General features: G+C 34.5%; 94 protein-coding genes (1 of these 94 running past the window's edge). 58 read left to right on the plus strand and 36 right to left on the minus strand.

Going from position 1 to position 90,955, the window contains the following annotated elements:
* The 5 genes from J8M14_RS18425 to hemA form a co-directional block, all read right to left on the minus strand.
* Positions 1-13: the beginning of a hypothetical protein gene (locus J8M14_RS18425; protein ID WP_211076299.1), read on the minus strand. The gene continues 476 nt to the left of window position 1, outside the view; 13 of the gene's 489 nt are visible here — the first part of the coding sequence; it begins with the start codon at positions 11-13; its stop codon lies beyond the left edge, outside the window.
* Between the two features lie 2 nt (positions 14-15).
* Entirely contained in the window at positions 16-1,041 is a 1,026-nt protein-coding gene (gene hemE, locus J8M14_RS18430) for a uroporphyrinogen decarboxylase (protein WP_211076300.1), read from the minus strand.
* Between the two features lie 64 nt (positions 1,042-1,105).
* Positions 1,106-1,777: a uroporphyrinogen-III synthase gene (locus tag J8M14_RS18435; protein WP_211076301.1), complete on the minus strand. Its 672-nt coding sequence runs from the start codon at positions 1,775-1,777 to the stop codon at positions 1,106-1,108.
* 1 nt (position 1,778) lies between these two features.
* Entirely contained in the window at positions 1,779-2,690 is a 912-nt protein-coding gene (hemC, locus tag J8M14_RS18440) for a hydroxymethylbilane synthase (protein ID WP_211076302.1), read from the minus strand.
* Between the two features lie 2 nt (positions 2,691-2,692).
* Positions 2,693-3,943, minus strand: a complete 1,251-nt coding sequence (gene hemA, locus J8M14_RS18445) for a glutamyl-tRNA reductase (protein WP_211076303.1) — start codon at positions 3,941-3,943, stop codon at positions 2,693-2,695.
* Between the two features lie 201 nt (positions 3,944-4,144).
* Here hemA and J8M14_RS18450 point away from each other — a divergent pair, with 201 nt between their 5' ends.
* A complete protein-coding gene (locus J8M14_RS18450) occupies positions 4,145-5,035 on the plus strand; it encodes a helix-turn-helix transcriptional regulator (protein WP_211076304.1) in 891 nt (296 codons plus the stop codon).
* A gap of 9 nt (positions 5,036-5,044) precedes the next feature.
* Here J8M14_RS18450 and J8M14_RS18455 read toward each other — a convergent pair whose 3' ends face one another.
* Complete coding sequence (locus J8M14_RS18455) at positions 5,045-5,224, minus strand: hypothetical protein (protein WP_211076305.1); 180 nt, start codon at positions 5,222-5,224, stop codon at positions 5,045-5,047.
* A gap of 207 nt (positions 5,225-5,431) precedes the next feature.
* Between J8M14_RS18455 and hemH the strand changes: the two genes are divergently transcribed.
* Both hemH and J8M14_RS18465 read left to right on the plus strand, forming a co-directional pair.
* The gene (hemH, locus tag J8M14_RS18460; protein ID WP_211076306.1) at positions 5,432-6,469 is read left to right on the plus strand and encodes a ferrochelatase; all 1,038 of its coding nucleotides are present in this window, start codon (positions 5,432-5,434) and stop codon (positions 6,467-6,469) included.
* The gene (locus J8M14_RS18465; protein WP_211076307.1) at positions 6,469-7,863 is read left to right on the plus strand and encodes an MATE family efflux transporter; all 1,395 of its coding nucleotides are present in this window, start codon (positions 6,469-6,471) and stop codon (positions 7,861-7,863) included. Before hemH ends, J8M14_RS18465 begins: the two co-directional genes overlap by 1 nt.
* 19 nt (positions 7,864-7,882) lie before the next feature.
* Here the strand turns inward: J8M14_RS18465 and J8M14_RS18470 are convergent, their stop codons facing one another.
* The 3 genes from J8M14_RS18470 to J8M14_RS18480 all read right to left on the minus strand — a co-directional run bounded on the left by J8M14_RS18470 (position 7,883) and on the right by J8M14_RS18480 (position 10,503).
* Positions 7,883-8,305 (minus strand): nuclear transport factor 2 family protein, encoded by a 423-nt coding sequence (locus J8M14_RS18470; RefSeq protein ID WP_211076308.1) that lies wholly within the window; start codon positions 8,303-8,305, stop codon positions 7,883-7,885.
* Positions 8,306-8,312: 7 nt separating this feature from the next.
* Positions 8,313-9,488, minus strand: a complete 1,176-nt coding sequence (locus J8M14_RS18475) for a PQQ-dependent sugar dehydrogenase (RefSeq protein WP_211076309.1) — start codon at positions 9,486-9,488, stop codon at positions 8,313-8,315.
* Between the two features lie 82 nt (positions 9,489-9,570).
* Positions 9,571-10,503 carry a helix-turn-helix domain-containing protein gene (locus tag J8M14_RS18480; RefSeq protein ID WP_211076310.1) on the minus strand — a complete coding sequence of 311 codons (933 nt, stop codon included), beginning with the start codon at positions 10,501-10,503 and terminating at the stop codon, positions 9,571-9,573.
* A gap of 240 nt (positions 10,504-10,743) precedes the next feature.
* Between J8M14_RS18480 and J8M14_RS18485 the strand changes: the two genes are divergently transcribed.
* The 7 genes from J8M14_RS18485 (at position 10,744) to nadD (ending at position 17,236) form a co-directional block, all read left to right on the plus strand.
* Complete coding sequence (locus J8M14_RS18485; protein WP_211076311.1) at positions 10,744-13,857, plus strand: glycosyl hydrolase; 3,114 nt, start codon at positions 10,744-10,746, stop codon at positions 13,855-13,857.
* Between the two features lie 44 nt (positions 13,858-13,901).
* Positions 13,902-14,177, plus strand: coding sequence for a hypothetical protein (locus J8M14_RS18490; protein WP_211076312.1), 276 nt, complete (start codon positions 13,902-13,904; stop codon positions 14,175-14,177).
* Positions 14,167-14,457 carry a type II toxin-antitoxin system RelE/ParE family toxin gene (locus tag J8M14_RS18495; protein ID WP_211076313.1) on the plus strand — a complete coding sequence of 97 codons (291 nt, stop codon included), beginning with the start codon at positions 14,167-14,169 and terminating at the stop codon, positions 14,455-14,457. The genes J8M14_RS18490 and J8M14_RS18495 overlap by 11 nt, the downstream gene beginning before the upstream one ends.
* The gene (locus J8M14_RS18500) at positions 14,458-15,009 is read left to right on the plus strand and encodes a CopD family protein (RefSeq protein ID WP_211076314.1); all 552 of its coding nucleotides are present in this window, start codon (positions 14,458-14,460) and stop codon (positions 15,007-15,009) included.
* 153 nt (positions 15,010-15,162) lie between these two features.
* On the plus strand, positions 15,163-16,023 hold the full coding sequence (locus tag J8M14_RS18505; RefSeq protein WP_211076315.1) for a YicC/YloC family endoribonuclease: 861 nt from the start codon (positions 15,163-15,165) through the stop codon (positions 16,021-16,023).
* Positions 16,024-16,596 carry a guanylate kinase gene (gene gmk / locus J8M14_RS18510; protein ID WP_211076387.1) on the plus strand — a complete coding sequence of 191 codons (573 nt, stop codon included), beginning with the start codon at positions 16,024-16,026 and terminating at the stop codon, positions 16,594-16,596.
* A gap of 58 nt (positions 16,597-16,654) precedes the next feature.
* Positions 16,655-17,236, plus strand: a complete 582-nt coding sequence (nadD, locus tag J8M14_RS18515; protein WP_211076316.1) for a nicotinate (nicotinamide) nucleotide adenylyltransferase — start codon at positions 16,655-16,657, stop codon at positions 17,234-17,236.
* Here the strand turns inward: nadD and J8M14_RS18520 are convergent.
* The 5 genes from J8M14_RS18520 to J8M14_RS18540 form a co-directional block, all read right to left on the minus strand.
* A complete protein-coding gene (locus J8M14_RS18520) occupies positions 17,233-18,819 on the minus strand; it encodes a hypothetical protein (RefSeq protein ID WP_211076317.1) in 1,587 nt (528 codons plus the stop codon). The genes nadD and J8M14_RS18520 overlap by 4 nt on opposite strands.
* 94 nt (positions 18,820-18,913) lie before the next feature.
* Entirely contained in the window at positions 18,914-19,498 is a 585-nt protein-coding gene (locus J8M14_RS18525) for a hypothetical protein (RefSeq protein WP_211076318.1), read from the minus strand.
* An 85-nt stretch (positions 19,499-19,583) separates the two neighbouring features.
* Positions 19,584-20,363: an enoyl-CoA hydratase-related protein gene (locus J8M14_RS18530; protein WP_211076319.1), complete on the minus strand. Its 780-nt coding sequence runs from the start codon at positions 20,361-20,363 to the stop codon at positions 19,584-19,586.
* A gap of 30 nt (positions 20,364-20,393) precedes the next feature.
* Entirely contained in the window at positions 20,394-21,083 is a 690-nt protein-coding gene (locus J8M14_RS18535; protein WP_211076320.1) for a hypothetical protein, read from the minus strand.
* A gap of 39 nt (positions 21,084-21,122) precedes the next feature.
* Positions 21,123-22,577: a HAMP domain-containing sensor histidine kinase gene (locus J8M14_RS18540; protein ID WP_211076321.1), complete on the minus strand. Its 1,455-nt coding sequence runs from the start codon at positions 22,575-22,577 to the stop codon at positions 21,123-21,125.
* Positions 22,578-22,680: 103 nt separating this feature from the next.
* Between J8M14_RS18540 and J8M14_RS18545 the strand changes: the two genes are divergently transcribed.
* Positions 22,681-24,372, plus strand: coding sequence for an ABC transporter ATP-binding protein (locus J8M14_RS18545; RefSeq protein WP_211076322.1), 1,692 nt, complete (start codon positions 22,681-22,683; stop codon positions 24,370-24,372).
* A gap of 565 nt (positions 24,373-24,937) precedes the next feature.
* Here the strand turns inward: J8M14_RS18545 and J8M14_RS18550 are convergent.
* The 7 genes from J8M14_RS18550 to J8M14_RS18580 form a co-directional block, all read right to left on the minus strand.
* Entirely contained in the window at positions 24,938-25,594 is a 657-nt protein-coding gene (locus J8M14_RS18550; protein WP_211076323.1) for a CoA transferase subunit B, read from the minus strand.
* Positions 25,595-25,621: 27 nt separating this feature from the next.
* Positions 25,622-26,263, minus strand: coding sequence for a peroxiredoxin (locus J8M14_RS18555; RefSeq protein WP_211076324.1), 642 nt, complete (start codon positions 26,261-26,263; stop codon positions 25,622-25,624).
* Positions 26,264-26,302: 39 nt separating this feature from the next.
* On the minus strand, positions 26,303-27,004 hold the full coding sequence (locus J8M14_RS18560; protein WP_211076325.1) for a CoA transferase subunit A: 702 nt from the start codon (positions 27,002-27,004) through the stop codon (positions 26,303-26,305).
* Between the two features lie 98 nt (positions 27,005-27,102).
* Entirely contained in the window at positions 27,103-29,439 is a 2,337-nt protein-coding gene (locus J8M14_RS18565; RefSeq protein ID WP_211076326.1) for a transglycosylase domain-containing protein, read from the minus strand.
* A gap of 5 nt (positions 29,440-29,444) precedes the next feature.
* Positions 29,445-29,936, minus strand: a complete 492-nt coding sequence (locus J8M14_RS18570; RefSeq protein WP_211076327.1) for a gliding motility lipoprotein GldH — start codon at positions 29,934-29,936, stop codon at positions 29,445-29,447.
* A complete protein-coding gene (gene ricT, locus J8M14_RS18575; protein ID WP_211076328.1) occupies positions 29,923-31,218 on the minus strand; it encodes a regulatory iron-sulfur-containing complex subunit RicT in 1,296 nt (431 codons plus the stop codon). Before ricT ends, J8M14_RS18570 begins: the two co-directional genes overlap by 14 nt.
* Before the next feature lie 149 nt (positions 31,219-31,367).
* On the minus strand, positions 31,368-32,399 hold the full coding sequence (locus J8M14_RS18580) for a rhodanese-related sulfurtransferase (protein ID WP_211076329.1): 1,032 nt from the start codon (positions 32,397-32,399) through the stop codon (positions 31,368-31,370).
* A 590-nt stretch (positions 32,400-32,989) separates the two neighbouring features.
* Between J8M14_RS18580 and recA the strand changes: the two genes are divergently transcribed.
* The 4 genes from recA to J8M14_RS18600 all read left to right on the plus strand — a co-directional run bounded on the left by recA (position 32,990) and on the right by J8M14_RS18600 (position 36,764).
* On the plus strand, positions 32,990-33,997 hold the full coding sequence (gene recA, locus J8M14_RS18585) for a recombinase RecA (protein ID WP_211076330.1): 1,008 nt from the start codon (positions 32,990-32,992) through the stop codon (positions 33,995-33,997).
* Positions 33,998-34,163: 166 nt separating this feature from the next.
* On the plus strand, positions 34,164-34,586 hold the full coding sequence (locus J8M14_RS18590) for a hypothetical protein (protein ID WP_247672698.1): 423 nt from the start codon (positions 34,164-34,166) through the stop codon (positions 34,584-34,586).
* 34 nt (positions 34,587-34,620) lie between these two features.
* A complete protein-coding gene (locus J8M14_RS18595) occupies positions 34,621-35,166 on the plus strand; it encodes an RNA polymerase sigma factor (protein ID WP_211076331.1) in 546 nt (181 codons plus the stop codon).
* 2 nt (positions 35,167-35,168) lie between these two features.
* The gene (locus J8M14_RS18600; protein ID WP_211076332.1) at positions 35,169-36,764 is read left to right on the plus strand and encodes a hypothetical protein; all 1,596 of its coding nucleotides are present in this window, start codon (positions 35,169-35,171) and stop codon (positions 36,762-36,764) included.
* Positions 36,765-36,875: 111 nt separating this feature from the next.
* Here J8M14_RS18600 and J8M14_RS18605 read toward each other — a convergent pair whose 3' ends face one another.
* Complete coding sequence (locus J8M14_RS18605; protein ID WP_211076333.1) at positions 36,876-37,619, minus strand: lysophospholipid acyltransferase family protein; 744 nt, start codon at positions 37,617-37,619, stop codon at positions 36,876-36,878.
* Between the two features lie 73 nt (positions 37,620-37,692).
* Between J8M14_RS18605 and trpS the strand changes: the two genes are divergently transcribed.
* The gene (trpS, locus tag J8M14_RS18610) at positions 37,693-38,661 is read left to right on the plus strand and encodes a tryptophan--tRNA ligase (protein WP_211076334.1); all 969 of its coding nucleotides are present in this window, start codon (positions 37,693-37,695) and stop codon (positions 38,659-38,661) included.
* A 105-nt stretch (positions 38,662-38,766) separates the two neighbouring features.
* Here the strand turns inward: trpS and J8M14_RS18615 are convergent, their stop codons facing one another.
* Together J8M14_RS18615 and J8M14_RS18620 are read right to left on the minus strand one after the other, a co-directional pair.
* Positions 38,767-39,393 (minus strand): hypothetical protein, encoded by a 627-nt coding sequence (locus tag J8M14_RS18615; RefSeq protein ID WP_211076335.1) that lies wholly within the window; start codon positions 39,391-39,393, stop codon positions 38,767-38,769.
* A gap of 203 nt (positions 39,394-39,596) precedes the next feature.
* A complete protein-coding gene (locus tag J8M14_RS18620; protein WP_211076336.1) occupies positions 39,597-40,322 on the minus strand; it encodes a hypothetical protein in 726 nt (241 codons plus the stop codon).
* A 184-nt stretch (positions 40,323-40,506) separates the two neighbouring features.
* On the opposite strand from J8M14_RS18620, the gene J8M14_RS18625 reads away from it, so the two are divergent.
* Positions 40,507-40,893 carry a DUF4328 domain-containing protein gene (locus J8M14_RS18625; RefSeq protein WP_348772859.1) on the plus strand — a complete coding sequence of 129 codons (387 nt, stop codon included), beginning with the start codon at positions 40,507-40,509 and terminating at the stop codon, positions 40,891-40,893.
* A 337-nt stretch (positions 40,894-41,230) separates the two neighbouring features.
* On the opposite strand, the gene J8M14_RS18630 is transcribed toward J8M14_RS18625, so the two are convergent.
* From J8M14_RS18630 to J8M14_RS18645, 4 genes are all read right to left on the minus strand, one after another.
* Positions 41,231-42,679, minus strand: coding sequence for an HEXXH motif-containing putative peptide modification protein (locus J8M14_RS18630; protein ID WP_211076337.1), 1,449 nt, complete (start codon positions 42,677-42,679; stop codon positions 41,231-41,233).
* Positions 42,669-43,505 (minus strand): hypothetical protein, encoded by an 837-nt coding sequence (locus tag J8M14_RS18635; RefSeq protein WP_211076338.1) that lies wholly within the window; start codon positions 43,503-43,505, stop codon positions 42,669-42,671. The genes J8M14_RS18630 and J8M14_RS18635 overlap by 11 nt, the downstream gene beginning before the upstream one ends.
* Positions 43,505-44,680 carry a radical SAM protein gene (locus tag J8M14_RS18640; protein WP_211076339.1) on the minus strand — a complete coding sequence of 392 codons (1,176 nt, stop codon included), beginning with the start codon at positions 44,678-44,680 and terminating at the stop codon, positions 43,505-43,507. Before J8M14_RS18640 ends, J8M14_RS18635 begins: the two co-directional genes overlap by 1 nt.
* A gap of 131 nt (positions 44,681-44,811) precedes the next feature.
* Positions 44,812-47,493 (minus strand): hypothetical protein, encoded by a 2,682-nt coding sequence (locus tag J8M14_RS18645; RefSeq protein WP_211076340.1) that lies wholly within the window; start codon positions 47,491-47,493, stop codon positions 44,812-44,814.
* Between the two features lie 450 nt (positions 47,494-47,943).
* Here J8M14_RS18645 and J8M14_RS18650 point away from each other — a divergent pair, with 450 nt between their 5' ends.
* The 30 genes from J8M14_RS18650 to J8M14_RS18795 all read left to right on the plus strand — a co-directional run bounded on the left by J8M14_RS18650 (position 47,944) and on the right by J8M14_RS18795 (position 70,260).
* A complete protein-coding gene (locus tag J8M14_RS18650; RefSeq protein ID WP_211076341.1) occupies positions 47,944-48,393 on the plus strand; it encodes a thioredoxin family protein in 450 nt (149 codons plus the stop codon).
* Positions 48,362-48,865 (plus strand): hypothetical protein, encoded by a 504-nt coding sequence (locus J8M14_RS18655; protein ID WP_211076342.1) that lies wholly within the window; start codon positions 48,362-48,364, stop codon positions 48,863-48,865. Before J8M14_RS18650 ends, J8M14_RS18655 begins: the two co-directional genes overlap by 32 nt.
* Positions 48,866-49,046: 181 nt before the next feature.
* Entirely contained in the window at positions 49,047-49,493 is a 447-nt protein-coding gene (locus J8M14_RS18660; protein ID WP_211076343.1) for a GNAT family N-acetyltransferase, read from the plus strand.
* A gap of 99 nt (positions 49,494-49,592) precedes the next feature.
* Positions 49,593-50,093, plus strand: coding sequence for a DinB family protein (locus J8M14_RS18665; RefSeq protein ID WP_211076344.1), 501 nt, complete (start codon positions 49,593-49,595; stop codon positions 50,091-50,093).
* 167 nt (positions 50,094-50,260) lie between these two features.
* A complete protein-coding gene (locus J8M14_RS18670) occupies positions 50,261-50,842 on the plus strand; it encodes a hypothetical protein (protein WP_247672699.1) in 582 nt (193 codons plus the stop codon).
* A 96-nt stretch (positions 50,843-50,938) separates the two neighbouring features.
* Positions 50,939-51,718 carry a hypothetical protein gene (locus J8M14_RS18675; protein ID WP_211076345.1) on the plus strand — a complete coding sequence of 260 codons (780 nt, stop codon included), beginning with the start codon at positions 50,939-50,941 and terminating at the stop codon, positions 51,716-51,718.
* A gap of 325 nt (positions 51,719-52,043) precedes the next feature.
* A complete protein-coding gene (locus J8M14_RS18680) occupies positions 52,044-53,120 on the plus strand; it encodes a helix-turn-helix domain-containing protein (RefSeq protein WP_211076346.1) in 1,077 nt (358 codons plus the stop codon).
* A gap of 94 nt (positions 53,121-53,214) precedes the next feature.
* Positions 53,215-53,655, plus strand: a complete 441-nt coding sequence (locus tag J8M14_RS18685; protein ID WP_211076347.1) for an SRPBCC family protein — start codon at positions 53,215-53,217, stop codon at positions 53,653-53,655.
* 146 nt (positions 53,656-53,801) lie between these two features.
* Positions 53,802-54,023 carry a hypothetical protein gene (locus J8M14_RS18690; RefSeq protein ID WP_211076348.1) on the plus strand — a complete coding sequence of 74 codons (222 nt, stop codon included), beginning with the start codon at positions 53,802-53,804 and terminating at the stop codon, positions 54,021-54,023.
* Positions 54,024-54,055: 32 nt separating this feature from the next.
* Positions 54,056-54,748, plus strand: coding sequence for a hypothetical protein (locus tag J8M14_RS18695; protein WP_211076349.1), 693 nt, complete (start codon positions 54,056-54,058; stop codon positions 54,746-54,748).
* Between the two features lie 434 nt (positions 54,749-55,182).
* Entirely contained in the window at positions 55,183-55,746 is a 564-nt protein-coding gene (locus J8M14_RS18700) for a Crp/Fnr family transcriptional regulator (protein ID WP_211076350.1), read from the plus strand.
* Between the two features lie 93 nt (positions 55,747-55,839).
* Entirely contained in the window at positions 55,840-56,493 is a 654-nt protein-coding gene (locus J8M14_RS18705) for a hypothetical protein (protein WP_211076351.1), read from the plus strand.
* Between the two features lie 102 nt (positions 56,494-56,595).
* The gene (locus J8M14_RS18710; protein ID WP_211076352.1) at positions 56,596-57,435 is read left to right on the plus strand and encodes an alpha/beta hydrolase; all 840 of its coding nucleotides are present in this window, start codon (positions 56,596-56,598) and stop codon (positions 57,433-57,435) included.
* Positions 57,428-57,919 carry an RNA polymerase sigma factor gene (locus J8M14_RS18715; RefSeq protein WP_211076353.1) on the plus strand — a complete coding sequence of 164 codons (492 nt, stop codon included), beginning with the start codon at positions 57,428-57,430 and terminating at the stop codon, positions 57,917-57,919. The genes J8M14_RS18710 and J8M14_RS18715 overlap by 8 nt, the downstream gene beginning before the upstream one ends.
* Positions 57,912-58,514 carry a hypothetical protein gene (locus J8M14_RS18720; protein WP_211076354.1) on the plus strand — a complete coding sequence of 201 codons (603 nt, stop codon included), beginning with the start codon at positions 57,912-57,914 and terminating at the stop codon, positions 58,512-58,514. Before J8M14_RS18715 ends, J8M14_RS18720 begins: the two co-directional genes overlap by 8 nt.
* Before the next feature lie 162 nt (positions 58,515-58,676).
* Entirely contained in the window at positions 58,677-59,006 is a 330-nt protein-coding gene (locus J8M14_RS18725; RefSeq protein WP_211076355.1) for a hypothetical protein, read from the plus strand.
* Between the two features lie 110 nt (positions 59,007-59,116).
* The gene (locus J8M14_RS18730) at positions 59,117-59,284 is read left to right on the plus strand and encodes a hypothetical protein (RefSeq protein WP_211076356.1); all 168 of its coding nucleotides are present in this window, start codon (positions 59,117-59,119) and stop codon (positions 59,282-59,284) included.
* A gap of 235 nt (positions 59,285-59,519) precedes the next feature.
* Entirely contained in the window at positions 59,520-60,773 is a 1,254-nt protein-coding gene (locus J8M14_RS18735) for a carboxypeptidase-like regulatory domain-containing protein (RefSeq protein ID WP_211076357.1), read from the plus strand.
* 109 nt (positions 60,774-60,882) lie between these two features.
* The gene (locus J8M14_RS18740) at positions 60,883-61,776 is read left to right on the plus strand and encodes a hypothetical protein (protein ID WP_211076358.1); all 894 of its coding nucleotides are present in this window, start codon (positions 60,883-60,885) and stop codon (positions 61,774-61,776) included.
* Positions 61,777-61,877: 101 nt separating this feature from the next.
* Positions 61,878-62,324: a GNAT family N-acetyltransferase gene (locus J8M14_RS18745; protein ID WP_247672700.1), complete on the plus strand. Its 447-nt coding sequence runs from the start codon at positions 61,878-61,880 to the stop codon at positions 62,322-62,324.
* A gap of 379 nt (positions 62,325-62,703) precedes the next feature.
* Positions 62,704-63,387 carry an FMN-binding protein gene (locus tag J8M14_RS18750; protein WP_211076359.1) on the plus strand — a complete coding sequence of 228 codons (684 nt, stop codon included), beginning with the start codon at positions 62,704-62,706 and terminating at the stop codon, positions 63,385-63,387.
* Positions 63,388-63,525: 138 nt separating this feature from the next.
* Positions 63,526-64,290, plus strand: coding sequence for a molybdate ABC transporter substrate-binding protein (gene modA / locus J8M14_RS18755; protein ID WP_211076360.1), 765 nt, complete (start codon positions 63,526-63,528; stop codon positions 64,288-64,290).
* Positions 64,291-64,301: 11 nt separating this feature from the next.
* Positions 64,302-64,973, plus strand: a complete 672-nt coding sequence (gene modB / locus J8M14_RS18760) for a molybdate ABC transporter permease subunit (RefSeq protein WP_211076392.1) — start codon at positions 64,302-64,304, stop codon at positions 64,971-64,973.
* Positions 64,970-65,848 (plus strand): ATP-binding cassette domain-containing protein, encoded by an 879-nt coding sequence (locus J8M14_RS18765; protein ID WP_211076361.1) that lies wholly within the window; start codon positions 64,970-64,972, stop codon positions 65,846-65,848. The genes modB and J8M14_RS18765 overlap by 4 nt, the downstream gene beginning before the upstream one ends.
* Before the next feature lie 12 nt (positions 65,849-65,860).
* Positions 65,861-66,691 carry a helix-turn-helix domain-containing protein gene (locus J8M14_RS18770; protein ID WP_247672702.1) on the plus strand — a complete coding sequence of 277 codons (831 nt, stop codon included), beginning with the start codon at positions 65,861-65,863 and terminating at the stop codon, positions 66,689-66,691.
* Between the two features lie 60 nt (positions 66,692-66,751).
* Positions 66,752-67,162 (plus strand): DUF1761 domain-containing protein, encoded by a 411-nt coding sequence (locus tag J8M14_RS18775; protein WP_211076362.1) that lies wholly within the window; start codon positions 66,752-66,754, stop codon positions 67,160-67,162.
* A gap of 10 nt (positions 67,163-67,172) precedes the next feature.
* Positions 67,173-67,715 carry a DUF4287 domain-containing protein gene (locus J8M14_RS18780; protein WP_211076363.1) on the plus strand — a complete coding sequence of 181 codons (543 nt, stop codon included), beginning with the start codon at positions 67,173-67,175 and terminating at the stop codon, positions 67,713-67,715.
* A 175-nt stretch (positions 67,716-67,890) separates the two neighbouring features.
* On the plus strand, positions 67,891-68,256 hold the full coding sequence (locus J8M14_RS18785) for a BlaI/MecI/CopY family transcriptional regulator (protein WP_211076364.1): 366 nt from the start codon (positions 67,891-67,893) through the stop codon (positions 68,254-68,256).
* Complete coding sequence (locus tag J8M14_RS18790) at positions 68,253-69,680, plus strand: M56 family metallopeptidase (RefSeq protein ID WP_211076365.1); 1,428 nt, start codon at positions 68,253-68,255, stop codon at positions 69,678-69,680. The genes J8M14_RS18785 and J8M14_RS18790 overlap by 4 nt, the downstream gene beginning before the upstream one ends.
* Positions 69,681-69,837: 157 nt before the next feature.
* Positions 69,838-70,260 carry a hypothetical protein gene (locus J8M14_RS18795; RefSeq protein ID WP_211076366.1) on the plus strand — a complete coding sequence of 141 codons (423 nt, stop codon included), beginning with the start codon at positions 69,838-69,840 and terminating at the stop codon, positions 70,258-70,260.
* Positions 70,261-70,275: 15 nt separating this feature from the next.
* On the opposite strand, the gene J8M14_RS18800 is transcribed toward J8M14_RS18795, so the two are convergent.
* The 8 genes from J8M14_RS18800 to J8M14_RS18835 form a co-directional block, all read right to left on the minus strand.
* Complete coding sequence (locus J8M14_RS18800) at positions 70,276-70,671, minus strand: hypothetical protein (protein ID WP_211076367.1); 396 nt, start codon at positions 70,669-70,671, stop codon at positions 70,276-70,278.
* Between the two features lie 7 nt (positions 70,672-70,678).
* Entirely contained in the window at positions 70,679-71,698 is a 1,020-nt protein-coding gene (gene pheS / locus J8M14_RS18805) for a phenylalanine--tRNA ligase subunit alpha (protein ID WP_211076368.1), read from the minus strand.
* 96 nt (positions 71,699-71,794) lie between these two features.
* On the minus strand, positions 71,795-73,234 hold the full coding sequence (locus J8M14_RS18810) for a kelch repeat-containing protein (RefSeq protein WP_211076369.1): 1,440 nt from the start codon (positions 73,232-73,234) through the stop codon (positions 71,795-71,797).
* A 107-nt stretch (positions 73,235-73,341) separates the two neighbouring features.
* Positions 73,342-74,034 carry a ceramidase domain-containing protein gene (locus J8M14_RS18815; protein WP_211076370.1) on the minus strand — a complete coding sequence of 231 codons (693 nt, stop codon included), beginning with the start codon at positions 74,032-74,034 and terminating at the stop codon, positions 73,342-73,344.
* Between the two features lie 527 nt (positions 74,035-74,561).
* Complete coding sequence (locus tag J8M14_RS18820) at positions 74,562-74,918, minus strand: hypothetical protein (protein ID WP_211076371.1); 357 nt, start codon at positions 74,916-74,918, stop codon at positions 74,562-74,564.
* Positions 74,919-75,101: 183 nt separating this feature from the next.
* Positions 75,102-76,241 carry a hypothetical protein gene (locus J8M14_RS18825; protein ID WP_211076372.1) on the minus strand — a complete coding sequence of 380 codons (1,140 nt, stop codon included), beginning with the start codon at positions 76,239-76,241 and terminating at the stop codon, positions 75,102-75,104.
* 19 nt (positions 76,242-76,260) lie between these two features.
* Complete coding sequence (locus tag J8M14_RS18830; RefSeq protein WP_211076373.1) at positions 76,261-77,124, minus strand: sugar-transfer associated ATP-grasp domain-containing protein; 864 nt, start codon at positions 77,122-77,124, stop codon at positions 76,261-76,263.
* A gap of 59 nt (positions 77,125-77,183) precedes the next feature.
* Positions 77,184-78,755: a 7TM domain-containing protein gene (locus J8M14_RS18835; protein WP_211076374.1), complete on the minus strand. Its 1,572-nt coding sequence runs from the start codon at positions 78,753-78,755 to the stop codon at positions 77,184-77,186.
* Between the two features lie 74 nt (positions 78,756-78,829).
* Here J8M14_RS18835 and J8M14_RS18840 point away from each other — a divergent pair, with 74 nt between their 5' ends.
* The 11 genes from J8M14_RS18840 (at position 78,830) to J8M14_RS18895 (ending at position 90,782) form a co-directional block, all read left to right on the plus strand.
* Positions 78,830-79,342, plus strand: coding sequence for an RNA polymerase sigma factor (locus J8M14_RS18840; RefSeq protein ID WP_211076375.1), 513 nt, complete (start codon positions 78,830-78,832; stop codon positions 79,340-79,342).
* A 79-nt stretch (positions 79,343-79,421) separates the two neighbouring features.
* Entirely contained in the window at positions 79,422-80,324 is a 903-nt protein-coding gene (locus J8M14_RS18845; RefSeq protein ID WP_211076376.1) for a FecR family protein, read from the plus strand.
* A gap of 2 nt (positions 80,325-80,326) precedes the next feature.
* Positions 80,327-82,894 carry a carboxypeptidase-like regulatory domain-containing protein gene (locus J8M14_RS18850; RefSeq protein ID WP_211076377.1) on the plus strand — a complete coding sequence of 856 codons (2,568 nt, stop codon included), beginning with the start codon at positions 80,327-80,329 and terminating at the stop codon, positions 82,892-82,894.
* Between the two features lie 63 nt (positions 82,895-82,957).
* Positions 82,958-83,515: an RNA polymerase sigma-70 factor gene (locus J8M14_RS18855; protein WP_211076378.1), complete on the plus strand. Its 558-nt coding sequence runs from the start codon at positions 82,958-82,960 to the stop codon at positions 83,513-83,515.
* A gap of 145 nt (positions 83,516-83,660) precedes the next feature.
* A complete protein-coding gene (locus tag J8M14_RS18860; protein ID WP_211076379.1) occupies positions 83,661-84,599 on the plus strand; it encodes an alpha/beta hydrolase in 939 nt (312 codons plus the stop codon).
* A 61-nt stretch (positions 84,600-84,660) separates the two neighbouring features.
* Complete coding sequence (locus tag J8M14_RS18865; RefSeq protein WP_211076380.1) at positions 84,661-85,617, plus strand: FecR domain-containing protein; 957 nt, start codon at positions 84,661-84,663, stop codon at positions 85,615-85,617.
* The gene (locus tag J8M14_RS18870) at positions 85,608-88,247 is read left to right on the plus strand and encodes a TonB-dependent receptor (RefSeq protein WP_211076381.1); all 2,640 of its coding nucleotides are present in this window, start codon (positions 85,608-85,610) and stop codon (positions 88,245-88,247) included. The genes J8M14_RS18865 and J8M14_RS18870 overlap by 10 nt, the downstream gene beginning before the upstream one ends.
* A gap of 21 nt (positions 88,248-88,268) precedes the next feature.
* Positions 88,269-89,045, plus strand: coding sequence for a GDSL-type esterase/lipase family protein (locus tag J8M14_RS18875; protein WP_211076382.1), 777 nt, complete (start codon positions 88,269-88,271; stop codon positions 89,043-89,045).
* A gap of 240 nt (positions 89,046-89,285) precedes the next feature.
* On the plus strand, positions 89,286-89,471 hold the full coding sequence (locus J8M14_RS18880; protein WP_211076383.1) for a hypothetical protein: 186 nt from the start codon (positions 89,286-89,288) through the stop codon (positions 89,469-89,471).
* A gap of 7 nt (positions 89,472-89,478) precedes the next feature.
* Positions 89,479-89,859, plus strand: a complete 381-nt coding sequence (locus J8M14_RS18885; RefSeq protein WP_211076384.1) for an SLATT domain-containing protein — start codon at positions 89,479-89,481, stop codon at positions 89,857-89,859.
* A 401-nt stretch (positions 89,860-90,260) separates the two neighbouring features.
* Positions 90,261-90,782: a hypothetical protein gene (locus tag J8M14_RS18895; protein WP_211076385.1), complete on the plus strand. Its 522-nt coding sequence runs from the start codon at positions 90,261-90,263 to the stop codon at positions 90,780-90,782.
* Positions 90,783-90,955: the final 173 nt, after the last annotated feature.

A 90,955-nucleotide genomic window follows, 5' to 3' on the forward strand; every position in this document is an offset into this window, starting at 1 on the left:
TCCAAATCCTCATTATTATGCCTGATACTCTTTAACTGCATCCACAAATGCTCTAGCGTTCTCTACAGGGATATTTGGTAAGATCCCATGACCTAAATTGGCTATATATCTATCTTTGCCAAATTCATCGATCATCTGTTTTACCATCTTCTTGATCTCAGCTGGTGGTGATAATAATCTCGATGGATCAAAATTACCCTGTAAAGTGATATCTCCACCCGTTAGATAACGGGCATTTCTTGCAGAACACGTCCAATCTACTCCTAATGCAGAAGCCCCAGATTTTGACATTTCTTGTAGAGCAAACCAACATCCTTTTCCAAAAACGATTACTTCGGTTTCATCTTTTAACGCATCAACAATCTGCTGAATATATTTCCAGGAGAATTCCTGATAATCTACAGGCGACAACATTCCTCCCCAACTATCAAACACTTGTACTGCATTTACTCCTGTAGCAACCTTTGCCTTAAGATAAGCAATAGTTGTATCTGTGATTTTTTGTAATAATTGATGAGCTGCTTCTGGATGTGCAAAACATAATTCTTTGGCCTTGTCAAAATTCTTGGAGCCTTGCCCTTGTACTGCATAACACAAGATGGTCCAAGGAGAACCAGCAAAACCGATTAGAGGAACACGATTATCTAGCTTTTCTTTAGTCAGTTTGATGGCATCCATAACATACCCAAGTTCTTCATAAACATCTGGAACAACAACTTGTTCCACATCTTTTAAGGATCGAATTGGATTTGGCAACCAAGGTCCAATCCCATCTTTCATCTCTACTTCGATATTCATAGCCTGCGGAATCACCAAAATATCACTGAACAGAATTGCAGCATCTGGTCCAATAATATCAATAGGCTGTACTGTGATTTCTGATGCCAATTCAGGAGTTCTGCAACGGGTAAAGAAATCATACTTTTTCTTTAGCGCCATAAATTCAGGTAAATATCTACCTGCCTGACGCATCATCCAAACCGGTGGACGCTCTACGGTTTCTCCTTTTAAAGCTTTAAGAAATAGGTCGTTTTTTATCATATCTTAATGTTTTCCTGAACTTATTTTAGGGCTTTTTGGTTTACTATTGTTTTAAAACACTCCTCTAACCCCTTTCAAGAGGGTAACCAAGTGTTTTCACTACTTGAACAATTACGTTTTCTACAGTAGGTTTGTTTGCTATTACTATATTTCTAGTATATTTTTTTACTTCAGAAGCTGTTGTGTTTCCGATACAAAAAGCAATACTATCTCCAATCTGATTTTCTTCAACATAACTCTGAACTTCTGAAGGGCTAAAAAACAAAATACCATCAAAAACTCGATCAAATTTCTTGGAACTTAAATATGTGTTATACACAATTTGTTCTTTTAGCTGAACATTATTTAGCTTCAAAAGACCAGGTAATTCATCTCTTCTTAAATTTCCACAGAAAAACAGAAAAGACTCATTTTTATAATTTTCCACTATAATTTCAGCTAAATCTGAAGCATTTTGAGCAGTTTCTAAGACTTTTTGACCATTTTCTTCTAAAAAATTTTTGGTGTTAGCACCAACACAAAAGCAATTTGAAATGTTCATTCCAGAATTTTTAATAGCTTTTACTGCATTCTTACTTGTGAAAATTGCATTCTCAACTTCCTTTTCATTTGTTACCTCTAAAAATTCAATCTGAATGGCATCAAACTCTACAAATCCGATCCCTGAATTGAGTAATAACTCTTTTTGAGCTACTGTGAGTTTTTTTGTGGATAATATGGTTGATCCAGAACTCAATTTATTTCAGACTAGCCTTTATCTCCTCCATCAATTCCTTACCCCCATTATCTAACACTTCCTGAGCATATTGCCTACCAAAACCTATGCTATCCTTTACTTTTATCTTTTTATGAACCTCAACTTTATGTTTTCCGTCAAGGCTAAATAATGCTCCCGTGAAATGTATAGTATCTTCTTCTATCTTAGCCAAAGCTCCAATTGGTGCAGTGCAACCTCCTTCGAGCTCTCTTAGAAATTCTCTTTCGATATGTACGCATATCTCAGATTTTTCATTGTTTAACTTTGCTAATGCTTCTATACAATACTTATCTTCTTCCATCGCAACTACTAACATTGCTCCTTGCGCTGGAGCAGGAATCATCCAATCCAGATTTATAAAGTTTTCTGGTTTTAGATTAATTCGTTCTAGACCAGCAGCAGCAAAAATAGCTCCGTTCCAATCACTATCAGTAAGTTTTTGCATTCGGGTATTTACATTTCCGCGTAAATCTACCACCTTATGATTTGGGTATTTATGTAACCACTGTGCCTTTCGACGTAAGCTTCCGGTAGCAATAGTCCCTTCAGTCTTTAAAAAATCTAATCCTTTATGAACCAGAATATCCTGTACATCTGCTCTCTCTAAAACGGCTGCTTCTACAATTCCTTTTGGTAATGCAGTGGGAACATCTTTCATAGAATGCACAGCAATATCGACATCTCCATTTAACATGGCAATATCCAAAGTCTTAGTAAAAATTCCGGTGATTCCTAACTCATATAAAGGTTTATCCAAAACTAAATCTCCAGTAGATTTTACTGGAACTAATTCAGTTTTGTATCCAAGGTCTTCGAGCTGTTTTTTTACTGTATTAGCTTGCCAAAGTGCTAACTCACTATCTCTTGTGCCTATGCGAATTGTTTTAGCCAAGACTATTTGTTTTGTAATTGAAAGACTTTTTGAATCAATTCTATGCTTTCATCTGCAGAAGTTTCTTCATCTTTAAGATGGTTGGCAAAATGATTGGTGATTTTCTGAATGATTCGACTACTAATTATATCTGCTTGCTCCTCATCAAAATCAGTATATTTTTTGCGTTGCAAATTAATCTCAGCTTCTTTTAACGTAGTTAATTTTTTCTTTAGTGCCTTTATGGTTGGAGCAAACTTTCGAGTTTCTAACCAACTATCAAACTCCAACTTCACTTCTTCTATAATGCCTTCAGCCTGAGGAATATATTGCTTTCTTCGTTCTAAAGTATCATCGGTCATTTTAGACAAATGATCAAGGTGTATTAAAGTTACATTTGACAATTCAGTAACATCATCAGATACATTTTTTGGTATCGAAAGATCCAAAATCAACAATGGTTTCTCAGAATGAATCAATTGTTTAGAAATAGTAGGGTTTTGAGCTCCTGTAGCAACAATAAGGATATCGGATTCTTTGATCTCTGATTGAATATTAGCATAGTCCTTTACAACTAAATTGAATTTACCAGCTATTCTTTCTGCTTTATCTTTGGTACGATTAATTAAAACAATATGATCATTCTTTGTATGCTTTACTAAGTTTTCACAAGTATTCCGCCCAATTTTTCCAGTTCCAAAAAGTAGAATATTCTTATCAGAAATGTTTTTCACATTTCTGAGGATATATTGAACTGAAGCGAATGAAACTGAGGTAGCTCCAGAAGAAATTTCTGTTTCGTTTTTAATTCGTTTACTTGCCTGAATCACTGCATTTACCAATCTTTCTAAGAAAGGATTAGTAATTTCTATTTTTTTTGAGGCTTTAAAACTGGTTTTTAACTGGCTAATGATTTCAAAATCTCCCAGGATTTGACTATCCAAACCAGTTCCAACTCTAAATAAATGTGCTACTGCTTTACTATTTTTGTGTACATAAGCTACTTTCTCGAACTCTTCTACAGTTCCGTGGGTATGTTCACAAAGTAGTTTGATTAACTGAAATGGGTGTTGCGCAAAACCATGAAGTTCAGTTCTATTACAAGTAGATGTAACTAACAATGCTTCAACACCATCTTCCTTAGCTTCTTTTAGTATTGCCTCTCTAGCTTCATCACTGACACTAAAATGTCCTCTGATCGCTGCATCAGCTTTTTTATAGCTAAGTCCAATAGTGTAAAAATTTGTTCCTTTTGCTCGTAGGTGAGGCTCCATTCAATCAATTCTATATTTTTCCGTCACAAAAATATTCTTCCTAAGGGTTAAAAAATAACGCCAGAAGAATTTTAAATATCGAAAACCGTTGTTTAAGACATTATTTACACTAAAATAATTGAAAAGCCCTATTTTTGTAACCATATGAAAGGTTCTTTTAGCGATAGTTTAGATTAATTCTAAATAAATAATTTACAACCTATGGAAATTGAATTAAAAAATAACGCTCCAGGGATTTTAGAAGAAACCCAAATTGAAGATGGTTTTTTTATCCTAAAATTTCAAAACGAAACCAATGATAATCAACGAGTTGTCAGAGAAATAAACAGTAGCTACATTCAGTTTCATTACTGCATCAAAGGTGCTGTAAAGTTTAATTTCAACAATGGAAGTTACGCGCTAAATCTTTCTGAAGAAAATTCACTACTCCTGTACAATCCTCAGCGCGATCTGCCTATGAATCTGGAGATGGAAAGAGATTCCTGGTTGATTACTATTCTAATTTCTATAAAAAAATTTCATTCACTTTTTTCTAAAGAAGCAGATTACATTCCTTTCTTAGGCGAAGGCAATCGTGATAAAAAATATTATACAGATGGAAGCATTTCTCCATCAATGGCAGTAGTGCTAAATCAAATTATGAATTATAGTCTTCATCCATCTATTAAGTTATTATATTTTAAGGGCAAAGCCTATGAGCTCTTGAGTCTTTATTTTAACAGACCCGAAGACGCTGATATTGAACAATGTCCATTTTTAGTAGATGAAGAGAACGTACTAAAAATTAAAAAGGCAAAAGAGATCATTATTAATAGAATGGCCGAACCTCCCACTCTGCAAGAATTATCAGGAGAAATAGGTTTGCCGCTCAAAAAGCTTAAGGATGGTTTTAAGCAAATTTATGGAGAACCGGTATATGCCTTCTTGTTCGATTACAAAATGGAAGTCGCCCGACAGTTGCTAGCTTCAGGAACTCATAATGTAAATGAAGTAGGTTTAAAAGTAGGCTACAGTACGGCAAGTCATTTCATAGCCGCATTTAAAAAGAAATATGGCACTACTCCAAAAAAATATGTGATGAGCCTAAATTAAAAGGTCTTTTTAGTCTAAGGATTCCACTCTGGGAATTCCAACTCCCTTCTGCAAAGAAACAATAGAGTCATACATACCACGGTTTTCTTCATCAGCATCTGATAACACAGACACAAAATCGAATTGCTCTAATAGTTCCAGGACAAAAGGTAGCTTGTCTTTTTCGACATCTACAATAATACGTTTCATTCCAATGCTTTTTTGATACCTATAAAAATACTAAAATAAAATTACTCAACTTTCGGTTTATCAGAATTTAACGTATATCTAAACACTGTTTAATTAAAGAATTTATTTTGGTTAAACTCTGATAGTGGTATCAAAAACTCTTATCATTTTTTTAGTATTCTAGACGGCAATAGTTTGTATTTTTGTTGAACTTGAAAAAGAAAAGTTATGAGTAAAGGCGTACTCCTTGTTAATCTTGGATCTCCAGATAGTACAGATCCAAAAGATGTAAAAAAATATCTAGGTGAGTTTTTAATGGATCCCAGAGTTATTGATGTTCCGCTTTGGGCGAGAACATTATTAGTTAAAGGAATCATTCTAAATACACGTCCTAAAAAATCCGCTGCAGCCTACAAAAAAATATGGTGGGATGAAGGTTCTCCTCTTATTGTTTTGTCTGAAAGATTACAGAAAAAAGTAGCTGATCGCACGGCAATTCCTGTGGGTTTAGCAATGCGATACGGATCAATGAGCATTAAAAAAGGATTACAAGAACTACATGACAAGGGAGTGGATGAAGTAATGATAATTCCGTTATACCCTCAGTTTGCAATGGCAACAACCGAAACTATTTTGGTGCTAGCCGAAGAGTTAAGAAAGGAACACTTTCCAAATATGAAAATTACCGATGTTCCTGCTTTTTATAACAAGGCCGAATATATAGAAGTCCTTTCTAAAAGCATCCAGGAGAAAATAGAAAACCTAGATTATGAACATTTACTTTTTTCATATCACGGCGTTCCTGAAAGACATATCAGAAAAAGTGACATTACTAACGGAAACTGTAAGATGGATGGTAAATGTTGTTTTAAAAAAGGATCAAAGCAACATGAGTTCTGCTACCGCCATCAATGTGAAATGACAACAATACAAGTAGCTAAAAAATTAGATCTTAAAAACGGAACTTACTCTACCTCATTTCAATCTCGATTAGGTTTTGATCCGTGGTTACAGCCATATACTGATCGAACTATTGAAAGAATGGGGAAGGAAGGGACTAAAAAAATGGCCATTGTTACTCCGGCTTTTGTTTCTGATTGCTTAGAAACCTTAGAAGAAATTGCTATGGAAGGTGAAGAAATTTTTCACGAAGTAGGTGGAAAAGAATTCACTACCATTCCTTGCCTTAACGACCGAGATGATTGGGCTGACGTATTATCTAATTGGGTAAATGCATGGAGTGAAGCTAAAACTCCTGTCATATAATGGCTAAAGTCACCTCTGAAGCACTTGGGGTAGAGCCCATTGGTAAATTATTGATCAAGCAAGCTGTTCCTGCTTCAATTGGGATATTAGTGATGTCTCTTAACATCCTTATTGATTCAATTTTTGTAGGAAACTGGATTGGATCTATTGCATTTGCTTCAATCAATGTAGTGCTTCCAGTATCTTTTTTTATTGGAGCTTTAGGAATGTCTATTGGCGTAGGAGGCTCTAGTATTATTTCGCGTGCTTTAGGTGCAGAAAACAAGCAAAAGGCATTAAAAACCTTTGGTAATCAAATTTCTCTTGGGTTTCTGGTTATGGTTCCTCTAGTAATTCTTGGATTACTATTTGTGGACGATATTATACCAGGTTTTGGAGGAAAAGGCGACATTTTTGAACCTGCCAAAATCTACTACACCATTATTTTATACGGAGTTCCTATTCTTGGTTTTGCCATGATGGGAAACACCGTGATACGTGCTGAAGGCAAACCAAAATTTGCAATGATTGCAATGATCATCCCCACCATTAGTAACTTATTGTTGGATTATGTATTAATCTACCTGTTGGATATGGGAATGCATGGAGCAGCATGGGCAACTACTGGTTCATATTTGGCTTGTTTTCTATACATTTTCTGGTTCTTTTCTTCAAAAAATTCTGAATTGAAGATCGGATTTCGTCATTTAGGATTACAAAAAGACATTGTTTCTGAAATTGCTTCTCTTGGAGGGGTAACAATGGCCAGGCAAGCCGTGGTAAGTATCACCTATTTATTGATGAATAACATCTTATTCAATTTAGGTCAAGAAGGTTTGGTAGCTGTTTATGCCATTATTGGTAGAATGTTGATGTTTGCCTTGTTTCCTGTTTTTGGGGTTACCCAGGGATTTCTTCCTATTGCAGGATATAATTATGGTGCGAAACAGTATCCTCGTGTTCGTGAAACCATTAATACGGCTATAAAATATGCTGCTATCCTGGCGACATTAGTCTTTATAGGTTTAATGATTTTTCCTACCGAAATTACAGCACTTTTTATAAGTAATGATCCAAATATTTCTGCAAAAGAATTAGCATTAAATCAGTTTGTACTTTCTCATACTGCAGAACCCATGCGCTGGGTGTTTGCAGCAACACCTATTATTGCGTTGCAACTAATTGGAGCTGCCTATTTTCAAGCAGTGGGTAAAGCTATTCCGGCTTTATTACTTACACTCTCCAGGCAAGGTTTCTTTTTTATTCCGCTTGTTTTAATTTTGCCAAAATTCTATGGTGAGTTAGGTGTTTGGATCTCATTCCCTATCTCAGATGTTTTGGCAACAATTGTTACAGGATATTTTTTGAATCGAGAGGTTCGAAAAGAACTTATTCCTCCAAAACCAGTACACTAATTTATGTTGATAGTTATCCCTAATTAGTTCTAGTCGCAGCCTTACTAATGATCTTCCACTTTCCTTCAATTTTCTTTAGTAGGAATATATCAATAAATCGCAATTCTCCTTTTGGAATTAAAATTTCCGCTTTCGCTGTAGCGATATCATTCTCTATATCAACAGATAGTATGCTTCCTGTTCTTCCATTAAATTTTCCTTTTTCTCTACTTTTAAGCCCAGCAGCATATTCCTTAATTGGCATAATCCATAGTTTTTTCTCTTTATGACTTAAAAACAAGTTAGCTTTCTCATAAAATGCTTCCATTACCATTTCGGGATTATTATAAGAAGTTCCCTCAATATATTTATTAAGTGTAATTTTAATCTGATCTTCTTCTAATTGAGCACTAAGTACATTATACATTGCTAAAAATAGTAGTATCAAAAAATTCGTTTTCATAAGTTTTTTATTGTTTTATAGCTGGTGAAACATTCTTTATTCTCAAGATCTTACCATTATCTTCATCAGTAAGCATATATAATTTTCCTTCAGGACTCTGAGCTACTTTTCTAGATCGAATTCTATCATCGATAAATAATTCTTCAGCACTTTTTACAGTATTATTTTCTATTCGAAATCGCCAGAGGCTTCCCCTACTCAATCCCGGAACTAATAAATCATTTTTCCATTCCGGAAACTCATCTCCCGTATAAAATATAAGTCCTGTTGGTGCTACTGTATGTTGCCAATACCAAACAGGATCTGAATACACTGCTCTTTTTATAGTGGGTGGTACATAATCTTTACTTCGATAACCACCTGTGGTTATAATCGGCCAACCGTAATTGGCTCGAGCTTTTAGTAAATTCACTTCATCTCCTTGTCGAGTACCATGTTCACTAAACCAAAGCTTTCCTGTTTCTGGTTGTACAGCAATTCCTTGTGCAGCTCGAATTCCAATAGCATAAATTCCAGGAACTGCTGTTTCTCCATAATCTGGATTATTATCAGGAATACTTCCATCAGGATTTATACGATAGATTTTTCCACGTTTATCCGTCAGGTCTTGTGCAATTGGTATTGGAGGTTCATCAATTTCTTTAAATAATCGCTCTCCGATGGTTACATATAATTTGCCATCTACACCAAAGGTCATCCCCCCTCCATAGTGATAATATTCTCGAGTAAAAGGGCCCGCTTCCAGTAAAGTTTTGATATCGGTTAAAACATCATTTTTTAAGGTAGCACGCACTACTTTGGTTGCACTTCCTTTTCCTTGCCGTTTTGCTGCATAGGAAAGATAAATGTGATTGTTTTCTTTAAATTCAGGATCTAGCAATACTTCAAAAATTCCCGAATTATCTCCTCGCCAAACCACCCGAATACTATCGGTAAGATCACGGGGGAATCCATTTATGACCTTTTTTTCTTTAGAAACCAGATTCACTTTAACCAAATTCCCGTCTTTTTCGGACACCAAAGCTTCTTCTTCTGATAAAAAAGCAATACTCCAGGGATTATTAAGACTATCAATTACAGTTTCTTTAACTGGTTTTGTTTTAAAAGAAGTTATGGTTATAGGTTCTTGTGTCTTTCCACAACTTATAATAATCAATAGCAATAAAAAGAATAACTTATACATTGTTAGGTTTTGAATTATGAAATGCAAAATCAAAAAGATTTCATCAAAACCCTTTAAAAAACATGATCTTTAAAACGAAAAACTAGGCAATCTTGAATTGATTCCTGTATTGTGAGGGTGTAAGTCGAGTTTCGGCTTTAAAAGCCAGATTAAAAGAAGTCACATTGCCAAAACCACAATCATATGCTATCGTAGCAATCTTTTCTGAAACGTACTCTGGCGAAACAAGTAATTCTTTAGCTTTTTGAATCCGGTAATAATTTACAAATTCTGAAAAATTCTTTTGCTCATTCTCATTAACCACTTGAGATAATTCTCGAGACGTAATCGACAGTTTTTCTGCCACACTTTGTAAAGAAACATTAGCATCAAGATATATTTCTTCTTGCTTTAGGAGGGTTTTTACCTCTTGCAATAATTTTTTAGAAGTACCTCTGTCTATATCCGAATTGCCATACTTTTCTAAGGCAAAAATATGTCGTTTTAAAAGTAAGTAGGAGAATAAATACATTAAAAAAGAAAAGGAAATTGCACCAAGTATGTAAAAAGGGATAAGTCTTATCAAAATACCTACATAAAGCATCCAAATCACACTAACCCCAATCACTATATTTTGGTACCATCGCAAAAGTTGCAAACTTTTATCATTTCTGATTTTAAAAATGAAGCTCCAACAAATTACCAGATATACTGCCAGGTGGACAAAAACTAACCCATATGCAAGATATGAAGCAAAATCTCCTCTATTAGGAATAACGGGACTACATAAAACAAATAGTCCAAAAGGTAGGAGGTGAAAATAGTTTCTATGTGAGAAAGTGTTTTGTTTTTCGAATAATGCTTTACCATAAAACCAAAGAAAAGGACCAACCGCCAATATACTTGAAATGGCAAGATTGCGAAGCCTTGGATCTACTTCAATATAATTATGAAAAACAGATTTTCCGATTCGTATAGTTAACCCTACTAAAACAAAAGCTAAAAATTGATTAGCCCTTTTATTTCCCTTTTTCAAGGTAAAAAGATAAAAACAAAGAAAAAGTGCCTGGATTACACCCAAACAACTCAATACTAATATGAAACCTTGCTGAAGCATTCGTCAAAAATAATAATGATGGCGCATACACCAAGGTTAAAATTACGTGAAAATCTTTCGGGATAATTTTTAATTCCTGATTTTAGTGCGCCATCAAATCTATTTCTTTGAATTTTTCTCAAAAATGTTAGGGTTTTTCAAACTAAAACTCAACATAACATGCATTTTCAATTCTCCAAAATCATACTTCTGATCTTTTTAGTTTTCGGAAGTATTTTTAGCATTAATTCGCAAACCTATAACTCAGCATTATACGACGCTCTGGAGTATCGATTAATTGGTCCATTCAGAGGTGGTCGAAGCGCTGCAGTGACCGGTGTTCCAGGAAAACCAAATCTATTCTATTTTGGAGCAACAGGTGGCGGAGTATGGAAAACAACAGATGGAGGACGCACCTGGGAAAATATCTCTGATGGGTTCTTTGGAGGTTCTATAGGCTCCATTTCTGTATCCAAAAGTGACCCTAATGTGATTTATGTTGGTGGTGGTGAGAAAACCCTTCGTGGTAATGTATCTTCGGGTTATGGAGTTTGGAAAAGTGTCGACGCAGGAAAAACTTGGGTTCAATCCGGATTGCCAAAAAGTAGACATATCCCTCGAATTGCTATTCATCCAACAAATCCTGATATTGTATATGCTGGAGTTTTAGGAAACATCTATAAACCAACTACAGATAGAGGTGTTTACAAAAGTATTGATGGTGGTAAAACCTGGAACAAAGTATTATTTGCTAATCAAGATGCTGGTGCTGTAGATTTAACTTTAGATCCTAATAACCCCAGAATATTATATGCTTCTACCTGGAATGCCAGAAGAACTCCTTATAGTTTAAGTTCTGGTGGAGATGGATCGGCTTTATGGAAAAGTACTGATAGTGGTAATACCTGGAAAGAAATCTCCAAAAACAAAGGTTTTGCCAAAGATACTCTCGGGATTATGGGCGTAACTGTTTCTCCTGTTGATAGTGAGCGAGTATGGGCAATTGTAGAAAATAAAGAAAAAGGTGGTGTGTATCGTAGTGATGATGGTGGTGACACCTGGAAACAATTGAATAGTGACCGAAGCTTACGTCAGCGTGCCTGGTATTATAGTCGAATTTATGCAGATCCAAAGGATAAAGATGTGGTTTACGTAGTAAATGTATCTTATCATAAGAGTAAAGATGGTGGGAAAAACTTTAGCGGTTTCAGAGCTCCTCATGGCGATCATCATGATCTATGGATCGCTCCTGAGAATCCAAAACGCATGATTATGGGTGATGATGGTGGTGCGCAAGTGACCTATGATGGTGGAGAAACCTGGAGCACGTATCACAATCAACCGACTTCTCAATTTTATCGTGTAACTACTGATAATAGTTTTCCGTATCGGATTTATGCAGCTCAGCAAGACAATTCTACAATACGAATTAATCATAGAAGTACCGGATTTTCTATATCAGAAGATGACTGGGAACGAACTGCCGGAGGAGAATCAGCTCACATCGCTATCGATCCAAAAGATAATGATATTGTTTATGGAGGAAGCTACGATGGATTCTTAACCAGAGTAAACCATAAAACTGAAACAGTTCGATCCATTAGTGTATGGCCTGACAACCCTATGGGACATGGGGCGGAAGATATGAAATATCGTTTTCAATGGAATTTCCCAATTATGTTCTCTAAACATAACCCCAATCGATTATATACATTCTCTAACCGAGTTCATGTTACCGAAAATGAAGGTCAGAGTTGGGATGTGATTAGTCCGGACTTAACTAGAAATGACCCCGAAAAACTAAAATCTTCAGGGGGACCAATTACTCAGGATAATACCTCGGTAGAATATTATTGTACGATTTTCGCTGCTACAGAAAGCCCTCTTAAAGAGGGGTTGTTATGGGTTGGTAGTGACGATGGACTAATTCATATCAGTCAGGATGGTGGGAAAACATGGAATAATGTTACACCTAAAGGAATGCCGGAGTGGATGATGATCAACAGTATAGAACCTAGCGCTTTTGATGAAGGCACTTGCTATATCGCTGGAACTAAATATAAATCAGGAGATTTTGCTCCTTATTTATACAAAACTATCGATTACGGGAAATCGTGGACAAAAATTACTAATGGAATCCAAACTGAACATTTTACACGTGTGCTTCGTGAAGACCCAAAACGAAAAGGGTTATTATACGCTGGAACAGAAACAGAAATGTACATTTCATTTAATAATGGTACTAACTGGCAATCTTTTCAGTTAAATCTTCCTATAGTACCAATTACGGATTTAACCATCAAAGACAATAATTTAATTGTGGCTACACAAGGAAGAAGTCTATGGATTATAGATGATTTAACTTTGATACACCAGCTAAATAATTCATTACAAAATAAGGACTATGTCCTTTTTAAACCGAAGTCAACCTATCGCATGCGCGGAGGAAGTGTCAAAGATTCAAAAACCGAAGGGACCAATCATCCAGCTGGAGTAATGACTTATTTCTATTTAAAGAATTTTGATAAAGAAAAAGATACGGTGTCCTTAACTTATTTTAATGCTAAAAATGATACTATCAAATCCTTTAGTACCCAAGCCGAAGAAGAAAAAGATAAGTTAAAAGATCTTGAGAAAGGTGCCAATCAATTCAATTGGAATATGAGAGGTGATGGTGCTGAAAAACTAAAAGGAATGATTCTTTGGTGGGCAAATCTTGATGGGCCAAAAGCCGTTCCAGGAAATTACAAGGTGAGTTTAGGCATTAACGGAAAAGAAGTTGCCAGACAATCTTTTACCATAGTAGCTGATCCTAGAGCAGAGGCTACTCCACAAGCTATGCAATCCCAGTATGATTTTATTACTAGTGTAAATAAAACCGTAGATCGCGCTCACAAATCGATTAAAAAAATTCGAAAAATCAATGAGCAGCTCAAATCATTTTCTACTCAATATAAGGACGATGAGAAAACAAAAGATCTAGTAAAAAAGGCTGAGGATCTCCAGAAACAATTTAGCGAAATCGAAAAAGCTTTATATCAGACCAAAAACCGTAGTAATCAAGATCCATTGAATTTCCCAATCAAATTGACCAATAAGCTTGGGCACCTTAACTCCTTGGTAGGTATGGGAGATTTTGGGCCAACTGCTCAAGACATTGAGGTCAAAAACGAATTAACTAAACAGATCGAGAAGCAATTACAGAGTTTTGACAAGCTAATTTCAGAAGAAATTAAAAACTTTAATACAGAATTCAATACTCTGCAGCTTAATTATCTTTTTGTCGAGGAGTAATTATAGAACTCTTCTGTATTTTTATTATTCACTATATTTGATATATGGATATTCATCAAATAAAACTAGAATTGATTAAGCGCATTTTGGATTGTACTGATATCAATATCCTAAACCAAATTGAAAACATCTTAGAAAATCATAATAGTGATTTGGTAATGGAACCTGAAGAAGCTTATAAAATGAAATCTATTGACTTAATTCCCGAATCTCACTACCTGCTTTTAGAGGAAGACCGTAAAAGACATCTTAATGGCGAGACAAAAGGCTCTTCCTGGGATGAAGTAGAAAAGCGCCTTAGGGAAAAATATGATTTATAAACTTATTCTAAAGCGCAGAGCTGAGATAGAATTGGAAGATGCGATCGAATGGTATAATTCTTTATCTAAAGGATTAGGTTTTCGATTTTTAAATAGCGTAAGATCTGAAATTAATTACATTCAAAAATTTCCAAAACATTTTCAAATTTCAAAAAATACTTTCCGCCAAGCTCCAATTCAAAGATTTCCTTTTATAATAGTATATGAGATTGAAAATAACACAATCATTGTTTATTCAATCTTTAATACAAATCAAAACCCAATTAAAAAACCAGGATAGATGCTCGAATACTATAACTACATAAAATCCCTACACTTGATCTTTGTGATTACCTGGTTTGCAGGGCTTTTTTATATCCCCAGATTATTTATTTATCATATTGAAGCAGCACAGAAACCTTCACCAGATAGAGAAATACTTGAAAAACAGTTTAAATTAATGACCAAGCGTCTTTGGTTCATCATCACCTGGCCTTCGGCGATATTAGCTACGTTATTCGCTATCTGGTTACTAATTTTAATGCCAGCCTGGTTACAACAACCTTGGATGCATGTAAAATTGGGGTTTATAGTATTACTTTTCGCCTACCATCTAAAATGCCATCATATCTATAAGCAGCTCCAAAATGATATCATCAGATGGTCTTCCAACCAAATGAGAATGTGGAATGAAGGCTCAACAATTATTCTTTTTGCAGTAATTTTTCTTGTTGTCGTGCGAGATGCGGTAAACTGGATTTACGGGGTAATAGGTATTATATCTCTGGCAGTTTTACTAATGATGGGGATCAAACTGTATAAAAGAATCCGGAATAAAAATCCCGAAGCTTAACCCTCCTCTATCTACCTCAGGCGGACATCTCCCTATTAAAGGGGTGAGAAGGTTATAATTCTCTTCTATGATCAGAAATAGTAACAGACTCTTGATTCTACATTCTGCATTCGTAATTAGTTTGTATCTTCGTGCAACTTTTAGCATAATTCTATGATCAAATCTATGACCGGTTTTGGGAAGTCTATTCTTCAACTTCCTACCAAAAAAATCACTATTGAAGTTAAATCTCTTAATAGCAAGAACCTAGATCTCAACGCCCGTATTCCTTCACAATACCGTGAAAAAGAACTAAAAATGAGAAACACTATTGCCAAAACTTTAGAAAGAGGGAAAGTAGATTTTGGATTGTTCGTGGAAATTACTGCAGAGGAAACTTCAACAAAAATTAATGAGGCAGTTGTTAAGGATTATATCAAACAACTAGAATCCATTCACAATTCAGGAGAAACCACTGAATTTATGAAGATGGCAGTTCGCATGCCTGATGCTTTAAAAACTGTTAGAGAGGAAATTGACGAAGAAGAGTTTAAAGCGATCGAAAAATCACTTAAAGAAGCGCTTGATGCCATAGAAGATTACAGAGTTGACGAAGGTAAAGCCTTGGAAAAAGATTTCACCCTTCGCATTAAAAATATTGGAGAATTATTAGAGAAAGTAATACAGATGGATCCGGAACGCATGGAGGTCGTTAGAGAACGATTACATAAGGCAGTTTCTGATTTAAAAGAAGAAGTGGATCAAAATCGTTTTGAGCAGGAATTGGTGTATTATTTAGAGAAATTTGATATTACCGAGGAAAAAGTCAGACTGGCTAATCACCTGGAATATTTTACTACAACCCTAAATTCTCCAGATTCCAATGGTAAAAAACTAGGATTTATCACTCAGGAGATCGGTCGAGAAATCAATACCATTGGGAGTAAATCTAATTACGCTCCGATGCAACAACTGGTGGTGCAAATGAAGGATGAGCTCGAAAAAATTAAGGAACAACTACTAAACGTATTGTAAATCATGGAAGGTAAGCTTATTGTACTTTCGGCACCGTCCGGAAGTGGAAAAACTACTTTAGTCAGGGATCTACTCAACAAAGAAGAATTAAATCTAGGATTTTCTATTTCTGCAGCCTCCCGAGAGCCTCGAGGTGCAGAAGTTCACGGAAAAGATTATTACTTTTTATCTCTAAGAGAGTTTAAAGACAAAATAAAAGCTGATGAATTTCTGGAGTGGGAAGAAGTATATCGAGATAACTTCTATGGGACTTTAAAAACCGAAGTACAACGTCTTTGGGATCATGGTAAACATGTGATTTTTGATATTGATGTAGTGGGTGGTTTGGATATCAAAAGGATTTATCCTAATCGTACACTAGCTATTTTTATAAAACCTCCAAGTATTGAAGAGCTGAAAATTCGTCTCAAAAAACGCAAAACTGAATCCGAGGATAAAATCAATATGCGTGTTGCTAAAGCATCCACAGAAATGGCTACTGCACCCCAATTTGATGCCATCATAACTAACGATGATCTCGAAAAAGCAAAAGCAGAAGTGTATCAGTTGGTGAAGAAGTTTTTATTGAACTAGGGTGTAATTGTAATAAAAAGATTCCCGTCTACACGGGAATGAAAAAGAATTCTTTTTCATGAAAAAAATCGGATTATATTTTGGAACTTTTAATCCAATACATATTGGTCATTTAGCCATTGCTAATCAAATGGCGGAATATTCTGATCTTGATGAAATATGGATGGTAGTAACACCCCATAATCCTTTTAAAAAGAAAAGCTCATTACTTGATAATCATCATCGATATGAGATGGTGTATCGCGCTACCGATTCATACGCTAAACTTAAACCAAGTGATATAGAATTTAAGCTACCGCAACCTAATTATACAGTAAATACTTTAGCTCACCTTCAGGAGAAGTATCCTAATGATCAATTTAACCTGATCATGGGAGAAGATAACTTGAAAAGCTTCCATAAATGGAAAAACTATGAAGTAATTTTAGAGAATCATCATATCTACGTATATCCACGTATCTCAGAAGGAAAAACTGAAGCTCAATTCAAAGATCATCCAAAAATTCATCGGGTTGATGCGCCAATCATGGAAATCTCCTCAACTTTTATCCGTAAAGCTATCGCAGAAGAGAAAAATATTCGCCCTTTATTACCTAAAGAAGTATGGGAGTATATTGATGAAATGAATTTTTATAACTAATCGAAGCTTAACTTCATTAGTTGTTTTTTCTTTTCTTTAGGGTTATTCCCAAATAATAACAATTCCTTCAATTCCTTATCATGATAACCACTTCTCACCATAAAACTATTCGCTCCGTCTTTGTATGGTTTTATGTTGTTTTCTATCACATTGCCTTGTGAATCTACAGTTATTAAAACAAGGTTAAGTTTTCTTTTTCCAGAACTTTTAAATTTTACTTTGTCGCCTTTTTTTCCTTCTTTCTTCTTTTTATAATTAAATAAATAATGGATTTTACTATCATTATAAATATTTAGTACAGAATTATAATTAGATGATTGTGGTGCGTCAAATTGATTCTTATCTATTAACGTACAGGCTTTTACTTTGCCTTCATCAGTAAACCTTAGTGTTAATATTCCTCCATGATAATCCATTGGCACACTATTTTGTCCATTGGATTGCTGATATCTATAATACTCTTCTGCAACTAATAAAAAATCATTTTCTTCTGTTTTATAAAGATTCTTTAATCGAAAATTAAACAAATACTTATTATTAAAACTATTCGAAAACATTCCGTTAAAAAGTCCCTTTCCAGGTAAATTATCATTTAGCAAACCTTGCTTTACAGGGATCAAAAATTTATTTGACACTTCAAAATTCTCATGATCTACTTCAAAAAAAGCCAAGCCTCTTTGAAATTTTTGTTCCATGTTTTGATAGCAAGTTATGAGATATATCTTATCACCTATTAACTTAGGATATAAACTGCCAACATAACCTCCTCCTATTTTCAGATTCAGTGATTTTTTATTAGAATTATTTAGTTTATAAACCTCAAAATTCAATTCCTGTCCTTTAGATTTTTTAAATCCAAGATTTGGATAATATCTCCCAACTAAATAAACAGATTGATCTTGTTCATTAATCGACATATTATCATACGCAAAGCTTTTATCTTTTGTTTTTAAAGCTATCTCGTTATGATGTATTTGATTAAATTTATTGTCAAACAAAAAGGTATTATGATACTCTGACTCTTTTGCCTTAATACTGAAATTCAATCCAATAATTTTTTTGTTTTCCGAAACAATGAATTTGACAAAGTTATTTTCCAAATCTTCTCGATCCCGATCAAAAAAGTCAAGAATTTCTCCATATTTTTCATTTAGATTAAACGAAAAAAATTCATTTTCAGTAAAACTAAAATTATCTAGTTCAGCAGTCTTGGCGATTAGTTTTACAGTTCTATTTCTCAACCTGGCAAGGTTTGTCTTGCCTTCTATAATGTGCAACTTGTTTTCGAGTATAAAGGCATATAAGATTTTGGTTTTTTTATCACCATACTTAGAAAGTTTAAGCATATTCAGATTTTTGTCATAATGTTCAATGAAAAAACCTTTTGGTTTAAACCCTCCTATTGTAGATGAATAGTCAGGCCTTATCAATACATACCCTCCCTGATTGTCTTTTATTGTGAAATCAAGATATGTGTGTTTCTTTTCTTCAAAAAACATTTTGCCTTCATTAACAGTAAATTGTTCCTGAGAAAGTAATGTGGTTGTAATTAGACAGAAAAGTAAAAAGCTTAAGTATTTCATTGCGATTCGAATATTTCAATCGCTAAAATAATTAAAGTGATATTATATTACCCTATCCTTTCTGGGTAGTATCTTAGATATATACTTTAAATTGTTATTCATCTTCTTCAAAATTAGCTTTTATCCTTTTGATCAATCGATGTACACGATCGCTCCCACCAGCAATAATACCAGCGGTAAGAATGATATCAATAGACTGAACCAATGTCAGCTGTGTCTCTGATGCCCCTGAATTTAAGGAAGTTTCGAATAAAAAACCTGACAATATTCTGAACCCGGAAAACGCCAGCAATAATCCTATTCCGAAGTTAATAATCAGTATTCTCTGTTTTCTTTTTAAGCCTCTGGTAATATTTTGCCCTTCTAGTTCAATTTTTTCACTTAGCAGTTTGTCTTTAGTTGCTTGTTCCAGAGTTTCGTTTTCTACCTCCTTACAAATATCAGCGATACGTTGTTTGCGTTGCATTTTATTTTTTTCATCAGGATCATTGACAAAAATCTCTATAAATTGCTCCACAATTAACATCACCACGGTTATATAACCCAGCACTGCTATAATATTGGTAGGGGTTAACTGAGATAAATCTAATGCAGGCAATTGATCTTTTAGAAAAATAAATGCTCCAACGGTAACTGCTATTAAAATAAGTGCTATAGGGTTTTTATAAAGCGCTTTCATCGGTATAGGTGGTTTAAGAGTATATGTATAAAGATAAAAAAATCAACTACACAAAATACAGGTAAACAACTGAATCTATACCAGCCTATTTCCCCGGAAAATCCGCTTTTCGTTTTTCTAAAAACGCGGTAGTACCTTCTTTAAAATCTTCTGTACCAAAACAGTTTCCGAATTGTTCAATTTCAACATTAAAACCATTTACACCATCTTCATAAGCAGCATTTACTGATTTAATTGCGGCTCCAATGGCAACAGAAGAATTTCTCATGATTTTACCAGCTAGTTTTTCTGCTAACGGCACTAATTCTTCTAATGAAGTTACATGGTTAACCAAACCGTATTGTAATGCTTGATTAGCATCTATCATTCCTGCAGTCATAATCATTTCCATAGCTCTACCCTTGCCTACTAATTGTGGTAACCGTTGTGTTCCACCATACCCCGGAATTACACCTAAAGAAACTTCTGGTAGTCCCATTTTTGCATTATCACTGGCGATCCTGAAATGTGCAGCCATGGCCAGTTCTAGCCCTCCACCAAGTGCAAAACCATTAACTGCCGCGATCACAGGAGTAGAAAGGTTCGCTACGTAGTCAAATAACAGCTCTTGCCCTTTTGCAGCCAGTTTTCCACCTTCTGATACAGAAAAATCAGCAAATTCACTTATATCTGCGCCCGCAACGAATGCTTTTTCTCCGTTTCCGGTAATGATAATCACTTTAGTATCAGCATCCACATCCGCCACTCTAAAGGCTGCGTGTAGTTCTTGAATCGTTTCTTTATTTAATGCATTTAATTTAGACGGACGATTAATGGTAATAGTAGTAATTCCGTCGTTTTGTGAGGTGATAATATTTGTATACATGGTTTTAAATATTGTTTTTATAATTTTCTTCTAATCTAATTCTTCTTCTATATGCTGTTTCAAGAGCTTCATCTTTTCCTCAACCAATTCATATTTCCTTAATTTGTAATTTCTATTGGTTTCTAACCGCCATAAATAACTGAAAATTTCATTTTTTTGACTAGGAGATATTTCGATTGGCTGTCTAATTTCAACCAATTGGCCTTTTTCGTCAAAAACCATATAATCTTTAAGAATATCATTCATAAGGATAAAATAATTAGAAAAAGACTTCATTTCATCAACATCATCTTCAATTATAGTAATAATCTTATAATAAAAATCATATAGTGTTATAATCTCGAACCTCAATGAATCTTTCTTTACAGTTTTAAGACCGCTTGCCTTTAATGATTCATATCCAGATTGATTTACAATAGGCGCATAATCCCTAAACAGAAGTACATATGCTAATGCTATAGAATCCTGATTAACCTTTTTATTTTGAAGCAAATCCCTAAACATTTGGGTAACTTTAAGGCTGGTAGTATGACCATATTTATTTCCACTAAAATCTTTTAAGTCTAATTCAATACCATTTCTTATTTCTTTAAGGATTTTTTCTTCAGAAAAGTTTTCTGCTCTATTATCATTACATTTATTAAGGGTAAATGCCGATAGCACTGCAATAAATATAGATAGAAACTCAAAAACGTATTTTTTCCACTCTATTTTTTTCACAAATACAAAGAATATTTTAAAGAATTATTGAAAAACGAGTTATTGTTCTCTAGGGAACTTAACTTTAAAGACAGTTCCTTTATCTTGCTGAGAAGTAAAGGTAATACTTCCGTTGTAGGTTTCCACAATATTTTTTACCATTCCTAACCCAAGTCCCATTCCACTGGATTTTGTAGTAAATTTTGGTTCAAAAATCTTCTTCTTATTTTCTTCTGTGATTCCTACTCCATTATCAGCTACAGTAATGACAACTTCGCCATTTTCAGAAAATACATCTACGATAATTTTTGGTGTTCGATCTTCCGGAATTGCTTGTATAGCATTTTTAACCAAATTAGTAACCACCCGTATTAGCTGAGTTCTGTCGAATTTGGCAATAATTTCTTCTTTTTCTGAAGGGAAAATAATATAATCTTCATTGAAGATATCTAATGCAAGCCCCACAATTTTAATTACATCTAAAGTTTCGCTTTTTTGCGCAGGCATTTGTGCAAAATTCGAAAATGCTGAAGCGATAGAACTCATAGTATCAATCTGTTGAATCAAGGTGTCACTATATTCCTTAATCTTTTGTTCAATGCCAGGGTCCTGAGGGTCGAATTTTCGTTGAAAACTCTGAACTGTTAGACGCATCGGGGTAAGTGGGTTTTTTATTTCGTGAGCAACTTGCTTTGCCATTTCTCTCCATGCAGCTTCTCGTTCACTTTTGGCCAACATTGCCGCGCTCTGTTCCAACTCGTCAATCATACTATTATAAGCGCTGACCAAAGAATGAATTTCATCACTGGCATCACCAATTTCAATTCTTTTGTTTCTTTTATCTAATCGAGTTTGGTCCAAAGTATCAGAAATTGTTTTCAGCGATCTAGTGATGTATTTAGATAAAAAATATGCTAAAAAAATCGCAATGACCAACATTATTAAATATACCTGCCCTACACGTTGTAAAAATTCTAAAAGTTCTCTTGTGATCAAATCATTATCTTCAAAATATGGAAGATTTAGTATCGCAAGTGGTTTTGAAGTTTTGTCTGTGATATAGGTATAGGAAGATATTACTTTGGTATCACCTCTCTGGGATTCGACAAGATATCGTTTATCATATTGATTAGAAAGGCTATCGATAATTACAGCGCTTAGTCGTACCGTATCTTTCACAAAAGTGGTTTCGGACTTGAGCATCAACTTCCCTGAAAGGTCATAAATATTAATAGGTAATGAGTGTTCTTCAGAAATTTGATATATCCTTCCTTTATATCTAAAGATTTTTGCAATGTTTTCTTCGGTAACCGGATATGTAGTACTTTTTAGAACATTATCAATAGAAACCGCGATCTGTTGTTCTTTCCGTTCCAGTCGATCTTGATGATATTCTTCTGCCTCTTCCTTATATTGATACACAGATACAACTGCTATTAATACAGAAGCTAACAATACCAATGCAGTCATCGAGATAAAAATCCGGGTTCGTAAGGAGAGTTTGAGTAGCTTCATATTAAATATCGTTTGTAAATATAACAAATATCACACCAAAATAGTTTTAAAAAGAAATCTTCAAAACCTATAGAATTTCCTAACTTTACCAGACGTATATACTATGGATAATTCAGTTTTACTTTCTGTTAAAAATTTAAACCTTGCTTTTTCTTCTGAAGGAAATACAAACCAAGTTTTATATGATGTTTCTTTTGACATCCACACTAACGAAATACTCGGGGTAGTTGGAGAATCCGGGAGTGGTAAATCTGTAACTTCACTGGCCATTTTAGGATTATTACCTAAAAAAACAGCCACTATTCCTGAAGGAAATGTGATTTATGATGGTAAATCATTACTTAACCTGGAAGAAAAGGAATTTAGAACTATTCGAGGCAATGAAATTGCAATGATATTTCAGGAACCCATGAGTTCTCTAAACCCTTCTATGAAATGTGGAAAACAAGTTACTGAAATTTTGCTTCAGCATACTAAATTGTCTAAAGCTGAAGCCAAAACTGAAGCACTTCTTTTATTTGAAAAAGTAAGGCTTCCGGATCCAACAAGAGCTTTTGATTCTTATCCACATCAATTAAGTGGAGGTCAGAAGCAGCGTATTGTAATTGCCATGGCTATTGCTTGTAAACCAAAATTACTTATTGCGGATGAACCTACAACAGCTCTGGATGTAACTGTTCAGAAAGAGATCATAAAATTATTAAAAGAGTTACAACTAGAATACAAAATGAGTATTCTCTTTATCTCTCATGACCTTTCTTTAGTTTCTGAGATCGCAGATCATGTCTTAGTGATGTATCAAGGTAAAATGGTCGAATATGGTAATACAGATCAAATATTCCATGACCCACAAGAAGAGTATACTAAGGCGTTAATTAACGCAAGACCTTCATTGGACAAGCGATTAAAGAAATTGCCGACGATTGCTGATTTTCTTAAAGAAGAAAAAACAATTCAAGAAGTAATTACTAAAACTCAACGTGAAGAATATCATAAAGAACTCTACAAAAATCCACCACTGTTAGAAGTGATTAATGTAAAAAAAATATATTTTTCTAAAGTTGGATTATTCCGTAAAAAGGAATTTAAAGCAGTTGATCAAGTAAGCTTTAAACTATATGAAGGCGAAACCCTTGGTTTGGTTGGTGAATCGGGTTGTGGTAAATCTACTTTGGGTAATACTATACTCCAACTGGATAAAGCTAATAGCGGAAAAGTAATATACAAGGGGCAAGATATTACCCAGCTAAAATCATCTCAGATTAGAACTTTGCGTAAAGAGATTCAACTAATTTTTCAGGATCCTTTTGCCTCTCTTAATCCCAGATTACCTGTCGGGAAAGCTATCATGGAACCTATGAAAGCGCATAAGTTATATGCTAACGATGCTGAAAGAAAAGAAAAAGTGATTGAACTACTAAAACGTGTAGGTTTGGATGCAGTTCATTTTAATCGATACCCACACGAATTTAGTGGTGGCCAACGCCAGCGTATTGGTATTGCCAGAACTATTGCTTTGCAACCTAAATTAATAATCTGTGATGAATCTGTTAGTGCTCTGGATATATCGGTTCAGGCACAAGTTCTGAATTTACTTAATGAATTAAAAGATAACTTTGGTTTTACCTATATTTTTATTTCTCACGATTTGGCTGTTGTAAAATATATGTCTGATCAATTATTGGTCATGAATAAAGGTAAAATCGAAGAGCGTGGAGATGCGGATGATATCTACAAAAATCCTAAAAAAGCATATACCCAAAAATTAATTAATGCTATTCCTAAAGGCATGTAACATTTTTCTGAAGCTGGTTTAATTTTTGGCATTAAAAAAACCTGTTAAGCTTATAAGTCTAACAGGTTTCATTCATCGCGACTTGGGGGAAGTGCGATTAATTAACAACAAAAAATCACATCAACAAAAATACTTTCTTAGCTAGGTACATACAATTAGAAATCAATTCTAAAGTTGGTTTAACTGTTTTCTGTAGACGATTCATACGTTTTTTCATAATAGGGCAAATATGTGTGGTTAAAAACTCAATTTATTTTAAAACAATACCTCAATAATAAGTATCATTTTTTAGGGAGCACTAATATGCAAATTATTTTCTTTAATCACGTTTAAGTACACATTAAATCGACAAAAAACACAAAATTTTAACGTTTGTTAACATTATTGATGATTTTACAGCTTAAAGTAAAGGTTTAGGTGTATAGAAGAATTGTTGAAAGTGTAGTATTTTTCTTTCAAAATAAGGTATTCTAAGTCTGTTAACATAAAACGTAAACTTTTCTAATTTATTATTCGTAGTTAGATTAAAAGTAAACGTTGATCTGTAAAAAGAATTTGATTATTATCAGTCCAGCATCATTTCAGGAATATCTCCATCAATAACTAGATTCCCTTCAGTAGCATTCTGAATTTCTTCAACACTAACTCCAGGTGCTCTTTCGAGAAGTTTAAATCCTTTTTCAGTAATTTCCATTACTGCCATATTAGATACTACCTTCTTAACACAATTTACACCAGTTAAGGGTAGTGAACATTCTTTAAGTAATTTAGATTGCCCTGCCCTATTGGTATGCATCATGGCCACAATAATATTTTCTGCACTAGCTACCAGATCCATAGCTCCACCCATTCCTTTTACCATTTTACCCGGAATCTTCCAGTTAGCGATATCACCGTTTTCTGCGACTTCCATTGCACCAAGAATAGTCAAATCTACATGTTGCCCCCTAATCATACTAAAACTCATCGCAGAATCAAAAAAAGATGCTCCAGGCATTGTGGTGATAGTTTGTTTACCTGCATTTATGATATCTGCATCCTCTTCTCCTTCAAAAGGAAAAGGCCCCATACCCAAAACACCATTCTCACTCTGAAATTCCACCTCAATCCCTTCAGGAATATAATTGGCGACCAATGTGGGTATACCGATCCCTAGATTTACGAAGTAACCGTCTTTTAATTCTTTTGCGATTCGTTTTGCAATTCCCTTTTTATCTAGCATGCTTAATTCTATATTTTAGAATAAATATTAATTCAAATTAGGTTGTGGTGTCATTCTTAGATAAGGTTTGATCTCTTTATGCCCCTTAGGAAATAGTTCTGCTATTTCATCATTAGTAACTGAAGGAACAATGACACAATCCTCTCCTTGATTCCAATTTGCCGGCGTTGCTACTTTATGATAAGCAGTTAACTGCAGTGAGTCAATTACCCGTAATAATTCGTCGAAATTTCTACCTGTAGAGGCAGGATATATAATCGTTAGTTTGATTGTTTTATCCGGCGCAATTATAAACACTGAACGTACAGTTAACTGACTATCAGCATTAGGGTGAATCATATCATATAATTCTGATACTTTTCTATCTTCATCTGCAATGATTGGAAAATTCACAGTAGTTTTTTGCGTTTCATTTATGTCTTTGATCCAACCGTGATGAGAATCCAATCCATCTACACTCAATGCAGCTACTTTTACATTGCGTTTATTAAATTCTTCAGTGTACTTAGCTACTGTACCTAATTCTGTGGTACAAACCGGAGTATAATCTGCGGGATGTGAAAACAACACTCCCCAGCTATCTCCTAGCCAATTATGAAAATTAATTTCTCCTTCTGTAGTTTGTGTAGTGAAGTTTGGTGCTTCATCTCCTAGTCTTAATGCCGCCATGATTTATGTTTTTAGATTTTAAAAGTAATTTTTAAGATATTATGACCTTTTTCTAACAGTACGCTGTTCAATCCTTTTTTCATATCTTTCCCCCTGAAAAATACGTTGTACAAAAATTCCGGGGATATGTACATGATCAGGATCCAAAGTACCGGCTGGAACTAATTCTTCTACCTCAGCAACCGTAATTTTTGCTGCTCCAGCCATGCAAGGATTAAAGTTTCTTGCTGTTCCCTTAAAAATTAGATTACCTGCTTCATCACCCTTCCAGGCTTTTACGAATGCAAAATCAGCTTTAAAAGCTTGTTCCAGAATATACATTTTACCATTAAACTCTCTGGTTTCTTTACCTTCTGCAACTTCGGTTCCATACCCAGCTGGTGTATAAAAAGCTGGAAATCCACCCTGAGCAGCACGACAGCGTTCAGCAAGGGTTCCTTGCGGGATTAACTCCACATCAAGTTCACCGCTAAGCATCTGTCGTTCAAACTCATCATTTTCTCCCACATAAGAAGAAACCATTTTTTTGATTTGTTTTTTCTGAAGTAAAAGCCCTAAACCAAAATCGTCTACTCCGGCATTGTTAGAAATGCAGGTAAGCCCGTTGACATTAAGTTTAGCTAATTCTGAGATAGCATTTTCCGGAATACCACAAAGCCCAAAACCTCCAAGCATTAACGTCATGTTGTCTTTTACGCCTGATAAAGCTTCGGTCACTCCGCTAACCGTTTTACGAATCATAGTGTTCTAATTTTAGCAGCTTAAAAGTACTAAAAAAACGCAACTATATCGTTTGAAATTTGGGAAGTTTTACAAATATTTAAGGAATAGATTTCTGACTAAAAACTAAAATCCTCTTCCGGATTATCATCGTCTTTAATTGTCTTTTTGAAATTATCACAATCGACTTCGATAGTTAGTTTTTCAGGTTTTACAAAATCCTCTTTGGACACCTTTAACGTTTTATCCGCATAACACTTTTGCATATATAATGCCCAAATTGGTAATGCCATGGTAGCACCCTGACCAAATTCTGTATTTTTAAAGTGAGTTGCACGATCATCTGCTCCTACCCAAACACCTGTACACAAGTTTGGAACAATCCCCATAAACCAACCATCACTTTGATTCTGAGTAGTACCAGTTTTACCGGCAATCGGATTATCAAATCCATATGGATGGCCAGTTACTACATTTTTAATAGAATATCGATTAGATGGCCCTGTTCTCAGCCTAGTACCCGATCCTGATCTTGTTACCCCTTCCATAAGATTAATGGTAACATAAGCTGCTTCTTTACTAATTACATCACGAGTCTCCGGAACAAATTGATACAACAACGCACCGTTTTTATCTTCGATACTAGTAATCATTACAGGCTTATTGTATATCCCTTGATTCGCAAAAGTACTATACGCACCTACCATTTCTGATAATTTTAAATCTACTGATCCTAAAGCTATGGATGCTACTGCTAAAATATCGGATCCTACACCCGCTTTCTTTGCCAACCTTACTATTGGATCCGGACCAATTCGATCCATTAATCGAGCAGAAGTAGTATTAACAGACTGCGCCAACGCATCTTTAAGACTTATATATCCTGTATAATCCGCATCACTATTTTTTGGAGTCCAATCTTCATCAACTACCCCATGAGTTCCTATGGGAATTGTAATCTGTGATTTTGGTAATGTATCGCAAGGTGATAATTTTAACTGATCAATAGCTGTTGCATATACAAATGGTTTAAAGGTAGATCCAACTTGACGAGCCCCTTGATATACATGGTCATATTGAAAATGTTTATAATTTACACCTCCAACCCACGCTTTTACATGTCCAGTTTGAGGTTCCATAGACATTAACCCTGATCTTAGATATTTTTTATAATATAAAATAGAGTCCCTAGGTGTCATTATCGTATCAATCTCACCTTTCCAAGAAAATACTTTCATTTCGGTTTTCTGATCAAAAGAAGCTACAATCTCCTCTTCACTTTTGCCTTGCTCTAACATTTTAGCTCTACGAGCAGAACTTCTGATAGCCCTTCTCATAATTCCCTCAACTTCAGGCTTAGTAAGACTTCTGAAAGGTGATGTTTTATTATTTTTTTCTTGTAAATCAAATTCCTTCTGAAGATTTGCCATATGCTCTTTTGTAGCCTCTTCAGCATATTTCTGCATTCTGGAATCTATGGTAACATTAATACGTAGACCATCGCTATAAATATTATAATAATCTGTTTCTCCATCTTCGTTTACACCTTTTGGATTATTCTTTACCCATTTACCCATCCAACTCCTTACAAATTCTCTGAAATATGTTGCTGTACCATCAGAATGTCCTTCTGGAGCATAATCCAGTTTTAAAGGTATTTGTTGCAAACTATCTTTTGCTTGATCGGTAATATATCCATACTTAGCCATTTGACTTAAGACAGTGTTCCTTCTGTTTTGAACTCTTTCTGGTCTACGAATTGGATTAAAAAGAGATGAGTTCTTTAACATTCCCACTAACGTTGCTGCTTCTTCAATTTTCAGATCCTTTGGAGTATCTCTATTGAAGTAAATTCTCGAAGCTGAACTTATACCAATAGCCTGATTCAAGAAATCATATTTATTGAGATACATCGTCATGATCTCATCCTTAGTATATTGTCTTTCTAAGCGTGTTGCTATGACCCATTCTTTTATTTTCTGAGTATATCTACGCCAGCTTTTCGATCTTTTCTTAGTAAAAAGCAATTTTGCCAGCTGTTGTGTAATAGTACTAGCTCCTCCTTTAGTTCCTAAGAAAGCAAATGCTCTAACGGTTCCTCTGGCATCAATCCCGGAGTGGTCGTAATAACGCGCATCTTCTGTAGCCACTAAGGCTTCAACCAGATGTTTTGAAAGATCTTCGTAATTTACAGGAGTTCTATTTTCTTTAAAAAAAGTACCTATTTGTTTCCCATCTGAAGAAATAATCTGTGTAGCCAAGTCATTCTGAGGATTTTCTAACTCCTCGAATGTGGGCATCTCTCCAAAAAATCCCCAGCTAGCAAATAAAAATAATAGGACAACTAATAATATACCACTACCGAAAAGGATCCAAAACCCTTTAATGTATTTAAGGATATTTATTTCAGGTAACTTTGATGTTTTTTTCTTTGATTTGGGTGTTGCTTTTGCCATTTTTTTTAAGGTTTTTGGGCAGATTCTATTCTAAAACCAACGTCTGTAATTCCTTCTAATGAATTTATTCCTAAAATTTCGCCATTTTTACGCATAGCATGCTGCAAAGTAATAATATATTCTCCATCTTCGGTAAAACTAACATTTTCTTTATACCATAACTTGTTTTCTTTAAGATCAGTAAATCCAGTTCCAAGCCAACTCCCATTGGGAGCAGCCATTTGATATTCTAGCGTATCTGTAACTACTTTTCCATTTGGAAATTTCATTTTACTAATCAAGAATAAGTTGCTGTATTTATAGGAGTTATCATTACGTACGTTAATGAATAAATTATATGTTTTACTCGTGTCTAATTCAGGTAATGCAAAACTGATTTCTTCATCCTTTTCCCAAGATTCGGAAACTGTTTGATATTCATCAAAAACCCGATTATCATCACAAGAAACAAGACCTAAGAAAGCAATTATAATAATAACCAGCTTAAGATTTGTCATTATTGTTTCTCCGTTGTTGTGGTTTGCGCCTTTTATTTCGTTGATTTTTTGATTTATTTGAGTTCTTGTTTTCAGTGTTTCCACCTTTTGATTTATTTGCTGTAGCAGTAACCTTTTGTTTTTGAGGAGCAGGTTTACCCGTGGTATTCTTTTTCTTATTACGGTTTCTTCTTCTCTTGTTACTACGTTTCGGTTTATCAAATCTAGTTAAACTATCTTGTCCTACAACGTTCTCAAAATTGGTTTTAGTATCCTCGATAAGGTCAGAAGCATACTCCTCTAGACTTGCTACCTTTTCATTATTATTGTTTGCTACAATGATCTCATTAGCATCTTCTGTAGAAATTTTATGCCAATGCATCCACTCCCCTTCATATGCATACCATAAGAATCCCTTAAAAATATCAATCTTTTGACATACTGCTGTACCTTTTTCGGTTTGAAGTTTGGTTTCCGTTTTCGGAAAATCCTTCAATGCATCAATATAAGCGTCCAATTCATAATTTAAACAGCACTTTAACTTACCACACTGACCAGCAAGTTTTTGAGGATTCAATGACAATTGTTGATACCTTGCGGCACTTGTATTTACGGATCTAAAATCTGTTAACCAAGTAGAACAACACAACTCACGCCCACAAGACCCTATACCTCCCAGCCTTGCAGCTTCCTGGCGGAAACCTACCTGGCGCATCTCTATTCTTGTACTGAATTCATGAGCAAATTCTTTAATCAATTGCCTAAAATCCACCCGCTCTTCGGCAGTATAATAGAAAGTGCATTTAGATCCATCTCCCTGAAACTCAATATCAGAGATTTTCATCTGTAATTGCAATCTAATTGCAATTTCTCTGGAGCGAACTTTTATAGTTTCTTCACGATCTCGGGCTTTCTGCCAGATATCGATATCTTTTTGAGAAGCTTTTCTGTATATCTTTTTAACATCCTCGCCATCAACCTCTACTTTTTTCTTCTTCATCTGGATTCTCACCAACTCACCGGTTAGCGTAACGATACCTACATCATGACCCGGAGAAGCCTCTGTAGCAACAATGTCTCCGATACTTAAAGATAGATTTTCTGTATTCTTGAAGAAAGCTTTTCGGCCGTTTTTGAATCTTACCTCGACACAATGAAATGGAGCCACACCACTAGGAAGTGACATATTTGACAACCAATCAAAAACTGTTAATTTATTACAACCATCGGTACCACATGTACCATTATTCTTACATCCTTTAGGTTGTCCGTCTTTACCGGAAGAACAACTACTGCACCCCATATGTCCTTATATATTGAAATTTGCCTGTAATAAAAATCACAGCAAATATGGTTCTTACTCAAGTCAGAAATCTATTATGTTTCTAACATCTTAATTGCTAAAGATACTATGAAAAAACGTATTTGCCATAGCATCTAAAATATTTTATATTAGTTCTTGTATTTCAAGGCTTCAGAGCGGCCTTTTTTGAATATTTTATTACTATTTCCTTTTCCTCTTCGCAAAGCCTTTTGTTCTTCAAATGGTAGTCTGTTAATTTCCATACATGCTGTAGAACAACAATTCTCCATTTGAGCAGCACACTCCTCGCACTGAATAAATAAAAGATGACAAGCTTCATTCTCACAATTTACGTGGGTATCGCAGGGTTTTCCACATTGATGACAGTTCGCAATTACATCATCACTAATTCGTTCTGATCTTCTATGATCAAAGACAAAGTTTTTACCCAGAAATTTGTTATCCAACCCTTGTGCTTCTACTTGTCTTGCGTATTCTATAATACCTCCCTCGAGTTGAAATACATTTTTAAACCCTTTATGCTTATAATACGCACTTGCTTTTTCACAACGAATTCCTCCTGTGCAATACATCACAAGTTTCTTATCTTCCTTATGATCTTTCAGATCTTCTTCTATGATATCCAAGGAGTCTCTAAACGTGTCTACATCAGGTGTTACAGCATTTTTAAAATGACCTATCTCACTTTCATAGTGATTACGCATATCCACCAAAACTGTATCCGGATCTTCTATCAACTCATTAAACTTAGAAGCATCTACATGCACCCCTTTATTTGTAACATCAAAGGTGTTATCATCTAATCCATCAGCCACAATTTTGTGGCGAACCTTTACTTTTAGTTTTAGAAAAGATTTTGTGTCTTGTTCTCTAGCGATATTCAGACGTACATTTTCCAGAAATGAAATACTATCCAAATGTTTTTTGAAAGCCATGAAATTAGGCGCTGGAACAGATAATTGACCATTAATTCCTTCTTTAGCTACATAAATACGACCAAGAACATCAAGTTCGTTCCAATGAATAAAAAGGTGGTTTCTAAAAAGTTCAGGATTACCGATATGTGCATATTGATAGAAAGATAGCGTGAGCCTTTCGGTACCGGCCTCGTCAATAAGAGCCGCTCTTTCCTTTGCACTTAATTTATTGTACAGTTGCATGCTATACTAATTTTTTAAGTTAAAAAGAATTCAATTTTTTTGCAAAAATACAAATCGTCGTTTGATATGCAAGAATAAGCAGTGTTTTTGAGGTTTCCTACCAATAAAAAATGCCTTGAAACCACTTCAAGGCATTTTTTGGACTAATTCGTTATTTATTAATTTATCTAAAAAATATAAATAACGAAGCTAGCCACCCTCGACAATACAATTACTAATTGTAACTGTACAACCATTTAGGTTATTTCTTATCACTCTTTTAAGAAATTTCATCGTACATCTTCCTCTACATTAGTTCATGTTTGCTTTTAATGGTTAGATGCAAGACTTTAAATAAGGTTGCGTCACAGCAACAAAATTTTTAATCTTAACAAAACTAACCCTTATTAAATTGTTCTAAACACCTAGTATATATAGCTAAGATCAAACTCTGAATTGTGAAATCACTTTGATTTATTAATCTAAATTCTAGGCCAATTATATAAGTTTTTTTGTTGATAACCATTTTAAAATCCAAATGGTAACTACAAAAAGAAATAGTATTTTAGCAGACATTTACATAATAATTTCAATCAGATATTTGAGCAAAAATGGGTACGGAAAAAGATGCAAAGCTAAAAGCGTTAAAACTAACTTTAGATAAACTAGATAAAGCATACGGTAAAGGAACTGTAATGAAAATGGGCGATAGCGCCGTTCAGGAAGTTGATGTGATTCCTACCGGTTCTTTAGGTCTGGATTTGGCACTTGGTGTTGGAGGATATCCCAGAGGTCGAGTTGTGGAAATATATGGGCCAGAATCTTCTGGTAAAACTACTTTAACACTTCACGCTATTGCCGAAGCTCAAAAAGCTGGAGGTATTGCAGCTTTTATTGATGCAGAACACGCTTTTGATCGTTTTTATGCAGAAAAATTAGGAGTTGATATTGACAATCTAATCATTTCTCAACCTGATCATGGAGAACAGGCTTTAGAAATTGCAGATAACTTAATTCGTTCAGGGGCTATTGATATTATTGTAATAGATTCTGTAGCTGCCTTGACTCCAAAAAGTGAGATCGAAGGTGAGATGGGAGATTCTAAAATGGGGCTTCACGCAAGGTTGATGTCTCAGGCACTACGAAAACTAACAAGCTCTATCAGCAAAACTAATTGTACAGTAATCTTTATCAACCAGCTTCGTGAAAAAATAGGCGTTATGTTTGGTAATCCAGAAACTACGACCGGTGGTAATGCTTTAAAATTTTATGCTTCCGTACGTTTAGATATTCGTCGTTCTGCACAAATTAAAGATAGTAATAGTGAAGTAATGGGTAATAAAACCCGGGTAAAGGTTGTGAAAAACAAAGTAGCTCCTCCTTTCAGAATGGCAGAATTCGATATTATGTATGGAGAAGGAGTATCAAAAACCGGAGAGATTATTGACGTAGGTGTAAATTATGAAATCGTCAAAAAGAGTGGATCTTGGTTTAGCTATCAGGATACTAAACTTGGTCAGGGACGTGATGCAGTAAAATCTTTACTTAATGACAATCCGGAACTAATGGAAGAACTGGAAGAAAAAATCAAAGAAGCTATAAAAATTATAAAAGAATAAGCTTATTCTGATATAAAAACTAAAAATCCCGATGCTATCAAGTATCGGGATTTTTTATACCTTTTACCTGGATAATATAAATTTAAGACCCATGATACGCAACCATATTTTGATATGGTCATCTATTCTATAGTATTAGGCATATAATACCCTAAAGTTATATCTAATGAATAAAATCAAAATAATATTAGCCCTATTGATAACAATTTGTTTTTCAGGGTGTTCTCTCGATGATGATAGTGATATCAACTTCACTTATCAATTAGTTCCCGTAGAATCTGTGGATATTCCGGATCAATTTACCAGAGGAGAAACTGTAAAAATTACTACTTCTTATTTCAGACCTTCAACTTGTCATTCCTTTTCAGGATATGAATATGACAGACTAGGTAACGAACGTACTGTAGCCGTAGTCAATGTAGTTGTGGAGACTGGTTCTTGTGAAGACCTTGGGCAAACAGAACTTGTAGAAGCATCACTTAACTTTTTTGTAGGATCAGAAGATTCTTATGTTTTTAGGTTTTGGCAAGGAAGAAATGATCAGGGAGAAAATCAATTTTTAACCATTGAAGTTCCTGTAGTACAGTAGTTATTAATCACACGAATCAAAATAAAAGCTATAGGTGAGTTTAGACCAACTCATAAAAAAATGTAAACGCCAAGATCCTAAGGCGCAAGAACAGTTGTATAGATTATTTAGTAGTAAATTGTTCTCAATTTGCCTGAAATATTCTAATGACTACTCTAGTGCAGAAGATACATTGCAAGATGCTTTTATAACGATTTTTGACAAAGTTGAACAATTCAAGAGTCAGGGATCTTTTGAGGGTTGGATGAAACGTATTACCATAAATACAGCGCTTCAGAAATATCGCAAACAAAAAGTTTTTGAGATTATTAATGAAGAACAAATTGAAGAAGTAGATGTAGAAATTGATGAAGACGATATTTCATTAGATTATCTATTGAAAATCATTCAACAATTACCGGATCGATATCGATTAGTGTTTAATTTATATGTGTTAGATGGCTACTCGCATAAAGAAATAGCAGAAATGTTAGATATTTCTATTGGGACCTCTAAATCTAACCTGGCCCGGGCTCGAAATATCTTAAAAGAAAAAATTGAAAGTAATCGCGAACCATGTGTTCAATCAATTAAAGGATGAAGATGAGCGATAAAAAAAACATAGACAGACTTTTTCAGGAGAAGTTCAAGGATTTTGAAGTGACTCCCGATGATGCTGTATGGAAAAAAATCAAAGCCCGTCAGAATAAAAAACGTAAACGGGTTCTTGTCATACCATTTTGGTACAGAATAGCCGGAGTTGCGGCTTTGGTGGCCATTATTCTTACTATTGGTTATAGATCTTTTGGCGAAGACCCCATACAAGAAACAATTGTGGAGAGCACAGAAGAACCTAAAGAGATTCAAGAAGATATCACTCCTGATAAAGAAATCAACACTTCGGATACTACTGAAAAAGAAGCTATAGTTTCCTCAGAAGAAGATCCTTCAGGAAATGCTAATGGCAATACCAATATGGATACTAACCAAGGTACACGTCTAGTTAATTCTATGGAACAAAAAGATAGAAAGAAAAATGCAGTAGCCACATCTGCCAATGATAAGATTAAAGCTTTCAAAGGCAAAGAACAAATTCCAAATACCACCAACACTAAAGACCGAATCGCAAATAATAACTTAAGAACTAATGATGCATTAGATAAAAAAGCTAATAAAAACCCTGCTTTTGTTCATCCAGACAATAGTACAGAAAAAGATAAACCAGAAAAAACTACTATTGTCGATCATCAAAACAGTACCCATAAAACTGATAGTGAACAAACAACTTTCATTGATGCTCATCAAAACAATGACGAAAAGAACACCAATAGTAAAATAGCTGAAAATAATACTAATGCTGAAGTACAAGAAGAAACCGAAGAAGAGGAATTAAATGATGGAAAGAAATCCATTTTTGATGTCATTAATAATAAAGAGGAAGAGGTTGTCGCAGAAAAAACAAAAGATCGAAAAAAATGGGTTGTAGCTCCTAATGTTGCTCCAATATATTATGATTCTTTTGGTGGTGGATCCTCAGTACGATCAGAATTCTCTGATAATTCTAAGACCGGACAAATAAATTTAAGTTATGGTGTACAAGTCGCCTATAATGTAAGTGATAAAATAAGTGTGCGTTCAGGATTGCATAAACTGGATGTTGGCTATAACACCAGAGATGTTGGCTTTGAGGCTACCGCCTCCCAAAAAAATCCTGAGGGCATTAATTATTACCAAAGTGCTCGGGATATTGCTATATCTGATATAGCTACTGCAGATGCTAATTTCTCGCAATCTCCTTCATTTGATGTTAATGAAGCTGCTTTGTCTAAAGGTCAAAATCCAGGGTTATTAAATCATAGTATTAGTTATTATGAAGTCCCACTGGAAATAAAATATAATCTGGTTGACAATACAATAGGGGTGCATATGATTGGTGGAGTTAGCACTCTGTTTCTTAATGATAATGAACTGTCAATTGACGCTGGTAATTTTACTACCACTCTGGGAGAAGGATCTAATCTAAATGATATAAGTTTTACTGGTAATATTGGCTTGGGTGTTAATTATAATCTTACGAAACAGTTTCAGATTAATCTGGAGCCAATTTTTAAATATCAATTTAATGGATTTAAAAACGAATCAGAAAATTTTAGACCTTATTCCATTGGGATATATACCGGGTTGAGTTTTAGATTTTGATGAACAATATAAAGAAAAGTGTTTAGGTTAATTTAGTTGATTAGAACCATTGTTTCATCAGGAAGCGATGATGAACAGAAAGCCATTCCTGACTAGGAATGGCTTTCTTTTTTAATTTTTATGATCAGCTTCCAGTGTTTTCAGAATAATCTCATGGGTTTTCTCTTTTAGTTCTTTTTTGTTTTCCTGTGTTAATCCTTCGGTAGAAATTTCACGATGAATATGTGCTCTCATCCTTCCCGGACTTCCACTAAAAAAAGTATACGAAAATCGTTTTTTATTATCAAAAAAAGTTAAAGGTAGAATTGGAATCTGGTGATCTATTGCCAATCTGAACGCTCCATCTTTAAACTCATCCAAAAGCAAGCTTTCATCATCAGGCACCCCTCCTTCTGGAAAAATACAAATACTGGTACCATCATGTAATCTCGCATGTGCCTGATCAAACACTTCTTTTCGGCTTCGCTGGCTATTGCGATCTACCAATATACAAGTACGTTTGTAGAAAAATCCAAAAATCGGGATTTTGGTCAATTCCTTCTTCCCTACAAAAACAAACGGATTCTTTACACAATACAGCATCAGCATAATATCCGTCATAGAGGTGTGATTAGCCACAAACATATAACTCTGTTTGCGATCAACCTTGATGTCATACGTTACCTTAGGTAAGAATCCAGAACCATACAAAACAATCTTTGCCCAAAATCTGGCAAATATAAAAAACTGAGGATACCATTGTTCTCTTGATGTTAGCACTAACAACACAGGAAACAGAATAATGATAGGAATACCCATCACCACATAAAACCATATCCTCCAGAAAAGGATTAATATTTTTTTCAAAATTGACATTGCCCAAAAATAAACAATTTTGATTTGCCCTATCTCAACAAAAATTTACCTTTGCGGGAAACAGAAAATTACTATGTCCAGAATTCTAACAGGCGTACAGAGTACAGGAACGCCACATCTAGGCAATTTGCTAGGAGCAATCATTCCGGCAATCAATATGGCCAATCAACCTGAAAACGAATCATTTCTCTTTATTGCAGACATGCATTCACTTACTCAGATCAAAGATGCCAAAACGTTACGTGAGAACACCTACTCTACCGCTGCTACCTGGTTAGCTTTTGGGCTTGATATAGAAAAAACCGTTTTTTATCGTCAAAGTGATATCCCGCAAGTAACAGAACTGTCGTGGTACTTGACCTGTTTCTTTCCATATCAGCGATTAACACTAGCACATTCTTTTAAGGATAAAGCTGATCGTCTTGAAGATGTAAATGGCGGAATATTTACCTATCCTATGCTTATGGCAGCGGATATATTATTGTATGATGCAGAGATTGTTCCTGTTGGAAAAGATCAATTGCAGCATCTGGAAATGACAAGAGATGTTGCTTCCAGAATGCATTCGCAACTTGGAGAGATGTTTGTGTTGCCAGAAGCGCAGGTACAAAAAGATACGATGTATGTTCCGGGAACCGATGGTTCTAAGATGAGTAAATCTAAAGGTAATATCATCAACCTGTTTTTACCGGATAAAAAACTTCATAAGCAAATCATGTCAATAGAAACAGACAGTACTCCACTAGAGGACCCAAAGGATCCGGATACTTGTAATGTGTTTGCATTGTATAAATTAATCGCATCTGCAGAACAATTAGAAGAGATGCGTAATAATTATCTCGGTGGTAATTACGGATATGGCCATGCAAAGCAAGCTTTATTCGAGTTATTAATAGAAAAATTCTCTAAAGAGCGTGAACGTTATAATTATTATATGGAGAACCTTAATGAAGTAGATGAAGCTTTGGCCGTTGGAGCCAAAAAAGCTACTAAAGTTGCTAACGAAGTATTAGCTAGAGTAAGAGAGAAAGTCGGGTATTAAGCTAAAACAAGAAACATAGTTTTGAGAAAGACATATTTTAAAATCCCTTCAGAAAGTTCTGAAGGGATTTTTGTACCAACAAATAGAGTTATTTACCCTATAAATTTATTGACGAAAATCTTTTTCGACTCCTAAGAGGGCATTAAAAGTTTTGTTTTCTCTATTAAAGACCACAGGATATTCTCCGGCCTTAACGACATTGCCCCTCAAGCCTAATTGCTCTACAGACTCTTTGTCTAACACCAAGTCTTGCTTAAGAGTATAAATATAATCCTTGCCATTAGACGATAATAAGCGATTTTCTTCATAGAACTGTAGTCCGAGAACCGCTTCATTCATAGCAAAAGGTATTGCTCCTTGTCTAACATCAATATCCAATTCTAACTTATCGCGAATTGATAAAAACTCTCTTGGATCAATTTTTTCATAAATAATCCATGGATCCAATATTTCAGGCCAGCAAGGTATCAGCTGACAAGGTTTATAGATTATTTTCGGGATGCAAATACGTCTATACTCGCATATCCCAGGAATATGCGAATAACAATTACCTGCCCATTTAAATCCGTATTCTATATAATAAAAGCAAAAGCCTCCATAATATTTATCATCTACGGTTTCGAGATTACTTTCATCTACTATTGTGGATTGGTTTTCCTGGATGGTTTCTCTCTCACACGCCCAAAACGAAACGAGCATTACTACTGCAATTACAAAAAATAACTTCTTCATAATAAAAAGGTTTTAAGATTAGTATACATATAAAAAGCTCCCCAATGATCAGCTGTTGGTTTACTGATCATAACGGGGAGAGCTTTAATGCTTAGTGTGATAGATGATAAAAAGGTCAACATAAAAAATAAAAAATCGTCAATTCTATTTTTATTGTAATGATTAGAATTGACGATTTTCTTCCTTACTTCCCTTGTTAAATATTATTCATAGAACCCTCTGTTTACAGAAAGAACTACATTATATGTGTTATTTTCTCTATTAAAAATCACTGGGTACTTCCCTGCTTTAATCGCATTCCCATGTAGGCCTAAATTTTTAGTTACCTCAGCATCCAGAATAAGCTTACGATCCAAATAAAAGATACTGGGTTGTGGTTGTGGTTGGGTAAAGGCTTCATAATGTGCAATATCATTACTAGACGATTGGTTAATGAGAGATAACATATTAGTTTCTTTATACAGTTGCATGACCAAAATAGATTTATTCAATGCAATGGGTACACCCTGAGACCTCGGGTCAATATCTAATTGCAATTTATCTTTTAAGGAAACCAAAGCTGCCGGATCCAAAACTTCAGGAATAATCCAAGGATCCTGGATATCCCATCCACAAGGTATAATTGCACAAGGGTCAAAAATGATTAATGGTGGTTCGAACTCAACAAAAGGATTAGGAAGACAATCCACTATAGCACATATCTCAAAAGGATTATATACACATTCTCTTTTTCCTGTAGCAGGGTTGATTTCTGATCTAGCGTTAAACTGCAGTGTAAATTTGCAAAACCGCCCTGATGGGCCTTTCGTTTGTATGTCGATATCAGAAGATTCACTTATAGTGGTTTGCTCTTCAAAAATGTTTTCTTCCTGACACGAGTATAGCAGGATTAGTACTCCTACAATAATGACTAATGATAGTTTTTTCATGACTATTCCGGTTTTAAGTTAACAATACCAAAAGACCCTGAGATTATAATTGATACCAACAACTATACTCTTAGAGGTTCTTTATGAATTAGTGTATGAATTGATGAAGAGGTAAACTTATGAGTTGGATAAAAATTAATCCCAGATCCTAAAAAATTGTCAACAAAGTTCATACTATATCCCAATTATCTCCCTATTCAGACCTTACAGTCTTGCAAGAGAGATTACTACCGAAACCAAAAACAGAGTTTCGCAATTAAACCCTGAGCATAAATCAAATATCAATTTCTCTATCATTGGTTTTTGGTGGGCATTGTTTATCATTACTAATTATATTGGATCATTTGCTTTTAAAACCCTTTTTAAGGATGATACCATAGATCAATTCATTACATCAACCCAGGCTTACATGTTTTCTGACTTTATGGACATTCCTGCTGCTATTCTAACACTTGTTATGATCCAACAAATTTCTAAAGAAGAAAAATTACTGTTTGATAGTACTCAACACCAAAATACTGACGATAATATAAAAACCAGCTTTATAGAATCTCCTGAACCATTATCATAGCACATTGGGAATTATTTTCTTAAAAAAATGTTAAGTAAAAACATTATTTATTCAAATAAATTTTTATCTTCGCAGTCGAAAAATACTTCACACCCAAATCATATTTTCATCTTTTTTTAGTGCTTTATTAAAGTTAAGCTACTCCTTATAGTGTAAGATATTAAGCGGTTGGATTATATCTAACCAATTCTTGTAATTATAGCTATGTGGGTTATGGCTTGATCGTAATTGTTGGGGGAACAAGATTAGCCTGTTGGGAAAGCACAAATAGTATAATTACATCATTCCCTCTCCTAACTAAGAGAGGGAATTTTTATTTAAATAACAACCGTTATGACTAAGATATCTTTAACAACTCCAACAAATCCTCTATAGTTTCTTTATCTGATGTATTTGTATCAAAAACATATGCAGAAAGCGTTCGGTTTGCCGGCCCAAATAGCAGTTTTTGCAATTTCTTTTTTCGCTCCTCAGCATTAAAAACATCCAATTTTTCTATAGTGTCATCTATTCGTAAAACCGGACAAGCATATATCACTTTGGTATGTAGTTCATTAAACAACCGCTGTAATCGTTTTATAAAATCTGGACGCTCTATTAATGTATGATCTTCACCCAAACAGATTACTGCATTGGGATAATTGGTAAGCAGGTAGTGCGATAACTGCAACTGCATAAACTCTACTTCTTCTGGATATAATACTCCAGAACGCATCCAATTATGAAGAAATTCTTTATTAGAAAACTTTTGACTTTTCTTAAAGATATTCATCACTTCACTAGAACCATATAGCTCTTGCTTTCTGCGAGTAACAACTGCAGATTCCGCCCAAATATCCCAACATATATCTGAGGCATGAATTACCTCTCTGTCAAATTTTTGACTCAATTGCTCTGCAACATTAAATTTCTCTTCACTATCCGGGCCTATAAGCACTATTGCACCTTCTTTATCCTTAATATTTGCTTTGCAAATCTCCAAGGCTTTTGTGACCTCATCTTCTGCCCACTGCAGAAATCGATCTACAAAAGCTTCTCCATTATCTGTCAACTTTGCACATTTCCGGATTAGGGCTGCCCCTTTCTTTACCCTAAGTGCATTAAAATGTAGTAAGCCTAAAATTTGCTTTTTATCTTCTAATTCAGATTTTTCAAAGAGTATCCTATCTAATGCAAGTACATGCGTAAACGCATACACTCCATGAAATACTGCTGAAATCGGCCTTGGGATATCCAATCGCACCGGACTATCAAATACTTCTTCTTCTCCATTAGTAAATAAAGGTGCTGTGGATTCAAAATGTTGCCCTAGTGAGAATAGCTTATTATGCGCCATCTCATGAACCAGTGCTTGTGCTAATAACACCGGGTTATGCACAGTAGCCCAAACTGCTCCCAATGTATTTTCAGGTTGATGACTGTTAGAACCACCATAATTTTTATCATCTGCAATGCCTTTGATCAGCATAGGATTGACAGTTTTTAGAATCTTACTACATTGATCATACACCTCCGGCCAAAGGGCTATTAGCGCTTCTGCCTCTTGTATACTGGGATGTGTAAAAGGTGCATGCTCAAATTTCTCCAGAAATGCTTCATCCCAATCCAGGTGGCGTAGTGCTACTTTGTTATTAAATATTCTAGGTTCTCCCGATTGAGCATCTTCGGTTACCTGGAGATTAGTATTTTTTGCATATTCCAGAAACAGTTTGGTATCACTACCATCGGATTGTGGTACCGCCATATGTTCCCATGCTTTTAACTGATATCTTTCTTTAACTTCCATGTTGTAAACCTGCTTTAAATGATTTGGAATCTGTAATTCTTAAGAATTTCCTTTTACGATACGGAAATCGTTTTCCGGGTGCTCCTTCTGTTGGATAGTTATCCCCTTCTACCCTGATGGTATGCGGGATTGCTGTGGGATCCGTATCATATGCCAATTTTATGATGGGTGTCCTCAATTCACAAATCCCGTGACTGGCACACCATTCTACCGGCCAGGAATACATTTCTGACAACCACAAAGCTTCTTGTTCATACCCAAAAACCTGAAGTTTATCAAAAAGGGCTTCTTGTAGCGATGCATATCTTTTGCATTGCAAACTACAGCGATGTTGTGTTCCTATGGTCACCAATAATCGTTGCCAAAAAACACTGGTATCTGACCCAGATGATAAACTAAGTATCTGCCCTTCCTGCTGATAGGCCTTTGTATTCAGTACAGCTTGCCAAACATGTTCCTTCCTATTCTTTTCTCTAATGGCTGTAGTACATGCTATACAGCAACTGGATTTTAAGGTGTCAGGATCAGTATGTTTATTGGTTAATAGCACTTCATAATACACCGGACCTTTTACATTTTCGTTCCCTAAAAAAGTTGCCTTCACCGTGATTTCCATCGGTGCTGCCAATTCCAGAATTTTAAAATAACTCCAACCCTCTACGATCAGGTATTGCGAATCCCAATCTCCCTTGACTAATGCTTTTAGCGTTGTAAATATGATCGCTCCGTTGATTTTTTCGAAACGGTTATTCCAGGTTTCTTTGGCTTTATCACTCACCCATCCCATCGTCTTAAAGGGCGGGATATTATAGTCTAATACTTCCATTATGATACTTTTTGTTGTTGTGCCGCCTGGGCAATCAGCGATTGTATAGAAGGGTTGATCCCTTGGCTCCATCCTTCGATCAGTTTTTGTTCTACAAATGGTAATATCCCATGAGTGGATAGCGGTACTTCGCCTTCGGCAATCATTCGTTCTTCTGTAAGTTCGAAAAGCGTTTTCCACACATTACAATGCTCGGTTCTATTTCTCCAATCTCCTTCTAATGAAGTACCCGGGCAATGCCCTTTGCACATCGCAAAAAATCGACATCCATTGCATCCCCCATGTTCCTGTGGAGTATGGTATAATGAAATATATCGTGCATAAGATGGCAGTCCTGATTTTACAAAATCAATCCCTTCCTTATTCGTTCTTCCGCAATTGCTGCGCTGACCATTACCTTCTACTCCACGTACCGCTGAGGTGGTATAAGGATCACAAGCTTTCCATACACAGCTTAATCCGTGGTCATCTGCTTTTAGTAAGCTTTCGATCTCTGAGAAAATATCAAATCGCAGCTGCTTTAGCTCACTTTCCAGCTGATGGAAATACAAGAGGGTTTCTGTATTTTCTTTTTCCGTAAGGTGGTATATCGCACGGATACTTTCGCTCTCTACTTCCATCAAGTGCAATCGTGCTGCACGCACTCCAATCTGATCAAGTTCTTTGATCCAGGCACCCATACGTTTCCGTTTCTCTGCAGTACCCACATTACCTCTGTGTAGGGTAATGATAATTGAAGGTTTTAGCCCTTCTTTAGCCAATTGAGCAATAGCATCTTCTGATTGTTGGGTTAATTTTCGGGTACGTTCCAGGTTTCCTGCCCATCGCACATCGTTCAGGTCACCAGGACCATCTATTGACAACCCTACATTAACCTTATATTTTTTAAACATTGCGATATGCGCATCCGTGATCAGAGAACCATTAGTTTGTACAGAATTGCTTCCAAATTGCTCTAACCCCCACGACCATAATTCCTCCAGATCTTCTATTGGTACCAATAACGCTTCTCCACCAAACAAAGTAAAATCTCCTCCCTCTTGCAGGATTGCTTCTTTCATCTTATCCATATCATATGGCTTGGTGCTTTCTTCCACATCGCGTTGCGGATGCTGGTAACAATACTGACAAGCAATATTGCACTTAACCCCCAGCGGTCTTAATTCTACTCCCATAGTTATATTTTTAGTTAATCAAACCCTCAATGAGGGAATTAACAACCTCGGAGCAAGCTCACGAGGTATGTTTCTGAACATAGTTTTTGTTCTCGAGGCGAGCCTCGGTAAATTAAATCCTCCATGAGGGATTAAAATCCTTCATCAATATGTGCGCTCTTATCGCCATGCACTCCTTTTCCTAAGATATCGGCATGTACTCCCGCATGTGCTTTGATACTCATATGTGCATGTAAACTGATATCATCGCTCAGGGCGATTTTACTATTCACTCCCGTTTTACCGCTAACACCCAGACTACCGCCTATAAAAGAAGCATCTATATGTGGGCTGGCATCTACATGTGGCGAATTAGCATCAGCATGTACCGTAGGAGGCATCGTCATATCAAAATGCTGACTCGGATCAATATCCACCAGTTTTACTTTAAATCCAGGAGTCGAGAAAGATTCACTGGCATTAATATCTGCATGCTTATTAATCCCCGGAATATCCCAATGGATCCATTTATGGGTATCCCCATGAGTATCTACATGAAAGTCTACCAGATGCCCCAAGTCGGCATGAAATTTATGAGACGGAATTCCCGGTTCAATTTTTATCGGAAAATCCACAGTTCCATTGACATGGTAACCAGTCGGTAATTTGGCTAATTCCTTGAATAAATCTACCACCGGCAGTTTATATACATGGTATAATACACTAACTACAAAATCTCCTCCGGTCAGCAATCCTTTTCCTAAAACCTCGATATAATTGGCTACTTTAGAGAAATAAGAGGAGAAGATAGATGTAGCTTCGCTTAGTATTTTTTGTTCGATAATGCTAGCCAGATTCTTTAGATCTTTTAGGTCTGCACCAATATCGTATTTGAACCCAAATTTTGTTCCGTTAAAGTCGAATTTTGCATTTACTGCAGCACTTAGTGCTCCATTTTTAAAAGAGAAATCGATCGAGCCATTCATACTATCATTAATATGAATCGTACCCAGGGTCATCCCTCCTATTTTGATTGTTGGTTTACAATCAATACCAATTGCCAGGCTGGTATCAAAAGCCATAGTGGTTCCTCCGTTCTTAAACTCTACATCTACCGTATCCTGTAAAAATTTAAGATCTGTTTTCATACTGATATCCAATGCCGTAGGCGATACCGAAGCATTAACCACTTCTTTGATTCCTAAAACATTGGCATTGACACTAACATCAAAAGCCTCTTTGGTAGTATCAAAGTCAAAATATGCACCCCCGGCTGTAACGCCATATCCCGCTTGGCCTTTCCCCGTAAGGGAGATATTATTATCTAACAAATGAATAGGATCAATACTCGCTTGTCCACTAATTCCTGTACCCTGATTAATCATCAATGCAGAATAGGTATGGAATCCCCAGAAATCAATTGCCGCATTATATCCAATCCCTACCTGGCACTGTGTGCCATCCGGTAGTTGCTGTGCCTTATCACACCAGTAGAACATCAACTCGTCAAAACTAAAGTCACTCAATACTTTTGGCAATGTGATCCCGCTATCAATCACCGAATCAAAGATCACCGGTAGGCTCAGGTTTTTGGTAGCCACATATAATAAGGATGGGTTAGGCAGATCGTCTGTAAACTCCATGGTGATGGCAAATTTCTCATCCAGTTTTGTCTTTTTCTGCCCCAATAAAAAAGCACCTTCTAGCGTTACACCGGCTCCGGTCTCTACTCCAAAAGAAACATCAAGTCCTACCCCTACATCCTCTAGCGTTACACCATAGAAATCAAACGGATATATGATCTCGGTATCGCTATTAAGCGCAGCCTGTATGGTTCCTGTACCATCAGAGAAGGTAAAGGAGATCGCTCCGGTTACTTCTACCTCATTAACATTAGGATTCGCCGGAATCTTGATTGGTAGCTCCAGCGTACCCTCCAGACTTACCGATGGTGTGGAGGTAACGGTCATTGCTATCCCAGATAGTACAACCTTGCTAAATCCGGGTAGTGGAAAACTTTTCTCGATCGCCGCTTTGACCTCAAAACTCGTTTTAGTCAGATCAATACTCACCTGCACCGGAATATTACTCAGGCTCTTGGCCAGTTCATTCATAATAATAGGCAAAGCAGATGTACCTGCATTAGATTGTACGGATAAAGTAGAGGCAAACTCCGCTCCATCTACCACACCGGTTATCCCTGCAATCTTAAGACTATCGTCATCAAAATCAGAAATCACCACCGCAGAATCCGAGAATTCCAGTTCATTAAATACCGCTAGTTCTTTATCGATATTAGATAGGTTAAACCCTGTGGATACTCCGATACCCAATGCGGCACCCCAAGTACCTGATACATTACGTACATAGAGTTCTACTTCTCCCCAACTCGTAGTGGCCTCCAGATCGAGGCTATAGTTTTTATCTGTGGTATTGATCGCTGCCTGAAAGGAGATCCCTTTGACCGGCAGCCCCGAAAGGTTAGATGGCAAACTAAACTGTTTGGACAAAAAGTGTGTTGCCAGGCGATTGATCGTCGACACATCTTTGGTTCCCGCTCCAAAGGTCCAGGTGATAGATCCGTCTTTTTCTTCTGTAAATCCCCAATTAACGGTAAGATGCACCCCAAACAGGATAAAATCTCCGGTCAGTGTTACCGATGACCCTTTGCAATCCACCATAGCACCAGTAAAGGTAAGGTCATCCGTTTTAAGTACATTTTTTAAAAAATCATCCACATTGACAGCCGTAACTGCCTTGTTAGGAAAGGTAATCGTGCCACTCCCTGTGGCTTGCTGTAGCTCTTTGCACAGCATAGAAATGTTGTTACTCATGAGTTATATATTTTGTATGAATATTAAGGGGGTAAGTATATCCGAAAGATATAAGACATCTACCGATATGTTTAATGCTCCACTAATTTCGGGGATTATGTAATCTTAAAATAGCGTATTTATACGTGTTTTTGTTAGTGGTGAGTTTGGGAGTGGATTAGTATTTGAGAAGTTGGTAATTTTGAGAAGGCGATTTGCAGTTTGTTGTCTAAGACATAATTAAAATTGGTGTACTGTCCACTAAAAACTTAAAATAGGGAATTTTCCTTTTTTATATAGTTTTTTACATAATTATTTATTGAAAAAATATCTGATTTTTTAATAAATAATTCATTTTTATTACGAAATAATCAATAAAAAATTCATTTTCTTGCATTATTCATTAATTTTTTTTATTTTATTAAAAATGAAATTCATCTATTTTAATGCTAATTTTTAAAATTCGAGACAATGAAAAGCATATTTATACTAAAAATAATACTATTCCTTTGTTGGGGTAGTAATTCATATAAAGACAAACCTATTTGGCATAATAATATTGATGATGCGATACTAAAAAGCAAAATGAGTAATAAAAAAGTATTCATCTATTTTACTTATTCAAAATGTGGACCTTGTCAAAAATTCGAAAAACACGTCTGTGCAGACCAAGAATTTATTAAGCTAATGTCATCACAATATGAATTAGTAAAGGTACAACTACAAGGAGGAGCTAATCATAAAAATAATGATGCCTATTATTATGAAATGAAAAATAAATATGATGTTCCTACACTCCCTTATTTTATTGTGTTGGATAAAGGAAAACAAATAAGAATCGATAAACCGGAGTACAACTCCAAAAAATTTATGCAAAAACTGAGCTCTAATGGGAAAGCAAGAAGAAATAGAGGAAAATAATGTAGCTCTAGCCCTTAAGGAATATAGACTGAAAAAAATTGATATAATTATTAAATATGTGATAGTAATAATTTCAATAATTACTTTAGGGATTAGTATTTATAAATATAATAAATCAAAAGAAGATCAATTTGTAAACTTTATGTCTATAGAACGATATACAGTGTATAAAAAACTATGTAATACTCTCTCTTCTATAGCATATAACAATGATTCTATTTCTATTGATAATACTAAGAAAGAACTATGGAAAATATATCATGGAGAAGTGTTACTTGTCTCCGATGATGATATATATCAAAAGTTAATGGAGTTTACACAAGAACTTGACAAAAAAGAACAAAACCTTGTTAATAAGGACACATTTGAGGCAAACTTAACAAGGATTACTTATGATATGGTATTACTATGCAAGAATTCTATTGCGGAATCTCATAAATTATCTTTTGAAAAATTCAAACCCGGTTACTAGATCAAACCGGATCTACCTATACCCAAAAAAAACCCTAGACTGGCTCGAATATCTCTTTCGCGACAATTCCCACTAGTTCATAGTGCAGCTACCACAAATTTTGCAACCCATAGCCAGCAGGTACAAAAGATAAATAATTACCTTTGGTTACAACATACTTATATCTCCAATAATGTAGAAAATGGAAATAGGATTCAAGCCATATATGATTGAAGATAAAATTGATCTTTTAGAAATGATGACCTCATTTAATGACATTGAGGGATATCCTTTTGATCCGAGAATTGGGGAGGAAAACCTATTGCAATTTACATCGAATGAATCATTGGGGAGACTTTATCTAATCCAACAAAAACATCAAAATATCGGATATGTGGTATTGACATTTGGATTTAGTTTTGAATATAACGGTAGGGATGCATTTATTGATGAATTCTATATAAAAGAAAAATATAGAAATCTGGGAATCGGAAAAATGACCATTGATTTTATAGCATCTGAATCAAAGAAGCTTAATATAAAAGCCATACACCTAGAAGTGGAACCTCATAATGAGAACGCATACCAACTGTATTCAAAAAAAGGATTTAAACCCAATGGTAGAACACTGTTGACCAAAACAATATAATATACTAACTACTATTGGTGTTGATAATGAGCAAACCATACATCAGCGCATGGCAACAACAGAAAGAGGAATACAATTAAAAATCAGTTTAGTATACCTATGAAATATACACCAAAAGATGGTTTTCCTTATTATTTTGATTTGGTAAAACATTCCGCATGTAAATCCCTCTTTTCTTCATTAACAACTATCACGTTTCTAAAATCAATAGAAGAGAAAAAAGCAGCATTTAGATACGCCTCCGGAAAATGGAATATTAAACAAATTGTTGGTCACATCACAGATCACGAAAGAATTAAAATATTCCGCGCATTTTTGATGAGTAGAAAAGAAACAGTTGAACTGTGGGGTTATGACCAAGTTTCTTTAATAGAAAATAGCCGTTTTAATAAATTAACATTTGAACAAATAATCATAGATTTTGTAAATGTTAGGCATGCTTCTGTTAGCTTTATTGATAGTTTATCCGAAGAACAATTAAAGTTAAAAGGAAAAGCAGGGCCATATGAAGTTACCCTTGAAAATTTTCTTAAATCCATTATTGGTCACGAAATACATCATATAAGCATTATTAGAGAAAGATATCTTGGGCAGAATTAGAGCTGATACATATTTTCTCCACGTGTTGGATAGCATATTACCACCATTATGCCGAGACCTAGTATCAGTGAAGAAGAAAATTATCAATATTAGGGGTAACATTTTGCTTTCTAATGACACATACTTATAACATTACAACCTTTTACAAAAAATACTCTTAACCAAAAATGACAAATACATCTACTGCTTTTCGTATTATTTTTACTACTATTTTTTTCACTTTTTTTATTTCTAACTTGACAAAAGCTCAACCCAGAACCGGTGAGTTTATTGATGCTTCTATAGGGTTTGGATACAGTTTTCCTTTTGACGATATAGATATCTCCGGTTCCGGTTTTTATCTACAAGGAGAATATGTATATGCTTTAACCAAATGGTTTGGTGTACGACCCTATGCAGGACTGGTTTTAACCTCAGCTGATGATGACCAAAATCTACCCAATCAACCTGAATATAAAGTAACAGCCAATGCTTTTCTATTGGGTGGGAAAATTCGTCTGGTAGCCCCTATTCCCTGGTTTGCTCCTTATACCGAAGTTGGTATCGGTGCCTCTATTGGTTCTTTTGAAACCTTCACCCCTTTTACCAATATAAAAGAAAATGGATTACAGTGGCATATACCTTTTACTCTTGGAGTAGCCCTTGGTCCCAGACATAATTTTGACTTTGCGGTAAGCTATTATTTTCATCCATCTATAGAGCAATTCGCAGGAGGAGTAGGTTTAGGGTTATCTTTTCCGTTAAATTAAGAACCCAATATAAACAATCCATAAGATACTACAGAAAGATTCTCTGGCAGCAGACGGAACGGAACAATATTTGATAAAAGTTATAAAACTAACATTATGAAAAAAATATTCTTTCTTTTACTATTAACAATAGGAATCAAATCTGCTTATGCGGACTGCTCAGCAAGTGGAATGGTGTTTTTTCCTGAACAAAAAGAAATAAGTCTTAGTGCTATGTTTATTATTCAGGGTTATTCTTTTAGTGAAAAGACAATTAATAGTTTCAAAAATCGAGCAGTATACCTGGAGAGTGAGAATAAAGAATTAATCCAACTAAATCTTCTGGAAATCCTAAAAGGTCAGATGTATCTTACTCAAGCAATATTCAAGCCTTCACAACTACTAAAACCCAACACCATTTATTTCCTGAAATATGATGAGCAAACCAAAAATGAAACCAGAGAAATGATGCGATGGAATACTGAGAAAAAAGAAAGAGAAAGAGTTTTTTGGAAAACATCAAATAAAAAAACAACTGAATTATTAAATGCCAATCTAGAAGTCAAATATCAAACTACAGAGGTAGTTCATTATGGTTGTGGTCCTTCTGCAAATGCAATTTTTGATATAAACAATAATACCACATCAGAAGTTTGGTATAAAACAGAAGTCTTAGATCTTTCTACCAATAAAAAGACAGTTTTTTATATCAAAGAATGGAATGAAAAACTCAATGTAGGACACGGTATGTGCGCCGGAGCATTTACCTTCAACAGAAAAGGAAAGTATAAGGTTAGGTTTACACCCATGAACACTGACGGAAAATCCTTAAAAACCACAGGTTGGAAAACTTTTGATAGCCCATTTATGAATGATAAAAGTCCTTATGGATTTTAGATAATTAAAAAACGCCTCCCCAATAACACAGAAGGCGTTACTAATTATATATAACAGGGGTTACTGATCAGACTCATCATCTTTGCCATTAGCAATACGGGTATTGATAATCTGCTGGTATCTTTTGGTCAATGTACTATAAGACATAATACCGATAAATGAATAGGTCATAAAACAATCCGTAAAGGAGATACCAGACTTTAGGATACCTTTTGTACATAAAAGCTTTAGTGGTAATTAGATCCCACTGGAATTCGCAACTAAAAATCAAACTAATTATCTTTGAAAAAACACTTAGTTAGAACAAATAATGACTACAACTTCATTGATAATTAATATTTTAATCACCTTTGGAACTTGTCAAGCATTTTTCATCGCCTATATCTTATTAAAGTCAGAAAGAACATTATTCAAGAAACTGTTTGCCACTCTTTTAATTATTGAGGGAATAACTCTTTTTGAACGCCTATTAGTAGAGACAGAATTAATTAATTCTATCCCTCATATATTAGGAATAAGCCATCCTATCAGTTTTTTAAAACCTCCATTAATGCTATTTATGGCATTAGCCATAACTATTCAGCATTATAGATTATCAAAAAAAAGCTACTTACATTTTATCGTATTTATTTTAATGCTGTTTTTAAACCTTCCTTTTTATTTCTTGAGCGGAGCGGAAAAATTAGAAACAGTAGCGGGTTTTATGTCAAAAATTCCCTCTTATCAAAGTTTTGAGTTTTATTTCATCCTCAGTTTTTTTGCTTACATCGGTGTTTACATCTTTTTTAGTATCAAAAAATTACAGCAGTTTAAAAATCAAGTGACCAATAATGTTTTGGTAAATTGGTATTACACCGTACTGATGGGTTATTCTGCATTTTTGGTTTTGCATCTTATATATTTTACCATTCAACCCATAGGGCAATACAATTTTGCCTTGGTTAATCAAATTAGTATGCTGATAATGACTTTTATTATTCAGTCTGTGGCATATAAACTAATTGATAAATCAGTCATCTTTAATAGTAAACCTCCAAATTTGGATGATTTGGAAAAAAGAAGAAAGGATGAAAAATTGATTATTAACAAATTCGAGACTGACAAAATTTATTTAGACGATAATCTTAGCCTTAAAACATTTTCTAAATCAGTTTTGCTTCCTCCGGCTTACGTATCTGAAATTATCAATCAAAAATTTAATTGTTCTTTTAAGAAGTTGGTCAATCAATATAGATTAAATGAAGCAAAAAAAATCGTACAAAAAAATAAGGATAGTAAACTAAAGCTCATTGATATTGCTTTTGAATCCGGCTTTAATAACAAGGTTTCATTTTACAGAGCGTTTAAAGAATTTGAGGGGATTTCTCCTTCAGAATATCTCGAAAAGATAAGGAACAGCTAAATCCTGAAAAAAAAAGTGGTTACAAAACGGTTTTGTAACCGCAATGAAAATTTATCTTTTTAACTATGCCTTAATAAATTAAACACATAGCATTATGAAGTACCAGGGCTCAGTCATTATTGATAGATCAAGAGAGATTGTAACAGCTTTATTTATGAACTCGGATTACAACAAAGAATATCAGGATGGATTTATAAAAAAAGAGCTGATTAGTGGTGTTGCAGGTCAAAACGGAGCAAAATCCAAAATGTATTACAAGTATGGGAAACGTGATATGATCTTAACCGAGATAATTACCAAAAATAACCTTCCAGATTCATTTGAAGCCAGTTATTATCATAAGCATATGGACAACACTATGAAATGCACGTTTATCCAAATTAGTGAAAACCAAACCCGATATGAATACGAATATGAATACATCAGAATGAATTGGGTTTTGCCGAAACTAATGGCTATCCTATTCCCAAGTATTTATCGAAAGCAAGGAGAAAAATGGATGCAACAGTTTAAAACATTTGTCGAAAAACAGTAGGTTTCTCCTGGGTAAGCTATAGGAATATGTTTTCAAACTTTAAACATTTATTGGCGAGGCTTACCTCAAGGTATTTACCATTTAGAAAATAAAGTGTAAATTACCCCGTTTTACAAATATAAAACAAAGGGGAAATATCACACATCATGACTATAGAAGAAGACGAGCGCTACTATAGCTACATTATAGCTGTTCTAAAAACACTACACATCCAGAGCGACAGGTTTTTTGCATCCGTTGCTCGCAGAGAACCTTATGAAAGTACAATCTATCAATGGATTACTCGACTATATCATAAAGGAAAATCTAACGAAGAAACCATACAACACCTCTATCGGATGGGACGACAACTAATGATCAAAAGGTAATAATATACACAGTAGTAGTAATATGAAAAAGAATGATTGAACTTAACTTTAAAAAAGGAGAAGAGTGGTATCTAGAAGAACGGTTTGAAAAAATCAAAGAATTTAGAGAAACTGGTACTTATTCAATGGCTAAAACTGTAGACTCTGATGGAATTATAGGAATTCATATTGAAGAATATGATTTTGAAAAACCGCAAGAGTTTCAAAAAAAAGCTTTAGAATATTTCAATAACAATCAGACCGATGTATTAAATGCTCTTTGTCTAGGTATAATCGAATATTATCCAAAACTGATGAAAGTTTATGATATAACTGAATTTGATGAAGAGTTTGGGTTTCCCAAAATTCAAAATATTGATGATGTCAAAAAAGTAATTGGAATAGGTAATATTCACATCTTAGATGATAAAAAAGATGAATTAAGCTATGTTGGATTTGAATGCGGTTGTCCATGGGATGAAGAACATGGTTTAGGAATAATAATGCATAAAGAAAGAGTTATTGATGTTGGTGCTGCCGATATAGCTTTTTCTGGTTCTAAAGAATTAAGAAAAGACAATGGAACTTATACTGAAGAAGAGCGACTTGAAGATGAAAAGTGGGAGAAACAGATTGCTGAGAATATTGCTAAATACAAAAAAGAGCAAGAAGAAACAAAATTAAGAGAAGTTGAGAACAAAAAGAGAAAATTAAATAAAAAATGGTGGCAATTTTGGACAAAATAAAGTCCCGTTCCCTGATTTCAATGGTAAAACCCGATTCCTCGGATATGATAGCGCGGAAATGTTTTCCGTGCCACGAATAAGTGTGTTGTACCTTAAAAACAGTATAGTTAAATAATGTAAAGAGATTGTTACTAAAATGACAGCCACCGCTCTCCGAAGAGTGATGCTCTGCGAATGTCTGTGACTTCGTAGCGGTATGAGTAAAAAATAAATACTAAGAACCAGTTACATTGATTTGTAGCTGGTTTTTCAAATTTTCTACGGAAAATTTGAAAAAAATATTAGATATTTAAGATATAGAACACAATCGTCGGCTATCGAGAATATCTCGCTCGTTACAATACAAATATCTCGTCCTAAAAAAGTTTACTCCAGAATTTTAAAAACATTTTCTACCTTACTTACTTTATCAATAATATAGCGTACTACACCCTATGGAATTATCAGAATTTATACTAAACAATGTGCCGTTAGAAAAACAGGATGCTATAGCAATCAACAATGCTTTTCACCCTGTAACACTAAAAAAGGGAGAATTTCTATTGCAGCCCAAAGAAATAAGTGATGATTACCTGTACTTGCAAAAAGGGTTGATGCGTACCTTTTTGTATGATTTGAATGGAGATGAAGTCACTATAGATTTTTTTGTGGAAAACACAATTGTCTTTGAAGTTACGTCTTTCTTTAACCGTGTACCGGCTGAAGCTTATATACAAGCTGTGACCGATTGCGAAGGGCTCAGGATTTCTTATCAGGAGTTAAACCGGCTGTTTCACGGCAAGCCGGCATTTAGAGATTTTGGAAGAGCTATGCTGGTTAAAAAATTTATTGCCTCCCAAAAGCGAAATTATGCTATGATCAACCAAACGGCAGAAAAACGATATCAAAATTTAATACAGACCAAACCCCAGATCATACAATATGCTCCCTTAAAAAATATAGCTTCTTATTTAGGTATTACCGATAGTACCTTAAGCAGACTACGAAGAAAAAGATGATGGAATACCATTTATCCTTTGATTTCTTGCCATTTGTCAAGTTGGTTTCGGCTATAGATTCCGAATTTTGTAATAGCTATAACATAATTTGACATGGAAATACAGATCAACGTTGCGTATATAACCATCTTATTAACAACGCTACTCACCGTATGGTTTTTCTACAAAGCCACAAAAAACAAAAAAATAAGTATCGGGATTCTAATATGGATGGTGATTACCGGAGTATTAGCTTTTATAGGATTTTATCAAAATACAGATGCAAGTCCTCCCAGGTTTATTTTTCTATTGGGCCCGGGATTACTTTTGGTGCTGGTGGTTACTTTAGTAAAAAAGTACAATACATTTATAAATGATTTGGATCTTAAATGGCTAACTGTATTACATATTGTTAGAATTCCTGTCGAAATTGTACTTTACCTGGTTTTTTTGGATGGCTTGGTTCCTGTATTGATGACCTTCGAAGGATGGAATCTGGATATTATCTCTGGTATTACTGCTCCGATTGCTTATTTCTTCATTAAGAACAAACGCAGAACATGGTTACTAATATGGAATTTTCTTTGTTTGGGACTTCTAATCAATATACTAACCATAGCAGTACTAAGTGCGCAAACACCATTTCAGCAATTAGCATTTGATCAGCCTAATATTGGGGTTGCTTATTTTCCGTTCGTTTGGTTACCGGCCGTTATCGTTCCGATAGTACTATTCTCTCATATAACGAGTATCAAAAAATTACTGTGATAGTTTTTTAGGAATCTCTATTCATTTCAAAAAAAAATTCACCGTGGTGTAACAATTTTTGATCTTTTGCATCAAAGGGTAAAATCAAAAACATAAAACATCATGAAAAATTTAAAAATCACCTTCGTTTTATTATTAATGGTAAGTTTCTGTTTTGCGCAGTCTTCGGCAATTAAAGTAGAAGTTTCGGGAGCAGGAAATCCAATACTATTCTTACCCGGTTTTACGAATCCCGGATCTATCTGGAATGAAACTATAGAGAATTTAGAGCAAAAAGGAGAACATCACTTGGTATCTTATGCTGGATTCAATGGCAATACTCCAATTGCGATGCCCTGGTATGATACTATTAAAAAAGAATTGATCGCTTATATAAAAGATAAAAAACTTAATAATGTAAACATCATTAGCCATAGCATGGGTGGTAACCTGGCGGTAGATATTGCTGCTGCTCTACCGGATACTATAACCGCTATGATACTGGTGGATTCTATACCTTGTATGAGAGCACTCATGATGCCGGGAGTACCTGTAAGTCAGATACAATACGACAGCCCGTATAATCAACAAATGCTGGATATGAGTGAAGAACAATTTAAACAAAGTGTTTCTTTTATGGCTCAGAATATGACCAATGATAAAGATAAGGTAGCAATACTGCTAAACTGGATGCTGGAAGCTGATCGCAAAACGTATGTGTATGGATATACAGACTTATTAAAACTGGATCTTAGAAATGTATTAGACAAGGTAAAAGCAAAAACATTGATTCTAGGGGCATCATTTCCTACGTTAGAAATGGCCAAAGGTAATTTTGAAAAGCAATATGCTTCGTTATCTCAAAAAACCATCGAAATGGTACCGGATAGCAAACACTTTATTATGTTTGATCAACCAGAACTATTTTATCAAAAAGTAAATACTTTTTTAGCCAATGACTAAGAAGAACCAACAACAATTCGAGCAGCTATATCAACAATGCTTCGCGATGGTTTTGCAGATGTGCTTAGGATATGTAAAAGGAGATCATGATCAGGCAAATGATCTTTCGCAAGAAGTTTTTATAAATATCTGGAACGCTCTGGAAAAGTTTAGAGGAGACTCTGCGCATAAAACCTGGGTCTATAGAATAACAGTAAATACTTGTTTACAATATCTGCGAAAAGAGAAGAAAAAAAATAAACTGGGAATTGATCAGGTGGTGAATACATTAACTATGGAGGAGACTGGTGTCAATGATCAAAATAATGCATTATATGGTGCCATAGGACAACTGGCAGAATTAGATAGGTTGATTATAATGATGGTATTGGATGGACAAGAATATGATGATATCGCTGAAGTAATGGGTATCCAACCTACCAACCTGAGAGTTAAGATACACAGAATCAAAAAACGATTAAAAAAAATATTAGAAAATGAATAATGAATTCGAAAAGTTGCAAGGGTTATGGCAACAAAATAGAAAGGATATCGAGAACAGTCCTCTCGATCTTGATAAAGCGATAGCTGATATCAATACAAAAAAGAGGTTCAGTACTAAGTTTCATTATGGAAACATCATCGTATTATCACTATTAGTAGTCATGCTAATTGCATTTTTCTATTTCTTAGCTCCTGTACAAGAAATTTTAAGTAGAATTGGTGTAGGGCTGATGATCGGCGGAATAGTAGTGCGAATACTCATAGAAGCTATTAGTGTTTCCAAAGCTAAAAAGATTGATATGGTCGACAATGCCATAAAAAATACAGAGGATACTATTGCTTTTCACGACTATAGGAAAAGGATTCATGGGCCTGTTACAATTGTTATCATTATACTGTATAGCATAGGGTTTTATATGATCTCTCCGGAGTTTAGTAAGTATTTTGATACTTGGCAAATGATTCTAATGGATGTTTCGTATATTTTTATAGCGATTATCTTGATTTTCTTTATAAGAAAAAGCGTCATAAAAGAGATGAAGACCCTTTCAGAAATTATTGAACTCAAAAAAGAAATGATAAAGGAAGAAGTCTAATATATTAATCTGCTATCCATGTGATCAATCACTTTACCATAACTAATAATTGAAACCCACTCGATAATGGTATATTGCAACCGCTACCTTAATGGAATGTGATGGTGAGAAGATTTTGCAGTACAACGCAGCTTAGACAAAACCCAGAGATAACAAATAACAATGAATAAAGAACTTAAAGAGCAACTACTGTTATTTTATCAAAAATGTGATTCATTTAAAGGGAAGACAGTCTATATAAAAGAGTATATCTCAACACATAAAGATAATTTTGATAGACATTTCACAACCTTTTCTGAATTAAAGTTTAAGCTTAATAATTTTGGAGTGCGATTGAGCGGAGGAAGAGTCTTTTTTATGGCAGATGAACAAATGTATGAGATCGGTGGAGATATAATTATAGCAATAAAAAGTAAAGAAAATAATGAGTTTGAATTAATGGAGAAATATAGTGAAACAGTGTATAGAAAATCAATCCTAAAATTTGAATAAATCAATCCACCAAAACCAAAAAACATCTACCGATTCTACGAAACAAGGTAACATTTCATACTCCTCTAACATAAACCTAAAAGGGCTATTTTTTATTAAAACCAATTATTATGAAATCTATTTTAGACATTAAAGGGGTTACAACATTATCCAAAAACTCACAACTGGAACTACGCGGTGGTGGTCCGGATTATTGCTATGAAATCTTTAGAAACTTAAGAGAAGTATACTGTTGTGGTACCGTATGCTCTGACTACCGTAGTGGTCAATGGGTATAACATGAAGTAATCAAATACGTATTAGTTTACTTCTGCTTTCACTACTAGTGTGAGCATCCCACCAGTGAAAACATGAAGTGGAGATCATAAAATAAAAAAGCTATGATATTGTTATGATAGCTTTTTTTATTTTGGTGCTATGAGTAAAAAATAAATCTCACAATACACTTTATAACCCTTACCATGGTATTAAAGTCTAATTCTTAACTTGTGCAGACCATATATCTTACCGAATATGGTAAGAACAGTAACAAAACCACATTTGATTCGTCTGCATACTATGAATAAGACCATCATTTCTTTTGCTATTATCGCCTTTTTTTCAATTGCAATTGTTGCGCAAAACAATCAGAAAACTATCACAGGAAGAGTTCTGGATAAAGAGAATAATAAAGCTATTTCGCTAGCATCGATATACCTAAAAGGACAAGCCATAGGTACCGTTTCCAACGAAGACGGTGAATTTATTTTTCATGTTTCTGATGTTGACCAATCAAATATTGTAGTAATATCTTGTTTGGGATACCAATCTATAGAGAGAAAAATTGATGATTTTGTAACGCATCAAAATATAGTATTAAGTGCAGAAATTAGTAATCTTAATGAAGTCGTGATCACAGCAACTAAGAAGAAACAATTAACGGCTAAAGAAATTGTAAAAAAAGCATATAAACAAATCCCTAACAACTATCCCAACACACCTTATATCTTAGAAGGATACATAAGAGATCTACAAAAAGAAGATGATAACTATGTAGAATACCTGGAATGTGCAGCCAAATTTTTATACCAAGGCTATAAAACCCAAAGAGAACCTCAGGTAGAACTATTAGAGGTAAAAACAAATTATTTGGCCGAAAAACATCCCTGGAATGCACAATGGGAAAGAAAAAACTCAATTATGGATCTAATCGAAGATGATTTCATCAGATTTGATTACGGTCCTATAAAAGGAAAAAACGGATGGAAATATGATCTCGAAAGTATTGTACCCTATAGCAATGGCCTAGTTTATAAAATAACAGGTGTCGATAAGCCTTTTCAAAACGCCGTATTGTTTATAGATACTGAAACCTTTGCCTTTGTAAAAATTGAATTAACAAGAAAAGCAAAAAATAAAAAGTCCTGGAGAAGACGATTTACAAATGGAGCACATCAAATGTTCTATAATTTGGTGCTGGAATACCAAGAGTATAATGGAAAAATGTTTTTAAAATATCAGAAAGAAGAAGATACCTGGAAAATTTTTAAAGGCCTGGAATCAAACAAATTACTTTTTACCCAGTATCCTAAAAAAGAGCTTTTTATAAATAATATAATCGTTGATGAGGTAAAAAACCATCCGTTTACAAGAAACATGGATATTGGTTCTAGTATTGAAAATCAAGCTAAAGACTATAATGCAGCTTTTTGGAGCTCATATAATATTCCGAAGCAGACAGAAAAAGAAAGTAAAATTATTTTGGAGCTGAAAAACAGGATTAAGTAGTTCTAAACCGATTACACCGGTTTAAGGAATCAATACTAACAATTCGTATATTGCATATGGTTCCTTTACAAAGCAAACCCACCCTGCAAGAAACCTTTAAATAATAAATATGAAAAACAGATTCCTTTTTACTTTTCTTTTTATAGGTTCTTGGTGTTTTGCTCAGTTCGATACTATTGCTATAGATCACCTAAGAGGCATAAGCAATAGCGGAACCACTTTTTATAATGTAAATGGGGTTGATTTTACAAGTCAGATTTTTAATTACGATTTTACTGAAAAAAACCTAAAAAAAGTACTGAGAAAATATAAGTTAAAAAACGCAACAACTTCTGTTGATGATAAAATTGATTTCAAAAATATAACCACAGCTAGCATAGATAAAATTTCTGACAGCTTATCACAGTATAGCACATATTATTTCATCGAAAATCCAAAAGGTAGAATTCAGGTGTTTTGGTTTGGATTTTACGAAAAAGTACCAAAATCATTTATTAAACAAACTATTGGCTGGGTAGCGAATAATAGTATCCCATCAGAAAACTATGATAAAGTATCGGCAAGTTCTATAAATTTTGCAGGTAGAACTATACAACTAGATAGTAGTTGTGGCTGGATCAATATAAATAATGTACAATGTCCTTATTTCGGACAAATGAATTGGTCATTGCATAGCAGTTTAGAAAGTGCCAAAAAGGCGAACCACTATCAACTTCTTGGAACAAAAACAAAACAAGGTGGAAAAGTGATTTCTGAAGAGACTGTTGCTATTGAATTTGAAGGAGTGCCTACAACAGCAAAAAAAGTAATCTATGATTTTACGGGTGTAAAATCTTTATTGGCAGGAATGTCGGGAGGAAAAACATTAACCATTTATTATGTTTCAGAAAAAATACGAGAGCATTATGTAAGTTGTGTTATGAGTTTCTGGAACAATGATAATATTAACTCGAGTGGTTTACCTGGACTATTAGAGCAAGTAATGAAATTGAAAACAGAGTAATACAAATTATGGTTTAAAATCGACAAAGGCCAATAAACAAAATCAATTATCAATACTCTGTAATGATATCAGAACGATTAGTACTAAATTAAATCACCATTTTGAAAATAAGGCCTTACACACCCAATGACAAAGATTCAGTTCTTAAACTGTTAGATCTAAATACGCCTAAATTTTTTGATAAAACTGAAAAAGAGAGCTTAAAGAAATATCTCGATAATGAAGTGGAAGATTATTTTGTTGTGGAAGAAAATAATGAAATTATTGGGGCGGGCGGAATTAACTACTTTCCAACAGAAAGAATTGCTCGAATTTCTTGGGATTTTATTAAACCTAATATGCAAGGTAAAGGCATCGGAAGAAAATTGACTGAATACAGAATTAATAAATTGAATAACAATAATGAAATTGATTTGATTATTGTCAGGACATCCCAAATCGCTTATAAGTTTTATGAAAAAATGGGATTCAAACTAGTGAAAGTTGAAAAAGATTTCTGGGCAAAGAATTTTGATTTGTATCAAATGGAACTAAAAATAAAATTGTAAGATCTGACAAAGTCTTAACCTTTTTAACTCCAGGTATAGAAGGTAATTTTCCAGTAAGATTTAGATTTGTGATTCAAGTAAAACATCATTCGCAAGAAACTCTCACAATATATTCTAATGAATTCGATGGGTGGATAGATGAACAGTTAATAGAATAGATAAATAATTACCTTATTGATTATATAAATATGTTTGGGACAAGCAGAAAACATAGAGGAAATATGTGAGAATGTAGAAAGAATTGGTTGTGCTTTGTAAGAATAATTGACTAAAAATACTTATGATAGTAAAAGAAGATGCAATCAACTGACAAAAATCATTGATATCCTAATCTGCGTTAACGACTTTTGTCCTATAAGGTAAACACAAATCTAGGCTCATGAGAACGATAGTATTATGCATCATATTTTGTACACTAATTTTTAGTTGCAAACCACAATCTGAAAGCAACACACAGGATGTTTCTAAGTCGCAGGCAGAGCCTCAAAAAGAAGTCCAAATATCACCGATTTTAAAAGATATCTTGGAATTTGCCGAAATCAACACTAAACAAAATGTAGATATCAACAATCTATTGATAACCAAAGCTGTCGATTCCTCAGGAAATACAACACCAATCCATATCGAAGAAGCGGTACAGCTATACAAGGATATTACCAAATCTAAACAAGTCGATAGGCTACCTGTTTTTGAAATACTGAACACTGATAAAGCAATACTTATAGTAACTGGCAAAGGATATATGGATGTTATCTGGGCTAAAATTATGGTGGATCGCCTAAAAAAGAAAATTCTTAAGGTAGCATTTGACCATAAAGGAGAATCTGAAGGGTATGGTGCAAGTATAACGCTAGGCTCCTTCGAAAACCAGTTCCAGGATACTGATATATCTTTTATAAATCCCACTTTCGGATTACTGCAAGGAGGTAAAAACATTTCTAAAGGAAATCAACAAATCGATGGAATTTCAGGGGCTACAATCACCAGTCTAGCAACTATAGAGATGATGAATACAGGGTTACAACAATATGCAGGATATTTTCGAAAAACCTCTAACAGGTAATTTACTATTCTACTACTCTACCATTAATCTGTTTGCAACCAAAGAAAACAATGAGGAACTTTATAAAATAAACCAAACAATTATCTAGAGTATCACAGCTTTTTGTATTTTTCGGCTATAGGTTTCTTATAGTGTATTATGATAAAATTCCATTTGGTCATCATTATCCTAGTCGCTGCACTTTTTAGTGCTTGTCAGCAAGAATCATCTGATCATATTACTATTGCGACAGCCGCCAATATGCAATTTGCAATAAAAGAGTTAACTAAAACTTTTGCAACTCAAACAGGGATTGACTGTGATTTGGTAATCAGCTCCTCTGGTAAACTTACTGCACAGATTAAAGAAGGAGCTCCTTATGATATTTTTATCTCTGCGGATATGAGATATCCCAAAAAAGTCTATGATAGTGGGTTTTCTATGAATCCTCCAAAAATATATGCCTACGGAAGGTTGGTATTGTGGACCGCACAGGATACAATTCAACTTTCTATGAACACTTTAAGAGACCCTAATATTAATCATATCGCCATAGCCAATCCTAAAACTGCTCCTTATGGGAAAGCAGCAATAGAGGTCTTACAACAATGGAATATTTATGATACCATCAAAGATAAGCTGGTATATGGTGAAAGCATTGCACAAGTGAATCAATTTGTTATGTCAAAATCTGCTGAAGTCGGTTTTACAGCCGAATCCGTAATCTTAGCTCCTGAAATAAAAGAAAAAGGACATTGGATGAAGGTTGGAGAGGCAGGACATCAACCCATAATTCAAGGTGTGGTTTTAATTGATCATGAAGACGCACATCCGGAGGCTATCAAGTTCTACGAGTTTCTTTTTTCGGCTAAAGCCAAAGAAATACTGGAAGATTTCGGATATTTAGTTCCTGAACACAACTAGAATATCTAATGATCGACTGGGATCCGCTTATTCTTACTTTTAAACTCGCATTGGTGACTACCATTATTTTGTTGGTCATTTCTGTGCCATTGGCATATTGGTTGGCATATTCAAAATCACGAATCAAACCCGTTATCGAAACCTTAGTGAGCATGCCTCTGGTATTACCTCCCACGGTATTAGGGTTTTATTTATTGATGGCATTCAGTCCCGGAAATGCTTTCGGTAGTTGGCTTAATGAGTGGTTGGGCATACGTTTGATCTTTTCGTTTTCTGGTTTAGTACTCGGGTCTATATTATATAGTTTACCTTTTATGGTACACCCTATTCAATCGGGATTATCGAGTTTGTCACCTTCTCTACTAGAAGCCTCCTATGTTTTAGGGAAGTCTAAACGCACTACTCTATTCAAAATATTGTTACCTAATATCAAACCATCTCTCTTAACAGGAATTGTATTAGCTTTTGCACATACCATAGGAGAATTCGGTGTTGTATTGATGATTGGAGGTAATATTCCGGAGAAAACTAAAGTGGCGTCAATTGCCATATACGATGAGGTGGAGGCCTTGAATTATGGTGCTGCCAATACCTATTCTTTGATTTTGTTTGCCATTACTTTTATCATTTTACTCGCTGTATATCTTACCAATGGGGGATATCTAAAACGTTTCTGGAAATGATCGAGCTCAATATCCATAAAACCCTGAATGCGACACAAGGAAAAATGGTACTTGATGTAAAATTACATATCCAAAAAGGACAATTAGTTACTTTATATGGCTCATCAGGTGCCGGAAAAACATCAATCCTTAGAATGCTATCAGGCCTACTACAACCAGACAAAGGAAAAATTGAGGTAAAAGAAGAACCCTGGCTGGATACCACAAAAAAGATTAATCTTTCACCTCAACAGCGCAATATCGGTTTTGTATTTCAGGAATATACCTTGTTCCCGAATATGACCGTACGCCAGAATCTGGAATTTGCTTTATCCAAAACTCAGGATAAAAGCATTGTTGAGGAATTAATTTTGATCACAGAATTAAAAGAATTACAACATAGAAAACCCGAAACCCTATCTGGTGGACAAAAACAACGTGTCGCCCTAGCTCGTGCAATGGTGCAACAACCAGAAATTTTGTTACTTGACGAACCACTTTCGGCATTAGATCTTGCTATGAGGATCAAATTGCAAGATTATATTCTCAAAGTGCATCAAAAATACCAGCTCACCACCATTCTGGTAAGTCATAATATTTCGGAAATTATCAAAATGTCAGACCAGGTCTATTGTATAGATCAAGGTAAAATAGAACGACACGGTACTCCTCTGGAAATTTTCACAAATAATAAAGTAGATAGCGAGCTGAAACTTTTTGGAGAGGTAATAGACATACAAAAAGAAAAGGATACTCATAAAGTCAGTGTATTAATAGGAACAAACCTGGTTCATATAACCGCACAGGAATCTGAAGTCAAGACACTCCAACAAGGAGATACGGTGATCATTACTTCTTCTGCCTTTAAACCGGTTATCCAAAAAGTGCAACCATAAAATCTCAAAACTATGCTATTCGAAACACATAATATAGTTTCTCCGATAAATCAATATATCGAATCTGTTTTTCACTTCAAAGATTTTATTCCGGATCATTCTATCGAGAGAGTTGTGCCCACGGGACATATTTTCATCATCTTCGAGCTGGATGATATACCCAGGAATACTTTTGATAACGAAACACTAAAACCCAATAACACCTTTACCAAAGTATGGATTTCCGGAATGCATAAAAACTACATTTCGATCTCAGCACACCAGAAATCAGAAATGTTTGTGATTCAGTTTAAACCCTTCGGTGCTTATCCTTTCTTTCATTTTCCTATTCAGGAATTGAATGAAAGAATTCTACCAGCCGAAGATATATTAGGAGAAGAAATCATACAACTTAGGGAAGAAATTTATACTCAAAATGATTCTAAAGATAAATTCGTTGCTGCTGAAAAGTGGCTAACGCATCGGTTTGACACTAATAAAACTCCGCCAAACGCATTACTTACCGTTCTAGAAGAATTACAAAAAACCTCTGCTACTAATTACGCTGAGGTGATCGAAAAATATCCCAATACGCAGAAACACCTCATTAATCAGTGTAAGAAGTATATTGGCATAACACCAAAGTATTTTCAACGCATTTTGCGTTTCAACGAAATTTTACATCAGATACACCAAAAAGAAAAAATATCCTGGTCTCAGGTCGCTTATCAATGTGGATATGCGGATCAATCTCATTTTATTAAAGAGTTTAAACACTTTTCAGGCTTTAATCCTGAAGAATTTATATATAGAGATTTTAACGATGATGAGCCTAATTTCTTTCCGCTAGATCGCGAAGGTTAATTTTTTACTATATCCGTAAAAAGTGTTTTGTTAACATTGCTTTATCAAAACATCATTTTTATGGATTTAGCAACCTCATTCGGAAACATTAATTGGTTATCAGTATTTATTGCCACATTATCTTCATTCGTTCTAGGTGGTATTTGGTATGGTCCTCTCTTCGGACGTACCTGGATGAAACTATTTAACTTCTCAGAAGAAGTTCTAAAAAAGAGAAGCGTACCCAAGACTTTTGGAATATCTATATTGCTAGCTTTTATCGCAGCATTAAATCTAGAATTATTTATAGGAATAGAGGCCGATGTGACCTTTGGTACTATGGCAGGATTTTTTGCAGGATTTGGGTGGGTCGCTACTTTTTTAGGTATATTGTATATATTCGAGATGCAATCTTTAAAAGCTTATCTTATCAACGCCGGATATTGTACAATATCATTAACCATTATGGGTGCCATTTTAGGTGCCTGGTAAACTATAATTTATGGACAAAGCATTACAAACAATGATTGACAATATGCCGGAAAAAACTGGTAAGTCATTAGACGAGTGGAAAAAAATACTACAAGCCAAAGCATTTACTAAACATAGTGAAGGAGTCAAGTTTCTTAAAGAACAACAAGGGGTAACCCACGGTTTTGCAAATACTATAGTAACACTCTCAAAAGATAATAACGAAACGTCTGAAGACTTACTGACTAATCAATATAAGGGCAAAGAAAGTCTGAAGCCTATCTATGAAAAACTAATCGCGGCGGTAGATACTTTTGGTAAAGATGTAGTTAAAACTCCCAAAAAAGGAAGTGTGAGTATTATCCGAAAAAAGCAATTTGCCCTAATTAAACCAGCTACTAAAACCAGAATTGATTTAGGACTAAAGCTTAAAGGAAAACCTATCACTGATCGTTTAGAAAACTCCGGTCCTTTTGGTACCATGTGTACACATAGAGTAAAACTTACCTCAGATGATGAGGTAGATACAGAACTTATCAATTGGCTAAAAGAAGCTTACGAAATGGCTCAATAGCCTTATATCACTAATTTTTACAACATACTCTCCTACTCTTTTTACTGGTAAAATGTAATTTTTAATTCATTTTCAAACTAAAATATTAGTTCGAACTAATATTTTAGTTTATATTAGCATTCTCAAACTAAGGTTTTAGTTTGAGAATTTTCACCAAAAACAAATTACATTAGGCATGAAGCAACTTACCAAAGCAGAAGAAGACATTATGAAAATTCTCTGGAATTTAGATGAAGGCAGCGTAGTCTCTATACTTGAGCAACTGCCTGAACCTAAACCGGCCTATAATACTGTTTCTACTATTGTAAGAATATTAGAAGATAAAGGTTTTGTGAATTATAGAAAGGAAGGACGAATTCATATCTATTTCCCACTTGTTAAAAAAGCCGAATATAGCAATCAGAGTATAACCAAGTTGGTAGATGGTTATTTTCAAGGATCCTTCAAGAGTATGGTTTCTTTTTTTATGAAAAGGAACGATATCAGTATAGAGGAAATGGAAGAAGCCCTAAAAGGAATCAATAAAGAAAAAGAAAAATGATACACTACATTTTACAAATCCTGGCTTTTCAACTACTTTTTCTGGTGGTTTATGATCTGCTTCTTAAAAAAGAGACCTTTTTTAACTGGAACCGAGCCTATCTTCTAGTAACGCATGTCCTGAGTTTCGTACTACCACTTGTACAAATAGAAGTGATACAAAAAAGTATTCCAAAAGAGTATCAGATACAACTACCAGCAATATTAATAGGTAGTGCTAACAAAGAAATATCACTCCCAGAAGTGTTGATTGGATCATCAGACACCTTTTTTCAGTTCATCACAATCTCTAAAGTATTTGAATATCTGTGGTATTTAGGAATGCTTATAAGCTTATTTCTTTTCACTTACAAGATTATTACAATCCTAAAGCTTAAACAAAAAGGAATCAAAACTAGAATAGATAATTTTAATCTGATTTCATTACCTAATACCAGTTCTGCCTTTACCTTTTTTAATACCATATTTTTAGGAGAATCACTTTCTGAAACTAAAAAGACGAACATTTTATTACACGAAAAAATTCACGTAAAAGAATATCACTCTGCCGATCTACTCTTTTTCGAAGTTTTACGTATCATCTTCTGGTTTAATCCATTAGTGTATATCTATCAAAACAGAATGGCAACACTTCAGGAGTATATAGCAGATGCTAAGGCCATTGCCGAAACAGACGAAAAAGAATATTATCAGAATTTATTATCTCAAATCTTTCAAACAGAAAGAGTTTCATTTATCAATACATTTTTTAATCATTCATTAATCAAAAACCGAATAGTTATGTTACAAAAATCAAAATCAAAGAAAATTTTTCAATTAAAGTATTTACTATTAGTACCTATAATCTGTAGTATGCTGGTTTATACGTCTTGTACGCAAGATTCAGTTGCACAAACGGATAATGCATCCAAAAGTGACTTAATCAAAAAAATTGAAGCCGTACACCATCAAATTGAAATCCAGGGCAATATCAGCGAAGAAGAGGAAAAAGCTCTAAAACTGCTTGCGATGTTAACTACAAAAAATGGGGTATCCAATCCAGCCTATAAAGATGTGGTAAAAGATGCTGAAATACCTTTTGGGGTTATCGAAAAAGTACCTGGGTTTCCTGGTTGCGAAGGCTTGGTTGAGTCAGAATCCAAAAAGTGTTTTACGCAGAAAATCACTCAATTTGTTGGTTCCGAATTCAACACCAAGCTTGGAGATGAACTTGAATTAACAGGAATACAACGAATTTATGTACGATTTAAGATAAACCACAAAGGTAAAATAGTAGATGTGAAGGCAAGAGGACCACAACCCGAGCTAGAAACCGAAGCTATTCGTGTTATCCAAAAATTACCTCAGATGACACCAGGAGTACACGATGGAGTTAATGTCGGTGTGATGTATTCATTACCTATCGCATTTGAAATCAAAGAATAATCATACCCAAAAAAATATTTCATCAGAAAAGCCGGAAATTAAATGTTTTCGGCTTTTTTTAAAAAGAATTCTTATCTTCATGATAACTCCTTAGATATTATACCTTTACACTGGATTATACTTTGGAAAATCTATTACTTCAAAAAATATAGACATCATGAATACTCCAAGCAATAACCAACAAACACAAAGAAAAGTCAACATTTTTGTAGGTCTTTTACTCTTTCTCATTTCTATTATACTATTTATAATTACGATTCCTATCGGTTTTGTATATGGTTTCTTTTATAGGCTATTTACAGGTTTTTTAAAAGGATTAGGAGGTTATTTCCTAGAAATAGCAGTTTCTATAGATCAGTTAGGTAATGTAATTATGCAACATATATTAAACCTTCTATGGATTAAAAAAGAAGGTTATAAATTTGGTAATAGAGACGAAACCATATCGAGTGTACTTGGCAAAAACAAGGTGCAAAACACACTTTCGGGGTTTGGAAAACTAATTGTTTCTATACTAGATGCTATAGACCCTAATCATGTATTTGACTCTATAGATTATTTTGTTGAGTCTAAAAACTGAAGATTAAAGATTGGTTTATTTTACCAAAACTCCTCGCTGCTCCATTACAGGTAAATCCTGAAAAGCATTTTCATTAATGGTATTTTTTCTGAAGACGTATTTCTTATCATATAGCTTTCCATCAGCAAAAAAAGTAACAGCAAATTCATTATTCATAGCTAATAATTCTTCCTGGATCATTTCTATTTTGGCAGATGATTTAGCTTCAACAGTTCCGATACCGTGACGTAGCAAAGATGTTTTTTGGTCATCTTTATACCCTTTAGTCACTACCAAAACCATTTCTATAGGAGTCTCTCGATCATTAATAATATAAGCGTTCCAATCCTGTGCTAAAAAATCTTCATTCCATTCTTTAACTACAGCAACGTAGACGTTTTCTACTACTGGTATTTCAATATCTTTCTTCATTTTTAATCTATAACGAAGACTTAAACTGCTCTAAGAAACGTACATCATTTTCGCTAAGCATACGGATGTCCGAGATTCCATATAATAACAGTGCAATACGGTCAATTCCCATCCCAAAAGCAAATCCACTATATTCCTCAGGATCAATATCACAGTTTTTTAAGACATTAGGATCTACCATTCCACATCCCATAATCTCTAACCAACCGGTTCCTTTAGTCATTTTATAATCAGTTTCGGTCTCTAACCCCCAATACACATCTACCTCAGCACTTGGCTCAGTAAATGGAAAATATGAAGGGCGTAATCTGATCTTAGACTTACCAAACATCTCTGTGGTGAAATATTGTAATGTTTGCTTCAGATCTGCAAACGAGACATCTTTATCAATATAAAGTCCTTCCACTTGATGGAAAAAACAATGTGATCTCGCAGAAATAGCCTCGTTACGATATACCCTTCCCGGAGAAATTGTTCTAATCGGTGGCTTATTATTTTCCATATACCTCACCTGAACAGACGAAGTATGTGTACGCAATAAAATATCAGGATCAGTCTGTATAAAGAAAGTATCCTGCATATCACGTGCCGGGTGATATTCTGGTAGGTTTAATGCTGTAAAGTTATGCCAATCATCTTCTATCTCTGGTCCTTCACTAACATTAAATCCTATTCGTGAAAAAATATCGATAATCTGATTTTTGACTAAAGAGATGGGGTGACGTGAACCTATAGCGATTGGCTCAGCTGGACGTGTTAAATCCCCATAGTTACCTGCATCTTCCTCTTTGGATTCTAATTCCTCCTTAAAAGCCTTGACTTTATTCTCAGTTGCATTCTTAAGAGCATTAACCGTTTGCCCAAACTCTCTTCTTTGTTCAGAAGCTATATTTTTCAACTCTGAAAAATACTCGGTAACAATACCTTTTCGACCTAAAAATTTAATTCGGAAAGCTTCAACTTCTTCTTTGGTTTTGGCTTTGAACTCATCAACCTCAGCTATGTACTCTTTAATCTTGTCAATCATCACTATTGCTTAATAGAACCGCAAATTTAACGAATTTAAATCATAAAAAACGCCTTCTTTTCAGAAAGCGTTTTTTGATTTTTTATTTGACTGTAATTAGTTTAATTCTGCTTCGTAAATTTTGATCGAGCCGCCCGTAATAGCTCCAGTTACCAAATAGAGTTTATTATTCAAAATTTTAAGCTCTCTAATTACATCATCTATTACCATATCAGATTCCATAGAAATTTCGGTAAATGATTCGTCTGTCGTATTGAATACCCCCAAGAACGACTCATACACTCCTCCGTCAATTTCTCGATAACCTCCCACATAAATAAGGTTTTGATACCTATCGGTAAAAGTAGCATTAACTGCTTTGGGAATTGATGAACTCTGCCATTCCCCAGTGTTTAGATCATAAATAGATATTGTATCAATCGCTCCTTCTCCGATATGCTTGGAACTTCCACCAAATATATAAAGCTTATCATCTACTATTTCGGCATCAGCATAAAATACAGGTTCTGGTAATCTGGCAACTTCGTCAAAATTTTGTGAGACAGTATTATATTTAAATAAAAATTCAGAAGTATCACCCCCACCAGCAGTATTAAGCATTGAACCTACAATAAAAATATCCGTATCATAAGAAGCTGTTTTATGTCTTGAAAATATTTCAGTTGTAAAATTATTTGATATTGATGTTGGGTTATTCGTAAGACTTGTTTGATAAGTATTAATAGTATTGCTTGCAACGACTATAAGTTTTCCATTAACTATTTCTGGTTCTTTGTTAAAAAAACCGGAAGGTTGACAAAAAGGTTTTAGAACAAACTCATTTGTAACCACATCATAAGTGATTATTTCTTCTAGAGCTGTATCGCAAATAGAGAAATCAAAATCTCCTCTTCTACTGATTATCAAAGAATTTGATTGATTCGAACTCGTCATTCCAATTCCTATACCATCAATTCCATAAAAACCAATTTCTTTGAACTCCAGAGAATTAGAAATTACTGGTGCATTACTATCAGTGTAAGGAATTAAGGTGATTTCCATTTCTACGAAATCTCCTACACGTATCCTACCAATAATTTTATTCTCACTAACTACAGTGAAATCAAATAAGCCTTCAAAACCTATAAAAGTATCTGGATTGAGATTAGAAATTGTTATCCCTAATACTAATTCTTTTTCATAAAAATCTTTATACAATTCTTCGTTAGTAGTTGCATTCCAATTAACAGCTTCTCTTCGTTTCCAGATAACAGAAGCTAGCTCTCCTGACAAATTCGGGTTATCAACTATGGTTGTTGAAAAAATAAATACATCATCTTTAATATTAGATTCATTAGAGATATCTAAAGAAGTTCCTTTATTTGGATTGATGATCAACGCTTTTGAAACACTCCACGATTTAGAGGAATTATCTGTTAATAGTTGAATGGTTTCTGCAATTTCTATACCCGGATTAGATGGATCATCAGTATCATTATCACAAGATGCAAACAAAAAAGATACAAAAATCAAGATATTAAAAACCAGTTTCTTCATTTGATAAAATTAAATTGATGAATGAGAGGGCGAAAATAATAAAACTGCGTCTCACAATATTCATAAACTTTCTGAATACATCTTTAATGTTTCTGAAAGCTCAAATATTACTTCTGAATCGCAATTAATTTATCTCTATAAGTATACAACATCAAAAAGAAAACCGAGATCCCCCCAAATAAATGCCAGAGCCAATGTGTACCCATATACAACATTTCTGCATCCAAAAGTTTATCTATGCTTCTAAAACTTATTGCAGTTACAAAACTCAACACCGCAAAAATTACAAGCTCCTTGTTTTTACCTTTAGTTTTTATAAGATATAATACAATCGGAAAGAGCATTGTTATGGCAGTGATCACATACCCCAATGAAGTCCGAATTACCTCTGGAATGGGCAAAAACCTTATAGCAAATGAAGCTGTAAAGATCACCACGAGTGCTAGAAGCCTTTGCCACCATTTTTTATAAAGCTTAAAAATAAAATAAAACACTGCTGCAGAACACAGAATCAAAATAGGTATCCAATCCATAAACAACCAAACCTGATGACTCCTTGTTCCATGAAACAAGGTTCCTCCTATAAATCCTACTGTCAAAACAGGAATACAAAAAGCCAAAAAAGTATGTTGCTTGACATTTTTATAAATCCGAATCGAAAAATAGATAATGATAAACAAAAAGATAAGATTACTAATCGTGTTAAAAGGTTCCACCGGTAATCTTCCCATCAATGTTTCTCTATAAATCGGACCGGAATCATTGGGAATCTGAGAAAAGTATAAACCACTGAAAATCATTGCATTTTTCTTTTAAAGTTAAAGAATATAACTTAAAATACAGAAATTACACCCCAGGATTTCGGAGTATTTGACAATAAAATATTCATAATTTTTTCCTTCGCTATTTATTGTCTTTTTAAACCTTATAAATGTCTTAACATAAAGTATTCTTAAGTACGTTAAAGCCCGTTAAAACTCTTGACCAAATTACCTTTATTAATTATTTTTATGATACACCCTAATAAGGTTTAAAGTATGTAAATCTTATATAAGAATTTAACCAAAAATGCTTCGCAATCAATAAAAGAATAAACCATCAGGTATAGATGAAAAAGTTTATGACTTGTTGTTTAATTTAAAATTTTAGGGATATGAAAAAGTTATTTTTTGGAGTATTAATTGTAGACATGAAAAAATTGAAAAATCTAATTAGTAATCTTCCAGCAGCCAGTTGGTATGCAATGAGCAGATAAATATTATGAATTAATTTTACTCTGGAATAGCAACTCTAAGAAATAGGGGTTGCTATTTTTTTATTTATAGCATTATTCTATATATTCACTTATAAGAAAATACTGAACAATTGCTTCTTTCATCAATACGGACTGTTCCCCAGCTTTTAGGTTAGGTAGTTGCTCCTTGACTTTGTAATGTGGCCACCCTTCTTTATCAAAATAATCAAACTCATAATATCCATAGGGTTCTAAAAGACGACAAATTGCAATATGCATAAGGTCAAGTTTTTCGTCTTTTTTAAATTTGCGATGTACCTGTCCTAATTCCTGTACTCCGATAAGGTAAATAATGCCATCCAGATCCAGATCTTCTCCATCGGCAAACTGTGCTGATAGTTTTGCTACCAATAGCTCCCATCTTTCTTTTAATTGTTCGTCTCTAGCCATGATCTAATAAACCTCAAATTAATATATATATATAGAGATCCCACTCTTCAGCGGGATTAGTTCAACCGATCTTTTTTGAAAGCTTGCAAGTGCAATCTTTTCAAAACAGGGTTTCACTAAAAAGTTAAGCGCTACAAAAGTAACGCTTAACCAAAAAAATAACCACCATGTTTGGGAGAAATCTTAAAACTCCCACAATACACCAACTCCGGCGTATTGATTTCTATAATTCCTAAAAGAACGTGCATCTATATCTGTATAATTAGTGCTACGGATTCTAGAGGAAATAGTTGCTGTTACAGAAAATCCACCTCCAATTTTTTGGGAAGCATTCAACTGAAAATTAGCATATTCATATTTTAATTTTTCTCCTATCAAATCTTCTGTATCTCTAGCTTCAATCTCTTCATAGTTTCGGGTAATAAAAGAAAATGTAGTTCTTATTTTTGTTTTATCATTATTGTATTTCATAGCGATTCCAGGACCATATTGACTAAACCCTGAACGATTAGTAGAATTGTCAATTCTTACATAATATGAAAAACTTGGTTTTATCTCCAATTGCTTGCTAAATGGTAATTGATAAAAAAATGTTCCCTTAGCATAATCCCAATCTCTTTCTCCATTGGGACCATCTACATCGCTGGCATTAAAAGTGTCATATAACCGTTTTTTTACATACACCACAGCACCTAATTTATGTTTTAATCTATTTATTTTAAAAGTCTGAACACTTGATAATTGAGCTCCAAATTCATTAAACTGCAAGTCTCGAACTCCAAAAGCATCAAAATTCCTGAAATTATAAAACCCTTCTACACTTAATTCATTATTACTAAATGGCTCAAACTCCAAACCGGCAGTTGCACCATAATTGGTATATCCCAAAGGGTTAATCAACACATCTTGCTCTCCTCCTAACCCTTCTCTATTCATTCTTAAGAATCTTGCTTCAGCGAATACTAATGTTTTTTTGGTGATTTTATAATCATAATTTGCCTTGACATTAAGGCTCCAATAGCTATCATCAAAACTTTCATAAAATATCCTGGAAAAAGGGTTAGCCGAAAACCTGATTCGATTCTTATCCCATTTGTATTGATATTTATAGTTTAACTCTACATCCTGATAAAAGCTGCTTGCGATTAAATCATTATCTGTTAATATCACATCATTATCTGTTCTTATCTCCTTTGGGCTTCTGAAATAGTTATACTCATATCCTCCTTGTGTTTCGGCATTAAATTTACTTTTGCTTTGTGCAAATATTGAATTAACCGTTAATGTTATTATAATTGTAATTATAATTCTTCCTGTATTCATACCTTTTTTGTATTCTATTCTACTTAATTGTTTTCTCCTGTATTGCTTTTTTTAATCCTTTTTTGTTTACCAGTTGAATTCCCAAGCCTGGTCTAACATTGATTTCCATAATCTGAGGACCCTTATACTTATCAATTACGATATCTATGCCCAGATAATTAAGAGGAAAAGCCTTTGCAGCGTCAATTGAGATTTTGACAATTTCATCCCAATATGGAATTGCCACTCCGTTTACGACATATTTACTATCGGGGTGGTAGTTAAAATATGTGTGCCCATCGTAGACTTCAGTTAATGTCCCTTTGTCCATATCGACACCAATGCCTACTCCATTTTGATGAAGATTTGCCTTGCCATCAGATCGATCTGTTGGCATGCGCAACATTCCCATAATTGGGGTGTGATCCAATGTTATAATTCTAAAATCTGGTACTCCCTGAGGGTATATTTCGTGAAAAAACGGATGAGGTTCTATACATTGTTCGACTAAAACTCTATCATGAGAGCCTAGCGAAAAGAAACCCATAATGGTAGCTGCCATATGCTGAAAGATCTCGCGTTCAGAGATAACCTTGCCACTACTGATCCAATTACCTTTTAGATCTTTTTTGATGATTTTAATACCACCACCGCCACAACCATTAGCAGGTTTTATGGCCATGGTAGTATATTTTTTACATACTTCCCAAGCCTTCTTGATATCACTATTATATTCTATAACAGCATAAGTCTCTGCACAGGGAATATTGTATTGATGTAAAATTTCCTTAGTCAGCACTTTATCATCTGCCAGGGGATAATGCTTCTTTTCATTGTTCGGATAAATGAGTTTTATATTCCTTTCGTTTAAGCCAATTACGTTAGCTCTTTTGCGTGATTTCATATGTTGGATAATTGAAAACATAATGCTTAATATTTTTTAATGTTTTGTTTAACAGAAGATTACTCAAAAAGTGGCTTGAATCGATAAAATTCTACCCATCGGATACCTATATATCTTCCTAATAACACAGCTGAGACGATGATTAGTAATATAAATTCAGGGAAAATGATAAGAACCGATGGTAAAGCATCCCAAGAAAATAACCCATAACAGATTGTTGTAGTCAATAGCGTTTGAAAAAGCTTATCAATCGCTAATCTATATCCATCCTCGACTGTTGCTCTAGAAAATCGCTCTGCTGCAATGGTTAGAATAATTGTTGGAAAAAATGTCAATGTGGTTAACCAGGCAATATTAAACTTCAATCCTATAGAAGTTGCTATGATCATTAATCCGACCATAATAGTAAGTGAAACTACTAGTTTTGGAGTATACAATAGGCCCATTTTATCAAAAGGATAAGAAATCAATCCCACCAATAAAATTAGTACCACAAATAATATTATTCCTGAAACAAAACCTGTTTGTAATAGAGAAAATGCTATCAAAACCGGAAGAAAAATCCCGAAGGTCTTTACTCCTACTACATTTCTTAAAAAAGCAACTAACAAACCACCAATTGGTAATAATAATAGTAGATTAAGTGAGGTCTTGGGGATAACCTCACCTTCTACCAGATTCCACAAAGAAATACTAGATAATGATCTAATCTCTTCAGAATTCAATTTTAGAAATGCGATATGATTCACCTCATCAATCTCATAGGTATAATCAAATTGAATTCCCGAAGTATGTGTGATCAAAAATTCATCGCTCTTATATATTTCGAGATAATTAGATGGTAAATACGCGAAATGGCCATTTAATGCATCAAATGGAACCCAAGTTTCATTGATCATCACCTCTGCCCATACGTGCGATGTTCTCTTATTCGTATTTTCTAAAATAATTCCTCCTTTTATTCGGGAAGGATATCCAAGATTTCTGGTTAAAGCCACAAACAACCTGCTCTTTCCATTACAGGAAGCCCTATTTTGTCGAATGGTCGTAAGTGCGTCTGTTAAGGTAATGATTGGTGCTGATGGGATTTTGGAAACATGATCAAATATATTTTTGATAACCTCTTTATCATTTTCGGTGTTTTGACCAAGCTGAGTAGCTAATTCATTGATAGTAGCATCATCAGATTGTATATTCTTAGTAGGTTTTAGGTATTCTCTATATTTACCAGAAGTAATATTAAAAGTTTTAGGAACAACAAAGTTTCTTTCTTTACCCTCAAAAACAAACTCATAACCTACAGAATGATAGTTATCTTTATCCTCTGTAGTACTCCAGATTGCCCTAGAGTTATTATTCTTTTCTTGTTGCTTTTTAAAATACAACGTATTGTCTCCATTAATTTTTTCTCGAGAAATTCGTTGTCTCAGATTATTCTTAGGAATAAATGTTTTTACATAGGTGTTCTTTTCTTCAGACTTGAAAAAGTAGCTATACTTAACTTTATATACTTTTTCAGGATTGAAACCATCATAATTGTGAAGAATAGGTTTTAATTTAAATCCAATAGATATTACAGCTAAAATTGTAATTATACTTACCGCAATTCTGAGATTTGTTTTCGAGGTCATAATAAGTTATTTTTGGGTGTATAACAGGTGAAAATCATTTCACCCTACCAGAAATCGAAAAAAAATTTCCTTATATGGAGTTATCCTCTAGATCTGTTTGTGATCAACCGGTGTTCAGCAAGTTGTTTACTACTCACGCACAGACCATTAGAAATCATATATATTATAAGTGTGGAGATGTGGAACAAGCAGAAGATATTATGCAGGAGGCATTTATTAAACTTTGGAATAACTGTAAAAAAGTATTTTTTGATAAGGCCAAAGCTTTTCTTTATAAAGTAGCCACCAATCTTTTTTATAATCAGGTAGCGCATCAAAAAGTGCGACTAGAATATGCAGGATTACCTCATAGTAGCAAAAATATAGAATCCCCTGATTTTATTATGGAAGAAAAGGAGTTTATGGATAAGCTTCAGAATGCAATTGCAGATCTACCCGAAGGACAACGAGAAGTTTTTTTATTAAATCGTATTGATAAAAAAACATATAACGAAATTGCTGAAATGCTTGGTATTTCTGTAAAAGCTGTAGAAAAACGCATGCACAATGCATTAAAAGAATTGAGAAAGTTGGTAAAAAATATATAATCAAGGTAGGGTATTATCCAAGTTGCCTGTTATTAGCTTAACAATTTGATATCAAAACAGAATTATATGCTAAACTTTTATGCTGAGTGAAAAAGAAAATACATATCTAGCGAAGTGGTTAAACAAGGATCTCACTTCTGAAGAACTGAAAGAACTAAAAGAGCTTCCAGAATACGAGGATTATGCTAAAATCGTAAAAGGTCTGGAATACTTCAGGGCTCCGGAATTTGATACCCAAAAATCGTTGCAAACTACTATCAATAAACTTGATCAACCTAAAAAAGGCAAGGTAATACGATTCAAACCTTTTATATATGCAATATCCGCAGCAGCATCCATCCTACTTATAATTGGATTGTTTTTTAATAAAATCACCTATACTTCTGATCCAGGGCAACAACTGGCGATAACATTGCCTGATGGTAGTACTGCAGATCTTAATGCAGGCTCTTCTTTAACTCATCAACGTTTCTTCTGGTCTAATGATCGCGGAGTACGATTGGATGGTGAAGCATTCTTTAAGGTAGCTAAAGGAAGTGCTTTTACCGTAACTACTCAACTAGGAAAAGTTGAAGTACTTGGTACAGAATTTAATGTAAAAGGAAGGGAGGAACTTTTTGAGGTAAGCTGTTATGAAGGCAAAGTAAGAGTTTCGACAACAGATAATCAGCAAACAGTATTACAAAAAGGAGATGCTGTCACTCTAAAAGACAAGAAATTTATCCAAAGTAAAATTGCAGGTACAGAACCCCTTTGGATGAATGGAGAAACTTTATTTAATAGCGTGACATTAAGCCTGGTTCTGGATGAAATTGAAAGACAGTATAATATCTCTTTTATTAGAAATAATATTGATCAAAATAAGTTGTTTACTGGTGGATTTATCCATTCTGATCTCGATATTGCTTTACAATCAGTACTAACTCCGATGGCAATTCGTTATACGGTAGTAAATAAAACAGTTACTTTATCTCCACAATAACAATGCGAAAGATTTTTGTAGTAGTATTTTTATTAGCTTCTTCAGCACATGGGCAAATCACCGCAGATTATAAAGAAACTCCATTGGAACAGATCCTGAAAGGCATTTCAGAATCTTATAACCTTATTTTTTCTTTTAGCAATGAAGTGGTAAAAAACAAGATCATTACACTTTCTACCAATAATGCCTCTCTGGATGAAGTTATCGCTTCACTAAAAGCATTAACCAAGCTTGAGTTTAAGAAAATATCTGAAAGACAGGTAATCATTAGCGCTCCGGATAAAACAATAGAAGTATGCGGATACCTGTTTGATGAAGCTACTAATGCTCCTCTACCCTATGCCTCTATACTAATAGAAAATACGAATACCGGAACTATTGCCAATGAGGATGGTTTTTTTCAATTGGGTTTTTTGGATGAAACGACTTCTATTAAGATAGTATTTATAGGATATAAGGAGAAATTGATGAGCATTACTGATTTTAAAAATACTCGTTGCCCTAAAATACCTCTTTTTACACAAAGCACTGCTCTAGAAGAAGTACTTATTGTAGAATATATCACCAAAGGTGTTGGCAAAAATATCGATGGATCTTTGGGGGTTTCTAATGAAGACTTGGGAATTCTTCCCGGGCAGACCGAGCCTGATATTTTACAGAGTATACAATTAATTCCTGGTATTGGTAGTCCTGATGAAACCGCAACCGGTATCCAGATTCGTGGAGGCTCTCCCGATCAAAATCTGATATTATGGGACAATATAAGAATGTATAATACAGGACATTTTTTTGGGATGATCTCTGCGTTTAACCCTAATATAGTTAGCGAGACAAAAGTTCTAAAAGGTGGAGCAAATCCTAAATATGGAGATAGAGTATCCGGTGTGATTGATATCTCAAGTGACACAGAAGTACCTGAGAAATTTAGTGGTGGTACAGGAATTAATGGCACACACGGTGATCTTTTTCTCAAAACTCCTATCGGTAATAAGGCAGGAATTATCATTTCCGGAAGAAGGGCATATACCGATTTCATAACTACTCCAACTTATGAAGCCTATTTTGATAAAGTATTTCAAAACACCAAAATTGTTGAAAACCCTAATAACCCAATTCCAGATCCCGATGAAGAAGATGAAGAGGATGAGGAAGCAGGAAAAGTAACTGATAACAACTTTTTCTTCTATGATGCCAGTGCTAAAATAATTGTTGATGCTTCTGAGCATGATAAAATTCTAGTTAGTGGGATTTTTACTAAAAATGACCTCACTTTTGAGGTAAATGATGATGAAGACCTACTTACTGATGAGCTTAATATACAAAATGAGGGTGCTAGTTTCTCTTGGGAAGGAACCAAATTCGATCGATTAACACATAGTCTAAAAGGATATTATTCTTTTTATGACTCTGATTATCTGTTTACTCAAAGACAAGAACAATTAATTGAAGAGCAATCCATACGAAAAAATACTGTAGAAGAGGTTGGTATAGATCTTAACGTTGGATATAAACTTAATAAAAAGAATACCATTCAGTTAGGATATCAACTATCTAACAATGAAGTGTTTTATAATATTACTCGAGAAAGTGAATTCGAAACACCAATTAATGAATCCGACCTTATAAAAAATACTGCAAATTCTTTCTACGCTAATTATACTTTTATTCCTAGGAACAAAGGAGCTATCAACTTAGGGTTGCGTACCTCTCATTATTCGGTAGTAGATGAATTTTATATAGAACCCCGATTAAATATAGAGTATCCTATTACTCGGTCCCTGCGTATTAAAGCAACTGGAGAGCTCAGATATCAACCTATAAGTCAACTAGTAGAATTTGAAGACACACAATTGCGGGTAGAAAATAGTTTATGGATTCACTCTGATAACGATGAAATACCAATACTAGAAAGCACACAGTTTTCTGGTGGGTTATTATACTCCAATGATAATTGGAATATCGAAATAGATGGGTATTTTAAAAATATTGATGGTTTAACATCCCTTACCAATGGATTTAACAGTCTTGATCCCGAACTCTCAACCGGAGAAAGCGAAATCACCGGTGTCGATGTGTTAGTTAAGAAACGATTTAAAAACTTTAGAACCTGGATTGGGTATACTTTTAATGATGTAACTTATACATTTCCTGAAATACAAGATGGTTCTTTTCCCGGTAATAATGATATCACTCATAATTTTAGGATTTCCAATACCTATGAATTAGAACATTGGGAATTCTCTTTAGGCTGGTTATGGAGGTCTGGAGCTCCTTTTACAGATGCTGATTTGGTAAATGATGAAATTGAATTTGGCACTCCCAATGCACAACGTTTGCCTAGCTATCATCGATTAGATGCCTCTATCACATACAAGTTTAATTTTAACCAAAACAGAAATTGGAGAGGTCAATTAGGAATTTCTGCTCTTAATCTTTATGATCGGCAGGTTCCTCTTTCTATTAGCTACCAAGCGGACGAAAATCCCAACACCGATGAAGTGGAGCTTGATGTATTACGTCAGGAATCATTAAGGTTAACCCCTAATATTACATTTAGGATGTGGTTTTAGAATATAAAAAAATTAATACAATCACTAAATAAAAATACTTAAGTATTTATAAATAATATCACTTTGAACTCTTATTCTAGTTCCTTTGAAAACAGCTTTCACGAGCACTACCCAATGGTAGTAAAAACAGCATATTATGTTGTTAATGAAGTAGATCTTGCAGAAGATATTTCTCAAGAAGTGTTTGTTAAACTTTGGGAAGTATGGAATAGAAAAGGTCAAATTGAAAATTTACAAGCGTATCTACGCACCACTACCAAAAATCTTGCTTTAACCAAATTATATCAGAAAAAGAGACTAAAGATCAGAGAACAGCAATATGCTACCATGTATTTTGTAGAAGGTGAATCAGAAACATTTGATGTTCCTGCGTCATTTTTAGAAGAATTACAAAAATCACTCGATCAACTACCTCCTCGTTGTCGTTTAGTATTCTCAATGTCCAGATTTGAAGGATTATCAAATGATGAAATTGCCGAAGAACTTCAGGTTTCTAAACGCACAGTAGAAACACAAATTTCGGCTGCATTAAAACATCTAAGACAAGATTTTAAAGGACGGCAAGGCGATTTTTTTCCTGCGGTCATACCACTTTTATTGCTTTCAGATTTATTTCTGTAAAAAAATTAAAATTTTACTACGTGTTTTTCAAAACAGGTCAGTCTTACTAATAAAGAATAACAAATTTCACTGTTATTTCTTTATAGGGATCCTAAGTTTTTAAGCCTGCTATGGCACCTAGTTTAATTTTAAAAATGTAATTTAAATGAAAAAGATAATTGCGTTATTTACAATAATTTCAATGTTCTTCCTCTCTTGTTCAAGCGATGATAATATGAACAATCCAATCGATCCGATTTCTGGAATTCGGTATAATAGCATTGTGTTTAATAGTTCACAAATTAAAGAATCGAGAGATGTGGTCTATGGCAGAAGTACTACTCAGGCTGGGAGAACTATTGATTTATCTATGAATATTTATCAACCCGCCAATGATACTGAACCAAACAGACCTCTTATTGTATTAGCACATGGCGGTGGATTTGCAGAAGGAGCCAAAGAAGATTTTGACCAATTGGCAATGTATTTTGCACAATCAGGATATGTCGCTGCTACCATAAGTTATCGATTTATTGAAGGGGATGGTTCCTTAAAAAAAGCAGTGGTTGATGCCGTACATGATATGAGGGCAGCGGTACGCTTTTTTACCAAAGACGATACGTATAACATTGATAATAATAATGTTTTTGTTGGTGGATTCTCTGCGGGAGCAGTTATGGCACTTCACTATGCCTATATGGATGAAAGCAATCTGGCCACTGCACCTGTAGAAATACAAAATCACATTGCTGCTACCGGAGGTATATCTGGTAATAGTGGTAATCCCGGTGCAAGCGAAAAAATAAAAGGAGTGATCAGTATTTCAGGAGGGTTATTTAAGGCCAATTGGGTAGATGCCGGAGAACCTATTTTATATAGTATCCACGGAGATAACGATTCTGATACAACTTGTACAATCGACCCTGAATCTCAAACCAATCCTGATGGAGACTTTACTGAAGGGCCTTGTTTGATTCACCCACTTTTGGATGAGTTAGGAATACGTAATAAGTTTAACAAAATTCAAGGAGGTGATCACGGTGTATACTTTACTTGTAACACTTGTGATGATGATATGAGACAATTTATTTTTGAAAGTTTATAAGATCAACACCCCTATAAATTTTTATTTTCAATGTATAGTGATCATTAAATATAGCTAAGATATGGAAGGGAAGTTGCTAGATATCATCCGAAAAAAGCTTCAGGAAGAAACGCTGTTGGCTTCAGAACAAAAAAAGTGGGAGAAGTATATCTCCAATGATAATAATCGTCTTGAGTTTGAACAATTACAGAGAACCTGGCGTGCTAGTGCTAATGTAAAAATGAAGCTAGACGTTGATACCCAAAAAGCCTGGCAACGTTTCATCACCAAAGAAAACCCTCAAGTGCGTTGGTATCAAAACAGCTGGTTACGCATAGCAGCTTCCGTTGTTATCTTATTTGCCACTGCCCTTACCATATACCTTACTACAGGCAGAACTGTAACCCTGGAAACCTATGCAGAAGAAGTAAAAGAATTTACATTACCCGATGGTAGTACGATTTGGTTAAATGAAAACTCCAAAGTGGTGTATGACCCTGATTTTAACAAGGAACGAAAATTATCACAAGAAAAAGGTGAGGTGTTTTATGAGGTGCATCGGGATACTACCAAACCTTTTATTGTCAATGCATCATCTACAAAGGTACAGGTTCTGGGGACTTCATTTAATATAGAAACGACTCCGGAAAAAGTAGATATTTTAGTAAAGACAGGCCGTGTCGCATTCATCGCAGAAAAAGACTCATTGGTTTTAGAAAAAAATGATGTTGCAAGCTGGAATTCAAAGTCAAAAGCTATGACAAAATCGGTAAACCCCGAAAACAATACATTGGCTTGGCAAACAAAAACATTGGTATTTGATAATGACTCTCTTTCTGAAGTTATTAAGGAATTAGAAACTTATTTTGATATAACCATTGTTCTAAGCAATCCCGCTATAGGAAATTGCAAGTTTACCAGTACGTTTAAAGATCCAAAAATAGAGGAAGTATTAAAATTTATAGGGATTACACTTGATCTACAATGGGGAAAAATTAGTAATTCACAATACAATATTAGCGGAAAAGCATGCGAATAATAGTAATGTATTTTAAAATCTTATGCATCATTACAGTTTTTGGGATTCAGCTACCTGGTTTTGGTCAATCCAAAGAATCTGATCAAAAAATAGATCTATCTGTAAATGAATTACCCCTTTCTGAAGTTTTAAAGAGCATCACTCAGAAATCTGGGATAGAATTTACATTTAGTAGTAGTGCCATTCCTGTGAATGAGCTTATAAGTATAAATAAAAAGAACATTTCGGTTAAAAAAGCTATTCAATTAGTGATTAAAAACCTGCCGATCACTTATGATTTTCTTGGTGGTCGATGTGTTCTGAAAAGGTTGAATTTAACACAAACCATTAAAGGAAAGATAACAGACGACAACTCTTCACAACCATTAATTGGGGTGAATGTAAAAGTAACCACCACTCGTGGCGAAGTTCTTGGAGCTGTAACAGATCTGGAAGGTCAGTATAGTATCTCTAATGTACCTATCGGACGGGTTACGATCGAAATAAGCTTTATTGGTTTTGAAACCCGAGAGTATAGCGACTTATTGCTTACCTCTGCCAAGCAATTGGTTTTTAACACCTCTTTAAACGAATCTGATACAGAACTAGACGAAATCCTAATCCAAGCAAAACGATCCAACTTTAGTGCCGTAAATCGTGCAGCACAAATAAGTGCTCGCTCCTTTTCTATCGAAGAAACAAAACGATATGCCGCATCATTAGGAGATCCATCACGTCTGGCAACCGTTTTTCCAGGAGTAACACAAAGTGGTAATGACTTGTCTAATGATATTACCATACGGGGTAATGCATCCAAAGGAATGTTGTGGCAACTGGAAGGGGTAGAGATCCCCAGTCCTAATCACTTTTCTACTGTAGGTGGTGCTTCGGGAGCGTTGAGTATTTTTAGTTCGCAAGTGCTTTCTAGATCAGATTTTCTTACTGGAGCATTCCCTAGTCAATATGGTAATGCGTTATCAGGAGTGTTTGATGTACATTTCAGAAATGGAAATGCCGAAAAACGAGAGCATACCTTTCAGGCAGGATTTCTGGGTTTTGATGTGGCTTCAGAAGGGCCTTTTATCAAAGGTAAAAAAGCAACCTATTTATTCAATTACCGATACTCCACATTGGGGTTGGTAGACCAACTGGGATTTAGCATTGCCGATGAAACCAAAAACAATGGTTTTCAGGATCTATCGCTAAAATTATATTTTCCAACCAAAAAACTGGGTACTTTTTCATTATTTGGAATTGGAGGACTCAGCAAATTCTCGTTTGGTGATGATGAAGATGATGATACCGGGCAATCCTATGATGTAGGTATGCTAGGTCTTAAACATCAGATACCACTCTCGAATAAAACGGCTTTGACCTCTACCCTATCTTTTGCAGGAAACAAAGCAAAAAGTGGTGATGCTACGTTGCAGCGATTCCTTACTGCTAATGATAATATCAACACCTATATCAAAAACAACTCTAGCAGTTATTATCGTGCCAAGACTGTGCTGCAAACCAAACTATCTGCCAAGCATACTATAGAAGGTGGTGCTGTATATAGTGTTTTAGGATATCGTTTTAACAGAAGACAAGTCCTGGAAGAATCAGAAGATTCACAAAATCCAGTACAGAGCTATGACCAAAAAGGAAACACCTCTACCCTGCAATCGTATCTTAACTGGAGCTATAACATCAACTCAAAATTTAGATTAGTGACGGGTGTACATGGTTTTTATTTCAACCTCAATAAAGAAACCTTACTACAGCCCAGAGCAAGTTTACGCTATTCCATTAATAATAAACATACTGTTGTTTTTGGTTATGGAGAACATAGTAAGCTCGAATCGTTGGAGTTGTATGTGGGCGGTCAAATATTAAACGACGGCAGCATTATACAAAACAATAGAGATGTTAAGATTTCTAAGGCCCGGCATTTTGTGTTAGGGTATGACACAGCTCTTAGCAAAAACCTTAGGTTCAAAGTTGAGTTGTATCACCAGCAATTATTTGATATCCCGGTTATAGCCGGAGCTCAACCAAATACTGCAGAAGGGGTCTACTCTAGTCTGCTTAATGATTTTGAATTTGATGAATCCTTTCAAAATCTCCCATTAAGTAACTCTGGTACTGGAACTAACACCGGTATTGAGCTTACTCTGGAAAAACAATTTTCTGATGGATATTACTTTATGACTAATGCCTCTTTTTATGATTCAAAATACAAAGGAGGAGATGGTATCAAGAGAAATTCAAGGCTTAATGGGAATTATTCGATTAATGCCCTGGGAGGTAAAGAATGGATGGTAGGTAAGGCTAAAAAAAATATTTTAGGCTTAAACAGTAAAATTCTTTATGCCGGTAATAATCGTTTCTTCCCCTTAGATCTGCAGGAATCCATAAATCAACAACAAACTATATTTGATTATGACCGTGCATACAAGGAGCAATTACCATATTATTTGCGCTTTGATGTACAGATAAGTTATATCAAAAACAACCCAAAAACAACTCACGAATTACGTTTAGATATCCAAAATATCCTGGCTCGCAAAAATGCAGCCTCACGATTTTATGATACCGAAACTGGTAAAATCGAATTTAATAATCAAACCGGATTTTTCCCGATACTCAGTTATCGAATCCAATTTTAAAAACAATAAAAAATGAAAAACATGAAAAAGTTAATCTATGTCTTAGCAATCCTTTTATTTTGGTCACCATTTGCCTGTTCTGATGATGACAATATCTCTGTTACCAATCCGCCAAATCCCACCAGCGATGATCTCACTGCAGATCAAATCGCAATCCTTTGTATGGGTGACTCCAGGATTGAAGGCGCACGTCCTGAATACGAAAGCTACCGCTATGAATTTTGGAAACTCATGAAATCAGGAGGATACAATTTTAATTTGATCGGTCCTCTAGAGGATAATGCCAGCTATCCTACTTTTATGGATACCGCTTTTGATAATGACCATGCAGGTATCGGTGGAATCGATACTAGCGGAGTTCTGGAAGAATTGAACGATTTTTTAACAAGCGCTAATCGAGGACCTGATGTCGTATTATTAGGAATCGGTGGTAATGATGTCGCAGACAACATACGCCCGGTAACAGAAGTAATTAGTAATATTGGGTTAATTATTGATGGTATTCAAGCCAATAATCCTAACGCGACTATCGTGGTAGAGATCATTGCAGGTGCTTTTGGCAATTCACAAGAAGTTACCAACCTTAACAACCAGCTCACAACCTTCGAAACACAGGTTATACAATTAGCTACCGACAAAACTACGAGCACCTCTCAGGTAGTTACGGTAGATATGAATACAGGTTTCACCAATAATAGCCTGTATTATGCAGACCCCGTGCACTATAATGAGGCTGGTGCGGTAGAAATCGCTAAAAGATATTATGATGTGCTAGTGCCTTTGTTAAATCAGCAATAGCAAGATATTTCTTATATTTATTTGTTTATATAGAAATGTGTTTTAAAAACCTGCTTTGTGACAAAGCAGGTTTTTTTGTATAGCACCCATCTTTCTTTTTTAATTCTAGGGAATTTTTAGTTATTTTAGAAGTCTAACCGTAGAATTATACGTTTAATATACGTTTGTAAACGTTTATATAATGGATATAAAGAACATATGTCTTTTATTCCATTGTTACCACACATTTGAATCAACATTATGACAGCAGAAGAATATCAAAGAATTGTCGACAATCAAATAATTTTAGACAAAAAACTTGACGGAATAATTAACGAATTGAAAATCATTAAAAAAGATGTAAATACTGCAATAAATAATCAGCAGTTGCTTGAACAATACGAAATGGATATAACAGAAAGGTTAAAGAGAATTGAAAAAAAGTAAACCTACATTGGAAAAGAAAAAATCTCACAAAGACTATTTAGAAAAAACATTTCTTGAGGAATTGAATTATAAAATATGGTCGACTAAAGGAAGTCGATTTAACGCAAATAAAAGGCTTTTAAAAGTTGCTGATTTATCAAACTTATGTTTGAGTATGTTATCTGTATATCTTATTGCTGTTGGACTTCTATCTGTTTACAATATCTATAAGACTGAAACAATTGATGAAAATTTAATTGCCTATTCAATCACTTGTCTTTCTATATTATTATTGGTTTTCGGACAAATAGAAAACGCTAAAGATTTTAGCACAAAAGCAAAACAATATCATAATTGCGGTCTTGAATTGTCAAGTTTGTATAACGATTTAAGAATATTAAAACCTTAAACGACAAACCGAAATTAAATGAGAAAAGAGAGTTTGCCGAAAAAATCTCAAGTAAATATGAAAGAATTTTAGAAAGACACGAAAATCATCAGCCAATTGACCACAATATGTTTAAAGCTTCAAAAGCTGAATATCACGAATTGGACAAATTTGATGTTTTTCTAATAAAGGCTGATTATTATTTGAAAACTGGATTGATTTATCATTCTTTGATAATTTTACCGCCAATAATTATAATTGGACTTTTAATAAAAAACGTGTGGTAACAATGTATAACCACAATTACGGCGGATTCCACTACGTCCGAATCCACTCGGAATTGCTAAAGTCTGTGCTAAACCGAAAATTAAAGCATATTAACCCGTAACTGACGGTTATACGAGACCATTACAGCACATATGATGAAAAAAGAAATAATTCCAATACTGATTTGTATACTTCTCCTACTCTACTCAATCGGAATTACGCTTCTGACGGATTATGTACTGAATTATAAGCATTATCTGGGAATAACGCTCATTGGAATCTCAACAATACTTTATTTCAAGAATAAAAAATTGTTTGTTTATATATTCGGATTGACATTGATACTCGGGATTTTAAACTTAATTGATATTTATTATTCGAACATCATATTTAGTATCGGTCCTATTAACTTCAACCCAATCTTTTTAGCTTTGCTAATTACATTTCTTGCCTTGAATAAAAAGCAATTAAACGAAATGTTTCCTAAAAAAGAATTAACTGAACAGGAGTTAGCTGACAAAAATATGGAAACGGAAAAGCTGATTAAAAGTTACCAACTAAAGTTCAAATCAAAACCTGAATCAGAATTGAAAAGTATTGCGGACGAAAGTAGTGGATATGTAAATGAAGCAAAAACTGCAGCGCAACGTATTCTAAAAACAAAAAATGTGCTGTAACACCATATATGTGGTCATAGCAGCTAAGTGATCAATCGATTGGTTATTGTATATTTATAAAGGCGCAATGCTTGCACAAAGGAAAAGTTAGCAATCAATCCGCAGATAATTTTCAATGGCTTGGTAACATTTTGCCCTGCTACGACACATATATTAAACGTTATACACATTCG

Source organism: Aquimarina sp. MMG016 (assembly GCF_018100805.1).
GTDB lineage: Bacteria > Bacteroidota > Bacteroidia > Flavobacteriales > Flavobacteriaceae > Aquimarina.

Coding starts and splice junctions, on each gene's coding strand:
- J8M14_RS18605 (WP_211076333.1), bottom strand. CDS start 37,619: ATGTCAATTTTGAAAAAAATATTAATCCTTTTCTGGAGGATATGGTTT.
- J8M14_RS18590 (WP_247672698.1), top strand. CDS start 34,164: ATGAATAAAATCAAAATAATATTAGCCCTATTGATAACAATTTGTTTT.
- J8M14_RS18485 (WP_211076311.1), top strand. CDS start 10,744: ATGCATTTTCAATTCTCCAAAATCATACTTCTGATCTTTTTAGTTTTC.
- J8M14_RS18580 (WP_211076329.1), bottom strand. CDS start 32,399: ATGCAACTGTACAATAAATTAAGTGCAAAGGAAAGAGCGGCTCTTATT.
- J8M14_RS18880 (WP_211076383.1), top strand. CDS start 89,286: ATGACAGCAGAAGAATATCAAAGAATTGTCGACAATCAAATAATTTTA.
- hemA (WP_211076303.1), bottom strand. CDS start 3,943: ATGGAGCCTCACCTACGAGCAAAAGGAACAAATTTTTACACTATTGGA.
- J8M14_RS18520 (WP_211076317.1), bottom strand. CDS start 18,819: ATGAAATACTTAAGCTTTTTACTTTTCTGTCTAATTACAACCACATTA.
- J8M14_RS18835 (WP_211076374.1), bottom strand. CDS start 78,755: ATGACCTCGAAAACAAATCTCAGAATTGCGGTAAGTATAATTACAATT.
- J8M14_RS18455 (WP_211076305.1), bottom strand. CDS start 5,224: ATGAAACGTATTATTGTAGATGTCGAAAAAGACAAGCTACCTTTTGTC.
- J8M14_RS18665 (WP_211076344.1), top strand. CDS start 49,593: ATGAAATATACACCAAAAGATGGTTTTCCTTATTATTTTGATTTGGTA.
- J8M14_RS18735 (WP_211076357.1), top strand. CDS start 59,520: ATGGTAAGAACAGTAACAAAACCACATTTGATTCGTCTGCATACTATG.
- J8M14_RS18690 (WP_211076348.1), top strand. CDS start 53,802: ATGACTATAGAAGAAGACGAGCGCTACTATAGCTACATTATAGCTGTT.
- J8M14_RS18860 (WP_211076379.1), top strand. CDS start 83,661: ATGAAAAAGATAATTGCGTTATTTACAATAATTTCAATGTTCTTCCTC.
- J8M14_RS18730 (WP_211076356.1), top strand. CDS start 59,117: ATGAAATCTATTTTAGACATTAAAGGGGTTACAACATTATCCAAAAAC.
- J8M14_RS18830 (WP_211076373.1), bottom strand. CDS start 77,124: ATGAAATCACGCAAAAGAGCTAACGTAATTGGCTTAAACGAAAGGAAT.
- J8M14_RS18710 (WP_211076352.1), top strand. CDS start 56,596: ATGAAAAATTTAAAAATCACCTTCGTTTTATTATTAATGGTAAGTTTC.
- J8M14_RS18875 (WP_211076382.1), top strand. CDS start 88,269: ATGAAAAAGTTAATCTATGTCTTAGCAATCCTTTTATTTTGGTCACCA.
- J8M14_RS18840 (WP_211076375.1), top strand. CDS start 78,830: ATGGAGTTATCCTCTAGATCTGTTTGTGATCAACCGGTGTTCAGCAAG.
- J8M14_RS18655 (WP_211076342.1), top strand. CDS start 48,362: ATGGGAAAGCAAGAAGAAATAGAGGAAAATAATGTAGCTCTAGCCCTT.
- J8M14_RS18705 (WP_211076351.1), top strand. CDS start 55,840: ATGGAAATACAGATCAACGTTGCGTATATAACCATCTTATTAACAACG.
- modA (WP_211076360.1), top strand. CDS start 63,526: ATGATAAAATTCCATTTGGTCATCATTATCCTAGTCGCTGCACTTTTT.
- J8M14_RS18845 (WP_211076376.1), top strand. CDS start 79,422: ATGCTGAGTGAAAAAGAAAATACATATCTAGCGAAGTGGTTAAACAAG.
- J8M14_RS18530 (WP_211076319.1), bottom strand. CDS start 20,363: ATGTATACAAATATTATCACCTCACAAAACGACGGAATTACTACTATT.
- J8M14_RS18670 (WP_247672699.1), top strand. CDS start 50,261: ATGACAAATACATCTACTGCTTTTCGTATTATTTTTACTACTATTTTT.
- J8M14_RS18825 (WP_211076372.1), bottom strand. CDS start 76,241: ATGAATACAGGAAGAATTATAATTACAATTATAATAACATTAACGGTT.
- J8M14_RS18660 (WP_211076343.1), top strand. CDS start 49,047: ATGGAAATAGGATTCAAGCCATATATGATTGAAGATAAAATTGATCTT.
- J8M14_RS18645 (WP_211076340.1), bottom strand. CDS start 47,493: ATGAGTAACAACATTTCTATGCTGTGCAAAGAGCTACAGCAAGCCACA.
- J8M14_RS18545 (WP_211076322.1), top strand. CDS start 22,681: ATGGATAATTCAGTTTTACTTTCTGTTAAAAATTTAAACCTTGCTTTT.
- J8M14_RS18550 (WP_211076323.1), bottom strand. CDS start 25,594: ATGCTAGATAAAAAGGGAATTGCAAAACGAATCGCAAAAGAATTAAAA.
- J8M14_RS18700 (WP_211076350.1), top strand. CDS start 55,183: ATGGAATTATCAGAATTTATACTAAACAATGTGCCGTTAGAAAAACAG.
- J8M14_RS18470 (WP_211076308.1), bottom strand. CDS start 8,305: ATGAAAACGAATTTTTTGATACTACTATTTTTAGCAATGTATAATGTA.
- J8M14_RS18540 (WP_211076321.1), bottom strand. CDS start 22,577: ATGAAGCTACTCAAACTCTCCTTACGAACCCGGATTTTTATCTCGATG.
- J8M14_RS18815 (WP_211076370.1), bottom strand. CDS start 74,034: ATGATTTTCAGTGGTTTATACTTTTCTCAGATTCCCAATGATTCCGGT.
- J8M14_RS18475 (WP_211076309.1), bottom strand. CDS start 9,488: ATGTATAAGTTATTCTTTTTATTGCTATTGATTATTATAAGTTGTGGA.
- J8M14_RS18600 (WP_211076332.1), top strand. CDS start 35,169: ATGAGCGATAAAAAAAACATAGACAGACTTTTTCAGGAGAAGTTCAAG.
- J8M14_RS18770 (WP_247672702.1), top strand. CDS start 65,861: ATGCTATTCGAAACACATAATATAGTTTCTCCGATAAATCAATATATC.
- J8M14_RS18555 (WP_211076324.1), bottom strand. CDS start 26,263: ATGGCGGCATTAAGACTAGGAGATGAAGCACCAAACTTCACTACACAA.
- hemE (WP_211076300.1), bottom strand. CDS start 1,041: ATGATAAAAAACGACCTATTTCTTAAAGCTTTAAAAGGAGAAACCGTA.
- J8M14_RS18620 (WP_211076336.1), bottom strand. CDS start 40,322: ATGAAAAAACTATCATTAGTCATTATTGTAGGAGTACTAATCCTGCTA.
- J8M14_RS18715 (WP_211076353.1), top strand. CDS start 57,428: ATGACTAAGAAGAACCAACAACAATTCGAGCAGCTATATCAACAATGC.
- J8M14_RS18895 (WP_211076385.1), top strand. CDS start 90,261: ATGAAAAAAGAAATAATTCCAATACTGATTTGTATACTTCTCCTACTC.
- J8M14_RS18775 (WP_211076362.1), top strand. CDS start 66,752: ATGGATTTAGCAACCTCATTCGGAAACATTAATTGGTTATCAGTATTT.
- J8M14_RS18740 (WP_211076358.1), top strand. CDS start 60,883: ATGAAAAACAGATTCCTTTTTACTTTTCTTTTTATAGGTTCTTGGTGT.
- J8M14_RS18560 (WP_211076325.1), bottom strand. CDS start 27,004: ATGATTCGTAAAACGGTTAGCGGAGTGACCGAAGCTTTATCAGGCGTA.
- J8M14_RS18450 (WP_211076304.1), top strand. CDS start 4,145: ATGGAAATTGAATTAAAAAATAACGCTCCAGGGATTTTAGAAGAAACC.
- J8M14_RS18635 (WP_211076338.1), bottom strand. CDS start 43,505: ATGGAAGTATTAGACTATAATATCCCGCCCTTTAAGACGATGGGATGG.
- J8M14_RS18800 (WP_211076367.1), bottom strand. CDS start 70,671: ATGAAGAAAGATATTGAAATACCAGTAGTAGAAAACGTCTACGTTGCT.
- J8M14_RS18795 (WP_211076366.1), top strand. CDS start 69,838: ATGAATACTCCAAGCAATAACCAACAAACACAAAGAAAAGTCAACATT.
- ricT (WP_211076328.1), bottom strand. CDS start 31,218: ATGGGGTGCAGTAGTTGTTCTTCCGGTAAAGACGGACAACCTAAAGGA.
- J8M14_RS18870 (WP_211076381.1), top strand. CDS start 85,608: ATGCGAATAATAGTAATGTATTTTAAAATCTTATGCATCATTACAGTT.
- J8M14_RS18490 (WP_211076312.1), top strand. CDS start 13,902: ATGGATATTCATCAAATAAAACTAGAATTGATTAAGCGCATTTTGGAT.
- J8M14_RS18640 (WP_211076339.1), bottom strand. CDS start 44,680: ATGGGAGTAGAATTAAGACCGCTGGGGGTTAAGTGCAATATTGCTTGT.
- J8M14_RS18630 (WP_211076337.1), bottom strand. CDS start 42,679: ATGGAAGTTAAAGAAAGATATCAGTTAAAAGCATGGGAACATATGGCG.
- J8M14_RS18780 (WP_211076363.1), top strand. CDS start 67,173: ATGGACAAAGCATTACAAACAATGATTGACAATATGCCGGAAAAAACT.
- J8M14_RS18565 (WP_211076326.1), bottom strand. CDS start 29,439: ATGGCAAAAGCAACACCCAAATCAAAGAAAAAAACATCAAAGTTACCT.
- J8M14_RS18675 (WP_211076345.1), top strand. CDS start 50,939: ATGAAAAAAATATTCTTTCTTTTACTATTAACAATAGGAATCAAATCT.
- trpS (WP_211076334.1), top strand. CDS start 37,693: ATGTCCAGAATTCTAACAGGCGTACAGAGTACAGGAACGCCACATCTA.
- J8M14_RS18720 (WP_211076354.1), top strand. CDS start 57,912: ATGAATAATGAATTCGAAAAGTTGCAAGGGTTATGGCAACAAAATAGA.
- nadD (WP_211076316.1), top strand. CDS start 16,655: ATGAAAAAAATCGGATTATATTTTGGAACTTTTAATCCAATACATATT.
- hemH (WP_211076306.1), top strand. CDS start 5,432: ATGAGTAAAGGCGTACTCCTTGTTAATCTTGGATCTCCAGATAGTACA.
- J8M14_RS18495 (WP_211076313.1), top strand. CDS start 14,167: ATGATTTATAAACTTATTCTAAAGCGCAGAGCTGAGATAGAATTGGAA.
- J8M14_RS18500 (WP_211076314.1), top strand. CDS start 14,458: ATGCTCGAATACTATAACTACATAAAATCCCTACACTTGATCTTTGTG.
- J8M14_RS18650 (WP_211076341.1), top strand. CDS start 47,944: ATGAAAAGCATATTTATACTAAAAATAATACTATTCCTTTGTTGGGGT.
- J8M14_RS18465 (WP_211076307.1), top strand. CDS start 6,469: ATGGCTAAAGTCACCTCTGAAGCACTTGGGGTAGAGCCCATTGGTAAA.
- J8M14_RS18850 (WP_211076377.1), top strand. CDS start 80,327: ATGCGAAAGATTTTTGTAGTAGTATTTTTATTAGCTTCTTCAGCACAT.
- J8M14_RS18570 (WP_211076327.1), bottom strand. CDS start 29,936: ATGACAAATCTTAAGCTGGTTATTATTATAATTGCTTTCTTAGGTCTT.
- J8M14_RS18820 (WP_211076371.1), bottom strand. CDS start 74,918: ATGGCTAGAGACGAACAATTAAAAGAAAGATGGGAGCTATTGGTAGCA.
- J8M14_RS18695 (WP_211076349.1), top strand. CDS start 54,056: ATGATTGAACTTAACTTTAAAAAAGGAGAAGAGTGGTATCTAGAAGAA.
- J8M14_RS18765 (WP_211076361.1), top strand. CDS start 64,970: ATGATCGAGCTCAATATCCATAAAACCCTGAATGCGACACAAGGAAAA.
- recA (WP_211076330.1), top strand. CDS start 32,990: ATGGGTACGGAAAAAGATGCAAAGCTAAAAGCGTTAAAACTAACTTTA.
- J8M14_RS18685 (WP_211076347.1), top strand. CDS start 53,215: ATGAAGTACCAGGGCTCAGTCATTATTGATAGATCAAGAGAGATTGTA.
- J8M14_RS18790 (WP_211076365.1), top strand. CDS start 68,253: ATGATACACTACATTTTACAAATCCTGGCTTTTCAACTACTTTTTCTG.
- J8M14_RS18750 (WP_211076359.1), top strand. CDS start 62,704: ATGAGAACGATAGTATTATGCATCATATTTTGTACACTAATTTTTAGT.
- J8M14_RS18810 (WP_211076369.1), bottom strand. CDS start 73,234: ATGAAGAAACTGGTTTTTAATATCTTGATTTTTGTATCTTTTTTGTTT.
- J8M14_RS18785 (WP_211076364.1), top strand. CDS start 67,891: ATGAAGCAACTTACCAAAGCAGAAGAAGACATTATGAAAATTCTCTGG.
- J8M14_RS18725 (WP_211076355.1), top strand. CDS start 58,677: ATGAATAAAGAACTTAAAGAGCAACTACTGTTATTTTATCAAAAATGT.
- J8M14_RS18525 (WP_211076318.1), bottom strand. CDS start 19,498: ATGAAAGCGCTTTATAAAAACCCTATAGCACTTATTTTAATAGCAGTT.
- J8M14_RS18615 (WP_211076335.1), bottom strand. CDS start 39,393: ATGAAGAAGTTATTTTTTGTAATTGCAGTAGTAATGCTCGTTTCGTTT.
- pheS (WP_211076368.1), bottom strand. CDS start 71,698: ATGATTGACAAGATTAAAGAGTACATAGCTGAGGTTGATGAGTTCAAA.
- J8M14_RS18505 (WP_211076315.1), top strand. CDS start 15,163: ATGATCAAATCTATGACCGGTTTTGGGAAGTCTATTCTTCAACTTCCT.
- J8M14_RS18865 (WP_211076380.1), top strand. CDS start 84,661: ATGGAAGGGAAGTTGCTAGATATCATCCGAAAAAAGCTTCAGGAAGAA.